This is a genomic window from Nonomuraea sp. NPDC001699, from assembly GCF_053596455.1.
Window position 1 is genome coordinate 57,672 of the sequence record NZ_JBSFGF010000022.1, and the last position, 86,769, is coordinate 144,440.

General features: G+C 72.4%; 80 protein-coding genes (1 of these 80 cut by a window edge). 44 read left to right on the forward strand and 36 right to left on the reverse strand.

Going from position 1 to position 86,769, the window contains the following annotated elements:
* The 3 genes from ACWCSU_RS41435 to ACWCSU_RS41445 all read left to right on the forward strand — a co-directional run.
* A protein-coding gene (locus tag ACWCSU_RS41435; RefSeq protein ID WP_357707253.1) for an SDR family oxidoreductase crosses the window boundary here: on the forward strand, window positions 1-714 show its 3' end. Its footprint begins 756 nt before the window's first position; 714 of the gene's 1,470 nt are visible here — the last part of the coding sequence; its start codon lies off the left edge, out of view; it ends in the stop codon at window positions 712-714.
* Between the two features lie 380 nt (window positions 715-1,094).
* The gene (locus ACWCSU_RS41440; RefSeq protein ID WP_449942124.1) at window positions 1,095-2,519 is read left to right on the forward strand and encodes an amidase; all 1,425 of its coding nucleotides are present in this window, start codon (window positions 1,095-1,097) and stop codon (window positions 2,517-2,519) included.
* Window positions 2,520-2,810: 291 nt separating this feature from the next.
* Window positions 2,811-2,999, forward strand: coding sequence for an outer membrane protein assembly factor BamB family protein (locus ACWCSU_RS41445; protein WP_449942174.1), 189 nt, complete (start codon window positions 2,811-2,813; stop codon window positions 2,997-2,999).
* 72 nt (window positions 3,000-3,071) lie between these two features.
* Here the strand turns inward: ACWCSU_RS41445 and ACWCSU_RS41450 are convergent, their stop codons facing one another.
* The 4 genes from ACWCSU_RS41450 to ACWCSU_RS41465 all read right to left on the reverse strand — a co-directional run bounded on the left by ACWCSU_RS41450 (window position 3,072) and on the right by ACWCSU_RS41465 (window position 7,098).
* A complete protein-coding gene (locus ACWCSU_RS41450) occupies window positions 3,072-4,373 on the reverse strand; it encodes an MFS transporter (protein WP_449942125.1) in 1,302 nt (433 codons plus the stop codon).
* Between the two features lie 121 nt (window positions 4,374-4,494).
* A complete protein-coding gene (locus tag ACWCSU_RS41455) occupies window positions 4,495-6,054 on the reverse strand; it encodes a multicopper oxidase family protein (RefSeq protein ID WP_449942126.1) in 1,560 nt (519 codons plus the stop codon).
* A gap of 89 nt (window positions 6,055-6,143) precedes the next feature.
* Window positions 6,144-6,506 (reverse strand): hypothetical protein, encoded by a 363-nt coding sequence (locus ACWCSU_RS41460; protein WP_449942127.1) that lies wholly within the window; start codon window positions 6,504-6,506, stop codon window positions 6,144-6,146.
* Window positions 6,507-6,594: 88 nt separating this feature from the next.
* The gene (locus ACWCSU_RS41465) at window positions 6,595-7,098 is read right to left on the reverse strand and encodes a beta-class carbonic anhydrase (RefSeq protein ID WP_449942128.1); all 504 of its coding nucleotides are present in this window, start codon (window positions 7,096-7,098) and stop codon (window positions 6,595-6,597) included.
* A 126-nt stretch (window positions 7,099-7,224) separates the two neighbouring features.
* On the opposite strand from ACWCSU_RS41465, the gene ACWCSU_RS41470 reads away from it, so the two are divergent.
* The 3 genes from ACWCSU_RS41470 (at window position 7,225) to ACWCSU_RS41480 (ending at window position 8,707) form a co-directional block, all read left to right on the forward strand.
* Window positions 7,225-7,353: an NUDIX domain-containing protein gene (locus ACWCSU_RS41470; protein ID WP_449942129.1), complete on the forward strand. Its 129-nt coding sequence runs from the start codon at window positions 7,225-7,227 to the stop codon at window positions 7,351-7,353.
* Between the two features lie 115 nt (window positions 7,354-7,468).
* Window positions 7,469-7,768: a hypothetical protein gene (locus ACWCSU_RS41475; RefSeq protein WP_357707262.1), complete on the forward strand. Its 300-nt coding sequence runs from the start codon at window positions 7,469-7,471 to the stop codon at window positions 7,766-7,768.
* A 321-nt stretch (window positions 7,769-8,089) separates the two neighbouring features.
* Entirely contained in the window at window positions 8,090-8,707 is a 618-nt protein-coding gene (locus ACWCSU_RS41480) for a DUF6461 domain-containing protein (RefSeq protein ID WP_364097111.1), read from the forward strand.
* Window positions 8,708-8,731: 24 nt separating this feature from the next.
* Here the strand turns inward: ACWCSU_RS41480 and ACWCSU_RS41485 are convergent, their stop codons facing one another.
* Window positions 8,732-9,265 carry a DUF2165 family protein gene (locus ACWCSU_RS41485; protein ID WP_449942130.1) on the reverse strand — a complete coding sequence of 178 codons (534 nt, stop codon included), beginning with the start codon at window positions 9,263-9,265 and terminating at the stop codon, window positions 8,732-8,734.
* Between the two features lie 227 nt (window positions 9,266-9,492).
* A complete protein-coding gene (locus tag ACWCSU_RS41490) occupies window positions 9,493-10,374 on the reverse strand; it encodes a LysR family transcriptional regulator (protein WP_449942131.1) in 882 nt (293 codons plus the stop codon).
* Between the two features lie 113 nt (window positions 10,375-10,487).
* On the opposite strand from ACWCSU_RS41490, the gene ACWCSU_RS41495 reads away from it, so the two are divergent.
* The 7 genes from ACWCSU_RS41495 to ACWCSU_RS41525 are packed head-to-tail and all read left to right on the forward strand — an operon-like array spanning window position 10,488 to window position 17,577.
* Window positions 10,488-11,156, forward strand: coding sequence for a cysteine hydrolase family protein (locus ACWCSU_RS41495; RefSeq protein WP_449942132.1), 669 nt, complete (start codon window positions 10,488-10,490; stop codon window positions 11,154-11,156).
* Window positions 11,157-11,162: 6 nt separating this feature from the next.
* On the forward strand, window positions 11,163-11,987 hold the full coding sequence (locus ACWCSU_RS41500) for a DUF2877 domain-containing protein (RefSeq protein WP_449942133.1): 825 nt from the start codon (window positions 11,163-11,165) through the stop codon (window positions 11,985-11,987).
* Complete coding sequence (gene fdrA / locus ACWCSU_RS41505; RefSeq protein ID WP_449942134.1) at window positions 11,984-13,507, forward strand: acyl-CoA synthetase FdrA; 1,524 nt, start codon at window positions 11,984-11,986, stop codon at window positions 13,505-13,507. The genes ACWCSU_RS41500 and fdrA overlap by 4 nt, the downstream gene beginning before the upstream one ends.
* 23 nt (window positions 13,508-13,530) lie before the next feature.
* Window positions 13,531-14,958 (forward strand): oxamate carbamoyltransferase subunit AllG family protein, encoded by a 1,428-nt coding sequence (locus ACWCSU_RS41510; protein WP_449942135.1) that lies wholly within the window; start codon window positions 13,531-13,533, stop codon window positions 14,956-14,958.
* The gene (locus ACWCSU_RS41515; RefSeq protein WP_449942136.1) at window positions 14,955-15,914 is read left to right on the forward strand and encodes a carbamate kinase; all 960 of its coding nucleotides are present in this window, start codon (window positions 14,955-14,957) and stop codon (window positions 15,912-15,914) included. The genes ACWCSU_RS41510 and ACWCSU_RS41515 overlap by 4 nt, the downstream gene beginning before the upstream one ends.
* A complete protein-coding gene (locus ACWCSU_RS41520) occupies window positions 15,911-16,315 on the forward strand; it encodes an allophanate hydrolase-related protein (protein WP_357707275.1) in 405 nt (134 codons plus the stop codon). The genes ACWCSU_RS41515 and ACWCSU_RS41520 overlap by 4 nt, the downstream gene beginning before the upstream one ends.
* Window positions 16,316-16,317: 2 nt before the next feature.
* Window positions 16,318-17,577, forward strand: coding sequence for a cytosine permease (locus tag ACWCSU_RS41525; protein ID WP_449942137.1), 1,260 nt, complete (start codon window positions 16,318-16,320; stop codon window positions 17,575-17,577).
* On the opposite strand, the gene ACWCSU_RS41530 is transcribed toward ACWCSU_RS41525, so the two are convergent.
* Together ACWCSU_RS41530 and ACWCSU_RS41535 are read right to left on the reverse strand one after the other, a co-directional pair.
* A complete protein-coding gene (locus ACWCSU_RS41530) occupies window positions 17,574-18,152 on the reverse strand; it encodes an SMI1/KNR4 family protein (RefSeq protein ID WP_449942138.1) in 579 nt (192 codons plus the stop codon). The genes ACWCSU_RS41525 and ACWCSU_RS41530 overlap by 4 nt on opposite strands.
* Before the next feature lie 293 nt (window positions 18,153-18,445).
* A complete protein-coding gene (locus ACWCSU_RS41535; RefSeq protein ID WP_449942139.1) occupies window positions 18,446-18,703 on the reverse strand; it encodes a hypothetical protein in 258 nt (85 codons plus the stop codon).
* Between the two features lie 78 nt (window positions 18,704-18,781).
* Between ACWCSU_RS41535 and ACWCSU_RS41540 the strand changes: the two genes are divergently transcribed.
* The gene (locus ACWCSU_RS41540) at window positions 18,782-19,222 is read left to right on the forward strand and encodes a LysR substrate-binding domain-containing protein (RefSeq protein WP_449942175.1); all 441 of its coding nucleotides are present in this window, start codon (window positions 18,782-18,784) and stop codon (window positions 19,220-19,222) included.
* On the opposite strand, the gene ACWCSU_RS41545 is transcribed toward ACWCSU_RS41540, so the two are convergent.
* The 5 genes from ACWCSU_RS41545 to ACWCSU_RS41565 form a co-directional block, all read right to left on the reverse strand.
* Window positions 19,165-19,338, reverse strand: a complete 174-nt coding sequence (locus ACWCSU_RS41545; RefSeq protein ID WP_449942176.1) for a M15 family metallopeptidase — start codon at window positions 19,336-19,338, stop codon at window positions 19,165-19,167. The two genes, ACWCSU_RS41540 and ACWCSU_RS41545, sit on opposite strands and share 58 nt — an antisense overlap.
* Window positions 19,290-19,646, reverse strand: coding sequence for a DUF7507 domain-containing protein (locus ACWCSU_RS41550; protein ID WP_449942140.1), 357 nt, complete (start codon window positions 19,644-19,646; stop codon window positions 19,290-19,292). The genes ACWCSU_RS41545 and ACWCSU_RS41550 overlap by 49 nt, the downstream gene beginning before the upstream one ends.
* Window positions 19,647-19,677: 31 nt before the next feature.
* Window positions 19,678-21,045 (reverse strand): HAD-IIIA family hydrolase, encoded by a 1,368-nt coding sequence (locus ACWCSU_RS41555; RefSeq protein ID WP_449942141.1) that lies wholly within the window; start codon window positions 21,043-21,045, stop codon window positions 19,678-19,680.
* 153 nt (window positions 21,046-21,198) lie between these two features.
* Window positions 21,199-22,203 carry a LacI family DNA-binding transcriptional regulator gene (locus tag ACWCSU_RS41560; RefSeq protein ID WP_449942142.1) on the reverse strand — a complete coding sequence of 335 codons (1,005 nt, stop codon included), beginning with the start codon at window positions 22,201-22,203 and terminating at the stop codon, window positions 21,199-21,201.
* An 8-nt stretch (window positions 22,204-22,211) separates the two neighbouring features.
* Window positions 22,212-23,252 carry a hypothetical protein gene (locus tag ACWCSU_RS41565; protein WP_449942143.1) on the reverse strand — a complete coding sequence of 347 codons (1,041 nt, stop codon included), beginning with the start codon at window positions 23,250-23,252 and terminating at the stop codon, window positions 22,212-22,214.
* Between the two features lie 131 nt (window positions 23,253-23,383).
* Here ACWCSU_RS41565 and ACWCSU_RS41570 point away from each other — a divergent pair, with 131 nt between their 5' ends.
* From ACWCSU_RS41570 to ACWCSU_RS41605, 8 genes are all read left to right on the forward strand, one after another.
* Complete coding sequence (locus ACWCSU_RS41570; protein WP_357707284.1) at window positions 23,384-24,373, forward strand: ABC transporter permease; 990 nt, start codon at window positions 23,384-23,386, stop codon at window positions 24,371-24,373.
* Window positions 24,373-25,260 carry a carbohydrate ABC transporter permease gene (locus tag ACWCSU_RS41575; RefSeq protein WP_449942144.1) on the forward strand — a complete coding sequence of 296 codons (888 nt, stop codon included), beginning with the start codon at window positions 24,373-24,375 and terminating at the stop codon, window positions 25,258-25,260. Before ACWCSU_RS41570 ends, ACWCSU_RS41575 begins: the two co-directional genes overlap by 1 nt.
* A gap of 61 nt (window positions 25,261-25,321) precedes the next feature.
* Complete coding sequence (locus tag ACWCSU_RS41580; RefSeq protein WP_449942145.1) at window positions 25,322-26,995, forward strand: extracellular solute-binding protein; 1,674 nt, start codon at window positions 25,322-25,324, stop codon at window positions 26,993-26,995.
* Between the two features lie 34 nt (window positions 26,996-27,029).
* Window positions 27,030-28,283 carry a hypothetical protein gene (locus ACWCSU_RS41585; RefSeq protein ID WP_449942146.1) on the forward strand — a complete coding sequence of 418 codons (1,254 nt, stop codon included), beginning with the start codon at window positions 27,030-27,032 and terminating at the stop codon, window positions 28,281-28,283.
* A gap of 583 nt (window positions 28,284-28,866) precedes the next feature.
* Window positions 28,867-29,292 carry a hypothetical protein gene (locus tag ACWCSU_RS41590; protein WP_449942147.1) on the forward strand — a complete coding sequence of 142 codons (426 nt, stop codon included), beginning with the start codon at window positions 28,867-28,869 and terminating at the stop codon, window positions 29,290-29,292.
* Between the two features lie 19 nt (window positions 29,293-29,311).
* On the forward strand, window positions 29,312-30,241 hold the full coding sequence (locus tag ACWCSU_RS41595; RefSeq protein WP_357707289.1) for an inorganic phosphate transporter: 930 nt from the start codon (window positions 29,312-29,314) through the stop codon (window positions 30,239-30,241).
* Window positions 30,238-30,870 carry a DUF47 domain-containing protein gene (locus ACWCSU_RS41600; RefSeq protein WP_357707290.1) on the forward strand — a complete coding sequence of 211 codons (633 nt, stop codon included), beginning with the start codon at window positions 30,238-30,240 and terminating at the stop codon, window positions 30,868-30,870. Before ACWCSU_RS41595 ends, ACWCSU_RS41600 begins: the two co-directional genes overlap by 4 nt.
* Before the next feature lie 137 nt (window positions 30,871-31,007).
* Window positions 31,008-32,261, forward strand: coding sequence for a valine--pyruvate transaminase (locus ACWCSU_RS41605; RefSeq protein WP_357707291.1), 1,254 nt, complete (start codon window positions 31,008-31,010; stop codon window positions 32,259-32,261).
* Window positions 32,262-32,298: 37 nt separating this feature from the next.
* Here ACWCSU_RS41605 and ACWCSU_RS41610 read toward each other — a convergent pair whose 3' ends face one another.
* The gene (locus ACWCSU_RS41610) at window positions 32,299-33,378 is read right to left on the reverse strand and encodes a Gfo/Idh/MocA family protein (protein WP_449942148.1); all 1,080 of its coding nucleotides are present in this window, start codon (window positions 33,376-33,378) and stop codon (window positions 32,299-32,301) included.
* A gap of 90 nt (window positions 33,379-33,468) precedes the next feature.
* Between ACWCSU_RS41610 and ACWCSU_RS41615 the strand changes: the two genes are divergently transcribed.
* From ACWCSU_RS41615 to ACWCSU_RS41625, 3 genes are all read left to right on the forward strand, one after another.
* Window positions 33,469-34,071, forward strand: coding sequence for a TetR/AcrR family transcriptional regulator (locus ACWCSU_RS41615; RefSeq protein ID WP_357707293.1), 603 nt, complete (start codon window positions 33,469-33,471; stop codon window positions 34,069-34,071).
* Between the two features lie 143 nt (window positions 34,072-34,214).
* Window positions 34,215-34,799 (forward strand): RNA polymerase sigma factor, encoded by a 585-nt coding sequence (locus tag ACWCSU_RS41620; RefSeq protein WP_449942149.1) that lies wholly within the window; start codon window positions 34,215-34,217, stop codon window positions 34,797-34,799.
* A gap of 3 nt (window positions 34,800-34,802) precedes the next feature.
* A complete protein-coding gene (locus ACWCSU_RS41625) occupies window positions 34,803-35,714 on the forward strand; it encodes a CU044_5270 family protein (protein WP_449942150.1) in 912 nt (303 codons plus the stop codon).
* A gap of 19 nt (window positions 35,715-35,733) precedes the next feature.
* On the opposite strand, the gene ACWCSU_RS41630 is transcribed toward ACWCSU_RS41625, so the two are convergent.
* Complete coding sequence (locus ACWCSU_RS41630) at window positions 35,734-35,937, reverse strand: hypothetical protein (protein WP_449942151.1); 204 nt, start codon at window positions 35,935-35,937, stop codon at window positions 35,734-35,736.
* A 124-nt stretch (window positions 35,938-36,061) separates the two neighbouring features.
* Between ACWCSU_RS41630 and ACWCSU_RS41635 the strand changes: the two genes are divergently transcribed.
* The 6 genes from ACWCSU_RS41635 to ACWCSU_RS41660 all read left to right on the forward strand — a co-directional run bounded on the left by ACWCSU_RS41635 (window position 36,062) and on the right by ACWCSU_RS41660 (window position 40,083).
* Entirely contained in the window at window positions 36,062-36,403 is a 342-nt protein-coding gene (locus ACWCSU_RS41635; protein ID WP_449942152.1) for a TetR family transcriptional regulator C-terminal domain-containing protein, read from the forward strand.
* Window positions 36,404-36,502: 99 nt separating this feature from the next.
* Window positions 36,503-36,829, forward strand: coding sequence for a PadR family transcriptional regulator (locus ACWCSU_RS41640; RefSeq protein WP_357707298.1), 327 nt, complete (start codon window positions 36,503-36,505; stop codon window positions 36,827-36,829).
* Entirely contained in the window at window positions 36,826-37,182 is a 357-nt protein-coding gene (locus ACWCSU_RS41645; RefSeq protein ID WP_449942153.1) for a DUF1048 domain-containing protein, read from the forward strand. The genes ACWCSU_RS41640 and ACWCSU_RS41645 overlap by 4 nt, the downstream gene beginning before the upstream one ends.
* Before the next feature lies 1 nt (window position 37,183).
* Window positions 37,184-37,510, forward strand: a complete 327-nt coding sequence (locus ACWCSU_RS41650; RefSeq protein ID WP_357707300.1) for a DUF1048 domain-containing protein — start codon at window positions 37,184-37,186, stop codon at window positions 37,508-37,510.
* 108 nt (window positions 37,511-37,618) lie between these two features.
* Entirely contained in the window at window positions 37,619-38,050 is a 432-nt protein-coding gene (locus ACWCSU_RS41655; protein WP_357707302.1) for a hypothetical protein, read from the forward strand.
* Window positions 38,047-40,083, forward strand: a complete 2,037-nt coding sequence (locus tag ACWCSU_RS41660) for a M48 family metalloprotease (RefSeq protein ID WP_449942154.1) — start codon at window positions 38,047-38,049, stop codon at window positions 40,081-40,083. Before ACWCSU_RS41655 ends, ACWCSU_RS41660 begins: the two co-directional genes overlap by 4 nt.
* Window positions 40,084-40,095: 12 nt before the next feature.
* Here ACWCSU_RS41660 and ACWCSU_RS41665 read toward each other — a convergent pair whose 3' ends face one another.
* From ACWCSU_RS41665 to ACWCSU_RS41680, 4 genes are all read right to left on the reverse strand, one after another.
* Entirely contained in the window at window positions 40,096-40,683 is a 588-nt protein-coding gene (locus tag ACWCSU_RS41665) for an isochorismatase family protein (protein ID WP_449942155.1), read from the reverse strand.
* Between the two features lie 125 nt (window positions 40,684-40,808).
* Window positions 40,809-42,086, reverse strand: a complete 1,278-nt coding sequence (locus ACWCSU_RS41670) for a serine hydrolase domain-containing protein (RefSeq protein ID WP_364097197.1) — start codon at window positions 42,084-42,086, stop codon at window positions 40,809-40,811.
* A gap of 110 nt (window positions 42,087-42,196) precedes the next feature.
* Window positions 42,197-42,529 carry a nuclear transport factor 2 family protein gene (locus ACWCSU_RS41675; protein ID WP_449942156.1) on the reverse strand — a complete coding sequence of 111 codons (333 nt, stop codon included), beginning with the start codon at window positions 42,527-42,529 and terminating at the stop codon, window positions 42,197-42,199.
* Window positions 42,526-43,899, reverse strand: a complete 1,374-nt coding sequence (locus tag ACWCSU_RS41680) for an MFS transporter (protein ID WP_449942157.1) — start codon at window positions 43,897-43,899, stop codon at window positions 42,526-42,528. Before ACWCSU_RS41680 ends, ACWCSU_RS41675 begins: the two co-directional genes overlap by 4 nt.
* Window positions 43,900-43,998: 99 nt before the next feature.
* Here ACWCSU_RS41680 and ACWCSU_RS41685 point away from each other — a divergent pair, with 99 nt between their 5' ends.
* Window positions 43,999-44,679, forward strand: a complete 681-nt coding sequence (locus ACWCSU_RS41685) for a TetR/AcrR family transcriptional regulator (RefSeq protein WP_397044998.1) — start codon at window positions 43,999-44,001, stop codon at window positions 44,677-44,679.
* Between the two features lie 75 nt (window positions 44,680-44,754).
* On the opposite strand, the gene ACWCSU_RS41690 is transcribed toward ACWCSU_RS41685, so the two are convergent.
* Complete coding sequence (locus tag ACWCSU_RS41690) at window positions 44,755-44,895, reverse strand: hypothetical protein (protein ID WP_449942158.1); 141 nt, start codon at window positions 44,893-44,895, stop codon at window positions 44,755-44,757.
* A 123-nt stretch (window positions 44,896-45,018) separates the two neighbouring features.
* Here ACWCSU_RS41690 and ACWCSU_RS41695 point away from each other — a divergent pair, with 123 nt between their 5' ends.
* Window positions 45,019-45,888 carry a hypothetical protein gene (locus ACWCSU_RS41695; protein ID WP_449942159.1) on the forward strand — a complete coding sequence of 290 codons (870 nt, stop codon included), beginning with the start codon at window positions 45,019-45,021 and terminating at the stop codon, window positions 45,886-45,888.
* 43 nt (window positions 45,889-45,931) lie between these two features.
* Entirely contained in the window at window positions 45,932-46,759 is an 828-nt protein-coding gene (locus ACWCSU_RS41700) for a methyltransferase domain-containing protein (protein ID WP_449942160.1), read from the forward strand.
* Between the two features lie 19 nt (window positions 46,760-46,778).
* Here the strand turns inward: ACWCSU_RS41700 and ACWCSU_RS41705 are convergent, their stop codons facing one another.
* The 12 genes from ACWCSU_RS41705 to ACWCSU_RS41760 form a co-directional block, all read right to left on the reverse strand.
* Complete coding sequence (locus ACWCSU_RS41705; RefSeq protein WP_364097215.1) at window positions 46,779-47,156, reverse strand: GntR family transcriptional regulator; 378 nt, start codon at window positions 47,154-47,156, stop codon at window positions 46,779-46,781.
* Complete coding sequence (locus ACWCSU_RS41710; RefSeq protein ID WP_449942161.1) at window positions 47,153-47,974, reverse strand: hypothetical protein; 822 nt, start codon at window positions 47,972-47,974, stop codon at window positions 47,153-47,155. Before ACWCSU_RS41710 ends, ACWCSU_RS41705 begins: the two co-directional genes overlap by 4 nt.
* A gap of 271 nt (window positions 47,975-48,245) precedes the next feature.
* On the reverse strand, window positions 48,246-49,655 hold the full coding sequence (gene purF, locus ACWCSU_RS41715) for an amidophosphoribosyltransferase (protein WP_357707314.1): 1,410 nt from the start codon (window positions 49,653-49,655) through the stop codon (window positions 48,246-48,248).
* 16 nt (window positions 49,656-49,671) lie between these two features.
* Window positions 49,672-50,739 carry a branched-chain amino acid aminotransferase gene (locus ACWCSU_RS41720; RefSeq protein WP_357707316.1) on the reverse strand — a complete coding sequence of 356 codons (1,068 nt, stop codon included), beginning with the start codon at window positions 50,737-50,739 and terminating at the stop codon, window positions 49,672-49,674.
* Window positions 50,740-50,764: 25 nt separating this feature from the next.
* Entirely contained in the window at window positions 50,765-51,118 is a 354-nt protein-coding gene (locus ACWCSU_RS41725) for a nuclear transport factor 2 family protein (RefSeq protein WP_357707318.1), read from the reverse strand.
* Between the two features lie 33 nt (window positions 51,119-51,151).
* A complete protein-coding gene (locus tag ACWCSU_RS41730; RefSeq protein WP_449942162.1) occupies window positions 51,152-58,246 on the reverse strand; it encodes an amino acid adenylation domain-containing protein in 7,095 nt (2,364 codons plus the stop codon).
* Window positions 58,247-58,270: 24 nt separating this feature from the next.
* Window positions 58,271-61,465, reverse strand: a complete 3,195-nt coding sequence (locus tag ACWCSU_RS41735; RefSeq protein WP_449942163.1) for an amino acid adenylation domain-containing protein — start codon at window positions 61,463-61,465, stop codon at window positions 58,271-58,273.
* Window positions 61,462-61,689, reverse strand: coding sequence for an MbtH family protein (locus ACWCSU_RS41740; RefSeq protein WP_357707321.1), 228 nt, complete (start codon window positions 61,687-61,689; stop codon window positions 61,462-61,464). Before ACWCSU_RS41740 ends, ACWCSU_RS41735 begins: the two co-directional genes overlap by 4 nt.
* Window positions 61,686-63,011: a glutamate synthase-related protein gene (locus ACWCSU_RS41745; protein WP_449942164.1), complete on the reverse strand. Its 1,326-nt coding sequence runs from the start codon at window positions 63,009-63,011 to the stop codon at window positions 61,686-61,688. The genes ACWCSU_RS41740 and ACWCSU_RS41745 overlap by 4 nt, the downstream gene beginning before the upstream one ends.
* The gene (locus ACWCSU_RS41750) at window positions 63,008-63,994 is read right to left on the reverse strand and encodes an asparagine synthetase A (RefSeq protein ID WP_364097235.1); all 987 of its coding nucleotides are present in this window, start codon (window positions 63,992-63,994) and stop codon (window positions 63,008-63,010) included. Before ACWCSU_RS41750 ends, ACWCSU_RS41745 begins: the two co-directional genes overlap by 4 nt.
* Window positions 63,963-65,252: a methylaspartate mutase gene (locus tag ACWCSU_RS41755; protein ID WP_449942165.1), complete on the reverse strand. Its 1,290-nt coding sequence runs from the start codon at window positions 65,250-65,252 to the stop codon at window positions 63,963-63,965. Before ACWCSU_RS41755 ends, ACWCSU_RS41750 begins: the two co-directional genes overlap by 32 nt.
* Entirely contained in the window at window positions 65,249-65,710 is a 462-nt protein-coding gene (locus ACWCSU_RS41760) for a cobalamin B12-binding domain-containing protein (protein ID WP_357707326.1), read from the reverse strand. Before ACWCSU_RS41760 ends, ACWCSU_RS41755 begins: the two co-directional genes overlap by 4 nt.
* 172 nt (window positions 65,711-65,882) lie before the next feature.
* On the opposite strand from ACWCSU_RS41760, the gene ACWCSU_RS41765 reads away from it, so the two are divergent.
* The 5 genes from ACWCSU_RS41765 to ACWCSU_RS41785 all read left to right on the forward strand — a co-directional run bounded on the left by ACWCSU_RS41765 (window position 65,883) and on the right by ACWCSU_RS41785 (window position 72,856).
* Window positions 65,883-66,533, forward strand: a complete 651-nt coding sequence (locus tag ACWCSU_RS41765) for an LOG family protein (RefSeq protein WP_449942166.1) — start codon at window positions 65,883-65,885, stop codon at window positions 66,531-66,533.
* A gap of 1 nt (window position 66,534) precedes the next feature.
* A complete protein-coding gene (locus tag ACWCSU_RS41770; protein WP_449942167.1) occupies window positions 66,535-67,818 on the forward strand; it encodes a hydantoinase/carbamoylase family amidase in 1,284 nt (427 codons plus the stop codon).
* Between the two features lie 72 nt (window positions 67,819-67,890).
* On the forward strand, window positions 67,891-68,475 hold the full coding sequence (locus ACWCSU_RS41775; RefSeq protein WP_449942168.1) for a winged helix-turn-helix domain-containing protein: 585 nt from the start codon (window positions 67,891-67,893) through the stop codon (window positions 68,473-68,475).
* Between the two features lies 1 nt (window position 68,476).
* Window positions 68,477-69,715, forward strand: coding sequence for an MFS transporter (locus ACWCSU_RS41780; protein WP_449942169.1), 1,239 nt, complete (start codon window positions 68,477-68,479; stop codon window positions 69,713-69,715).
* Between the two features lie 168 nt (window positions 69,716-69,883).
* Complete coding sequence (locus tag ACWCSU_RS41785) at window positions 69,884-72,856, forward strand: AfsR/SARP family transcriptional regulator (RefSeq protein WP_449942170.1); 2,973 nt, start codon at window positions 69,884-69,886, stop codon at window positions 72,854-72,856.
* 97 nt (window positions 72,857-72,953) lie between these two features.
* On the opposite strand, the gene ACWCSU_RS41790 is transcribed toward ACWCSU_RS41785, so the two are convergent.
* Both ACWCSU_RS41790 and ACWCSU_RS41795 read right to left on the reverse strand, forming a co-directional pair.
* Entirely contained in the window at window positions 72,954-73,436 is a 483-nt protein-coding gene (locus ACWCSU_RS41790; protein WP_364097256.1) for a DUF5946 family protein, read from the reverse strand.
* A gap of 42 nt (window positions 73,437-73,478) precedes the next feature.
* The gene (locus ACWCSU_RS41795; protein ID WP_449942171.1) at window positions 73,479-76,610 is read right to left on the reverse strand and encodes an ATP-binding protein; all 3,132 of its coding nucleotides are present in this window, start codon (window positions 76,608-76,610) and stop codon (window positions 73,479-73,481) included.
* A gap of 125 nt (window positions 76,611-76,735) precedes the next feature.
* Between ACWCSU_RS41795 and ACWCSU_RS41800 the strand changes: the two genes are divergently transcribed.
* The 5 genes from ACWCSU_RS41800 (at window position 76,736) to ACWCSU_RS41820 (ending at window position 84,169) form a co-directional block, all read left to right on the forward strand.
* Window positions 76,736-77,881 (forward strand): serine hydrolase domain-containing protein, encoded by a 1,146-nt coding sequence (locus ACWCSU_RS41800; RefSeq protein WP_449942172.1) that lies wholly within the window; start codon window positions 76,736-76,738, stop codon window positions 77,879-77,881.
* A 246-nt stretch (window positions 77,882-78,127) separates the two neighbouring features.
* Window positions 78,128-78,439, forward strand: coding sequence for an acyl carrier protein (locus ACWCSU_RS41805; RefSeq protein ID WP_357707339.1), 312 nt, complete (start codon window positions 78,128-78,130; stop codon window positions 78,437-78,439).
* Entirely contained in the window at window positions 78,436-82,440 is a 4,005-nt protein-coding gene (locus ACWCSU_RS41810) for an amino acid adenylation domain-containing protein (RefSeq protein WP_449942173.1), read from the forward strand. The genes ACWCSU_RS41805 and ACWCSU_RS41810 overlap by 4 nt, the downstream gene beginning before the upstream one ends.
* Window positions 82,437-83,171, forward strand: a complete 735-nt coding sequence (locus tag ACWCSU_RS41815; RefSeq protein WP_364097268.1) for a thioesterase II family protein — start codon at window positions 82,437-82,439, stop codon at window positions 83,169-83,171. Before ACWCSU_RS41810 ends, ACWCSU_RS41815 begins: the two co-directional genes overlap by 4 nt.
* On the forward strand, window positions 83,150-84,169 hold the full coding sequence (locus ACWCSU_RS41820) for an LLM class F420-dependent oxidoreductase (RefSeq protein WP_357707342.1): 1,020 nt from the start codon (window positions 83,150-83,152) through the stop codon (window positions 84,167-84,169). Before ACWCSU_RS41815 ends, ACWCSU_RS41820 begins: the two co-directional genes overlap by 22 nt.
* Here ACWCSU_RS41820 and ACWCSU_RS41825 read toward each other — a convergent pair.
* Window positions 84,138-85,406: an MFS transporter gene (locus tag ACWCSU_RS41825; protein WP_357707344.1), complete on the reverse strand. Its 1,269-nt coding sequence runs from the start codon at window positions 85,404-85,406 to the stop codon at window positions 84,138-84,140. The two genes, ACWCSU_RS41820 and ACWCSU_RS41825, sit on opposite strands and share 32 nt — an antisense overlap.
* On the reverse strand, window positions 85,387-86,769 hold a 1,383-nt coding region (locus ACWCSU_RS41830), incomplete at its 5' end, for an alpha/beta fold hydrolase (RefSeq protein WP_364097272.1). The genes ACWCSU_RS41830 and ACWCSU_RS41825, both read right to left, overlap by 20 nt.

The following is an 86,769-nucleotide window of genomic DNA, read 5'->3' on the forward strand; positions in this document are numbered from 1 at the left end:
GTCCCCGTGAGCATCGCCCGTCCGCTGGTGGAGTCGCTGCGCAACGAGGCCGTGTGCGGTGAGCACGACATCGCACGCCACGTGCCCGACCCCGAGGGCGGGCTGATCGGCTTCCGTCAGGCGGTGTCGCTGGCGCTGAAGAAGATCAAGGAGGCCGACGTCGCCACGCGCTGGTCCTCGGCGTCCACGCCGGGCGCGCCGAGCGATCCGCTGCCCACCGATCCCGACTGGGCGGGCGGCAGCCTGTTCGTGGACGATCGCAGCCTGCCCGTGCAGGCGAGCCCGGAGGCGTTGTGGCGGGTGATCGAGGGCATCGGCGGCCACAACGGCTGGTACTCGCTGCCGGTGGCCTGGCAGTTGCGGGGCCTGGCCGACCGGCTGGTGGGCGGGGTGGGGCTGCGGCGCGGCCGGCGCGACCCGGCCCGGCTGCGGGTGGGCGACTCGATCGACTTCTGGCGGGTGGAGGAGGTGCTTCCCGGACGGCTGCTGCGGCTGCGCGCCGAGATGCGGCTGCCCGGACTGGCCTGGCTGGAGCTCGGCGTCACGCGCTCCGGCGACCGGACGATCTACACCCAGCGTGCCGTCTTCCATCCGCACGGCCTGCTCGGCCATCTGTACTGGTGGGCGATCTCGCCCTTCCACGGCCTGATCTTCGGCCGGATGCCGGTCAACGTGGCCGCCGCGGCCCGCCGCGGCGAGCGATCCCCGTCCTGACGCCGGCCCGGCCGTGGGAACGCGCGGGGCTCAGGAACGATGGTGCTCGCCGGGAAGGGGACGCGCGGCTTCGGCCCGCAGGCCGTCGAGGAAGAACGACAGCGGACGGCGCTGCCTCCAGCCTGTCAGCAGCCAGTCGCCCTGTGTAGTTCGCCGTCGCGGCGTACGGGCCGGAAGACCCGCGTCTGGTCCGGCGGAAACCCGGTGGACCTCCGGGACGGCGACTGCGAGCATGGCCGGTGATGTACCGAGCCTAGGAACACGTCGATCACCGGCAGGGGGCGGCCCAGGAGCCGTCACCCCCTTGTCGGCAACCCCCTGACTCTTCCCTCAGACGATCGACGTGCGGGCGCCCGAGCGCGCCCGGAGAAGGACTTTCCATGGACATCCATGAGTACGCCAGGTACGACGCCACCGCCCTCCGCGACCTGATCAGGACGGGCGAGGCCGGCGCGGCCGACGTCGAGACGGCCGCCCGCCAGGCGCTGGCGCAGGTTGACGAGCACGTCAACGGGCTGGCGCTGCCGGTGTTCACGCCGGCGCTCGACCACGCCGCCGACGGGCCCTTCACGGGGGTGCCGTTCCTCATCAAGGATCACGGGCCGGTGGCCGAAGGAGTGCCGTTCACGCTGGGAAGCCGGGCCTATCCCGGCGTCCTGGCCAGGCGCGACACCGACCTGATGACGCGGTTCCGCGCCGCCGGCCTGGTCACGCTGGGCCTGACCACGGTGCCCGAGCTGTGCGTCAGCTTCACCACCGAGCCCGTGCGCTACGGGCCCGTACGCAACCCCTGGGACCTCGGCCGCACCGCGGGCGGGTCGAGCGGCGGCGCGGCGGCACTGGTGGCGGCCGGGGCCGTGCCGGTCGCGCACGCCTGCGACGGCGCCGGCTCCACCCGGATCCCGGCCGCCTGCTGCGGGCTGGTCGGGCTCAAGCTGAGCCGTGGACGCGGCCCGTGCGGCCCGGAGGCCGGTGAGCTGGTCCTGGGCATGGCCGACGAGTTCGTGCTCACGCGCACGGTCCGCGACGCCGCCGGCCTGCTGGACGCGGTCCACGGGCCGGGGATCGGCGACAAGTACACCGCGCCCCCTCCACGCGGCCCGTACGCGCGGGAGCTCGTGACGGACCCGGGCCGGTTGCGGATCGCCCTGACCACCACGTCCTGGATGGGCACGGACGTGGACCCGGAGGTCGCCGCGGCGGCGACCGCGACGGCCCACGCGCTGGAGCGGGCCGGGCACGTCGTCGAGGAGGCGAGCCCGGCGGTCGACCGGGAGGACGCCATGAGGGCGTGGCTGATCGAGGCCGCCGGGGTCGCCTCCGCCTGCCTGCTCGCGCCACGGCAGCCCGACGAGGCCAGGATGGAAGCCGGCTCGCGCGTGTTCCTGGAGGCGGCCAGACGGGCCACCGCGCTGGACATGCTGGCCGCCTTCGACGCCCAGAACCGGATCACCCGGTCGGCGGCGGCCTTCTTCACCGGATACGACCTGCTCGTCACGCCCACCCTGGGCCGCCTCCCGCTGCCGCACGGCACGCTGCGATACGACGATCCCGGTCAGACGTTGCGGGGATGGCTGGAGACGTTGTCCGGGTTCGGGCCGTTCACGCAGTTGTTCAACACCACCGGGCAGCCGGCGATCAGCCTGCCGCTGGGGCAGAGCGCGGGCGGCCTGCCCATCGGCGTGCAGCTCGCCGCCGCGTACGGGCGCGAGGACCTGCTCTTCCAGGTCGCCGCGCACCTGGAACGGGCGATGCCCTGGCGGGACAGGGTTCCGCCGGTCTTCGCGGGCCGCCTGCCGGGGTGACCCGGACGCTCTGAGGCCGTGGGCGAGGGCGGCTCGGCGTGGCCGCCCCCGTCCGGAGGCCCTGCCCTGGTTGTACGGCTTCGCGACGAACTTCATCCGCCGGCACCAGCGCGCCGAGATACACCGCTACAAGGCGTACGCGAAGGTGGGCGCGCTTCCCGACGTGGACGACGCCGCGGAGCAGGCCCTCGGACGGGCGGGCGCGCATGCCGTACGCCGCCCGCTCGCCCTCGGCAGCACCGCCCCACGACGGAGCAGACCTCATGAACGACCTGAACGGAGAACGGCGTACTGCACGCGCTGGACGCGGCCACCGGCGTTCCTCGCTGGCGCTTCCAGAGCGGCGGACGCTTCCAGACCCGGCCGGTCGTGGCCGGCGGCCTCGTCTGTGTCGGCAGTTCCAACGGCGACCTGTACGCACTGCGCGCCACGGACGGACGTCCCGGGCCGAGCCCGGCCGAGCTCGCCGTGCGCCCGTGAAGCGCCTGGCCGCGAGGTCCGTCCCGAAAGCAGGAAGACCTCCCCGTGCGGGGAGGTCTTCGGATCGTCGCGTCAGTGGTGGTGGGCGGCGGGCGGCGCGTGGTGATGGTGGTCCGCCGGCACGGCGGGCCGCTGGTCCGCCCTCCTCCAGGTGGCCAGGGCGGTCAGCAGTCCGGCCGTGGTGAGGAGGCCGCCGACCCAGTTGACCGAGCTCAGGCCGAGCCCGCCGTCGATGGCCGCCCCGCCCAGGTAGATGCCGATGGCGCTGCCCAGGGTGAAGGCGGAGATGTTGGCGGCGGACGCCACGTCCGGGGCCCGGCCCGCGGCCGTCATGACCCGCAGTTGCAGCGGGGCGACCACGGCGAAGGCCGCGGTCCCGAAGACCAGCATCATCACGACCGTCGCCGGCCTGCTCTCGACGGCGAAGGTCATCGCGAACAACGCGACGGCCAGCGCGCCGAGGGTCGCGATCACGGTGGGCATGAGCGCCCTGTCCGCGAGCTTGCCCCCGAGGTGGTTGCCGAGGAAGAGCCCGATCCCGAACAGCAGGAGCAGCGGCGTGACCCAGCCGGCCTCGAACCCGGTCACCTCGGTGATCTGCGGCGCGAGGTAGACGTAGCTGGTGAAGACGCCTCCGTAGCCGAGCATCGTGGTGACCAGCGCGCCCCACACGGCCGGACGGCGCAGGGCCGCGAGTTGCTCGCGCATGGTCGGCCCCTGGCCGGCGCCGCCCAGGTGAGCCAGCGCGTGCGCGTCGAGCCCTTCGAACTCGGCGCCGGGCCGGGGGTCGTGGTGGTGTTCGTGCTGGACGTCCGCCGTGCCGCGGCGGCCCAGCGAGCCGATCAGGCCGAGCAGTGCGATGCCGCCGAAGACCACCAAAGTCCAGAACGTGAACCGCCAGCCGAGCGCCAGTCCGATCGCCGCCCCGATCGGCGCGCCGAGCACCGTGGAGGCCGTCAGCCCGGAGAAGACGATGGCCACCGCGCGTCCCTTCCGCGACGGGTCGACCAGTTCGGCGGCGTACACGGCGGCGATGCCCAGGAAGGCGCCGTGGGCCATGGCGGAGATGATCCGTCCGGCCATGATGGTGGCGTAGGCGGGGCCGAGGGCGGAGACCAGGTTGCCCAGGAGGAACACGCCCGTGGTGGTCAGGAGCATCGACCGCCGGCCGAACCTGGTGCCCAGAGCCGTGAACACCGGCGCGCCGATCGCGACCCCGAGCGCGTAGACGCTCTCCAGCGCGCCGACGGCCCCGATCGTGACGTTCAACGACTGGGCGATCTCACGGACGACACCGGCGACGATGAACTCGTCGGCGCCCATCGCGAACGCTCCGACGACCATCGCCCAGATCGCCAATGGCAGCTTTCTCATAGCGCGCTCCCTGCGTGGAGGGCCGCCCGCCGGGGGTTCGTGCCCCCGGCGGGCCTTGCGCCGCTGTAAGCGCCATACCCTCTGGGGGTATTCCCGGATTCCGTCGAAGGGCGGTCGGCGATCAGGTCTGCTGGTAGCCGAGAAGGGTCATCATGCCTGATTCGGCGTGGTAGATGTTGTGGCAGTGGATCATCCAGAGCCCCGGGTTGCCGGCGTCGAAATCGACGTCGAGCGTGCTGCCGGGCAGGACGATCACGGTGTCCTTGCGAACGCCGCCGTCCGCCAGGGCGAAGGTGTGGCCGTGCAGGTGCATGGGGTGCCACATGGTGGTCCGGTTCACGAACGACAGCCGCACGCGTTCGCCCGGCCGCACCGGGGAGATGATCTTCGGGTCGTACTTCTTGCCGTTGATCGCCCAGTCGTAGGCCATCATGGTGCCGGTCAGCTCCAGCCTGACGACGCGGTCGGGGTTCTTGGCCGCCAGCCGCACGGCCTCGGCCGGGCGGAGCTCGGAATGGCGGACGACGACGCCGTCCAGTTCGCGGGGGCGCAGGTCGGCTTTGGGGGCGGAGGCGCCGGCGCTGGTCCGGATCAGGCCGCGGGCCACGGCGTTCTTGCCCTCGGCCAGGGCGACCAGCGGGAAGACGCCGTCCTTGAGGGTGACCAGCACGTCGTAGCGCTCGCCCATGCCGATCAGCAGCGCGTCGGTCTCGGCGTGCCGGACGGGGAAGCCGTCGGTGTGGGTGACGGTCAGCCGGTGTCCGGCCAGGGCCACCCGGAAGGCGGTGTCGCCTCCGGCGTTGATGACGCGGACGCGCAACCGCGTTCCCGGCTTGGCGCGGAAGGTCTCGGCGGCGGCGGGGATACGGCCGTTGAGCAGGAAGTGCGGGTAGCGCACGTCGCCGGCGTCCCCGCCGAGCAGTGGGCTCGTCGCGCCCATGAGCATGTGCTTGGCCGGGCCCGAGGAGGGAGCGGAGGTGGCGCCGTGGTTCATTCCCGGCATGTCGCCCATGCCGCCGGTAGGGGTGGCGGCGCCGTGGTTCATGCCCATGCTCATGCCTCGGGACAGCTCGGCCAGGACCTCCTCCGGCGTCCCGGTGACGCCGTCCAGCCAGTCGTCGAGGACCACGACCCATTCGGCGTCGTAGCCGAGCGGCTCCCGGGGGTCCTCGACGATCAGCGGGGAGTACAGGCCCCGGTCCAGCTGGGTTCCGGAGTGCGGGTGGAACCAGTAGGTGCCGGGGTCGGGGGCGGCGAACTCGTAGACGTACTCGGCTCCGGCGGCGACGGGCTGCTGGGTGACGCCGGGCACGCCGTCGGCCTCGTTGGTCAGCGCCAGGCCGTGCCAGTGGATGCTGGTGTCCTGGGGGAGCCGGTTGGTCAGGCGGGCGCGGACCACCTCGCCGGCCTGGACCCGGATGGGCGCGCCCGGGATCTTGCCGTCGTACGCCCAGGTGCGCACGGTGACGCCGCCGAGGTCCACCTGGCTCTCGGCGGCGGTCAGGCGGAAGTCGCGGACCGCGCCCGTGCGGCGCGCCCGCTCCGCCTGCCGGACCTGCTCGCCGGCGGGGGTGACGAACGCCGGCCCGGTGGTGGCGGGTTCACCGGCGCACGCGGTGAGAGCGCTGCCCAGAATGCCGAGCCCGGTGGCCCGCAGCATGGTACGTCGATCGATCTGCATGGTTGATGCCTCGCTGAGAAGTCGTGCTCACGGATGGACGCGGCCGGATCCGGCCGGGGCGCGAACGCCACGGCGATCCGGTCCGCGACTCAGGTCCGCAGGACGACGGTTCGTCTCAGTACGAGAGCGTCAGGCGGCCCGCGCAGCCGGCGGGCGACGCGCCACCCCAGGCGGGCGAGACCGCCGGACGACGAGGTGAGCAGGCCCGCCACATGGAGCAACGGTAAGGCGAGCGCGATGAGCCCGGCCGCGATGGCCAGGCAGATGGGGGCGGTGTCGTGACCGCCGCCCGGGGCTCCGCCGTGGTCGGGCATCGAAGACGGGACGTCGTGGGCTTGGACGGCACCGGCGGAGACGGGCAGGGGCTGGTTCTGGCCCCCGACGTGGCCGAGGGTGTGCATCGCGGCCAGGCCCAGGGCGATGAGCACGGCCAGCAGCACCGGTGGGAGCAATCCCGCCGGCCGACCCTTCCGCCCCGAAGTCACACCCTCACGATACCCCTGCCTGGTATATGATGGCGGTAAGCGCCCGTTGGGTCATTTACGCGGCGTCCAGCTTGACCTCGCTCAGCCGGCCCGTGGTGACGTCGTAGACGAACCCGCGGACGGAGTCCTTGTGCGGGATGAACGGGTCGGCCTGGATGCGCCTGGCCGACTGGCGCACGTCCGCCTCCAGGTCCTGGAACGCCTCGGCGGACCAGTCGGGCTTGACGCCGACCTCCTGGTAGATGTCGTGCTTGAAGCCGTCGTCGGTGAACGTCAGCATGCCGCAGTCGGTGTGGTGGATGAGGATGACCTCGCGGGTGCCCAGGAGGCGCTGGCTGATGGCCAGGCTGCGACGTTCGCCGGCGGTGACGACGCCGCCCGCGTTGCGGATCACGTGCGCGTCGCCCTCGCGCAGTCCGAGCAGGCCGTAGACGTTGAGCCGGGCGTCCATGCAGGCCACCACGGCCACGCCTCGGGCGGGCGGCAGCGGCAGGTCCCCGGCGTCGAAGGCGGCGGCGTAGCGTTCGGAGTTGGCGATCAGCTGGTCGGTGACGCTCATGGGGGAGTCCTCCTGTGACGTGCCGACGTAGTCCACATTCCCTACTGACTGTACATGTTATTGTCGCGATGTGTAGCCCCCGACTGCCGAGGTACCGTCCGGGCGATGCGGGTATGAGTCACCGGCGTGCTCGTCGAGGACGGCCGGATCCTCCTCCTTGACCAGGACGCCGACTCGCGTCGCTCGTGGTCCCTGCCCGGCGGGAAGGTCGAACCGGGCGAAAGCATCGGCATGCATGGGCGCATCGGCCTGTAAATAATCTACGTTGTAAAGGCGGTGGGCAGGCCCTTATGTCGCCAGAGACAGTCACAATCCGTATTTGCTCAACTGCATACTGTGATGTAACTGGTCGCCCTCGAAAGGACTTTCCATGCGACCCATTCCCGTCATCTCAGCCGCCGTCGTCCTGGCGCTCACCTGCGCCGCCCCCGCCTCCGCCGCTCCCGGCTTCGTGCGCCTCTTCTCGCCGGACGGTCAGAGCAGGATCATCGACAACCCTCAGCCCAACCAGTGCCACCCCGGCTTCGGCCCCGGCAGCAGCCTGTTGAACCGCACCGCGGGCACCGTCCTGGTCTTCCCGGACTCGAACTGCCGGATCAAGGTCTTCGACCCCGTGGAGCCCGGGGACGTCAAGCAGGGCAACATCGGAAGCTTCCTCGCCGTGAACTGATCCGGCAAGGGCCGTACGGGCGGCCGATCGCGGCCGCCCTGCGGCTCTCGACGAGTGCGGGCCGTGTGGACGTCAGGTTCAAGCTTGAAGTGTTCTGAGGGTGTGGGAGACGCGAAGGAGCCGATGGCTCGATGGTGAGGAGCAGCAGGGCTGGTATGCGCCGGCGTTCTCTCCCTACGCGGGCCTGGTCCAGGTCTTCCCACCCCGCCTGACCCGTCCGGCGGGGTGGGGCTTGTCCTTGGTGCGGCGAGCCCGGATGATCAGGATCCGGACACGCGGTTGGGGGCGTCCCGCGGAATGCCCCTCCTTCGAGAGGCGGCCATGCGGTCACCGACCTACCTGCACGACCTTCTGGTCGCGACCCTCTTCACCGAGGGGCTGGACGCCGAGATGGACCTGTGGGCGCTGGGATTCAGCGCCATGTGGGTCCAGGGCGCGGACCTCGGGTCGCTCGCCCGGACCTTCCATCTGGACCTCGCCACCCGGACGCCGTGCCACCTGAGCGAGATCCTCGACCACAACATCGACGACGGATCCACCTGGGTGGCCGAGGTCAACGGCTGGATCGGCGTCGTGCCGGCGCACGGTCACGGCGAGTTCCTGTGCTCGGTCACCGAAGGCGGCCGTCAGGCCCTCGGCCTCCGCATGGACATCACCGGCAACGCCTATTTCGAATACGCCCGCGACGGCCGCATGGTCGTCTCCTTCGACCCGCTCTCGCCCGACGACTGGAGGCGGTCCGGCGACGACCCGCACGCGCTCGATCGTCTGATGGACGGGCTGCGCTTCGAGATCAGCGATGACGACGTCCGCGACAACCCCGTGGAGGATCCGGAGAGCATCAGTTCGGCCTTGGCGCTGATCGGGCGCGTCACGGAAACCGACATCGCCACCGACTGGTTCCTGGCGCGGCACTCGCGCATCAGGCCCGCCTCCTGACGGCCCCGGATCCCGCCGGGCTGCTCAGGCGTTCTCGCGGGTGTCGTTGCGGAGGCTGAGGAAGACCAGGACGACCCCGATGTACGTGCACAGCCGCACCGCGTCGGGGATGCCGTTCCAGGTGCCGTTCATCCACATGCCGAACCATTCGCCGCCGATGGCCTGGAAGCCGAAGAACCACAGGAGCAGGGCCACCGTGCAGCCGATGACGCCCCAGCGCTTGGCCTGGTGGAAGGCGGCGTCGTCGCGGCCGACGGCCCTGGCCTGCTGCCAGGCGGACACGAGACAGGTCACCATGATGACCGCCTCGGTGAGGATGACGCCGACGTAGGCGACGTGGTGCGCCCACGTCCACGGGATGGCGCGGTAGTTGATCTGGCTGACCGCGGCGAGCTCGGGCTTCTGGGCGTCCATGGCCAGGACGTGCCGGACGAACTCGAAGTTCGTGCCGTAGTCGGTGAGGTTGCCGAACACGACGAGCAGCGCGAAGCCGCCGACGGTGAAGGTGAGCAGCGCCTTCGCCAGGCGAATGGCGACGATGGTGTCGAAGCGGGCCAAGGTTCTTTCCTTTGACATCTCTGATCGAATGAGCACACGAGCCCAGAGGAGGTGTCCTGCGATGGGGAAAGATCCACGGGGCCCGCTCGCCCGGCGTGGAGGAACTCGCCGGGCCGCTCCACTGGCTCCGTCACTGGTGGTGACGTCGCGGGCCCCTCAGCCTGAGGTGGAACAACGCGACCGATTGTAGCCGCGCTCGCCCCCTGTCCGATCCGCGACCGGCGCGGCTACCCGGCGGGGTCGGGGCGCAGGAGGTCGAGCAGGGCCCGTACGGCCGGGTTGCTGTCGTGGCCGGCCCGGGTGACCAGCGCGACGGTCCGGTCCGCGGTGTTCCCGATGATCGGGACGGCCCTCAGGCCGGCCTGGTGGGCCACGCCCACGGGCAGGACGGCGAGGCCGAGCCCGTGCCTGACCAGCGAGGCCAGCAGTTCGAGCTGGGTGGTCCTGAGCACGATCCGCCGTTTGAGCCCCGCGTCGTGGCACAGCCGGTCGACGACGGTCTGCAGCCCGGTCCCGGCCTGGAACTCGACGAACGGCTCCGCCTCCAGGTCGGCCAGCCGGACGCCGGGCTGCCCGGCCAGCGGATGGCCGGGGCCCGCGGCCACCGCCAGCGGCTCGGTGTCGCTGTCGATCACCGTGAGCGCCGCGGGCAGCTCGTCGACGCCGCACGCGAGGTAGGCGAGGTCCAGTTCGCCGCTACGCAACGCCTCGATCATCTCGTCGACCGGGGCCTCCAGGAGGCTGATCTCGACCCCGGGGTACGCCTTCGTGAAGCGGGCCAGCACCTCGGGAAGGTCGATCCAGGTGAGCATCTGGATCGTGCCGAGCGCCACCTGCCCGCGCAGCAGCCCCTGGACGGCGGAGATCTCCGCCTTGGCCGCGCGGGCGTCGGCGAGGATGTGGCGGGCGATCGGGAGGAGGGCGCGGCCGGCGGGGCTGAGCTCGACGCGGCGGGTGGTCCGGTCGAAGAGGGTGGCGCCGAGCTCGCGTTCGAGCTGGCGGATGGATGCGCTCAGTGACGACTGGACGACGTTGACGTCGTGGGCCGCCAGGGTGAAGCTGCGTCGCCGGGCCACGGCGAGGAAGTGCGAGAGCTGCCTGAGCTCCATTTATCGACCGTTTCGATGAGAGCTACCAAGTCTATCTGTTGGACAGAATAGCCTGGTGGAAGGCAGTCTGGGTACTGAGCGTGAACACCGCTGGACAATAAGGGAGTTGGCCTGTGACTGCCAGGAGCATTGCAGCCGAGCCGTTCGATCTGGAGCTGGACCCGGCGACGACGGCGCTGGTCGTGATCGACATGCAGCGGGACTTCCTGCAGCCGGGCGGTTTCGGGGAACTGCTCGGCAACGACGTCTCGCTGCTGCGCGGCGCGATCGAGCCGACGCGGGCGGTCCTGGAGGCGGCGCGGGCCGCCGGGATGCTCGTGATCCACACCCGCGAGGGCCACCGTACCGACCTCACGGACTGCCCGCCCGCCAAGCGGACGCGGGGCGGCAAGACGTTCATCGGCACCGACGGGCCGATGGGCCGCATCCTGGTCCGCGGCGAGGAGGGGCACGACATCGTCCCCGAGCTCTACCCGATCGAGGGCGAGCCGGTGATCGACAAGCCGGGCAAGGGCGCGTTCTACGCGACCGACCTGGAGGCGATCCTGAGCAGCCGGGGGATCCGCACGCTGCTGATCTGCGGCGTGACCCTGGAGGTGTGCGTGCACACCACGGTGCGCGAGGCCAACGACCGCGGGTACGAGTGCGTGGTCCTGGAGGACTGCGTGGGCTCCTACTTCCCCGAGTTCCTCCGGGTCGGGCTCGACATGATCAAGGCGCAGGGCGCGATCTTCGGCTGGGTGTCGGACTCCAAGCGCGCCGTGGACCTGCTGAACGGCTAGCTCGACATGGTCGCCGTCTCCGCCGGCTATCTGGTGCCGGGGCCGGACTTCGCCGGAACGGTCCACAGCGTCTTCGCGACCGCGTGCAACCTGGCCGTGGACGGCCTCCTGCTGACCGTGCACGACGCCGCCGCGCCGCACACGCCGACGTCCGTCCGTGTGACGGGGTGGCGGCCCGCGGCGCGGGTGGGCGATCCGGTCCGGTGCAGGTCGGGGCTGCTGTCGTTCGGCGCGCACGTGCTCGATCTGCGGGACGTGCCGGTCTGGACGCCACCGCCGCCGGCACGGGCGTCGTCCACGGTCACCGGCTGGCGGCAGGTCGCGGAGCTGCGCGAGCGGTACGTCGAGGCCGAGGGCCTCACCGTGCCCGGCCTCGACGGACGAGCGGAAAGCCTGCTGGAGGCGCTGATCGGACGGCCGCACGACGTGCCAGGGGCCGTGGCGCGGCTGGTCGGGTTCGGGCCCGGCCTGACCCCCAGCGGCGACGACCTGCTGGTCGGCACGCTGGCCGTCCTGTCACGGACCGCCCGGTCAGCGGGCGGCCCGGCGCCCGCGCGGGCGTTCCGCACCCTCGCGGACGGCGTGCGCCGGCACGCCCACCGCACCACCGACGTCGCCGCCCACTACCTGCGGCTCGCTGCCGAGGGCCACTTCAGCGAGCCGATCCTCGACCTGGTGGACGCGCTCGTCACCGGAGCCGACCGCACGGCGGTGCCGGCCCGTACCCAGGCCGCGTTGCGCGTGGGAGCCAGCTCGGGAGCCGACGGCGTCGCCGGCGTCCTGCTCGGCCTGCGCGTACTCGGTTTCTCCCCAGATCGGAAGGCGGCATGAGCAGCATTCGCGAACATCGCATCTACCCCAACCGCTATCAGGACTCGGTCGCCCTGATGGCGCTCTCCGCGGCGCTGGCCGAGCTGCCCGGCATCCGGACGGCATCCGTCGTGATGGGGACCGGCACCAACCTGGACAACCTCCGGCAGGCCGGACTGGGCGAGGTGCAGGCCGGCCCCGGCGACCTGGTCGTCGCGGTGCTGGGCGAGGAGCAGGCCACCGCGCAGGCACTGGAGCTGGCCGACGAGCGGCTGTCCGAGCAGCCGTCCCGCGAGACCGCCGGCGACGTTGCGGCGCCGCCGCTCCGGAGCCTGCGGCAGGCCGTGGAGCAGAACCCGGCGCACAACCTGGCGCTGATCTCGGTGCCCGGACCGTACGCCGCCGCCGAGGCGCTGAAGGCGCTGCGGCTCGGGCTGAACGTCATGGTGTTCAGCGACAACGTCCCGATCGACCAGGAGATCGAGATCAAGCGCTTCGCCGAGGAGCGGGACCTGCTCGTGATGGGCCCCGACTGCGGCACCGCGATCGTGGACGGCCTTCCGCTCGGCTTCGCCAACGTCGTGCGGCGTGGCCGCGTCGGCGTGGTGGGCGCGTCGGGAACCGGCATGCAGGAGATCACCTCACGGGTGCACCAGCTCGGAGAGGGCATCTCGCAGGCGTTCGGCACCGGCGGCCACGACCTGTCGGCGGAGGTCGGGGCGATCTCCATGCTCCGCGGGCTGCGCGCCCTGGCCGCCGACGAGAAGACGGACGTCATCGTGCTGGTCTCCAAGCCTCCGGCCGAGACGGTCGCCAAGACCGTGGTCGAGGAGGCGCGCACGCTCGACGTGCCCGTCGTGATCTGCTTCCTCGGCGCCGACCCGGCCGCGTTCGGCGGCGACACCCCGGGGGTGCGGTTCGCCGGCACGCTGGCCGGGGCCGCCGACGCCGCGGTGGCGCTCGTCCGGGGGGAGGCCCGGCCCGAGGATCGGCCGGTGGAGCCGTACGAGCAGGTGAGTCTCGCGCCGGAGCAGCGTGACCTGCGCGGCGTGTTCACCGGCGGCACATTCTGCTACGAGGCGCAGCTCCTGGCCCTGGCCGAGGGCGTGCGGGCCGCGTCGAACACGCCCGTGGCGGGCAACACCGCGCCGGCCGACGTCGCCGTCAGCGCCGGGCACACGATCCTCGACCTGGGCGACGACGTGTTCACGCGGGGGCGGCCGCATCCCATGATCGACCCGGCGCCGCGCGACGAGCGGCTGCTCGCCGAGGCCGCCGACCCGGCCACCGCCGTCGTCCTGTTCGACGTCGTGCTCGGGTACGGCGCGGCCGACGACCCGATCTCCGGCCTGCTCGACGCCATCGGCCGGGCGCGGGCCGGACGCGAGGGCCCCGCCCCGGCGTTCGTCGCGCACGTCTGCGGCACCGACGACGACCCGCAGGACCGGTCGGCCGTCGTGGCGCGGCTGCGCGAGGCCGGCGTCCTGGTGGCGGAGAACAACGCCCAGGCGGCCGTGATCGCCGCCCGGATGACCCCGTGACCGGGGAAGGAAGGCAGAGACATATGTGGAGCGAGCACCTCGACGTGGTCAACGTCGGTCTCGCCGGGTTCGGGGACGACCTCCGCGCCGCCGGAGGGTCCGTGACCACCCTGGACTGGCGTCCTCCCGCGGGAGGCGACCCGGCGGCCGCGCTGGCGCTGGCCAGGCTCGTCCGCCACCCGGAGGTCGAGCGGGCCAACCAGGTCGCCTTCGAGCGGTACCTGTCCGCGCGGCCGGTGCTGACGGACGTCGTACCGGCGAAGGAGGCCATCCCCGAGCTGGCCGCGGAGCGGCTGATCCTGCACTCGGGCCCGCCCATCGCCTGGGAGCGGATGGCCGGCCCGGTCAAGGGTGCGATCGCCGGGGCCGTCGTGTTCGAAGGCTGGGCGCGGACCCCCGAGCAGGCGGCCGAGCTCGCCGCGTCGGGCGCGATCTCCTTCTCCCCGGCGCACCACTACGGCGCGGTCGGCCCGATGGCCGGCGTCATCAGCCCGTCGATGCCCGTCTGGGTGGTGCGCGACGCCACCTCGGGCAACCTCGCCTACAGCAACTTCAACGAGGGCCTCGGCAAGGTGCTGCGCTTCGGCGCGAACGGTCCGGAGGTGCTCGACCGGCTGAGGTGGATGGGCACCGAGCTGGCCGCGGCGCTGCGGCCCGCCGTCCGGCGGCTGGACGGCCTCGATCTCAAGCCGCTCATCGGCCAGGCGCTGCACATGGGCGACGAGGTGCACAACCGCAACGCGGCGGCCACCGGCCTGCTGCTCAAGCAGCTGCTGCCCGCGCTCATCGCGACCGGGCCGGACAACGCCGTGCTGCGCAGGGCCGCCGAGTTCATCACCGGCAACGACCACTTCTTCCTGAACGTGTCGATGGCGGCCTGCAAGGCCATGCTCGACGCCGCCGCCGGGGTGCCGCACAGCTCGATGGTCACCGCGATGGCGCGCAACGGCGTCAACTTCGGCATCCGCGTCTCCGGCACCGGCGACCGCTGGTTCCAGGCGCCGGCCAACCCCGTCGACGGTCTCTTCTTCCCCGGTTACGGCCTGGACGACGCCGCCCCCGACCTGGGCGACAGCGCGATCACCGAGACCGCGGGGCTCGGCGGCTTCGCGATGGCCGCCTCGCCGGCGATCGTCAAGTTCGTCGGCGGCACGCCGGTCGACGCCACCGCGCACAGCCGGCGGATGCGGGAGATCACGATCGGCACGAACCCGGTGTTCACCCTGCCCGCGCTCGACTTCGGCGCGAGCGCGGCCGGCATCGACGTGCGCGCCGTCGCCGACACGGGCATCCAGCCGGTCATCAACACCGGCATCGCGCACAAGGAGGCCGGTGTCGGGCAGATCGGCGCGGGCGTCACCACGGCGCCGCTGCCCTGCTTCACCCAGGCGGTCGTCGCCCTCGCCGACGGGCTCGGGCTCGCCGCCGGAGCGGCGGGGGCGGCGGCATGAAGGCCGGGCTCGCCGTCGTCGCCTTCGGCGGGAACGCGCTCGTCCGCGACGCCGCCCACGAGGCGATTCCGTACCAGTACGACACGGTCGTGCGGACCGTGCCGGCCATCGTGGACATGATCGCCAAGGGCTGGGACGTCGTGGTCACCCACGGGAACGGCCCGCAGGTCGGCTTCATCCTGCGCCGCTCCGAGCTGGCCGCCGCCGAGGTCGCGCCGGTGCCGCTGGACTACGCGGTCGCCGACACCCAGGGCGCGATCGGGTACATGTTCACCAAGGCGCTCTCCAACGAGCTGGCCGTACGCGGCCTGAGCCGCCCGGTGGTCAGCCTGGTGACGCAGACCGTGGTCGACCCCGCCGATCCGGCCTTCGACCGGCCCACCAAGCCGATCGGGTCGTTCTTCGACGAGGAGAGCGCCCGCCGCTACGCCGCCGAACTCGGCTGGACGGTGGCCGAGGACTCCGGACGCGGCTGGCGCCGTACGGTGGCCTCGCCCGAGCCCGTCGAGATCGTCGAGCTCGGCACCATCCGCGACCTCGTCGGCGGCGGAACCGTGGTGGTGGCCGGCGGCGGCGGAGGCGTGGCCGTCGCCCGCGACGCCACGGGCCTGCTCACCGGCGTCGAGGCGGTGATCGACAAGGACCGCGCCGCAGCGCTGCTCGCCGCCGAGCTCGGCGCGGACCTGCTGGCCATCCCGACCGGCGTGGACCGGGTGGCGATCCACTTCGGCACGCCGCGGGAGCAGTGGCTCGACCACCTCACCCCGGACACCGCCGCCGAGTACGCCGCCGAGGGGCACTTCGGAGAGGGCAGCATGCGGCCCAAGGTGGAGGCGATCATCGACTTCCTGCGGGCCAGGCCCACGTCGTACGGCCTGATCACCGCCCCCGACCGGCTCGCCGACGCCCTGTCCGGCACGACCGGCACCTGGATCAGCAAGGGAGAAACAGCATGACCGGCACCACCACCGGCGTGGCGCTCGCCGTCAACGGCACGCTGATGCGCGGCCTCGAACTCAACGGCAACCTCACCGGCGCCGGCGCCACGTTCCTGCGCGAGGACGCCACGGCCCCCTGCTACCGGCTGTGGAGCATCGACGACCGGCACCCCGCGATGATCCGCACCACCGACGGCAGCGGCGTGTCGGTCGAGGTGGAGGTCTGGGAGGTGCCCGCCGAGGGGCTGGCCGGGGTCCTGCTGTCCGAGCCCGCCGGACTGTCCGTCGGCAAGGTCAGCCTCGCCGACGGCACGGAGGTGCTGGGCGTGATCGGCGAGCCGTTCTTGGTGGCGGGCAAGCGGGAGATCACCGAGTTCACGGGCTGGCGGCGGTACGTCGCGACGCTCGGAGAGGGTTGACCATGACGACCGAGACCCCGGCCGAGAGGGCCCAGGCCGCGACCGGCGCGCCCGGCTACCGGATCGCGCTGATCCTGCTGGGCATCATCATCACGCCGGTCGTGCTGTCCTCGCCGACGCTCGGCAGCGGCCTGCCCTTCCCGAGCGTGGTCACCTCGGTGGTGGCCGGCTCGCTCGTCCTGATGGTCGTCGCGGTGCTCACCCTGGCGATCGGCGAGCACGCCCGGCAGCCCACCTACGACGTCGTGCGCTTCCCCTTCGGCCGCGGCGGCGCCAAGGCGATCACCGCGCTGCTCGGGGTCAGCGTGTTCGGCTGGGCCACGGTGACCGCCAACGGCTTCGGCACCGCGGCGCAGCGCCTGGTCGCCGAACTGACCGGCGCGCAGGTGCCGCTGCCCGTGCTCGTGGCCTCCGGCTGCGTGTTGTTCGTGGCGGCGACGGCGTTCGGCTTCGAGATCCTCGGCAAGGTGGCGCAGTTCGCCGTGCCGGTGATCGCGCTGCTGCTCGGCTACCTCGTCTACGTCTCCCTCAGCTCGGCGCGCGACTTCGTCACGCCGGGGTCGCCGATGGACTGGGGCGTCGCCGTCTCCTCGGTGGTCGGCACCGGCACCGTGCTCGCCGTGACCTCCGCCGACTTCGGCAGCTTCGCCAGAGGCCGCAGGCAGGCCCTGACCGGCGGCGTGCTCGCCTTCGGGATCGCCTACCCGCTGCTGTTCGTGGCGGGCGCCGTGCCGGCGGCGCTGACCGGGCGGACCGCGCTCATCGACGCCATGGCGTTGATCGCCTCGGCGCTGCCGGCGGTCGCGCTGCTGGTGTTCGCCTCGATCACCGCGAACGCGGGCAACATCTTCCAGGGCACGCTCGCCGTGTCGTCGCTGATCCCCAAGGCCCGGAAGTGGCAGGTCTCGATCGCGCTCGGCGCGGGCGCAGCCGTGCTCGGCAGCTTCGACGTCTCGGCCTGGCTGCCGAACTTCCTGCTCTTCCTCGGCATCGCGGCGCCGCCGGTGGCGGGCATCATCATCGCCGACTTCCTCCTCTACCGGCGCAACGGCTACGACACCGGCGCGCTGTCGTACGGCGCCGCGGTCAGGCTGCCGACGTTCGTGGCGTGGGCGGGCGGGTCGGTCGTCGGCTACCTCACCGCGTACGGCACGTTCTCCCTCACGCACATCCCGTCGATCGACTCCCTCCTGTGCGGCGGCCTCCTCTACGCCCTGATCACCGCTCTGGCCACGTCCAGCCGCCGGGAACGTGTCGCCTAGGCGCGCCGGAAGGAGGTCTCCATCAGGTGCCAGAACGAACGGAAGCGTGTGGCGCCGAGCAGGCACGAGGTGTCCAACTCCCAGGCCTCCCATTCGCCGCCCGCAGTGACGACATACGGATTGAGCAGGTAGACGAGGCCCTCGATGTCCTCGGAGACGCGCAACGTGTGCGGCAGGAAGTCGCCGACATCGGAATCGGCTTCCAGGCCCTGAGGTGCGTCGTAGTCGAAGGAACAGTCGTCGGGCAACTCCGGAACGGGGGAGCCCGGCGGCGGGCCCCATGTGTGTGCGAGGTGCGGGTCCACGTCGCGGAGCCACCCGGCCTCGGCGATGGGGAGTATGTGCAGACTGGTGAAGGACTCCACGTCCCAGCCGTTGGTCACCAAGAGGAACTCCCGGTAGCTGGGCGGCAGGCGGAGGCCGAGGCGCTCCTCGTGCAGCAGGATCTCGGCCTCGGACGCGGGGGCCGTGCCCAGCCACTCGGGCGGGTAGGACGAGGAGTCCTCGCCGGGATCGTCGTCCGTGCCGCTCATCGTGTGGAGACGCGCGGCCCAGGGGTAGCGGGGGGCGTTCATGGACGTACCGTATCCAGGGGAAGGGCCCCCGGTGATCATGCCTGGAGCAGATCCGGGACGTCCTCACCGTCTCCGGCCAGGCCGAGCGCCAGGCCCTCCTCCAGCGGCACCACGCGGAACCGGAACACCGGCTCCAGGAGACATCGGCGTCCAAGGCGCTGATCGAGCACCTCATGCGGTGCACCGCGGACGACTTCACCCGATGCCCCGACTACCGGCGGATGGCCGAGAGCACCACCGGGCCGCACGACCTCGACAAGGGCGGCTGCGTGATCTGAGACGCCGCCGTGGCCTCATCTGCCGGCGGCGCCGGATCCGCGCGCGGGCAGGGCGGCGCTGACGGTGAGGCCGCCCCCGGGGACCGCGTTCGCCGACAACCCGCCGCCGAGCTCCGCGAAACCGGCGCGCCTGACGCGCAGGCGGTCGGCCAGCCGTTCCGTCGGCGGGCCCGTGCCGTCGGCGCTCACCGTCAGGCGCAGTCCGCGGGCGTTCACGGTGAGCGCGACGCTCACACACCGCACGGACGCGTCCGTCGCCAAGACGTCCAGCACGTCGAGGATCGTGGCACGGACGAGCCCCTCGACGCGACCCCGCAGGGGCTCGGCGGGAAGCTCTCCTCGCAGGTGCTCATGGTCGCGGCCGCCCACCCGCTCGCCGATCGCGAGTCGGTGTGCAGAGAGGACTTCGGCGACCTCACCTTCGCCGCCCACGGCTCGCCGATCCCGGTGTCGATGGAGGAGGTCTTCCAGCCCTTCCGCACGCCGTCCGGGCGTCCGATCAGCCGCGGGCCCATGGTCTACAACTGGGCGGACATCCTCAAGGTCGTCGGCGCCGGTCAGGGTGTGATCGCCACGGTGGAGGAGGTCACCCGCTTCTACCCGTGGCCCGACCTCGCCTACGTGCCCATCCGGGACGCCCCGCCGGTCTCCTGGGCCTTCGCCTGGCGCACCTCGGCGGAGAACGACCTCATCCGCCACTTCGCCGAGGCGGCCGCCTGTCCCACGTCCGGTTCTCAGAGCGCGGCTGAGGACACCGGTCCGTACCGTGCGGCCGGAGCGCCGGTCAGGTAGGCCCAGTAGCGGTCGCCGTAGGACCAGTGCCACCACTCGCTGGGGTGGTTGGTCAGACCGACCGTGGTCAGCGCCGCGCCGAGGATGCGACGGTGTTCCCGTGCCTCCGTAAAGATTGCCCGGTGTTGGTCACCCGGTACGAGTAGGTGATCAGCTCACCGGCGGCGCCGAACGACGTCGGGGACGCCGACTTCTCCACGCTGATCGCCGGCTCGTTCATCGGGACGAAGGTGACGGTCGACTCGCCCGGCAGGTTGAGCCCGGTGGACGAGGTGATGTTCGAGGCGTCGCTGGTGTACGTGGCGGCCGTCGTCGACGTCACGTCCACGGTCACGAGGCAGAACGCCTGACCGGCGTTCAGGCGCCCGCCGGTGAGTGAGACCTCCGTGCCCCGTCGGGAGCTGTGAGCGTCCCGGCCGGACACGTCGTGGTGGCCTGATGTCGTCGAACGCGTCCTACTGCGGCGGTCTGCGATGGGCCGGTGGCGAGGCCGACACCACCTCGACCGCCGCGGCCACGAGATCGTCGACGACCAGGCAGGCGGGAGCGTCGCCCCAGGCTCGCTCCGTGGCCCGCCCGTCGCCGGTGCGAACCAGGATCGGGCGTACGCCGGCGGCCTGTGCGGCCGCGATGTCCGACGGCCGGTCGCCGATCAGGCAGCTCTCCGACAGGTCGAGGTTCAGCTCGGCGGCCGCGCGTCGGATCATGGCCGGGCTGGGCTTCGGCGCGTCACCCACGTTGTAGCGGGCGGAGATCGCCTGTTCCCCGGCCACCGGACTGCTGTAGATCGCATCGACGGCGACCCCTTCGCCGGCCAGCAGCTCAGACATCCGATCATGGACCTCGTCCAGGGTTCCCGGTTCCACGTAGCCGAGGCCGACGCAGGACTGGTTCGTCACGACGACCAGGGCGTACCCGTGATCACGCAGCAGCCGGAGCGCGGGTGCCGCGCCCGGCAGCAGGTGCATCGCCCCAGGGCCGTGTCTGTAGGTCGGGAGCGTGTTGACGCAGCCGTCGCGGTCGAGGAACACCGCCTTCCGGGCGGGTGCCTCACCCGCGAGACGAACCTGCTCATGCCGGACGGCGCCGACCCGGCCGCCGTCGAGCTCGATGTCGAAGATCCGGTACGGGTGCGGATGCTCGACCAGCGCCGGCGTGACGCTGAAGGTGGTCGATCCGATCGTGGTCGGCTCGGCCCCCGGATGGTAGTGCCCGGACAGGGACAGGACGACCCGGCCGGAGTCGCTGGTCCGCCGCCGGAGCTCCTCACCTTCGGCGTAGGTGTGCGGGTAGCCCTCGTCCAGCCGTGGCGTGATGACGAAGTGCTGGAGATGGACCTGCGGACGCGTGCCGGGGTCGAGCAACGACGAGTCGAACCGCTCCCGTTCGGTCAGCGTGCGACGCGGCACGTTGCCGGTCGACTCGCGATCCCAGAAGCTGACGACGCGTAACCCGCCGACGTCCCGGACGAACGGTCCAGACCCCAGTTCCTCGGCGTGCACGCGATAGCTGTCGTGATTGCCGGGAACGGCGATCCACTCGATGCCGCACTCGTCGAGCATCCGCCGCACGAGGCGATAGTCCGCGCGCACCCGCTGCCAGGCCAGGTCGTCGCGGGCGGCGTCACGCTCAGGGGCGAACAGGTATCCCGGGACGTCCACCAGGTCGCCGGTGATCACGATCAGCTGGGCGCCACGACGGCGGGCGTCGTCGAGCGCGGCCGCCAGCAGCTCGGGAGCCGTACGACTGCGCCGCACCGGCACCGTGGAATGTCCAGGGATGCGGCTTCGGAGATGTATGTCGGTTATGTGGGCGATGCGCATCGGGGATGCTTCTCCTGTCGTGCCAGCGCGTGACTCGAACAGCCTGCGTCCGTCGCGTGACCGTGGTCGGCACTGGCTGAGGCTGTGAGGAATGGTCTGTCCGGTGAGAGCGGCCGCCCTGCTACCGGAAGGCACCGGATCGAGCCGGTGAGATCACCCGGCCGGCGGGGCCGTCGACTGCCGGACCTTGAGCTCGACGGGGAGCTCCCGATGAGGTCTGTCGATCTCGTCGCCGTTCAGGGCGCCGATCAGCATCGTCGCCGCCTGCCGTCCGATCTCGAACCGGTCGAGCGCGATCGTGGTCAGTGCCGGGCCGAGCAGGCGCGAGGTCGGGAGGTCGTCGTGACCGACGACGCTGAGGTCGTGGGGGATCCGGAGCCCGGTCTCGATCGCGGCCTCGTAGACGTAGTGCGCCAGCAGGTCGCTGTCGGTCATGACGGCGGTCGGACGATCGTCTCCGGACAGCGCGCGGACCACCCGCTCGACCGTCTCGTCGGCGGTGCCGCCGGAGATGACGCGGGACGCGAGCCCCTGGGCCTTCATCATCCGTCGGAACAGGGACACCCGTTCCGACGCCGACGACAGCCCGGGGTTGGTGAGCAGGGCGATCCGGCTGTGCCCGAGTTCGAGAAGATGGTCGACGGCCGACCGCACCGCCTGGGAGGCGTTGCCGCGGATGCTCATCGCACCCGACGACCTCGCGCTGCGCGCCGAGTTGACCAGCACCAACGGGCGATCGGACTCGTCCTGCCAGGTCGCCAGCACGGCCTTGCCGTCGATCGGCGCGATCGCCAGCCCGTCGAGCTGCCGATTGGTCATGGCCCTGATCATGTTGGTCTCGCGTGCCTGGTCGAGGTCGGAGGTGCCGACCAGCACCTGGTAGCCCCGCTCCTCGGCGGCGCCGCTGAAGCCGTCGATCAGGCGCAGGTAGCCGGGGTTGCTCAGGTTCCGGCTGATCAGGCCGAGCATGTTGGAACGCTCGACCCGGAGTGCGCGCGCGGCGAAGTTCGGGCGGTAGCCCTGCTCCGCGGCGATCGCCCGCACGCGCGCCCGAAGCTCGTCGCTCACACCGGGGCGGCCGTTGAGGGCCATGCTGACCGCGGTCGGACTGATGCCGATGATCGCCGCCAGCCCCTTGAGGGTCGGACCGCTGGACATTCTCGGCATCAGACGCCCCGGCTCGCCATCGGCTCGCCGTCCGCGGCGTAGGAGTATCCGGCGTTGGGCCCTACCACGGCGTCTATTGTGCCACTTCGCTCGATGATCGGCAGCGTCGGCGAGGTGAGCGAATTGCCGCTGACGACGGTCGCCGCGATCTCCCCGCCGACCGCGGCGTCCAGGTGGACAGCGGGCCCGCCGGTGCAGCTCACCACGTTTCCGGTGATCGCGACGCCGGTCACCCGACGGTCGCCGCCGGTCCTGATCCGGATTCCGGTGGCGGTGCCGGTGAAGGTGTTCGCGGTGATCGAGACGGCGCTGGTGTTCGTCAGGTTGACCGCCCAGCAGGACAGGTCGGTGGCGGTGTTGTTGGCGATCACGACCGAACCGTGCTGGAGACTCGGATGTCCCGTGTGACAGCCGACGAACGTCGGATAGCCGGAGCAGAAGTTGTCGATCACCCGGACGTGGCTGCTGTGGGTGTCGTCCTCGGCGCCCCAGGCCGTCAGCCCCGGTGCGGCCAGGTCGAGGCTGACCGCCTCCGTCTGGTACGCGTGCGGTTCGCGAGCGATCCCGGTGACGAAGCGGCATCCGGAGATGGTCACGTTGCAGGTCGAGTTCGTCTCGATGGCGTGCCACTCGGGCATGTTCCGGATCTCCAGGTCGCGAACCTGGACGTCCCTCGCGTGGTTGAACACCATGCCGAAGGACGGCCGGGGATTCTCGAAGCCGTTCACGTCCCAGACGCCGCCCTCGACCACGATGTTCCCGGGCCCGTCGTGCGCGCCGACGGTCCGGTCGCCGCCGTACGGCCCGTTGACCAACATCGTCTCGATCGGCCCGGTCCGCACGATGCGCGTCGCGGGTGTGAGCGTCAGACGGGTGCCGGCGTGCACCCGCAACGGCGCCTCGCGGAGCCGCCACTCCCCGGGCCCGACGATCACCCGCCCGCCGGCGGACCCGGCCACTTCGTCCAGCGCCTGCTGCAACTCGCGCTCGTCCCGCGCCCCGCTCTGACCAACGACCTCGACCACGGCTCGACCTGTCACGTACGCCTCCGCCTTGCCGAAACTGTTATTTACGGCTCGTCCCGCCGGTGTTACCGTGCCAACTGTAACGTTGAAGTTGAGCGTGGTCGAGACAGAGGATTGATGCCGTGACGTCCATTCAGGGGAGGGGCATGACGGACCGTGAGGCCGTCGCCGCCCGTCCCGGCGCGACGACCCTGATCCCTCCGGACCCGCGGTCGTCACCGCCCGCCGGACGGATGCGACGTCTCGCGCACGCACTGCGACAGCACAAGGTGATCTATCTTCTGCTGTTACCGGGAATGCTCTACTTCCTGGTGTTCCACTACCTTCCGCTGGGCGGCGTGTCGATCGCCTTCATGGACTACTCGCCGTTCCTGGGGCTGAGCGGCTCGACGTGGTCCGGGCTGGACAACTTCGCCAAGCTGTTCGACGATCCGGAGTTCGTCGGCACGGTACGCAACACTCTGATCATCTCGTTCCTGCAGATCGCGTTCGCGTTCCCGGCTCCGATCCTGCTGGCGCTGCTGCTCAACTCGCTGCTCAGCGAGCGGACGAAGCGCGTGGTGCAGGCCGTCGTGTACCTGCCGCACTTCCTGTCCTGGGTGATCGTGATCGCCGTCTGGCAGCAGGTGCTGGGCGGTGCGGGCGCCTTGGCCGACCTGTTCCAGCGGCTCGGCCTCGACGGCGTCAACGTGATGGCGAACGCCGAGACGTTCAAGATCCTGCTGACCTCGCAGGTGATCTGGAAGGACGTCGGATGGGGGACGATCATCTTCTTCGCCGCCATCGCCTCGATCCCTCCCCAGCTGTACGAGTCGGCCGCGGTGGACGGGGCCGGATCGCTGCGGCGCACCTGGCACATCACCCTTCCGGGAATCCTGCCGGTGATGGTCCTGCTGCTCATCCTCAGGCTGGGCAACGTCCTGTCCGTCGGTTTCGAGCAGATCCTCCTGCAACAACCGTCCGTCGGGGCCGAGGCGGCGCAGGTGCTGGACACGTTCGTCTACTTCCGCGGCGTGCTCGGTGGCGACTGGGGCATCGGCGCCGCCGCCGGCCTGCTCAAGGGCGCCATCGGCACCCTGATGATCGTCGCCGCGAACCGCATCGCGCACCGCGCCGGCAGCGAAGGACTGTTCTGATGACGTCATCCCACCAGCCGGTCTGGGTCGAACGACCGAACCGGGTCGTGACGACGATCAAGGGGATCCTGATCGGCGCGATCCTGCTGGTCATGATCTACCCCTTGGCGTACGTGATCCTGAACTCGTTCGCCGGCCCGGAGGCCACGACGACCGCCGGGCTGATCCCGAGCGAGTGGAGCCTCTCGTCGTACAGCACGATCTTCAAGGGCGGGATCGTGCAGCGGTCGTTGGTCGTCTCGATCCTGATCACGCTCGTCGGCACGGCGCTGTCGCTGGCCGTCACCTCGACCCTGGCCTACGCGCTCACCAGGACCCGGCAGGTCCCGGGGATCCGGCCGGCCCTCTACCTGGTCCTGCTGACGATGATCTTCAGCGCCGGCATCATCCCGAACTACCTGGTGGTGAAGGCGTTCGGGCTGCTCGACTCCTACTGGTCGCTGATCGTCCCCGTGCTGGCGTCCGCCTTCAACGTGGTGGTGATGCGGAACTTCTTCATGCAGTTGCCGCGGGAGCTGTTCGAGGCCGCGCGGATCGACGGCGCCGGGGAGCTGAGCATCTTCATCAAGATCGTGCTGCCGCTGTCCAAGGCGGTGCTGGCGGTGATCGGGCTGTTCTACGCGGTGTCGTACTGGAACTCGTTCTTCAACGCGCTGCTCTACCTCAACGACTCGTCGAAGTGGCCGATCCAGCTGGTACTGAACTCGTACGTCCTCCAGGGGGCGTCGATGAGCTCGATGAACGGCGCCGAGATGTACAACCTGCCCTCCAGCCAGTCCGTGCAGATGGCGGTTCTGGTGATGGCCACGGTCCCGATCCTGATCGTCTACCCGTTCCTGCAGAAGTACTTCACCAAGGGCGTGCTGACCGGCGCCATCAAGGGCTGACCGCCCGCGCCGCCGCCACCCGTCACCACTTCGCGCCTCAGACCAACTTGGGAGTTTCCGCATGTCCTCACAGTCGAATTCGCCGCGTGCCGGCGGCGTCCCCATGAGCCGGCGGGCCGCGCTCGGCCTGGGGTTCGGCGCCGTCGCCGGGGTGGCCCTGACCGGCTGCGCGTCCGGTGGCGCGGGTCCGTCCGGCACGAGGAAGGCCGCGGTGCCGCCGCCGACGTACGTCGCGCCGCCGGTCTATCCGGGGGCCATCGTCCCGGAGGTGCCCGGTGTCCCGACGGCCTATGCCTCGATGCCGAAGAAGCTGACCAGGACCGTCGCCGCGGTGCCGGGCCGCGGCGGCGCCGTCCGGCATTTCCACCTGACCTGGGGGCCGCCGGCGACCCCGCTCGCCGAGAACCGGTGGTGGCAGGGGCTCAACGAACGTCTCGGCGTGGACTTCAAGGTGACGGAGGTGTCGGCGGGCAGTTACGACGCGAAGTTCGCCACCATGCTGGCCGGCGGCGACCTTCCCGAGGTCGTCCAGCTGACCTTCACCGCGGGCTGCATGAAGGCCGTCAAGCAGGGCGCGTTCGCCGATCTGAGCGAGACCCTGTCCGGCGACAAGGTGCTGGAGTACGCCAACCTGGCCAACGTCCGCACCGAGCAGTGGCAGGCGTGCACCATCAACGGCGGGTTGTGGGGCGTCCCGATCGACGTGCCCGTCGAGCTGCTGGAATTCCGGTACCGGAGGGACTGGGCGGAGAAGGTCGGCTTCTCCAAGCCGCCGGCCGACGCCGCCGAGACGGCCGAGCTCCTGGTCGCGATGACGAAGGGGAACCCGGAGAGCGGCAAGAAGACCTGGGGGCTGACGGCCTTCCCAGGGATGGCCCTCGACCTGGCCTACGGCATGTTCGGCGTACCCAACACCTGGCGGTACGAAGGCGGCGCGCTCACCCACGCCATCGAGACCCCGCAGTTCGAGGCGGCCATCGCCTGGCTGGCCGCGCTGTGGAAGAAGGGCGGGATGCATCCCGACGCGCTGGCGCTGGGCAGCCAGACCGACCGCTACCGGGCCTTCGTCGTCCAGGGCCAGGTCGGCATGGCGGTGGACTCGGCGGCGAACTTCCACCGCCCGAACTCCCAGTACGGCGCGGTGGTCGCCAAGCTGGACGGCGCCTTCGCCGCGTTCGTCCCGCCGGGTCATGACGGGTCGAGCAAAGCCGTCTTCCGGAAGACCGCAGGGGTCTACGGCATCAACGCGATCTCGGCCGAGGTCGCCAAGGACAAGGAGCGCCTGGCCGAGATCCTCCGGCTGCTCAACTGGCGGCGCGGGCCCGTGGGCAGCGAGGAGTGGTACTACCAGGGCTGGGGAGCCGAGGGCGAGTACTTCACCCGCGGGGACGACGGGGATCCGGTCGCGGTCGAGGGCACCAACCTCGACGCGGACAAGGGTGCCATCGCCTACGGACTGACACCGCAGAGCTGGATCTTCCCGACCGCCAAGGAATGTGTGGAGACCAACTCCCAGATGGTCCGCCAGTCCGTCGCCAGCGCGGTCGAAGGGCTCCAGTCGGACACCCAGGACGCCCGCGGCGCCCAGCTCGACCAGCTCTTCGCCACCTACATCAACCAGATCGTGGTCGGCTCCCGGCCGCTGAGCGACATCAAGACCTACCGCCAGGCCTGGCGCAGCCAGGGAGGCGACCAGATCCGCCGCGAGTTCCAGGAGCAGTTGAAGCGGCGTTGACAGCCACGTTCCCGACCCCGGAAAGGGAGACGACATGACAGTGAGTCGACGGGCCGCGCTCGCGGCCGGTGTACTGGGCGGCGCCGCGGTGATGGCGACGGGCGGCGCCTCGGCGGCCCAGGCCGCACCGAGCGGGCCCGGCCCGAATCCGCCGGTCGCGGGGGAGTCCGACAGCGTGCGCAGGTTACGGCAGCAGCTCAACCTCGCCGCCGTCGGAGACCGGAGCCTGGAACGTGACGCCGGCGGGCGTTGTGTGGTGGTCGCCCCGGCGGGCGTCCACGTGCTCAAGCGACCCCTGATGATCGGCGGCAACACCACGCTGCGGGCGGCGGGCGCCACCTTCACCTCCGACATCGCGGTCCAGCCGCAGACGTACCACAAGGACAAGAACCAGCACTCCCCGGAGCCGACCTACCCGGATTCGTTCGTCAGTGTCGGAGCGGTGAACTCCCGCGAGGCGACGTTGTTGCTCAACGCCGTCCCCGATGACTGCACCGGCTACCGGGCAGCCGGCAACATCCGGCTGGAGGGCGGCACATGGGACCCGACGGCGCACTTCGTGCGGAACGCGACCGGTGACGATCGTGCCCGGGCGACGGCCGCGCCGCCGATGAACGCGATCACCTTCGAGCACACGCACGACGTCGAGCTGTCCGGCGTCACCGTACGCAACGTCAAGTGGTGGCACGGAGTCGAGCTGAACGCCGTCCACACGGTGACCGTCAGCGAGTGCCGGTTCGAAGGCTGGGTCGAGGCGCCGACGGCCGGGCTGTGGCACGGTGAGGCGGTTCAACTCGACCTGCCGACCGACGGGACCACCTGGGGCGGGGTCGCCGACAACACCCCGACCACCGACGTCCGGATCATCGACAACTACTGCGGCGCGTCGCAGGAGTATCCGGGCTGGGGCAAGCTCACCGGCTCCCACACCGGCGCTCCCGGGGCGGTGCACAGCGACGTGTGGATCGAGCGCAACCTGATCGAGAACGCGAAGTGGGACGCGATCGGACCGATGAACACCTCCCGGGTCGTCATCCGGGAGAACACGATCAGGTCGAGCTGGGGCGGCGTCTACGTGAAGTCGATCAGCCCGAATCCGAACGGAACGATCGACATCATGGGCAACGACATCACGCTGACCGAGGGGTCGACCCGGCCCGCCGTCGGCGTGAACGCCACCAACGCCGCCCTGCCGGTCGGCGATGTGGCGGTCTACGCGAACACGGTCCGGGGCGGCGGGTTCAGCTACAGCGCCAACGTCACCTTCAGGCGGGAGCCCCAACGGTGACGTCACATCCGGGTCGCCCGTCGTGCCCTTCGAAGGCCGCAGCGACGGTTTGACGATCCCGTCCCAGGGGCCGGGCGGTGCGCGGCGTCCGCGTCCCGCCCGGCTTCCGTCGCCGTTCCTACAGGGTGACGACGGTCCCGGTGAGACGGGCTTCCTGTGCCGCCCATGCGATCTCGTGACTGTGCAGGCTCTCGCGGGGGTCCGGAGAGGATCGGGGACGGGTCGTTCCCGCTGAGGGCGTCCAGGAACGCGGTGACCAGGCCCTGGTCGCCGCCGCTGTGACCCTCCGCGGGCGGGTTGTCGATGACCTCGACGTTCCCGGTCACGAAATCGGTCACGGTCAGTTGGGCGCCGTCCGCGAGCCGCGGCTGCTCGGCGAGCAGCCTTCCCGGCGTCCCGGATCGGGCTCGGCCACGGCGGTGAGCCTGGCGCGGACGTCCGCCGTCGCGTGCCTCGTGTATCTCGTCCCCCGGTCGCCCGCACCGACCAAGGCCGGCCCAACCTGTCGCATGTCCCCAACTCCAATTATGAGAAGACGCGACGTAAAGCTAGGGTTACCGCATCCCGACCGTCAAGGGGCCTTATGACAACTCTCGGTGTTACCAACGACACCGCCCTGCTGCGTCGTCTCAACACGCGCGCCACCCTGCCCGTCCTGCGCCAGGGCGGGCCGCAGACGCTGACCCAGCTCGCCCGCGCCGCCGGCCTGTCGCGGCAGACGGCTGAGGTGGCGCTGTCCGACCTGACCGAACGAAGGCCGGCGGAGGAGTGCTCGCCGACCGAGGGCTGGGAGGACTCGTCCGTCGTGCTCGCCGAGGCGGGACGGGTCGTGGGCGGCGGGTTCTCGCACGCGGGGGAGTCGCTGCTCATGCGGGTACGGGCCCACCTGGCCGAGACGTGCCTGAACCCTCCCGAGGTCACGCTGTCCACGTTCGGCGAGGAGAGCATCGCGCTCGGCGCGGTAGGCATGGCACTCGACCACGTCGAGCGGGAACGGCTCGGGCTGTGACCGGAGAAGGCGGCCTCCCGTGTCCTTAGAGGTTGTGCTCGCGGCCGTCTTCGCCCTGGTCACAGGCGTCAACGACGGCGGCGCCCTGCTGGCCCCCGGCCACAAGCTGCCCACGGTACGGCCCCGTACCGGCATCGCCGTGCTCGTCGCGATGAACGCGCTGGTCCCCCTGCTGACCCAGGAGGTGGCGCAGACCTTCACGCGACGCCTGGCCACGCCACAGGGCCCGCACGCCCGGCAGGCGGTGGCGGTGGCGGTGATCGCGGCGCTGGTCGTCGTCCTCACCCTCAGCCATTTCGGCAAGCCCACCAGCCTCACCCTGGCCATCGTCGGAGGGCTCACCGGGGCCGGGATCGGCTGGGGGATGCCCGTGGCGGCCGGGCCGGTGGCGCTCGTGCTGGCGGTGGGGCTGGCCGCGCCGTTCGCCGGGGCGCTGGCGGCGCCGGTGGTGGCGCGGTTGCTGGGCGCCGTGACCGCGAGCCGGGGGCTGGCACGCTGGCACTGGGCCGGGTTCGCCGTGCAGAGCCTCGCCTACGCCGCCAACGACGGTCAGAAGATGACGGCCGTGTTCGTCCTCGCGCTGGGCGTCCCGGACGCGCCGCTCCCCGTCACGCTGACGACCGCGGCCCTGTTCGGCGTCGGAGCGCTGTACGGCCTGCCCAAGGCGGGCCGCACGCTGAGCATCGAGATCGTCCCGGTCCGCCCCCTGTACGGCGTGGCCGCGCAGGCCGGCTCCGGCCTCACCGTGATCGGCTGCGCCGCGGCCGGTCTGCCGGTGAGCATGACCCAGGCGGTCGCGGGCGGGTTGATCGGGTCGGCGATGGCGGAGGGCGGCGGCAGGGTGCGCTGGCACGCGGCCGTCAGGATCGTGCTGGCCTGGCTGCTGACGTTGCCGACGAGCGCCCTGCTGGCGGGGCTGGGGGCACTCGGGTGGGGGATGGTCGTGTGAGCCGGCTGAGCCGGGTGCGTGACCTGCTGGCCGGGCGCATGGACACCGCGCTGACGGAGGCCCTGGCCGGACAGCTGCGGGCGACCAGGGAGGGCGCCCGGCTCGCGCTGGCCATGGTGGCGGGCGAGATCGACAACACGGGCGCGCACGAACGTATGCGGACGATCGAGCACCTCGGCGACACCCAGCGGGCCCGGCTGGTGGTGGCGCTGGAGTCCGTCCTGATCACCCCGATCGACCGGGAGGACCTGTTCCGGCTCTCGCGCGCCATCGACGACGTGCTCGACGCGCTGCGCGACTTCGTCAGGGGAGCCCACCTCTACCGGCTCCCCGGGCAGGCCGGCTTCACCCCGCTGCTCGACCAGGTGATCGCGGGCATCGAGGCGCTGGACGAAGCGGTCCGCGCGCTGGCGTCGAAACCGTCGGCGGCCGTCGGGGACGCCCTGGCGGCCAAGAAGGCGGGCGGCGCGGTGCGCAGGATGTACCAGTACGAGATCGCCCGGATCTTCACCGGCGAGCTGACCGCGGACAAGATGAAGGAAGGAGAGCTCGCCCGCCGCCTTGAGATCGCGGGCACCGCCATCGCGGCCGCCGCCGACGCCGCGGCCGAGGGCGCGATGAAGCGCTGATGCGACCGTGAAGGTGCCGGAACCCGGTTCGGGTGCCGCCTTGTGCGGCGACGGCGAATGCGGTGGACTCAGTTGATCACGAGAAACCGCGGGGATGTGCCGGTGTCTCGGCCAGATCCGAGAAGGGGCAGGCAAGAATGAGGTTATCGCGGAGCGGTCAGAAGATGTCTGACATGTCGGGCCTGCGGAGCATCATGGAGGACGTCGCGACCTCCACCGCCTCGGGCGCGTCCGACTGGCTGAACCTGAGCATCGGCAACCCCGCCCAGATCAAAGAGGTCCTCGACGCCTGGAAGGACCTGACCGCGACGGTCGTGGCAGAGGACTACGCCTCGACGACCAGCCGGTACGGCCCCTCGCGCGGCATGCCCGCCATGGTCGACGAGATCGTCGCCCACTTCAACGCCCGCTACGGCTGGGGCATCACGGCGGACAACGTCGTGGTGGGACCGGGCAGCCAGATGCTCTTCTTCATCGCCACCGCCCTGTTCGCCGGCCAGGCCGCGGACGGCTCGCTCCAGCGTGTGGTCCTGCCCATGACCCCGGACTACGCGGGCTACCTCGGACTGTCCATGGACCCCGACGGCGTGACCGGCATCGCCCCCGAGGTCGAGCTGACCGGCGACAGGTCCTTCCGCTACGCCTTCGACTTCGACGCGGTGGAGCGGTGCCCCGAGGTCGGCATGCTCCTCCTGTCCAGCCCGAGCAACCCGACCGGCCGCAGCATCGACGGCGACGAGCTGGCCCGGCTGGTCGACGTGGCGCGGCGCCGTGACGTGCCGCTCATCGTCGACCACGCCTACGGCGCCCCCTTTCCCCGCGTCGCCGCCTCCCGGGTGGCGCCCCAGTGGGACGAACACCTGATCAACTGCTTCACCCTGTCCAAGGCGGGCCTGCCGGCCGAACGCATCGGGTTCGCGATCGGGCCGTCCCGGTACATCCGTGCGATGGTGTCGTTCATGGCCAACTCCGTCCTGCACGCTCCGCAGCTCGTGCAGCTGGTGGCGGCCAGGGCGATGTCCTCGGGGCTGCTGGACCGGCTCGCCACCTCGGCGATCAGCCCGTTCTACCGGGCCCGTCGCCTCTACGCCGAGCGCCTGCTGGCCGATCTCCTGCCGGACTCCGTCGCCTGGCGGCTGCACGAGGGAGAGGGCGGGATGTTCTGCTGGTTGTGGATCGATCACGACTGGTTCGACGACATGGCCCTGTACCAGCTCATGAAGACCAAGAAGGTCTTCGTCGTGCCCGGCCGCCACTTCTTCGGGAAGCCGATGCCGGCGTCGCACGCGACGCGGTGTTTCCGGATCAGTCTCACCCCGGAGGAACCCGTGATCGCCGAGGGCGTGGCGAGGATCGCGGAAGGACTGCTGGAACTTCGCCGGTCCTCCTGAGGCTCACGCCGTCCCGCCCTCGGCGGCGCCGGACGGGTCACGCGACCTTCTGGGCGATCCCGTCGGCCGCGGACCGTTCGACGGCGGCGAGGAGGCGGTGGTGGCGCAGGGCCGTCTCGAAACTGGGCTGCGGCTGCCGGCCTTCGGCGATGGCCCGGGCGACCTCCTGATAGAGGGCCGCGATGTTGGCCGGCGGGCCGGACCGGACGCCGGCCGGGACGGTGCGATAGCTGTCGGGCATGGCCAGGACGTCGTCGCCGATCCTGACGTCCCAGTCGCCCCAGTGGATGAACGTCCCGCGCTGGACCGGGGTGGCGGTCAGCGTCCCGTCGCTGCCGACGAGCTTGAGCAGGAACGCGTCCTGGATGGGACCGTGGCCGCCGTGCACGGCGACGGAGGCGGTGGCGCCGCTCGCCAGCAGTCCGTGCAGCAGCACGTGGCTGGGGGTGGCGTTGGGCACGGTCCGTTCCGTCCCGGTGACCAGGACGCGGTCGTGCGTGCGGGGCAGCCGGGCCGAGACCTCGGCCATCGGGCCCGCGACCCGTTCGAGGGTGGCCAGGAAGTGGCCGGCCATGATGGTCAGGATGTCGGTCCCCTCCGCGGGGTCGAGGCCGAAGACCAGTTCAGGCCGGATGCGGCTGCCGCCCCAGGGCGCGCCCTCCGCGACCAGCGCCACCGATTCGAGCGTGCCGATCCGGCCGTCGGCCAGGAGGTCGGCGGCGAAGCGGGCGCTCGGCGCGTGGTGCCCCTGGAGGACGACCGCGTGGACGACGCCCGCGGCGGTGGCCGCCTCGGTCAGCTCGCCCGCCTCGTCGGCGTCGACACCCAGCGGCCATTCGGACACGACGTGCTTGCCGGCGTCGAGCGCTGCCCTGATCACGGCGGCGTGCCCGGAGGCCTTCACCGAGACGACGACGAGGTCGACCTCGGGGTGCCTGGCGAGTTCGCCCGCGTCGGCGAAGGCGTGCCGCACGCCATGGGCGGCGGCGGCCCGGTCCGCGCTGGCCTGCTTGGTGGTCGCGACCGCGGTCACCTCGAACGCCTCAAGCGCGGCGAGCGCGGGCAGGTGCGAGCCGTCCGCCCAGCCACCGGCCCCGACAACTCCGACTCGGATCATGCGTTGCTCCTTAGTTGTGTACCTAGCGGTATGAAACTAGGGCAGTGCGGAGCCGTCGCGCAAGAGATAACGTACCGATAGGTATAAAACTTGGCAGAGAGCACGGAGGACCGCATGCCCGGGGGACGCCCACGCTCGTTCGACGCGGACGCCGCACTCGACCGCGCGCTGGAGGTGTTCTGGCGGCAGGGCTACGAGGGCACCTCGCTGACCGACCTGACCACCGCGATGGGCATCAACAAGCCCAGCCTCTATGCCGCCTTCGGCAACAAGGAGGAACTGTTCGGCAAGGTCCTCGCCCGCTACCTCGACGGCCCCGGTGCCTACACCGCCGCCGCGCTGGACGCACCCACCGGCCGCGAGGTCGTGGAGCGGCTGATCCACGGAGCCGTGGCCCTGACCGCGGGCGAGGACACGCCCGAGGGCTGCCTCTGCGTCAAGAGCGTGCACGCCGGCGGCCCCGACTCGCACGCCGTGCGCCAGGACGCCGTCGCCGTGCGCAAAGCCGGTGAGGCGGCGCTGCGCAGGCGGCTGGAGCAGGCCGACGACCTGCCCCCCCACTACGAGCCGGCCGCCCTGGCGGCACTCGTCCACACGATCTCCGACGGCATCGCCGTCCAGGCGGCGGCCGGTCGCGGTCGCGACGAGCTGCGGCAGGTCGCCGACCTGGCGTTGCGCGCCCTGCTGGACTGAGCCTGCTGGACCGAGGTCGCAATCCTGCCGCCTGATCGGCCCGCAGCGGGCGCTGACCGCGAGACGTGTCGAGAAATATGGAACTTCGCCCGCGTTCATGGCAATTACTCGTGTCATGTTCGAGGACATCCGAGAGGCGACAGATGCGACACGAGAGCCAGGCGGCTCCCTCCTCCTGGCCCCAAACCGCCGAGGGCCCGTCGCCCTGGCGCGAATCCGAGCGGTTCGCCGTCCTGTTCACCCGTCACGCCCCTGAGCTGAAGCGCTACGTCATGCGGCGGCTGGGCCCCGAGCCGGCCGACGACATCGTGGCCGAGACCTTCGCCGTGGCCCTGCAACACCTGGCGTCCTACGACGGCGGCAAGGGCAGCGAACGTGCCTGGCTCTACGGGATCGCCACCAACCTCGTCAGCCGGCATCGGCGCCGTGAGATCGGCCTGTACAAGGCGCTGAGCCGCACCGGCGTCGACGCCGTGATCGAGCCGTTCACGGACGAGGTGGACCGGCGGGTGAGCGCGGGCGGGGCGAGCAGGCGGCTGGCGAAGGCGCTGGCCGGGCTCTCCCGGGCGCACCGGGACACGTTGCTGCTGGTGATCTGGGGCGAGCTGACGTACGACGAGGCCGCGGCGGCGCTCGACGTGCCGGTGGGGACCGTCCGGTCGCGGGTGAACAGGGCGAGGGCCAAACTGCGCCGGGTGCTGTCCGACGTCGATCCGGAAGAGGGGTAGACCGTGGTGAACGAGATCGAGATGCTGCGCCGGATGCGCGACGAGGTTCCCGAGCGGCCCGACGTGTCGCAGGTCCGGCTCAGGATGGCCGCGCACCTGGAACGCGCCCCCGCACGACCGAAGCGACCGGCGTACCGGCTGAAGTTCGGGCTCGCGCTGGCCGCGGCGGGGGTGCTGGCGGCCGCGACCGCGGCGGTCCTCGTCCCGGCCGGCGGGGACGAGCCGCGGCCGCGGCGGCCGGCCGTGCCGAGCGCGGCGATGGTGCTGGAACGGGCCGCGCTCATGGCGACCCGGAGCGCACCCGCCGAGATCAGGCCCGACCAGTGGTTCTATCTCAAGGAGTCGCAGCACATGGGGGCCGACCTGCCGACGTTCGAGACCTGGGACCGCATGGACGGGACCAGGTCGGCGCTGCGCCAGGAGGGCGGGGAGCTGAAGATCGGCCCAGCCGAGAAGGGATCGACGACCGTGCGGCGCACCCAGCGGGAGGTGGCGGCCATGCCCGCGGATCCCGACGCGCTGCTGCGGTACGTCCGCGACGACGTCTCGGCGCGGATGCCGTTGTCGATCTGCGGGCCGGAGTGTCCGCCGGAGATCGCGCAGGACGTCAAGGCGTTTGGGACGATCGGGTGGTACATGAAGTTCGGGCCCGTGATCCCGCCGGACACGGCCGCGGCCATGTTCCGGGCGCTGGCGAAGATCCCGCACGTGTCCGTCGAGGAGAACGCCACGGACATGGACGGCCGTCCCGGCGTCGGCGTGGTCTTCGACGCGGGTCAGTTCGGCAAGCTCTCCTACGTGCTCAGTCCGGGCGACTACCGCTATCTGGGGGTGAAGGCCGTGAGCGACGGCCAGAGCGTGGGCATGTCGGTGCTCGGCTCGGGGATCGTGGACCGGCCGGGTGACACGCCCTGATGAGCGCCGGCGGCGGGCTTCACAACATCCCCAGCACGCGGCCGAGGACGCGCTCCCATCGGGTCCGCAGCCAGCGCCGGTAGAAGACCTCTTCGAGCAGGCTGTTGACGACGAACACCACGACGATGGTGACCAGGAGCGTGACGGGGTCGACGCTCGCCGCGTAGTCGCTGGGTGGCTCGGCCGGCGGGCCCGCGTAGGTGAGCGCCGGCCAGAGGGCCACCGGCGCGACGGGGCCGTAGTGACGCCAGGCCGCGGGCCTCTCGTGGAGAAGGCCCCGAGCCGCGGCATCGCGCCGCGACAACAGCAGCACGGGTACGGCGAGCAGAAGACCGGCCTTCAGCAGCGTGTGGGCCGGTGACGACCGCCGCGTCGAGGTGGACGTATGGCTGGCGTGCCTGATGCGCTCACGTATGGAGTCGCCGGCGGAGCAACGCCGCGAGGGCTGGTCGGGCGAACGCCACCTCTGCCGTCTGGCGGTCGCCTCCCGTCACGGCCTGCCGCATCCCGAACGGATGGGGCAGGAGTTCGCCGACGCCGGCCCGGAAGGGCAGGCCATGCGACTTCACGTGTTCATGGACGGCCTGACGCTCCAGACGGCGGCCTGTCCGCACCACTTCACCCCCCAGGCCGTGCGCCGGATGGTCCACGACGAGCTGTGCCGCCTCGCCGAGGCGCCGTCGCGGTGACCGCGGGACGTCCGCGGATCGCTGGGCCGATCTCGCTACTCTGTGGTACTTTATACTGGTACTCGGTGCCACCGGGTACCGGGAAGAAGAGGATCCGCGATGGACGGCCTGACGGAGATGCTGAAGGGCACGCTTGAGGGCTGCGTGCTGGAGATCATCGGCAGCGAGGAGACCTATGGGTACGCGATCACGCGCCGCCTGAACGAACTCGGCTTCACCGACGTCGTCGAGGGGACCGTTTACACCATCCTGCTGCGCCTGGAGAAGAACAGGCTCGTGCAGGTGACGAAACGACCGTCCGGGGTGGGCCCGCCGCGCAAGTTCTACGCGCTCAACGAGGCGGGGCGCGAAGAACTCGCGACGTTCTGGGCGAAGTGGGAGTACATCACATCACGGATCGACAGCCTCAAGGAGGTCGGAAGATGAACTTCTGGGAGACCATCACGGGCAGCGATCTCACCAGGGAATGGAAGGCGTTCGAAGCCCGGGCCGGGGCGTTGCCGGCCGACCACCGGGCGGCGTGGGAGCAGATCAAGCAGCACCTCTACCCCCACGCGGACTTCACCGGCCGGAACCTGATGCCGATCCTCGACGGCGCTCTGGGGCTGCTCGAAGAGGCGGCGGCCGACGGGCGCGGCGCTCACGAGGTGCTGGGTGACGACATCGCGGGCTTCTGTGCGGCGCTGGCCGGCGGAGAAGGGGCCCGGAACTATCGCGACCGCTGGCGCGAGCAGTTGAACAGGAACGTCGCAAGAAAACTGGGCCGGCTGGGAGGCTGACGTGGGCATCCAGGACATCATCGAAGGCAAGAAGCAGTGGCGGGCGCACCTGGCGCGGGTCAAGGCGCTCCCGCCGGACTACGAGATCGTCTACAAGGAGATTCAGAAGTACTTCTTCAAGGTCGGACCGGTCGACCTGCATGACGGGCCCCTGCTTCCGGGGATCGTCGACTTCTTCGAGGAGGGCGTCGCGGCCGGGAAGGGAGTGCTGGAACTCATCGGCACCGACGTCGCCGCCTTCTGCGACGACCTGATCAAGGACTCGCGCACCTACGCGGACGTCTATCAGGAGTCCATCACCGGGAAACTCGGCAAGGCCCAGCAGTAGGGAAAAGGGCGGGAGGTGCGACCTCGTCCGGCCTGTCATGATTCAACGGACAGTGACCGTCAAGGCTGCCTATATTCAGGGAACAGCATCCCCCTGTTGGAGGCCTAGGTGTCCGATGTGCTCGCCAAGGATCTCAGCCGCCGAGTCGTGACGAGAATCGCCCCTTCCGAACTGCCGCTGTTCGACCAGACCTGGGCCGCGCTCGGCGGCAGGAACAGGCCGAGGTCTCGCCGGGATCCGCTCGGGTTCGGGTTGCCAGGGGTGGACGAGCTGCTGGTGACGGCCATCGTCTCCGGCGTCGTGACCACCGTGCTCGCGGACGTGGGCAAGGACGTCGGCTCGTGGACGGGCCGGCTGATCGGCCGGTTGCGCCGTCGTCCGCGGGAGCTGCCCGAGGGCCCGCCGCCGTTGCCGCCGGCCCGGCTGGCGGAGATCCGGACGGTCGCCTACCGCAAGGCCCGCCGGATGGGCATGTCGCAGGCGCAGGCCGACGCGCTGGCCGACGCGGTGGTGAGCGAGCTCGCCCGCAATCCGTCATGAGAGGCCGTCTCCCGTCGGCCACCACGTCCGCGTTCGTCCTGCTGATCAGCCTGACCTTCGCCACGACCGCGATCTACCGGCCAGGGGTGTTCGACCTGCTGTCGGTGCAGGGGACGGAGGTCGCGGCGAAGGTCAGGGAGGCGTGTCAGCTGGCGGCGCTCAAGGGCCTGGACGACCCCGCGTGCGAGGTGGTGAGGCGTGGGGCCCGTCAGGATCTCCGGCTCGGCGTGCTGCTGTGTTTCGCGACGCTCGTCCTGCTCACCGGGCTTCAGTACTGGTTCGGCCCGGCCTGGCGGATCCGCCGCAGGCGGCTGCGTCCGGTCGTCGGCGAGGTCCACGACGAGCTGCGGCGGATGGCCGGGGAGGTGCTCGGCGGCCGGCGGGTCGTCTTCCTGCTCGACGTGCTCAACCCCGGGGTGGCCGGGCTGGCGTTCGGTCGCATCGGACGCAGGTATGTCGTGATCAGCCGGGGCACCTGGATGTTGTTCGAGCGCGACCGGCCGCTGTTCCGGGCGGTGGTGCTGCACGAGCTGGCGCACGTGCGCAACCGGGATCTGACGATCACGGCGGTGACGCTGGCGATGTGGCGGTCGTACGCCGCGGTGATCCTCGTGCCTGGCCTGCTGGCCGCCATGAACGGGATGTTGTCGGGGCGGGCGCCGTTCCTGCGGTCCGAGCAGATGCCGTTCGGCTCGAACGTGATGTTGTCGTGGTTGTTCGCCGTCCAGATCACCGGTCTGGCGGTGCTGTCGTGGCTGACCCGTTCGGTGGTGCTGCAGTCGCGTGAGCTGCTGGCCGACGCCCGCGTGTTGTCCTGGCAGGAGGACGCCACGCCGCTGCGCCGCCTGTTCGAGCAGGCGCCGGCCGCGCGCCGCCGGCCGGTGTCGCTGCGGGTGCGCACCCACCCGCATCTCGCCGTACGCCGGGCCGCGCTGGACGGGCAGGCGCCGCTGGTCCGCCAGGGCTTCGTCTTCCCGCTGGCCCTGGGCGGCTGTTTCTCCCTGACCATGGATCCCGCCACGTCGCTGACCGCGCAGGGACGCACCAACACGTTGCCGTGGCCGGCGGAGGCGTTCGCCCTGCTGCTGGCCGTCGCCCTGGGGCTGCGGGCGTTGCGGGCCGTGGGGGCGCCCGGCGACGCCGTGCACGTGCCGCTGGGCCTGGCCGCGGGGCTGGCGGGCGGCTGGGTGCTGGCGCCGAGCAGGCTGACGGACCACGCGCTGGCCCCGTTCCCCGTGTCGGTGCAGTTCGGCGGGCTGGTGGTGCTCGCGGTGGCGGGCCTGCTGCTGGGGTTGTGGGTGCGGTGGGTGGCGAGGGTGTGGGCGCCGCGGGTGCGCGGCCTGTGGTCGGCGCTGGCGCCGTTGTCGCTGATCGCGGCGGTCGTGACGCTGAGCGCTCGGATGTTCTACGACGTCCAGACGCAGATCATCGTCGCCCACGTCCAGAAATATCCCGCCGTATCGGATCCGCTGGCCCAGGTTCTGATCACGGCGCAGATCATGCTGGACTCCCGGCTGTCGGGGGGCGTTCTGCTGCTGGTCGCCATCGTCCTGCTCATGCTGACCCCGATGGCGGTGCGGCTGGCCGACCTCGGCGAACGCCGGCCGCCGGCGCCGCGCCGCAAGGGCCGCCTCGCCCTGGCCCTGGCCTGCGGAGCAGCCGCGGCGGTGATCACGGCGGTCGTGTCGGGCACGGTGAACGGCTACATCTTCCAGCGCTCCGGCGCCACCGTGTCGGGCCTCATCGCCGCCGGCGCCGCTTCCGGCGCCGCCCTGGCGGCCGCCGTGGCGGGTTGGTCCAGGACGTCGCCGGTCGCGAAGGGCATGGTGACCGGACTGGCCGCCGCGGTGCTCTACGCCCTCGTGCTGGAGCTGGTGGTGCTCCCCCTACGGGCGGCGCTGCCCTGGATGCTGCACATGATCATCCTGGAACGCGTGCTGGAGGCGGCGCTGATCGCCGGTCTGACCACGGCCCTGCTGTCCCGGCTGCTGCCCGTCCAGGTGGCTCCGGTCGCCGAACCCGTACGAGGCTGAGGTCGGGGCTGTTCAGGCGACGACGGGTTCGCCGCTCAGCGCGACCCCGGCCCGGCGCAGCTCGTCCAGTGCGGTGCGCGTGGTGTCGGCGGCGACGCCGGCGGTGTAGTCGAGCAGGACCCGCACGGTGAAGCCCGCGCGAGCCCCGTCCAGCGCGGTGGCCTTCACGCAGTGGTCGGTCGCGATGCCGACGACGTCGAGGTCGACGACGTCACGGGCCTTCAGCCAGGCCGACAGCGTCGTGCCGTCCTGGGTCGAGCCCTCGAAACCGCTCTTGGAGGCGGAGTGGGCGCCCTTGAAGAAGACCTCGTCGACGTACCCGGACTCGACGGCGGGCGCGAACTCCGGGTGGAACTCGCCTCCCTCGCTGCCGACGACGCAGTGCACGGGGAAGGAGTTCTGGAAGTCGGGGTCGTCGGAGAAGTGGGCGCCCGGATCGATGTGGTGGTCACGGGTCGCGATGACGAAGGAGTACTGCCCGTCGGCGCTCCGGAGCAGCTCGGCGATGGCGGCGGCTCGATCGGCGCCGCCCTTGACCGGAACGCTGCCGCCCTCGCAGAAGTCCTTCTGCACGTCGACGATGATCAGTGCACGACTCATGGAAATCCCCTCTCCCCGACTGTCGCAATGAGTGTATGGGATGTCACATTGAGTGCTCTCGGGCGAGGCGGCGTGGCGTGCGGCAGCCCGGCCCTGGCCAAGGCCGGGCTGGACGACTCGTCGATCTAGCGCTTGACGGAGAGCAGCCGGTCCACGGCGAACGGGACGATCTCCGGCTGCGCCGCCTTCGTGCGCGCCGGGCTCTGGCCGCAGAGGCCCAGCAGCAGGTAGTCGACGGTGGCGTAGTCGATGGGGCTGATCACGATGTTGCCGTTCTCGTCCAGGCTCTGGTACTTCGTGCGGTTGACGCCCATGGAGAGCTGGCGGGCGCCGTCCGGGCTGGTGTAGGAGTCGGTGGCCATGCCGAAGACGCCGCCGCTGTGCCCCCAGAACCGTCCGCACGGCAGGTCGGTGGCGTAGATGCCGAGGCCGTAGGCTCCCGACACCCCGGCCACGGGCACCGTCTTCTGCATCTCGGCCAGCTCGGCGGGGCGGAGCAGCTCGCCGCGCAGCAGCTTCCGGTAGAACTGGTTGAGGTCGTCCATCGTGGACACGACCGCGCCCGCCGTGGTGATCCACGACATGTTGTAGACGCTGTAGTCCTTGGGCGGGTCGATGAAGCCGAACATCGACTCGTACGCCTTCGAGTGCGGGCCGGGGATGACCGGCGTGCGCGGGAAGGACGTGTGCCGCAGGCCCGCCTTGCGGATGACGTTGCGGGTGATGTACCGCTCGGCGTTCTCGCCCGTCACCTTCTCCAGGAGCAGGCCGGCGATCAGGTAGTTGGTGTTGGAGTAGATCCCCGGCGTGGCGCCCGGCTCGCCGGTCGGCGTGGCGGCCAGGCCCAGGTCGACCAGCTCGCGCCGGGAGAAGGTGCGGAAACGGTTGTCGTCGAGGCTCTCGAACGTGCCCTGGAGCAGCGAGGGGAAGGCCGGGCCCACGTGGTCGGCGATGTGGCTCGTGTGGTTGAGCAACATCCGTACGGTGATCTTCTGGCCGCGCTCGCCGGGCACCACGTCGGGCAGGTAACGGGCGATGGGGGCGTCCAGTTCGACGGTGCCGCGGGCCACCTGCTGGAGCAGGGCCACCGCGGTGAACGTCTTGGTGATGCTGCCGACCCGGTGCACCATGTCGGGGCGCACCGGACGGTTCGTGGCGACGTCCGCCACGCCGGCGGCGCCCCGCCAGTCGCGTTCCCCGTCGCGGACGGCGGAGTAGATGCCGTACATGCCGGCCTGATGCACGGCGTCCAGCGACCGGCGCAGCGCCTGCCGGTCGGGCCCGGTCTCCCGCGCCGGGGTGGGGGCGGCCTGGGCCGGGGTGGCCGCCGCCAACATTCCGGCGGTCAGGGCGGCGGTCAGGGCGGCGGCCGAGGCGTTCTTTCCAAGCGTCCGGATGGTCATGGCGTAAGCATGATCCGAACGCGGCTCGGCGGTCAGTCCCGGCTGTCATCGGCTCCACATGACAGGAGTCATGATCGGTGGCGCGGGGGTCCGGCCCGCTCCCCGGCCGTCTAGACGAAGAAGCCGATGATGCCGCTGATGCGGTCTCCCCTGAACTCGACCACGTCGTAGCCGGTGGCCACCGTGCCGAGCCGCCAGGTGAACAGGGCGCGGTCGTGGTGGGCGCCGATCACGGTGCCGAGGGTGAAGCGGAGGTCGCCGAACTTCCCATGGGCCCTGCCGATCGCCTCCGACAGCTCCGCGTGCCCGCGCAGGCCCGCGTAGTCGGGGTCGGAGTAGAGCGAGTCGTCGGTGAGGACGGCCGTCATGAGCGCGTCACGGGCGGCGCGGTCGCGCTCGTTCCAGATGTCGATGTACTTGAGGATGAGGTCATCGGTGTTCATGCGGTTGCTCCTTCGAGAGTGCGGGATCGTGAGGGTTCGAGGGCGAGGGCGGTCAGGCCCCCGGCGACGGTGAGCGCCGCGGCCGCCCATCCGGCGGCGTGCAGGCCGCCGAGCAGGTCGGGCGAGGCGGTGGTGACGGCGACGATGACGGCCAGGCCCATGGCGCCGCCGATCTCCTTGGCGGTGCTGGCGATGCCGGAGGCGACGCCCTGCTCGTGCGGCGCGATGCCGGACCCGGCGGAGGCGAACAGGGTGACGAAGGCGACGCCGCCGAACAGGCCCCAGACGACGCTGCCGGGCAGCAGGGTCCAGAAGCCGCCCGCGGGCGTGGTGCCCATGACCATGAGGGCGATGCCGACGCCGGTGCCGACCGTCGAGACCGAGAGCGTGGTGCGGATGCCCCACCGGCCGAGCGCCGCCGGGGCGATCTTCACGGCGGCGAACATGCAGACCAGCGTGAGCGGTAGGAAGCTCAGCCCCGCTTGCAGGGAGCTGTAGCCGAGGACGGGTTGCAGGTAGGAGGTCAGGACGTAGTAGCCGCCGCCGAGGGTGCCCTGGAAGACGGCGATCACGATCATGGTGGTGGCCAGGGAACGGCCGCGCGCCAGCCGTAGGGGGATCAGCGGGTCGCGGGTGCGCGACTCGACCAGCAGGAACGCCGCCAGCAGGAGGGCGCCGGCGATCAGCGAGCCGTAGACGCGGGGCGAGTCCCATCCCGAGTCGGGGCCGCCGGCCAGCCCGAACACCAGCAGGGCGGCGCTCCCGGTGGCCAGGAGCGCGCCGGGCAGGTCGAAGGAGCCCGGGGTGCGGGCGGGGTCGGCGGGCAGCAGACGGGGTGCGGCCAGGGCGCACATCAGCGCCAGCGGCACGTTGACGTAGAACACCCATTCCCAGCCGAGATAGTTGGTCAGCACGCCGCCCAGCAGTGACCCGGCGGCCAGTCCCGCGCTGCCCGCCATGCCCCAGGCGCCCAGGGCCCGGTTGCGGGCCGGCCCCTCGGCGAATCCCCGGTAGATGAGCGTGAGGGTGGCGGGCGTCAGCAGCGCGCCGCCGACGCCCTGGACCGCGCGGGCGGCCACCAGCGTCTCCGAACCGTTCGCAAGCCCGCCGGCCAGCGAGGCGACGCCGTACAACGCCAGTCCGGCCATGAACATCCGGCGCGGGCCGAGGCGGTCGACGGCCCGTCCGCCGAGAAGCAGGAGGCCGCCGAGGCCGATCGCGTAGGCGCTGACCACCCATTGGACCGACGACGGGCTGAAGCCGAGCGCGTGCCCGATGTCGGGCAGCGCCACGTACACGATGTTGTAGTCGAGAGCCACGATGAGCTGCGTCAACGCCAGCAGCCCAAGGCGCAGTCGAGGCGAATCCATAGATGCCTTCCTGCATGCCGAAGAATTACTACACGGCGTTCACCATAGAGCACGGTGTTCAATAGTCAAACCCTGTAGGGTGTCGGCATGGAAGCGACCATGAGCAGACGCGAACGGCTGCGCGCCCAGACCAGTGCCGAGATCAAGGCGATCGCGCTCAAGCTCATGGCCGAAGGCGGCCCCGACGCGATCTCGCTGCGTGCCATCGCGCGCGAGATGGGCATGACGGCGGGCGCCATCTACAGCTACTTCGCCACGCGCGACGACCTGGTCACGACGCTGATCGGCGACGTCTACACCTCGCTCGTCGAGGCCGCCGAGGCGGCGCGCGACGCAGTGCCCGAGTCCGACGTGGGCGGGCGGATCATGGCCTGGGCGCAGGCCGTGCGGGACTGGTCCCTGGCCAACCCCGAGGGCTTCCGGCTCATCTACGGCGACCCGGTGCCCGGCTACCGGGCGCCGGACGACAGCCCCGGCATCGCGGCCGAGGTGCGCGCCTGCACCGGCATCACCGGTCTCGTGGCCGCCGCGTGGCCGGTCGCCGGGCGCGCGAGCCAGGGCTATGACTGGGCCGACTTCGACCCCGGGCTGGTCGCGCACACCCGGGAGACGTTCCCCGACCTGCCGCCCGCGGGGCTGGCCCTGACCATGCGCGTGTGGGGGCGCATGCACGGCCTGATGGCGCTGGAGATCTACGGGCACCTGCGCGGGCTCGTCCACGACCCGGCGACCGTCTTCCGCGACGAGATGCGCGACCTCATCGCCTCACTCGGGCTGTAACGCCCCGAAGGGAAGGTTCACCCGCGCCGCCCGGCCCTCACGCGTGGCTCGGGGCGCGGCCCGGCGATGTCGCGGTTAGAACGTGCCGTTGGCGTTGGCGGCGGTGTCCGGGATGGGCTGCATGACGTCCCAACGCTCGTTGATCTTCGCGCGGACCATCGCCGCGGTGCAGCGCCGCATGGACGAGGGGCACGCGCCCGTGGGCGACGCCGTCACGGTCGCGCTCGATCTCCGGTGCCGTGGGGCCCGTCGCATGCCGATGCCGATGGGCGACGAGTCTGGAAGGATCACGTCCACCCTTGCCGACGGCTTGCGACACGACATGAAGGAGTGCTCATCGTGACACCCGAGACGGAACCGGCGACCGACCTCAACGGGTGGGAGGCCGCGCTCGCCGGCGCCTTCGCGACACTGCTCGGCGGAGAGCCGGCCGCCGACCCTGCCGCCAGGTACGGCGTGTACTACGCCTCGGACTCCCTCGACGAGTTCCTGTTCCCGAGTCCCTGGGCCACCCCTGACGCGCTGTCGGCCGGGGAGCCGAGACATCTTCCGGATTCGGACGGCGAATACCCCTTCTCCCCCTGGACGTGGCGGTTCGACCTGAGCGAGTCGCTGTTCGGCTTCGACGCCGAACTCCTGGCAGGCACGGGACCGTGGGGCGACGACGGCCACAAGGGCCCCCGGCCGTTCGACGACGCCTTCGTCGCCGACCTGCGGACCGTCTCCTCGATCGGCGAAGCCGGTGAGGCGCTGGCCCACGGCGCGGAGCTGGGGCCGCTCCTGGGCCTCCATGGCGTCGACCTGACCGGCCCGGAGTCCGGGAAACTGAACGGCTGGCTGACCGTGCTGCTGCGCGTCGCCACCGACGGCACTCTCACCGATGCGATGCGGGCCGCCACGTTCACCGAGCGCGGGCCCGGACACCTGGTGTCGGTCCACGACATGGCCCGCGTCCGCTCCGCCGAGGAGCCCTGGGAGGAAAGGCTGAGCGCGGTCACGCATCCCGCGCTCCGCGACCATCTCCGCATGCTCTGCCTCTCCGAGGGCGACGCGCGCAGCGAGGGCGGCTTCTACCACGGCACCGACCACTGGCCGTGGGCCGACGTCCTGGAGGCGGTCGGCTGCTCCCTCGTCGCAGGCTGGGGCTTCGGCGAGTCCCAGGCCGGCACCGCCGTCGTACGACTGCCGGACAAACCGGAACCACGCTGACCACTCGCCGGCACAGTGCGTGGAAGATCGTGAGGATGTAGGCATGAGTTCATCGCAGCCCCTCGCCGACCCCGGGTCCGGGCCGGACCACCGTTACCTGCTCGACAACGCCCGGACGGAGGCGGGCGAGCGGTTCACCTGGCTGGCCGAGCTGTTCGACGGTGTCACACGGGGGCACTTCGACCGGCTCGGCGTGCAGGAGGGCTGGCGCTGCTGGGAGGTCGGTGCCGGAGGCCCCGGCATTCCCGAGGCGCTCGCCACGGCCGTCGGGCCGACCGGTTACGTGCTGGCCACGGACATCGATCCGTCCTGGCTGGACCCGCACGGCGGGTACGAGGTGCGCCGGCACGACGTCGTCGGGGACCCGCCGCCGCAGCCGGGCACGTTCGACCTGGTGCACGCCCGGCTCGTGCTCGTCCACGTGCCCGACCGTGCCCGGGCGCTGGCGACGATGGTGGCGGCCCTGCGCCCCGGCGGCCGGCTGCTGATCGAGGACGCCGACACCGAGCTGCAGCCGCTGGCCTGCCTCGACGAGGTCGGCCCGGCACAGCGGCGCGCCAACCGGCTGCGGCGCGCCGTCCGGGAGTTGATGACCCGCCGCGGGGCCGACCTGCGCTACGGCCGTACGCTGCCGCGGGCGTTGCGGGCGGCCGGCCTGGTCGAGGTCTCGGCGGCCGGCTGCTTCCCGGTCGGCGGGGTGGCCTGCGACCGGCTGGAGGCCGCGACGGTGCGCATGGTCCGCGCCGAGTTGCTCGCCGCCGGGTTGGCCGACGACGCCGAGATCGACGCGCACCTGGCCGCCGTCGACGCCGGCGAGCTCGACCTCACCCTCGCGCCGCTGATCTCGGCATGGGGACGCCGCCCGGGATGAGCCGGCGGCCGGGTGGCGGTCATGGTGAGGCCGGTGCTGCCGCGCCGGACGTCAGGGCCGCCTGGACGATGCGGATCGCCTCGGCCGCGTCGATGCCGACGCTGGCGATCACGGCGGCGTAGTCCGCGGCGGCCCGGCGGGCCCGTTCCCGGCCTTCCTCGCCGGCGGCCGCCACGAACGAGCCCGCCCGGCCGCGCGTTTCGATCAGCCCCGCCTCCTCCAGCTCCCGGTAGGCCCGGCCGACCGTGTTGACGGCCAGGCCGAGGTCGGCCGCGAGGTGGCGGATGGTCGGCAGCCGGGCGCCCACGGCGAGCGTGCGGTCCTGGATCTGCCGGGCGAGCTGGGCCCGCAGCTGCTCGAACGGCGGCACCGGCGAGCCCGCATCGATGACGATCATCGCAGGCCCACCGCGCGCCGCGCCGTGGCCGCGTACGACGGCGCCCTGACGTGGACGGCGACCAAGGCGAGCACCCCCGCCACCAGGAAGCCCGCCGAGGCGGCGCTCCACCACCCGGGCGCGAACCCGGACAGCAGCACCACCGGCAGCGCCCACAGCACAGCCGGCGCGGAGCTCTCGCGCGCGTCCTCGATCCGCATGACGACGTCGGCCGTCAGCGAGACCTCGTCCTCGGCCACGACGGGCCGGGCCAGCATCTCGCGCAGTTGCAGGACGGCGCCGAGGGCGACTCCGATCACGGCGACGAGCAGCACGACGGCGGCGTGCCGTGCGGTGCCCTCGGTGACGACCAGCGCGCTCACCCCCAGCGCGAGCGCGCAGGCGAAGGTGGCGCCCGCCATGACGGCATGGGGCCGTCCGAGCAGGGCGGCCCAGCCGAGCTGCACCGGATGGGTCACCCGCCGCGGCAGTGCCGCCCCGGCGCGCCGGTCGACGCGCCGCACCCAGGCGTCCAGCAGCACCTGGGTCAGCAACAGCGCGACGATCGACGCGCTCAGCGCCAGCACCGGCACGACGCGGCTCGACCCGGACCCGCCGGAGGCGCCCGGCAGGGCGGCGACCTGTGCCAGGGAGGCCGCGACGAACAGCACGGCCAGCAGGACGCTGCCCAGCAGCCGCACCCGCCGCCGCACCGCCAGGCGCGTGGCCAGCAAGGGCGTGGGCGGGCCGTCGCTCAGACCGTGCCGCCGCAGCCAGGTCTCGGCGCACCGGATGTCCGCCGGCGGAGGTCCGGCGTCGGACATGGGAGTGTTCGTCATGCACTCTCCTTTTGTCGCAAGCTTTGTAGCAACATGATGCGTCATTGCTTGAGACAAAGTCAACGTTCCGCGGGCTGCCGGCGACCCCGTCCGGCCGATGGCGGAGATGCGGGGTGACGGGCCGAAGGCGTTCGCCGGGGACGACATGTGCGGTGGTCTGCTGCGGAGGTGAAGCCGAGCTGCCCCCTCCGCAGAGGCGCCGCGGTCCGGTGGGCCGCGTCGCCCCTGCGGGTCGGCCGACCACGCCCAGAAGCTCCTCCGGGTCCCGGGGTCAGCGGCCTGCGGTCGCGGTGGTGGTCAGGGGGAGGGGGAGCGGTAGGGGGTAGGTGCCGGTGAAGCAGCCGTCGCAGGTGCGGCCGCCGCCGATCGCCCGCTTCATCGCCTCCAGTGACAGGTAGCCGATCGAATCGGCCCCGATCAACTCGCCCACCTCCGGTACGGACCGGGCGCGCGCGGCCAGGTCGTGCTTCGTGCTGATGTCGACGCCGAAGAAGCAGGGCCAGCGCAGCGGGCTGGACGCGACCCGCAGGTGGACCTCCGCCGCACCCGCGCGGCGCAGTTTCGTCACGACGGCGCGGGCGGTGTTGGCGCGCACCACCGAGTCGTCGATCAGCACGACGCGGCGGCCTTCGACGGTTTCCGGGATGGCGTTCAGCTTCAGGTCGACCGCGTGCCGGCGTTCGCCGTCTGCCGGCATGATGAACGAGCGTCCCACGTAGGTGTTGCGGATCAGCGCCTCGGCGTACGGGATGCCGCTGGCCGCGGCGTAACCGAGGGCCGCGGGCCGGGCGGTGTCGGGCGTGGGGACGACGACGTCCGCGGCGGCCGGGGCGTCGTGTGCCAGGGCCGCGCCCATCGCCTGCCGCACCTGCTGCACGCGCCGGCCGTTGAGCATCGAGTCGGGGCGGGCGAAGTAGACGTACTCGAAGATGCAGGTGGACGGCGCCGGCGAGGCGAAGCGATGGCTGAGGACGCCGTGCGGGCCGATGGAGAGCAGCTCACCGGGCTCGACCTCGCGCAGGAAGGCGGCGCCCACCGCGTCCAGGGCGGTGGTCTCGGAGGCGGTGATCCAGCCGCCACCGGGCAGGCGGCCCAGGCACAGGGGCCGGAAACCGTTCGGGTCGCGTGCCGCCAGCAGGCCGTCGGGCGTGGCCACCGCCAGGCTGAACGCCCCGGACACCCGGGGCAGCACGGCCAGCATCGCCGCGAGCGTGTCGCCGTCCTGGTCCGACAGCGCCCGCACGAGCACCGGGGTGTCCGCGTCCGCCTCGCCGGTGCGGTCGACGTGCCGGCGTCCGGCCAGGTCGTCAGCGTCGTCGACGGCGAGCAGGTTGCCGTTGTGCGCCAGCGCGAAGCGGTGGCCGGCGCGGGTCGATCCGAGCAGCGGCTGGATGTTGCTCTCGCCGGTGCCGCCGGCCGTCGCGTAACGCACGTGGCCCACGGCGGCGGTCGCGTGCGCGGCGTTGAGCGCCGACTCGTCGAAGACGTCCTGGACGAGGCCGGTGCCCCGGTGCCGGAACAGGCGGCCGTCGAGGGCCACCACGATGCCGGCGGAGTCCTGGCCGCGGTGCTGAAGTGCGAGTAACCCGTAGTAGGCGAGGCGGTCGAGACGATCGCCGGACGATTCCGGCTGGTAGAGGGCTACGACGCCGCAGCGCTCGCGAACTTCGTCAAAACCCACAGGAGGCCCTTCTCTGTCAGTGGATGTGGTGCATCCATCCATCGGGATCCGGTGCGATGCCGTGGTGCAGGTCGACGAGCGCGGTACGCAGCGCGCGGGTCACCGGTCCCGGCGTGCCGTCGCCGATCGTCCAGTCGCCGTCGCGGTCGCGGACCCGCCCGACCGGGGTGACGACCGCCGCGGTGCCGCAGGCGAACACCTCGGTGATGTCGCCGTCGAGGCACTGCCGGCGCCATTGCCGCAGGCCGATGCGCTCCTCGCGGGGGGTCAGGCCGAGCCGGGCGGCGAGGGTGAGCAGCGTGTCGCGGGTGACGCCGGGCAGCAGCGTGCCGGACAGCCGCGGGGTCACCACCTCGGCGCGGGAGCCGTGGCCGCGTACGAAGAACAGGTTCATGCCGCCCATCTCCTCGACCCACTCGCGTTCCGTGGCGTCGAGCCAGATGACCTGCTGGCAGCCGGCCGCCTGCGCCTGCTGCTGGGCGTTGAACGTGGGCGCGTAGTTGCCGGCGATCTTCACGTCGCCGGTGCCGCCGGGGAAGGCCCGCGGATGCTCGTGCGCGACCCAGACCGACACCGAGTCCACGTCGTCGCCGAAGAAGCCGCCGGTGACGAACGCCATCAGCAGGAACCGGTAGGTCCGCGAGGGGCGCAGCATCAGGGTCCGCTCGTCGCCGTACATGAGCGGGCGCAGGTAGAGGCTGTGCGAGGGGTCGTCGGACAGCCAGCCCTCGTCGTGGCGCACGAGGTCGTCGATGGCGGTGACGAACAGCTCGTCGGGCAGCTCCGGCATGGCCAGCCGGGCCACCGAACGGCGGAACCGGCGGGCGTTGTCCCAGGGACGGAAGACGGCCATCGACCCGTCCGGCTGCCGGTGGGCCTTGAGCCCTTCGAAGGCGACCTGCCCGTAGTGCAGTCCGACCGTGCCGGGGTGCATGGCGAGGTCGGCCAGCGGGAGCAGGACGGGCCGGGTCCACTGCTGTTCGGGCGTCCACTCGATGCCGACCATGTGGTCGGTGAACGCGTCGCCGTGCCCGGGATCGATCACCGGCTTGGTGCGGGTGGCGGTGTGCAGGATGCCTGCCATGGCGGTTCCTTCCCGTGGATCGGGGTCAGACCAGGGGGACGAAGAAGAACGTGTCGCGCCGGGTGATCAGGCCGGCGTCGTCGTAGCTGAAGAAGTCCGCGAAGCGGTGACCGGCCGGCCGGTCGTCACGCAGGGTGCCGGTGAAGGAACCGTGGACGGCGGCGGTGGCGCCGTCGACGACGATGCCGGTCAGGGTGTGCCGCCCCGAGCGGATCGGCCGGTCGTGCTCGTAGAAGTGGCGCAGCTGGTCGCGGCCGATCAGCGGGGGGAACCCCGGCCGGTGGTAGCACAGGTCCGCGGCGAACAGGCCGACCAGTTCGGTGACCTGGTCGTGGTCGATGAGCTGGTAGAAGTGGCGGATGTCGGTGGTCGTGGACACGGGACCTCCTCGGCGTGGGGTGGCGGACGACGGTCAGACGCGCGACCGCGCCGGGGCCTGCAGGATCGGCCCGACGATCGCGGCCATGGCCGGGCTGACCAGGTCGCTGTGGCCGCAGTCGAGCCGGTGGACGTCGACGCGTCCGGTGGCGTAGGGCGTCCACGCGTGCCCGCCCGGCCAGTCGGCGGGCCGCCCGGCGGTGGCCTCGACGAACGTGATGTCGCCGTCGAAGGCGGCGCTTCGGTGCACCCGGGCGGCGTTGAGGTTGCTGGCGAACACGTCGAGCAGCGCGGCGATCTCCGCCTCCTCGATGCGGGCCAGCGGGCTGTCGGAGCCGCGCACGATGCGGACGAACGCCGCCCGGTCCAGCGACGCGGGCGAGCGGTCGGCGGTGAGCAGGCCCAGCTCGGCCAGCAGTTCGGCGAGCACGGCCGGATCCTCGGCGTGGACCGGCCCGCGCGCCGCGGCGACCTCGGCCGGGTAGCCGTCCAGCAGGGCCAGCAGCTCGACCCGCTCGCCGTGGCGTTGCAGGTCCACCGCCACGGCGTGGGCCACGACCGCACCGAACGACCAGCCCATCAGCCGGTACGGGCCGTGCTCCTGGACCGACCGGATCAGCGCGGTGTACTCGTCCACCATGGCCGGGACCGACCTGGTGGCACCCGGCTGCCCGAGGCCCCTGGCCTGCAGGCCGTAGAACGGCCGGCCGGGGTCGAGGTGGGGGACCAGCGCCGAGTAGCCCCAGCTGGTCCCGGTCGCCGGGTGGACGCCGAACAGCGGGACGCGGTCACCGGCGGTGCGCAGCGGCAGCAACATCGGGAACGTCTGCCTGCCGGCCCCTTCGGTGGGGTGGTCGATGTGGTGGGCGATGCCGGTGACGGTGGGGTCGGCGAAGATCTGGCGCAGGGGGAGTTCGGTGTCGAAGAGCGTCCGGATGCGGCTGACGAGCCGCATGATCAGGAGGGAGTGTCCGCCGAGGTCGAGGAAGTTGTCGGTGGGGCCGACGTCGGTGACGCCGAGGATGTCGGTGAAGAGCCCGGCGACGATCTTCTGGGTGGGGGTGGTGGTGGGTGTCCCGGTGCCGGTGATGGTGGGGCGGGGGAGTTGATCGCGGTCCACTTTGCCGGCGGTGGTGAGGGGGAGCTGGGGGATGGCGATGACGACGCTGGGGATCAGGTGTTCGGGAAGGGTCTGGGAGAGGTTGTTGCGGACGGTCGCGGTGTCCAGCTGTCGACGGGGGACGACGTAGCCGACGAGACGCCGGGTACCGGTGCTGTCGTCGGCGATGACGACGGCCTGGCTGACGGCCGGGTCCCTGACGAGGGCGGCTTCGATCTCGCCGGGCTCGACCCGGAACCCGCGGATCTTGACCTGGTCGTCACCCCGGCCGAGGAACTCCAGCTCGCCGTCGCGGCGGAACCGGGCGATGTCGCCGGTCCGGTACATCCTGGTGCCCGGCTCACCGAACAGCTCACCGAACGGGTCGGCGACGAAACGCTCGGCGGTCAGCCCCGGCCGGTTCAGGTACCCCCGGGCGACCCCGGCGCCGGCGATGTAGAGCTCCCCGGCCACGCCGGGCGCCACCGGTTCGAGCCGGGCGTCGAGGACGTACATGCGGATGTTGGCGATCGGCCGGCCGATCGGCACCGGTGAGGCCGCCGCCGGCGGGCCGTCGATGACGTGGACCGAGCAGCCGACCACGGTCTCCGTCGGGCCGTACTCGTTGATCAGCCGGGCGCCGGGACAGATCCGCTGCCAGGAGATCACCGTCTGGGGGCGCACTTCGTCGGCGCCGATCACGTACGTGCGCACCGAGTCGAGGACGGTGCCGGGGGCGAGCTGGGCGGCGAGCAGGTCGACGTGGCCGGGGGTCAGCTTGAGCAGGCTGAAGTCGCGTGGTTCGCGCAGGAGCGCGGCCAGGGCCTGACCGCCGGTGTCCGGGCCGATCAGCGTGACGTCGCGGCCGTCGATCAGCGGGAGCCAGAAGTTGGGCACCGACAGGTCGACGGCGACCGAGCCGACCAGCGGCGCCCCGGACTCGCCGTCCAGGCCGTATCCGTCCACGGCCCACCACAGGTAGTTCAGCAGCCCGCGGTGGGAGATCAGCACGCCCTTGGGGCGTCCGGTCGAACCGGAGGTGTACATGGCGTACACCAGGTTGTCGCCGCTGATCGGCAGGTCCAGGTCCCGGCCGGAACGGGCCTGGATCCGGTCCCGGTCACGGCCCAGCCGGACCACGGTCGCGCCGGTCAGGCCCTCGACGGTGCCGGCGTGCTCGTCCTGCGCGACGACGACGTCGGCGCCGGTGTCGTCCAGGACGAACGCGAGCCGCTCCGCCGGGTGCGCGGGATCCAGCGGGACGTAGGCCGCGCCCGCCTTCATCACCGCCAGCAGGGCGACCAGCAGGTCGGGGCTCTCGCCGGCGCAGACCCCGACGAACGACTCGGTGCCCACGCCCAGGCCGCCCAGATGCCGGGCCAGGCGGTTCGCCGCGGCGTTGAGCTCGCCGTAGGTCAGCAGCACGCCGCCGGCGTCGCGTACCGCGGGGGCCTGCGGGTCGGCGGCCGCCTGCGCCTCGATCAGCTGCGGCAGCACCGAATCCGGCAAGGCCGCGCGGGTGTCGTTCCACTCCCGCAGGATCTGGTGCCGCTGCTCGGACGAGAGCACCGGGACCTGGTCGATCCGCACGCCCGGATCGGCGGCGACCGCGGTGAGCACCCGGATCAGCCGGTCCACCAGGGCCTCGGCGCTCACCCGGTCGAAGACGTCGGTGGCGTAGCGCAGCTCGCCGTCCAGGCCGTCGTCGCCGGCCCGCTTGGTGAACGTGAGGATCAGCTCCAGCTTCGCGGGGGCGTAGTCGACCGGCTGGTCGGCGGCGGTGAGCCCGGGCAGGCCGGACATCGGCGCGGTCGCCTCGTGCAGTTCCAGCATGACCTGGACCAGCGGGTTCCAGCCCATCGAACGCGGCGGGTTGAGGGCCTCGACGACCCGCTCGAACGGCACGTCCTGGTGCTGGAACGCGGCGAGGTCGGTCTGCCGGACGCGGGCCAGCAGGTCGGTGAAGGTGGGGTCGCCCCCGGTGTCGGTGCGCAGCACGAGCGTGTTCATGAAGACGCCCACCAGGTCGGTGAGCTCCTCGTGGCCGCGTCCGGCGGTCAGCGCCCCGATCGGGATGTCGTTGCCGCATCCCAGCCGGGTCAGCAGCACGGCGAGGGCGGCCTGCAGCGTCATGAACAGGGTGACCTGCGACTCGCGGGCCAGCGTCCCGAGCTGTCCGTGCAGGCCGGCCGGGATCTCGAACCGCACGCTGTCCCCGCGGAAGGTGGCCACGGCCGGGCGCGGCCGGTCCACCGGCAGCGGCAGGTGCCCCGGCAGATCGGCCAGGGTGGTACGCCACCAGTCCAGCCGCGAGTCGTCGTGCGGCTGCCGCTGCCACAGCGCGTAGTCGGCGTACTGCACGGGCAGCCGGGGCCATTCGGGTTCGCCGCCGGTGAGCCGGGCCCGGTAGGCCGCCGCCAGGTCGCGCCAGAACGGGGGCATGGACAGCGCGTCGCCGGCGATGTGGTGCAGCACCACCAGCAGCACGTGCTCGGTGTCCGACAGCGCGAACAGCGTCACGCGCAGCGGCGGGTCGCGGGTCAGGTCGAACGGCCGGGCGGCGGCGTCGGCCAGCATCCCGGCCAGCTGCCCGGCCTCGACGTCGCGCTCGACGAGACCGGCCGCCGCCTGCCCGGCGGGGATCACCTGCTGCCAGGGGCCTTCGGAGCTGTCCGGGAAGACCGTCCGCAGCGTTTCGTGGCGGGCCACCAGATCGGCGAGCGCGCCGCGCAGCGCGTCCCGGTCCAGCCGGCCGGTCAGGCGTACGGCGGCCGGGATGTTGTACGACCCGCCGTGGTCGATGCGGTTGATGAACCAGAGCCGTTGCTGTGCCGAGGACAGCGGCAGCCGGTCCGGCCGGGCCGCCGGGCGCGGCGCGGGACGGCTGCCGCCCTCCTGCCCGGTGGGGTGGTCGATGTGGTGGGCGATGCCGGTGACGGTGGCGTCGGCGAAGACCTGGCGCAGGGGGAGTTCGGTGCCGAAGAGCGCCCGGATGCGGCTGACGAGCCGCATGACGAGCAGGGAGTGTCCGCCGAGGTCGAGGAAGTTGTCGGTGGGACCGACGTCGGTGACGCCGAGGATGTCGGTGAAGAGCCCGGCGACGATCTCCTGGGTGGGGGTGGTGGTCGGCGTCCCGGTGCCGGTGATGGTGGGGCGGGGGAGCCGGCGGCGGTCCACTTTGCCGGTGGTGGTGAGGGGGAGGTGCGGGATGGCGACGACGACGCTGGGGACGAGGTGTTCCGGGAGGGTCCGGGAGAGGTCGTTGCGGATGGTCGCGGTGTCGAGCTGTTGGTCGGGGATGTCGGCCCGGGGGACGACGTAGCCGACGAGGCGGCGGGTGCCGGTGCTGTCGTCGGCGATGACGACGGCCTGGCTGACGGCCGGGTCCCTGACGAGGGCGGCTTCGATCTCGCCGGGCTCGACCCGGAAACCGCGGATCTTGACCTGGTCGTCACCCCGGCCGAGGAACTCCAGCACACCGTCGGCCCGCCAGCGCACCAGATCGCCGGTGCGGTACATCCGGGCCCCCGCGACGAACGGATTGGCGACGAACCGGGCGGCGGTCAGGCCGGGCTGCCCCAGATAGCCGCGGGCCAGCCCCAGACCCGCCATGTACAGCTCGCCGGTGACGCCCACCGGCACCGGACGCAGGCAACGATCCAGCACGTACGTCTGCTTGTTGCGCAGCGGACGTCCGACCGGGACCGGGCCGCCGGCCGTGTCGCGCACGTCGATGCGGTGGGTCGTGGTGAAGATGGTGCTCTCCACCGGCGAATAGCCGTTGACCAGCAGCAGGTCCGGACGTGCCCGCAGCAGCCGCTCGACGTGCGCCGGCGAGGCCGGCTCGCCGCCGGTGAGCACCTGCGCGACCGTGGCGAACACCTCCGGATGCTGATCGATCATCAGGTTCAGCAGGCTGGCCGACAGATGCAGCGTGGTGACCGCGTGCCTGGCCACCGCGTCGCGGATCGCCGCCGGGTCGGGCCGCCCGCCGTTCTGCAGCACGCAGGCGCCGCCGAACAGCAGAGCGCCGAACAGCTCCAGGGCGAACGCGTCCCAGGACACCGGTGAACACTGCAGCCACACCTCACCTGGGCCCATCCGGGCGAAGTCCTGGCCCTGCAGGGTGCTCACGATCGCCAGGTGGGGCGTCGCCACGCCCTTGGGCACGCCGGTGGAGCCGGAGGTGAACATCACGCACGCCAGGTCCTGCGGCCCGGCGACCGGCGGCAGGCCCGACGACGGCCGGACCGCGATCGCCGGCGCGTCGCGGCGCAGGTCGACCGTCCTCACGGGGCCGGCCTCGGCGCGGTCGCGGCCGACGACCAGCCGCACCCCGGCGTCGCGGATCACCGCGTCGCGCCGGGCCTCGGGCAGCGCCGGATCCAGCACGGTGTACGCGGCGCCGGCCTTGAGCACCGCCAGCACCGCCGTCACCAGGTCGGCGTCGCGCTCCAGCAGGACGCCCACCACGTCGCCGCGCTCGACGCCCTGCTCGTCCAGGTGCCGGGCCAGCCGGTTGGCCCGCTCGTCGAGCTCGCCGTAGGACACGGCGCCGCCGTCCACGTCGATCACCGCGACGGCTCCGGGGTTCGCGCGCGCCTGGGCCTCGAACAGCTGCGGCACGGTGTGGGCGGGCGGCACGCCGGCGGTGTCGTTCCACTCGGCCAGCACCCGGTGCCGTTCGTCGGCGGTGAGCAGGTCGAGCTGCCCGATCGGGATCCCGGCGTCGGCGGCGACCGCCTCCAGAACGGTGACCAGCCGCGCCATCAGGGCGCTGACGTCCCCGGCGGCGAGCATGTCGGTGCGGAAGTGCAGGCGCAGCTCCACCTGGTCGCCGGGCTCGACCACCAGCGACAGCGGGTAGTGCGTGGTGTCGCGGAACCCGACCTTCGCCCGGACCGCGCCGCCGCCGGGCAGGTTCACCGTGAGGTCCCCGCCCGGGAAGTTGTCGAAGACGATCGTGGTGTCGAACAGCGGGCCGGACCGGCCGTCGCGCCGCTGGATCTCGGCCAGGCCCAGATGATCGTGCTCGTACAGGGCGAGGCGCTGCTCCTGGACGGCGGCCAGCAGGGTGCTCAGCGAGTCGGTGTGCCGCCAGGTCACCCGCACCGGCACGGTGTTGATCAGCATGCCCACCATGGCGTCGGCCCCGGGCAGGTCGGCCGGCCGCCCGCCGACGGTGGCGCCGAACACCACGTCGTCGCGGCCGGTCAGCTGGCCCAGCACGACGCCCCAGGCGGCCTGGAGCACCGTGTTGAGCGTGACGCCGTGTTCCCTGGCCTGTCGCCGCAGGCCGTCCGACAGGTCGAGCGGCAGACCCCGGACGACGTCGTCGCGCTCACCGCCACCGGACGGACGGCCCCCGGAGCCGGTGAGCACCCCCTGGACCAGGGTCGCCTCGTCCAGCCCGGACAGCGCGCGCGCCCAGGCGTCGCGGGCCGCGCCGTGATCCTGACGCTCCAGCCAGCGCAGATAGTCGCGGTACGGCGCCACCGGCGGCAGGCCGTCGTCGCGCCCGCCGGCGGCCAGCACGTCCAGCAGCTCGCGCAGCAGCAGCGCCGTGGACCAGCCGTCGAGCAGCAGGTGGTGCACGGTCATCACCAGGCGGTGCCGCCGTGGGCCGAGCCGGATCAGGGTGAACCGCATCAGCGGCGGGCGGTCCAGCGCGAACCCCCGGGCCCAGTCCTGTTCGGCCTGTACGGCGGCCTCCTTCCGCGCCGCGCCCGGATCGCGGTCGGACAGGTCGATCTCGCGCCACCGCAGGGGCGCCTCGCGGTGGACCACCTGGACCGGGCTGCCGGAGCGGCGGGTGTGGAAGCCCGCCCGCAGGTTGCCGTGCCGGCGCGTCACCGACTCCGCGGCCTGTCGCAGGTGGCCGGCGTCCACGTCGCCGTCGAGGTCGACGGTGAACTGCGCGACGTACAGGCTCGACGCCTCGCTCTCCAGCCGGGCGTGGAACAGCAGACCTTCCTGAAGCGGGGAGAGCGGCAGGATGTCCTCGATCGGTGACGGCGTGCTGGTCGTCATGTCAGCTCCTTCTGCTGGCCGCGGTCACGACCGGATCGCGTTGAGTTCCGCTTCGAGTTCCGCCAGCTCCGCCGCGCTGACCGAGCGCAACGTCAGGTCGCGCGGCGCGGCGGCGGCGGTGTCGTCGGCGAGCCGGGTCAGCAGACGGAACCAGGTCTCGGCGAGCCGGGTCACCTCGGGCCGGGTCAGCGCGCTGGCGGCCCAGGACCAGGTCGCGCGCAGCACCGGCCCGCCGGCGCCGTCGACCACCGCCGCGTTGACCTCGACGGCGTGCGCCGTCGGCATGCCGGCACCGAAGCAGTCCAGGCCCACGCCGAAGTCCGCGACGATCGTCCAGTCGCCGGTGCCGCCGCCGTCGAAGCGGCCCAGGTAGTTGAACCCGATCTCCGGCTCGGTCCCCGTGACGCGCTCGCCGGGCGCGCGCAGGTACCGGTGCAGGCCGTACTCCAGGCCCTTGTCCGGGAGCTCCCGCAACTGCTCGCGTACCAGCCGCAGAGCGGCCCGCGGGTCGTCCCCGTCGTTGTCACCGGCCTCCAGCAGCCGGACCGGGAACAGGGTGGTGAACCAGCCGACGGTCCGGGACAGATCGGTGCCGTCGCGGTCCTCCCGTCCGTGGCCCTCGACGTCCACCACGACCGGCCGGTCCGGCGTGCCGTCGCGGCGGGCCTGCTCGCGCACGGCCAGGGCGAGGCCGGTGAGCAGCAGCTCGTTGACCGTGGGGGAGTCCGGGCCCACCAGCCGCTCGGTGGTGGCGGGGTCCAGGTCGAGCGTGAGCAGGCGGTCCGGTGACTCGTGGTCGGTCCGGGCGTCCGACGGCCGTCCGAGGCGGGCGCGGCCGGCGTCGAGCACCGACGACCAGTACGCCGCCGCGCCCGGCCGGGCGCCGGAGCGTGCGTCGTCGTTCAGCAGCCGCGCCCAGGTGCGGAAGGACGTCGCCGCGGGCGCGGGCCGCCATCCGGCGCCGCCGTGCCAGGCTTCGCGCAGGTCGTGGAGCAGGACGCGCCACGAGACGCCGTCCACGCACAGATGGTTGACGACCAGGCCGAGCATGGCCTGCCGCCCGGGTTCGGCGCTGAACCAGACCGCCTGGACCAGCCGTCCCTCGTCGAGACTCAGGCGCTGTTGCGCGGCGGCGAGCTCCGCGCGGATCAGCTCGTCGGCGGCCTCGCCGGTGCGGCCGTTCAGCGGCACCTCGGTCAGGCACTGCCGGGCGTCCACGTCGTCCGGTGCGGGCACGAGCAGTTCCCACTGCCCGTCGGCGGTGATCCGGCGGCGGGCCCGCAGCATGTCGTGGACCTCCAGCAGGCGCCGCAGCACGCCGGTCAGCCAGTCGCCGGTGACCTGCGCGGGGATCCGCAGCACCAGCCGCTGGCAGAACGCGTCGGCCGGCCCGCCCCGCTCGCGCAGCCAGTGCACGATCGGAGTCAGCGGCACGGCGCCCCGACCGGCCTCGGGCGCCTCGGCGGCGACGGCGGGCGCGGGGCGCGACAGCGCGCGCTCGGCGAGCTCGGCGACCGACCGGGCGCCCATGACGTCGCGCACGGTCACCGGCAGCCCGGCGCGGGTGATCTGCCCGGCGGCGTCGATCGCCTGGATGCTGTCGCCGCCCAGCCGCAGGAAGCCGTCGTCGGGGTGGACCGCCGGCAGGGCCAGGACCTCGGCCAGGATGCCGCAGACCAGCCGTTCCGGGTCGGTGCGGGCGGCCCGGCCGCCGCCGGTCCGCGGCGGTTCGATCGCGGCCAGGGCGGCCCGGTCGAGCTTGCCGTTGGCGGTGACCGGCAGCTCGTCCAGCGTGACGTAGCGGGCGGGCACCATGTGCGCCGGCAGGCGCTCGGCCAGGTACGCCTCCAGGGCGTCGCCCGTCACCGGCTCGGCGGCGACCAGGTAGCCCACCAGGTGCTGGTGGCCCCCGGCGTTTCCACGGACCAGCACCGCGGCCTGCTCGACCGCCGGGTGGCCGGTCAGCGCCGACTCGATCTCGCCGAGCTCGATGCGTTGTCCGCGTAGTTTGACCTGGTTGTCGACCCGGCCGGCGTACTCGAACGCGCCGTCGGGCCGGCGCCGGCCGAGATCGCCCGTCCGGTACATGCGCTCGCCCGCGGCGCCGAACGGGTCGGCCACGAAGCGGGTGGCGGTGAGCCCCGGCCGGCCCAGGTAGCCGCGGGCCAGCTGGACGCCGGTCAGGTACAACTCGCCGACCTCGCCGTCGGCGACCGGACGCAGCGCGCCGTCGAGCACGTGCACCCCGGTGTTCCACACCGGCCGCCCGATCGGCACCGGGACGTCCGGCATGCCCGGTGGGCAGGGCCACGCGGTCACGTCCACGGCGGCCTCGGTGGGGCCGTAGAGGTTGTGCAGCTCGGCGTCGTGTGCCTGGTGGAAGCGGTGGACCGTCTCGGCGGGCAGGGCCTCACCGCTGCACAGCACCCGCCGCACGCTGGGCAACGGTGTCCCGGGCCGGGCCCGGAGGAACGCGGCGAGCATCGACGGCACGAAGTGCAGGGTGGTGATCCGCTCGCGGTCGATGACCTCGGCCAGGTAGGCGGGGTCGCGGTGGCCGTCCGGGCGGGCCATGACCAGCGTCGCGCCCTGCAGCAGCGGCCAGAAGAACTCCCACACGGACACGTCGAAGCCGGCCGGGGTCTTCTGCAGCACCCGGTCGTCGGGCCGCAGGCCGTACTGCGCCTGCATCCAGGCCAGGCGGTTGACGATGGCCCGATGGCTGATCCCGACGCCTTTGGGACGTCCGGTCGAGCCGGAGGTGTAGATGACGTACGCCAGGTTGCCGGGCCGGACCTCGGGCAGCGTGACCGACGGCGCACCGGCATCGGCGACATCGACGGTGACGACGCCCTCGAAGGCGTCACCGGCTCCGGACGTGACGGCGGCGACGGCCCCGGCGTCGGCCAGCAGGAAACGCAGCCGCCGCGGCGGGTCGCCGGGCTCCAGCGGCAGGTACGCGGCGCCGGACTTGATCACCGCGACGATCGCCACGACCAGGCCGGCGCCGCGGGGCACGGCGACGGCGACGACCCGCTCCGGGCCGGCCCCGGCGTGCCGCAGCCGCCGGGCCAGCCGGTCGGTGCGGGCGTCGAGCTCGGCGTAGGTGAGGCAGGCGTCCTCGGCGACCACCGCGGGGGCCCGCGGGGTCCGGGCCGCCTGCTCCCGCAGCAGGCCGACCAGGGTTCCGGCCGGGACGACCGGGGAGTCCTGGGTCATGGCGTCACCGTTCCCGTCCCGTCCATCTCGGCGGCGAGGCCGGCCGGCCGCAGGTCCGTCCAGTTCTGCTCGACGTAGCGCAGGCAGGCGTCGCGGGTGTCGCCGCCGTGCGCCACCGACCAGCCGGCCGGTACGGCGGCCGTGACCGGCCACAACGAGTGCTGGCGCTCCGCGTTGACCAGCACGAAGTATCGGTCGTTGTCGGACTCGAACGGATTGGTCACGGCGCTACTCCTTGCAGCTCGGGCGTGCGGTCGGCGGGGGAGCCGGCCGGGTTCCAGACGTCGTGCGGGCTCAGCGCGGCGGGCGCGTACTGGCCGAGGGCGCTGATCAGCATCCGCATCTCCAGCTCCAGGCATCGGACCAGCCGCACCAGACCGGCCGCGGGGTCCTCGTCGGCGGCCAGCATGGCCGCGCGGCCCAGCCCGACGGCGGTGGCGCCCAGCGCCATGCACTTCACCGCGCGGGTGCCCTCCCACATGCGGCCGGACACCAGCAGGCCGGGCCGGTCCGGGCCCAGCCGGCGCAGGCACTCGTGCAGCGGCAGGCCCACGTGTCCGAGGAAGGCCGACGGCGCCCAGCCGGTGCCGCCCTCCGCGCCGTCGACCGTGACGGCGTCGGCCCCGGCGGCCCGCGCGACGGTGGCGGCCTCGGCGACGTCGCGACCCGGGTGCAGCTTCACCCAGATCCGCACCCGCGGGAAGTTGTTGCGCATGAAGCGGATCTGCTGGGCCAGGATCTCGGCGGTGAAGGTGCCCGGCGTGCCGCACCGCAGCAGCGCCGCGGAGCCGGAACCGGAACCGGAACCGGCGTCGGCGTCGGAGCCGGAGTCGAGCAGTTCCTCCAGGGCGTAGCGGTCGGCCAGCCGCCGCGCGGCCGCCTGGTCCACCAGGGTCATGCCGCCGAGACCGGGTTTGGCGCCCTGGCCGAGCTTGAGCTCGAACGCCAGCCGGCCGGAGTCGAGCAGCCGCTGCGTGGACGGGTCGCCGTAGACCAGCTGCCAGACCTCGGCGTCGGCGTCCTCGGTGCTCTGCTGCACGACGACCCCGCCGGTCACGTCGTCGGCCTCGGCGGCGTAGGCGCGCAGCCGCGACAGCAGGGACCGGCCCGCCGGTCCGCTGTCGCGGCCGAAGCCGTTGACGGGCACGACGTTCTCGCCGATCACCATCGGCAGGCCCAGGCTCGCCGCCTGCCGGCTGACCGCCAGGCCCAGCTCGTGGCCGGCGGCCCGGGTCGAGCCGAACGCGGAGACGTACACCGGCAGCGGCGAGCGCAGGGCGCCGATCACGGTCGACAGGTCGACGTCGCGGTAGGTGGGTTCGCGGCCGAGCTCGATCAGCTTCTCCAGCCGGTTCGGCATGAACACCGGCGGCACCAGCCGGGCGGACTCCAGCGGGTCGTCGCCGGCGGTGTCCTGGGCGCCGAACAGGGAGCCGAACAGGGCGCTGCCGTAGCCGCCGGCGTCCGGGAACAGGGCCGCGACGCCGTGGCGCGCCCGTCGGCGTACCGGCTGCTCGGGGAACCCGTGCGCGACGAGCCCGGTCACGGCGTCGCCGTCCCGGGCAGCTTCGGGTAGGCGCTGGCCTGCCAGACCGCGTCGAGCCCGGCGACGTAGCGGGTCAGCCGTTCGAGGCCGAGGCCGAAGCCCGCGCTGGCCGGGACGCCGGTGCGCAGCAGGTCGAGGTACCACTGGTACTTGGCGGGATTCTCGCCGGACTCGCGGATGCGGGCGACGACCCGCCGGTAGCCGGACTCGCGTTCGCTGCCGCTGGCCAGCTCGCCGTACCCCTCGGGGGCGATCAGGTCGAAGTTGCGCAGCACGCCGGGCTCGGTCTCGCTCTCGCGGTCGTAGAACCCCCGGCTGCCCTTCGGGTAGTCGACGATGAAGAACGGCCGGGCGGCCTTGGCGGACAACTTCGCCTCGCCCGGCCAGTCGATCTCGGAGTCCGCCTGCTGCGAGTCGTGCCCGATGGCGTGCAACGTGCGTACCGCCTCGGCGTGCGTCATCCGGTCGAAGTCGCCCTCGCCGTAGCCGGCGAACGCGCCGGGGTCGCGGCCGAGGGTCTCCAGGGCGTCGGGCCGCAGGCTCGCGGTGCGGGTCACGACGTGCCGGAGCAGGTTCTGCGCCAGCTCGACGGCCTCGTCGCGGGAGGCGCCGGCCATCTCGACGTCGATCTGGTGGAACTCCACCAGGTGCCGATCGGTGGCGGCGGTCTCCAGCGGCTCCAGCCGCACGCACGGCGAGATGAAGAAGATCTTGTCGAACATCAGCAGCGACGCCTGTTTGTACAGGATGGCGCTGGTCATGAGCTTGTACCGGGAACCGTAGAGGTCGACGTCGGCCGGCTTCGCGCCGCGCCCGCCGGGGTCGGTCACCGGTCCGATGATCGGCGCCTGCAGCTCCATGAACCCGGCCGCGGTCAGGAACTCCCGGGCGCAGGCCAGCACCTGGCCCTGGACGGTCAGGGCCGCCCGGGTGACGGGTGAGGTCAGGTGGTCACGTAGCTCCGGCATCGGTCCCCGCGTCATGGGATTCACCTCGTTGTTCGTCGAAGGTTCGCTGTACGTACGACAGGGCGGCCAGCAGGTCGCCGGCGCGCATGCGGTGGCGCGTCGGTTCCACCAGGTCGCCGAGGGGCAGTGAGCCGATCCGCGACCAGCGCAGGACGCCGTCGCCGTCCAGGAAGCTGCGGGTGCGGCCCTGGTTGTCCGGGTGCAGGCAGTACGGGACGTCCAGGTAGCCGTGCCGGAACGCGCGGATCAGGGCGGTCCCGACGTCCGGGTCGAGATCCAGCACCGCCTCGATCAACGCGCGGGCCTGGGCCAGCACGCCGGTGTCGGCGACCGCGGGGAGGGGCGCGGTCCGCGCCCGCGCCGCCGCGTGCTCGGCGGTGCGCAGGGCCTGCACGTTCTCGGCGACCGTCGGGATCCGGTACGCCTCGGCGGTGGTCTTCACGATCAGCCGGGCGGCGCCGCTGTGGACGGTCAGCCGAGCCGCCTGCCTCAGCAACCGCGAAGCGCCTTGCGCGGTCCGCGGATACAACCCCATGTAGGCGTAGACGACGATGTGCCAGTCCAGGCCGCCGAGCCGTTCGGCGGCCAGGGTGCGCAGCGCGCCGACCGCCTCGCGGTCCTGTGCCTCGTTGGTCTGCTGGGCGTAGCTGAGCGAGACGCTGCGCAGCCCGTGCTGGGCGAAGAACAGCGCCTCCAGCAGGCTGAGCGCCACCAGCATGGCGGGCGGGGTCAGCTGGCCGAGCATGCAGCCGCCGAACGTCTCCAGATGCGGTTCGCGGTCCGGGCCGATACCGGCGGCGAGCATGCCGGCGCAGCGGGCCCAGTTCGACACCGACTCGGTCAGCGGCGTGCGGGAGTAGGGCAGGCAGTAGGAGATCGGCCCGCCCTCGGTGGCGTCCAGGCCGGCGGCCAGCGCCGTGGCGACGATCGGCCGTGGGTCGGCGGAGCCGTGCCGGACCTGGACCGGGAACGTCCTGTCGCGCACGCCGTCGAGCATCCGCCGGATCGCGTCGGCGCCGTGCGCGACGATCGGGAAGCCGTTGAGGTCCTCGCCCGCGGTCAGCGCCCGGCGCGCCGACGCGTGGTCGCCGACCCTGGTGTAACTGTCCACGGTGATGGTTCCCGCGGTGGTGCGGGCGGCGTCGCGGGTGGCCTCCAGCCCGGCGCGGGTACGGCTCAGCGAGCTGAAGCCCATCCGGGGCTGGACCACGACCCGGCGGTCGGCGGCCGCCGCGGCGACGAACGCGCCGAACGCGTACTCGGCGGTGGTCATCGCGCCGGGACCGTCGCGGCGTAGGCCAGCAGCTCGCTCACCTGCTCCCCGAAGACCCGGTCGAAGCCCGCCGCGAGCAGTTCGGGCGCGAGGCGGGAGTTGGGCCGGCCGGCGATGCCGAGCTTGCCGCCGATCACCGCGGGCACGCCGGCGGTCTGCGGGCACTGTCTCAGGCGTCGCGCCGCCCGGGCGGCGTCGTGCCGGCCGTGCCCGTTGACGCTGCTCATCACCAGCAGGTCGGGGCGCAGGTCGCGGCAGCGGTCGATCAGCAGGTCGTCCGGTACGCAGGCGCCCAGGTTGGCCACCGCGTGACCGGCCTCCTCCAGCAGCAGCTGCAGGTAGACCAGGTTCCAGGTGTGCGCGTCGGAGGACGTGCCGGACAGCAGGACGGTGAGATGCCCGCGGCCGGACCGGACGGGTACCTCCGGTGCGGCGGCGGCGACTGCGGTGGCAAGCACGCGGCCATCCCTTCTGGTGGCGGGCGGGGCTCGTTCACGTCTGGGCCATCGTGGAGGGCGGGCCTACCGGGGAGCTGTCGCCGTCCTATCGGCGATCTCTCACCGCGCCCCCCGACGCCGCCGGACGCCGCCGATATGCCGGTGATAGGCGGCGCGTGTTCCATGCATCGGCATGACCCTGCGAAACCTGTCGGCGGTGCCGGCCGACGAGATGTCCAGCGGCACGGCGCCGCGCCCCCTGACGATCTGCGTCTTCTGCGGCGCCCGGCCGGGCCTGCACGCCGGCGACGCCGAGACCGCCCGGCGGCTGGGACGGCTGATCGGCAGCCGCGGGCACCGGCTGCTCTACGGTGGCGGCGGATCGGGACTGATGGGCGAGCTCGCGTGGTCCGCGCAGCGGCACGGCGCGCCGATCACCGGCGTCATCCCCACGTTCCTGTACGAACGCGAGCGCGGCATCGCCGCCCCGCCGCAGGACACCGTGCTGACCACGACGATGGGCGAGCGCAAGTCGGCCTTCCTGACCAGGGCGGACGCCTTCGTCGCGCTGCCGGGCGGGTTCGGGACGCTCGACGAGGTGCTGGAGGTGATCAGCCTCAACCAGCTGGAGGTGCTGGCGAAGCCGATCGTGCTGGTCGACTCGGAAGGCTTCTGGGGGCGCTTCGTCGCGCTGGTGCGGGACCTGGCGCACCGGGGTTTCACCGAGCCCGGCTTCGGCCCGCACTGTTCGGTGACCGACAGCGCCGAGGACGCGCTGCGGTGCCTGGAGACGTACCTGGCCGAGGCGGCCGTCCCGGTCGCCGCCGACGTGGAGGGGCGTTGAGATGAGCTCTTCGGTGACCGAGTCGCGCGCAACGGTCGTGGCGGACGTCCCGCGGGTCGACGGTCCCCGCCTGCTGCGCGACCTCGCGGAGCTGGCCCGCTTCGGCGCCGACGACCGGGGCGGGGTGTCCCGTCCCGGCTTCAGCCGCGCCGACGCCGACGCGCGCCGCCACCTCATCGGCAGGGCCGAGGCGGCGGGCCTCGCGGCGGCCGTCGATCCGGCGGGGAACCTGGTGGTACGCCGCCGCCGGCGCACCGCGGGCCCGGTGTTGCTGATGGGCTCGCACCTCGACAGCGTGGTGCACGGCGGGCGGCTGGACGGCGCGTACGGGGTGGTCGCGGCGCTGGAGGCGCTGCGCGTCCTGGCCGGCCGGGACGAGCCGCTGAGCTGGGAACCGGTCGTGGTGGCCTTCACCAACGAGGAGGGCGCCCGCTTCCCGCAGGCGTTCTGGGGCTCGATGGCCCTGACCGGCGACCTGTGCGACCCGCGGCGGGCGGTGGACCGCGACGGCGTCTCGATCGCCGGGCCGTTGCGCGAGGCCGGCGGTGACCTGGATCGGGTCGCCGACGCCGCGTGGCCCGACGGCTCGATCGGCGCGTTCCTGGAGCTGCACATCGAGCAGGGCCCGGTCCTGGAGCGCGCCGGGGTCCCGATCGGGGTGGTGACCAGCATCGTCGGGCGCACCCTGGTCGAGGCGCGGGTGCGCGGCCGGCAGGGCCACGCCGGGACGACGCCCATGGACCTGCGCCGCGACGCCATGGCCGCCGCCGCGCGGGTCGTGCTCGCCGTCGAGGAGCTCGCCCGCTCCGGCGCGTGCCAGGTCGCGACGGTGGGCGCGCTGAACCCCACGCCGAACGTGCCCAACGTGATCGCCGGCGAGGTCCGGATGACGGCCGAGCTCCGCGACACCGACGAGGACCGCCTGTCCGCCGCCGAGGTGGCGCTGCGTGCCGTGGCGGAGCGGATCGGCACCCTGACCGGCACGACGATCGAACTGGACCCGGTGATGCGCGCGACGCCGGTCGCCACCGACGCGGGCCTGCGGCGGGTGATCGCGCGGGCCAGCTCCGCGCTGGACCTGCCGAACCGGACGGTGGCCAGTGGCGCCGGTCACGACGCGCAGATCATGGCCGCGGCCGCGCCGATCGGCATGATCTTCGTGCCCAGCGTCGGCGGGGTCAGCCACGCGCCCGACGAGCACACCGGCGACCGGGAGCTGGTGGCGGGCGGCGACGTGCTGTTGCGGGCCGCGTGGGAGCTGTGCCGGCGAGGCGCGATCCACTGATTCACAAGAAGTCTTGCGAAAACTGGCTCTGAGGGGGTATCAACGAAAGGAGTCTTTCGTACGGGAGTGTCCATGGAACCGACCAGACCGGAACGACGCGTACGCGTACAGGACCCCACCAAGCTGCGCGCGCTCGCCCATCCCCTACGGCTGCGCCTGCTGCGCTACCTGCTGGCGGCCGGCCCGCGAACGGCGGCGCAGTGCGCCGAGGCGCTCGGCGACACCGGCTCCAACTGCAGCTACCACCTGCACCAGCTCGCCCGCCACGGGCTGATCGAGCGCGCGCCCGCGCAGGGCGCCAACCGGCGCGACCGGCCGTGGCGCGCCGCCGCCACCGGCCTGGAGTTCGTGCCCGAGCCGGGGGACGAGCAGGGCCGGCAGGTCAACGACGCGCTGACCTCGCTGGAGCTGGACGAGGTGTTCCGGTCGCTGCAGCACTACCAGCGACAGCAGCACAAGCTGCCCGACCAGTGGCGGGAGAGCGCGACCTTCCACAACTACACGCTCTCGCTGACCCCCGAGGAACTGCGGCACCTCACCCTGACGCTGGACGCCGTCATCAGGCCGTACCTGCGCCCGGTGCGCGACGGGGCGCCGGGTGACGCCCTGCCGGTCAGCCTGAGCCTGCAGGCCTATCCCACACCGGAATTCATCTGACATGTTGATGCTGCTGCGTCACCGCGGATTCGTCCTCATCTGGATCGCCGGGCTCGCGTCGAGCGTGGCGAGCTGGCTGCTGATCACCGGGTTGCCCATCTACGTCTTCGGCGTCACCGGCTCGGCGCTGGTCACCTCCGCCGTGTTCCTCGTCGAGCTGTTGTGCGGCATCACCCTGGGATCGTTCGCCGGGGCGCTCGCCGACCGCTTCGACCGGTTCCGGCTGATGAGCGGCGTCGCGGTGGTGCAGGCGGTGGTGGTGCTGCCGCTGGTGGGCGAGCCGGGTCACCGCCTGTGGATCATCTGCGTGGTCGCCGGCGCCCAGGCGGTGCTGACCCAGACGTTCGACTCGGCCCGCAACGCCGCCCTGCCCCGGCTGGTCGAGGCCGCGCACCTGGTGCGCGCCAACAGCATGGTCGCGCTCAACACCAGCGCGGGACGCCTGATCGGCAGCTCGCTGGGCGGCTTCGCGATCACCCGGGAGGGAACCCGGTACCTGGCGATCGGCGCCGCCGTGGCGTTCGTGACGGCCGCCGCCCTGATCGCGGTCGCCCGCCGGACGGCCCGGTACGACGCCGCCGAACCGGCCACGGACGGCGGCGCCGCGTCGTTCTTCGCGAACTGGCGGTCCGGCCTGGTGACGATGATGCGCAACCGCGGCGTCCGGGCGACGTTCCAGAGCGTGGCGCTGGGCGGCGTCGCCCAGGGCCTGTTCGTGGTGCTCTTCGTCGTCTTCGTCAGCCGCGCGCTGCACGCCGACGGCACGCTCACCGGCGTGCTGCGCGGTGTCCAGGCGATCGGCGGCGTGGCGGGCGGGCTCATCGTCGGCCTGCTCGGTGCGCGCCTGAGCCCCTGGTTGCTGATGAGCCTGGGCGCCGTCTCGTTCGGCCTGCTGAGTCTGACCATCTGGAACGGCCCGGCGCTCTCGCGTCAGGTCGAGATTTATGTCGTGCTTTTCATCCTGATAGGCGTGCCCGGAATCGCGTACAACAGCGGCGCGTTCGCGCAGATCCAGCAAAGCGTGTCCGACAGCGATCTGGGCCGCGCCTTCGGCGCGTTCTACGTGGTCTACAACGCCTCACAAGGGCTGGGCATGGCGGCGGCCGGCGTGCTCGGCGACGTGCTCGACGTGGTGCTCGTCCTCAACGTGCAGGCCATGCTGTACCTGGCCTCCGGCGCGGTGGCCTACTTCGCGTTGCGCCCGGCCCGTAGGCCGCAGACCGAAATCCTGCGGCAGTGATGTTTTTCGACCGGCATTAATCAGTAACCGAATTTGCCGCTAGTGCACTGTTTAGCCTGCCTTTCCTCTGTTAGGCGCGATTTTCACCTCCATGTGATATCTCATCGATAGGAATCGAGATATGTGGACGGATGGGGCGGCGGCGTGCACTTCAGGATTCTCGGCCCAGTGCAGATCACCACCGACGGAGCACCCGTCGAGATCACCGCCCCCCGGCACCGCGCCGTACTCGCGATGCTGCTGCTCGACGTCAACCACGTGGTGTCGGTCGACCGTCTCATCGAAGCGGTCTGGTCGGACGCGCCTCCCTCGACCGTCCGCAGCCAGATCTACACCTGCATCTCCGGCCTGCGGCGGCTGCTGAGACGGGCGGCGCTGCCCGCGCGGATCGTGACCAAGGCGCCCGGCTACCAGCTGCTCGCCCCCGCCGACAGCGTCGACCTGCACATCTTCGACCGGCTCGTGCAGGAGGCCGCCGCGGCCAGGGCACGCTCCGACACCGAAGCCGCCGCCGAGGCGTTGCGCCGGGCCCTGGCCCTGTGGCAGGGGGAGCCCCTGGCAGGTGTCGAGGGCGAACTGGTCGAGGCCGCCGCGGCCCGGCTGGCCGAACGCCGCCTGGACGTCCTGGAGCAGCGCTTCGAGCTCGAACTGGAACTGGGCCACCACCATCAGGTGCTGCACGAGCTGACCGCCAGGGCGGAGAGCCACCCGCTGCGCGAGCGGCTCTGGAGCCTGCTCATGATCGCGCTCTACCGCTCCGGCCGGCAGGCCGAGGCGCTGTCGCAGTTCCAGGTGGTCCGCAGCCGGCTGATCGACGAGCTCGGACTGGAACCCGGGCAGGAACTGCGGACCGCCGAACGGGTCATCCTCACCGACGGCGCCGCGGCGAGCGCCCCGCCGCCGGCGCCCGCGCCGCCGGTCTCCCCGCACGCCCCGCCGGCCGCCTTCAGCACCGTGTCGGCGCCGTACGTCGCGCCCCGGACGTTGCCGACCGACAGCCCGCACTACGTCGGACGGCAGACGTACGTCAGCCGCCTGCACGCCAAGCTCGCCGCCGTCGTGTCGCACGGCGAACGGCCGCACACCCCGCCCGTGGCCGTGCTCACCGGGCCGCCCGGCGTCGGCAAGACGGCCCTGGGCGTGCACATCGCCCACCAGCTCTACGACGCCTACCCCGACGGCCAGCTCTACCTGTCGCTCAGCGAGAAGGGCATGCCGATCACCGCCCACCGCGCGCTGGAGCGCATGCTCGCCATGCTCGGCGTGCCCGGCTACCTGCTCCCGGAGTCGGTGGAGGAACGCGCGGCCCTGTTCCGCAGCCGCATCGCCGACCGCCGCATCCTCATCATGCTCGACGACGCGGCCGACGACGCCCAGGTGGCCACGCTGCTGCCCGGCTCCAGCTCCTGCGGCCTGATCATCACCAGCCGGTGGCGGCTCGCCGGCATCCGCGGCGCCGACGTCGTCGAAGTGGACCCGCTGAGCCTCCAGGACGCCATCGACCTGCTGACGAACGTGGTGGGCCAGGCGCGCATCCTCGCCGAGCCGACCGCCGCGCTGGAGCTGGTCACCCTGTGCGGACGGCTGCCGCTGGCCCTGTGCATCGTGGCCGCCAGGCTGGCCGGGCGGCCGCACTGGTCGGTGGCCCAGCTGGTCGATCTGCTCTCGGCCGGGGAACACCGGCTCGACGAGCTCAGCTACGGCACGCTCAGTGTGCGGGACAGCCTGGCCTCGACGTACGAACGGCTGCCCGCGCCCGCCCGCCGGCTGTTCCGGCTGCTGGGCGTGCTCACCGTCCAGGACTTCCCGGTCTGGATCGCCGCGCCGCTGCTCGGCGAGGGGCACCACAGCGCCGCCCTGGAGATCCTGGTCGACGCCCACCTGATCGACGTGGTCCGCGGGCACGGCGTCTTCTCCCGCTACGCCATGCCGGATCGGGTGCTGCTCTACGCACGCGAGCTGCTGGCCGCCGAACCGGAGGACGAGCAGCACGCCGCTTTGGGCCGCGCCCTCGCCGCGTGGCTGACGCTGGCCGAGCAGGCGCACCGGCGCGAGCACGGCGGCGACTACGCGCGCATCCACGGCCGGACCCCGCGCTGGGCCCTGCCCGAGGACCTGGTGGACCAGCTGCTGGCCGAACCGGCCGAGTGGTTCGGCCAGGAACACGCCGCGATCACGACCGCGGCCCGGCAGGCGGCCACCCACGGATACCCGGAGACCAGCTGGGACCTGTCCCTGACCGTCGTGCCGTTCCTCCAGGCACGGTGCGCCTGGGACGACTGGCGCTCCACGCACGAGGCGGCGCTGGAGGCCTGCCGCGCGCAGAACAACCGTCGCGGCGAGGCGGCGATGTTGTACTCGCTGGGCGTGCTGGCTCTCGAACAACAACGCTTCGACGAGGCGCGCGCCCACCTCGGCCTCGCGATGCGAGTGTTCACCGAGGTCGGCGAGGCCCACGGCCGTGCCCTGGGCCTGCGCCACCTCGGCGCCCTGGACCACTTGCGCGGACACTCCGACCTGGCGGTCAGCCGGTACGAGGAGTCGGTCGCCCTGCTCCGCGACCTCGACGACCCGGTCACCGAGGCCGACGTCCTGTGCCGGCTGGCCGGGATCATGATCGACCGCGGCGACCGCGACCGGGCCGGGAAGCTGCTGGAGAACGCGCTGCGGCTGGTCTGGGAGGTCGGCTGCCGGCTCGTCGAGGTACGGATCCGGCAGCAGCAGGGGAACCTGTACCTGGCTGACGACGATCTGGAACGCGCGGAGATGCACTTCTCGCTGGCGCTGGAGGAGGCCAGGCTGGGCCGCGACCGGCTCGCCGAGGCCGCCGCCCTCCTCGGCATCGGCATGGTCCAGCACCGGGAGGGCCGGTACGACCAGGCGGTCGGCACGGTCGAACAGTCCTTCGCCCTCGCCCAGCGATGCGGGGAGCGGACCCTGTCCGGGCGGTGCCGCGTCGTCCTGGCGGAACTGTGCTGCGACGCCGGGCGCGTCGACGAGGCGCACAGCTCGGTGCAGCAGGCGCTGTCGCTGCTGTCCCAGACCGGCGACGCGGTGTGGGAGCAGCGGGCCCTCGCCGTGCTGGCCCGCGTCCGCACCCACCTGTCGCCCCCGCCCGCCCGTCCCGGCGAAGGGACGTGACCGCCGGGCGGTCGCCACTTGATCCCGAAGACCGCCGAGGACGCCTGCCCCTCGCCGAACTCCCCTCCGGCCACCACTTCCCGACGCGCACCCCCGGTCAGTCCTGGACGGATCTCCAGGACTCCACGGTCGCCTCGGCGATGGTCTCGATGCGGTGGCCGTATGCCGGATGCCCATCGGACACGAAACTGCCGTCCCCGGCCGGGAGGCCGCAGAAGGTGGCACGGAAGGACGCGGGCGGTCCGCCCGGTGGGAGCGGCGCGTACGCTGCCAACAGCTCCACGTCCTGGTGCCCTCCGTGCTTGTTCCGCGCCACCTGGCGGGCCCCCACGCGAAGCAGCGCGTCAAGACCCTGATCGACGTAGAGCTGCAGTTGGCGGAACTGGCCGTCGAGATGCCTCGGGTGAGCCCGGGAAGGATGCTGCAGGAGAAACGCACAGACCACCAGCGGGTGCCATCTGTACATCCGAGCATCGGCCTGTTCTTCGGCGAGGACGGCGTGGTAGTAGTCCACGCAGGTGCCCAACGGGCCTGCGGCCGCGCCGCACTCACACCGACCCACGTCAGGACTGTCCGCCATGATCCGCACGATAGGCGGCCGGGAAGGACATTGTCGACGAGATTACCTCAGCCGGTCGGCGGCCTCGTCAGGAGGCAAGGCGGCGCCCTGCTGGTAGGCGGTGTCGTAGGCGGGACGGCCGAGACGGGACGCGAGCGTGTCCGCCAAAGCGCGCAGTTCGATGTCGCCGTGGTCGAAGGTGCCGCGGATGGCCTGGCTCAGGCCGAGCGCGGTGGTCGCGCCGGCCGGGTCGTCCTCCAGGAACAGCAGCCGGGCCAGGAGATGAGCGGCCGAGGGGACGTCCATGGTCGCCCGCGCGGCCCGGACGGCCCCGGGCAGCAACGCCCGCGCGGCCGCGGCCTCCCCGGCGGTGAGGAGGTTCGACATCCTGGCGGGCGTCAGGAGGTTCGCGATCGTCTCCGGGGCGATGCGGGCCTGGCGGGCGAGCGTCTCGATGCGGTCGAGCTCCCGGCCGGCCCGTTCGATGTCGCCGCGGCGGCGGCACAGCTCGGCCCGCCTGCCCAGGACGTCGATCTCCAGGACGGGCTGACCCCGCTCCCAGGCCGCCCGTTCGGCGGCTTCGATGTCGTGCCCGGCGCCGGTGAGGTCGCCGGTGCGCATGCGTTCGGCGGCGAGCCCGAGCCGGGCCGAGACCTCGTCCTGCGAGCCGAGATCGGCGGCGATCGCGATGGTGCGCTCGTAGGCGGCGATCGCCTGGTCGTGTTCGCCGCCGACGGCGTGGATCTGCGCCAGCCCGTACAGGGCCTTGGCCGTCCACCATCGGTCGCCGGTCTCCTCGAACGCGCGCTGCGCCGCCGCCATCGCGGTCGCGGAGTTCGCCCGGTCGCCCCGCTGCCGGTGACGCATGGCTTCGATCATGAGGGTGCAGGCGGTCGCCCAGCGGTCCGAGCCGTCGCGCACGCGGGCGATCTCCCGGTCGACCAGCTCCTGCGGCCCGATCACCGCCGCCATGGGCAGCACGACCGTCAGCAGCATCGGATGGCGCCGCAGCGCGCCCGTGCGCGCGCAGTCGTCGACGAGAGCGCGCAGGCGCTCGGGGTCCTGGATCGGCCCGCCCTCGCCGGCCACCAGGTGGATCGCGGTGAACGCGGCCCGGGCGTCGGCGGGCAGCGCGTCGCCGAACGCGGCCACCTTGGCGACGTAGGAGCCGGCCCGGGCGTCGTAGCGGAGCACGACCCAGTACCAGTACAGCGGGCCGAGGAGCCGGGCGGCCGTGTGGGCGTCGCCGGCGTCGATGGCCGTGTGCAGGGCGAACACCAGGTTGTCGTGTTCGGCCTGGAACAGCCGCAGCGCCTCCGCCTGCCCTTCCGAGCGCAACGACCGCTCGTGCCCCGCGGCCAGATCGGCGAAGTGCCGGACGAACCCGCGCAGGACGGCCTCGGCCTCGCCCGCCTGGCGAAGCTTGCCGGCCGAATGGGCGCGGATGGTCTCCAGCATCCGGTACGCGTCGCCGGACCGCTCCACGATCGACCTGCCGACCAGGGAGTCCAGCAGATCGGCGACCTCGACGGCAGGGAGCAGCGTCCCGTCGGAGCAGACCGCCTCGATCGCGGCCGTCCCGGTGGGCCCCGGGAAGATCGAGATCCGGCGGGCGAGCACGCGTTCCTGGTCGGTGAGGAGGTCCCAGCTCCATTCGATGACCGCGTGGAGGGTCTGCTGGCGGGGCTGCGCGGCCCGGTTGCCGGTGCTGAGCAGCCGGAAGCGGTCGTCCAGCCGCGTGGCGACCTGCTCGGCGCTCATGGTCCGCAGCCGCGCGGCGGCCAGTTCGAGGGCCAGGGGCAGCCCGTCCAGCCGGCGCACGATGTCCACGACCGCGGCCGTGCCGGCGGCGTCCAGGGCGAAGCCGGGCTGGACGGCCGTCGCGCGATCGCGGAACAGGCGCACCGCGTCCGACCCGGCGGCCTGGGCGGCGTCCGCGTGTGCCGGCGGCAGGCCGAGCGGGCCCAGCCGGCACAGCGCCTCGCCCATCACCTCCAGCGGTTCCCGGCTCGTGGCCAGGACGGTCAGGTACGGCAGGCGCTCCAGCAGGTGCCCGGCGAACTCCGCGACCGGGCCGGCGATCTGCTCGCAGTTGTCGAGCACCAGCACGCCCTCGCCGCCGGCCAGCAGGCCGACCACCCGCTCCAGAGGCGTGCCGGAAGGCTGCACGCCGGCGGGGCCGAGCGTGCCCAGCACCGCCTCGGGCAGCCCGCCGGCCGTGGTCACCCCGGCCAGCAGGACGAGCCAGACGCGGCCCCGCTGACGGGCTCGATGGCGGCTCGCCGCCTCGATCGCCAGCCGGGTCTTGCCCACCCCTCCCGGCCCCACGACGGTGACCAGCCGGGAGGTCTCCAGCGAACCGGCCAGCAGCCCCAGTTCGTCCGCCCGGCCGACGAAGCTGGTCAGCGGGGCCGGCAGCCGTCCCCGCGCCGCCTGCGGCCGGGTCTGGTCCGGCTCGCGGCGCTCCGGCTCGCCGCGCAGCACGGCCAGCTGCGTGTCGCGCAGCCTCTCGGACGGGTCGACCCCCAGTTCCTCGGCGAGCGTGCCGCGGACCTGCTCGAACACGGCCAGCGCGTCGGACCGGCGGCCCGCCGCGTGCAGGGCGCGCATGCGCAGCCCGGCCAGCCGTTCACGCAACGGGTGGGCGGCGGCCATGGCCGCCATGTCGGCCAGGACGTCGTCGTGGCGTCCCAGGCGCAGCTGCGCCTCGAACCGGTCCTCGACGGCCGCGACGCGCAACTCCTCAAGGCGTGGCGCCGCCGTACCGGCGAAGGGGGCGTCGCGCACGTCGGCCAGCGCCTCTCCCCGCCACAGCGCCAGCGCCTCCTCCAGCAGCGAGCCTGCTCGCCGCGCGGAGCCCGAGGCCAGCTCGCGACCGCCGCGCCTGGCCCTGTCCTCGAAACGGCAGGCGTCGACGTCCTCGGCGCGCACGTGCAGGAGGTATCCGCCGCCCGTCCACTCCAGGACCCCGGTCTCGCCCAGCGCCTTGCGCAGCCGGTGCACCAGGCCGTGCAGCGCGTTGACGGTGCCCCCGCGCGCGCCCCACAGGTCGTCGACGAGGGTGCCGGCCGGTACGGTCCCGCCTCCGGCCAGCGCCAGCCGGGCCAGCAGCGCGCGCACCATCACGCCGCCGGCGTCGACGGGCGCGCCGTCACGGGTGAAGGCCCGAACCGGTCCCAGCACCTCGATCCGCACAAGGGCAAAGGGTACGACGTCGTCGAAAGCAGTGCGATGTCGGCTGAAAGAGCGATCTAAGAGGCATGGAAGCGCTGGTCGGCACTGTGGAGGGCGTACAGGACAGACCACAGAAGGGCAGTGCGATGGCAACGCGCGAAAGAGTTCAGCGGGTGCTCGACCGGGCGGTGGCCGAGGCCGGCATCCCCGGCATCGTCGCCGAGGTCAAGGACGGCGACCGGACCTGGTTCGCCACCGCCGGCGTGGCCGATCTGAGAACCGGCGCCGCACGCCGGCCGGGCGAGCACGTGCACACGGGCAGCAGCGGCAAGGCGTTCACCGCCGCCGTACTGCTGAGCCTGGAGGCCGAGGGCAGGCTGGGCCTCGACGACCCGGTGAACACGTGGCTGCCGGGCGTATTGGACGCCAACGGCTACGACGGCGACAAGATCACCATCCGGCACCTGCTCAGCAACACCAGCGGCCTGTTCCCCACGGGCCTGGCGCCCGAGGTCAGCCACCGTTACGCCACCCGCTCCGGAATCCTCCGGCACCGCTTCGACGCCTTCACCACCGGCGAGCTGCTGAGGGTGGCGACCTCCCAGCCTCCGGTAGGCGAACCCGGCGAACGGTTCGCCTACTCCAACGGCGGCTTCCACCTCGCCGGGGCCGTCATCGAGAAGGTCACCGGCAGCACCTACGAGCAGGAGGTCGACCGCCGGGTCATCCGGCCGCTCGGCCTGACCCACACCCGCGTGCGCCCCCTCGACGACACCGGCTACCCCGCCCCGCACCCGCGCGCCTACTCCACCATGTTCTTCAAGGACGGCGTCGACCCGTCGACGATCACCCCTGAGAACTGGGAGTCGATGATGGAGGAGCCCGGCCTGCCGCCCCTGGACGTCACCGAGTTCAACACCTCCCTGGGCTGGTCGGCCGGCAACGTCGTCTCCACGACCGGCGACATGATCCGCTTCCTCGACGCGATGTCCACCGGGAGCCTGCTGCCGCCCGCACAACACCGGCAGATGTGGACCACCGTCCCGACCGAGGGCAGCCACTGGATGCCGTACGCGCGTTACGGCCTCGGCCTGTTCGAGCTCGACCCGCAGGCGACCGGCGGACGGACGCTGCGCGGCGTCGGCGGCAGCCTCTGGGGGTCCTGGCTCCTCGTGATCGGCACCTCCGACGGCCGGCACACCGTCGCCGTCCACACCAACACCGAGTGGAAGACGTGGGACGTCATGTTCCAGCTCGTCGAGGCGGAGTTCGGCGTCTCCGTCGGCGCCTGAGCCGCGACGGACCGAAGGGGGGCGCCGGAAATCAGGCGCCGCCCTTCGGGGGCGTGCACGGCGGGCGAGCGTCCGTACCCGGCGCGTGCTCGTACGCCGGTCGGAACCGGTGGAGCGGCGTCGCACACTTTTTGCGTGTCCGAAATCCCGATAAATACGGGCTTGTGGTCCATTGTGGCGCTCGGGAAGGATGCTGGCAGGCGGACGGTGATCCCGTCCGATCGCAGGCGAGACGAAGGACGCCGGATGACCCAGGCCGACGCGGTTGCATCTCTTGTGGAGCGCAGGTTAGGCCGCGCTCTCGATCCCGATCTCAATTTCTTTGAAGCCGGGTTCGACTCGCTCGCCCTGGTCGAGCTGCACGAGGAGATCACCGGCGAGCTCGGTCTGAGCCTGCCGGTCACCGCCATGTTCACCCACCCGAACCTGCGGGCCCTCTCGCACCTGATCGCGCAGGGCCAGGCGCCCGCCCCCGCCAGGCAGGACGGCGCCCGTCGCCGTCCGCTGGGCGGCAGCCGCCGCGACGTGCGCGCCAGGATTCGCGAGGAAGGTCGGTGACCTCACACGAACAGCCCGTCGCGGTGATCGCGGTGGGGCGCTTCCCGCTGGAGGCCGGGGCGGCCGAGGAGGCCGGGCACGATCCGGGGGCGCAGGTCGTCCGGACGTACGGCGGGGTGGGCAAGGCGTGCGCGGCGCTGCTGGCCGGGGAGTGCGAGCTGGCCGTGACCGACGCCGGCGAGCTGCCGCCGGGCACGCTGCGCGGCACCCTGGTCCTGCGGCTGCTCGACCGGGCGTTGCTCGACGGCGACCTGGTGCACCGGGTGATCTGGCCCGACGACCTGGCGGTCGAGGACGGCTTTCCGCAGGTGCACGCCCCGGGCGACGGCCGTCCGCGGGTCGTGGTGTGGTCCGGCCGTACCCGCGAGGAGGCCGAGTCGGTGCGGCGGAGCCTGGCCGGCTTCCTCGCCGGGCTGCCGGAGGACCGCTTCGCCGACGTCGTGGGAACCCTGCAGCAGGGACGCGTCCACCACCCCGTCAGAGGCGCGGTGGTCTGCCGGAGCGCCGCGGAGGCAGCCTCCGCGCTGGGCCGGGAGCACGCCTACGAGCAGGGGCCGGTCCGCCTGGCCCTCTCCGCCGAGGCGTCCGGCCTGTACGGCGTGGAGCGGGTGTTCACCGAGGCCGTGGACGTGTGCGAAGAGGTCTTCGCGGCGCGCGGCGCCGAGCTGTCACGCGAGTTCGCCGCCGCCTACGGGCTGGCCGCCACCCTGACCGCCTGGGGCGTGCTCGCGGAGGTCCCGGCCCCGGAGCTCCTCGCCGGGCACCCCGCGCCGGAGGAGGCGCTCGCCGCCCTCGCGGGAACGACCGGCGGAGCCGAGGTCCGGGCAGATGACGACCTCGCGGGAACGACCGCCGTAGCCGAGGTCCGGGCAGGCGACGATCTCGCGGGGCTGCTGGCCGCCGTGGCCCGGTTCTGGACGGGCGGCGGCGGGGTGGACTGGGCCGCGCTCGACCCCGATCACCCGCTGCAACGCGTCCCCATCCCGAGGCCGCAGCCGGAGCTGCCCGCCTCCGTGGAGGAGCCGCGCCCGCTGTCGGCGGTGCCGTACTCGTTCTGGGTCCTGGAGCAGCTCGCGCCGGACAGCGGCGTCTCCAACCTGGCGGTGGCGCTCAGGTTCGACACGCCGCTGCGCAGGCTGCCGCTGCAGATCGCGGCGAACCGGCTGGTCAAGCGGCATCCGGCGTTGCGCCTGCGGTTCCCCGTGGTGGACGGGGCCCCCGTCCGGCACCTGGTGGCCCCCCAGGACGCCCAGCTGAAGGTCGAGACGCGGGCCACGACCGAGGAGACGCTGGTCGCCGACCTCCAGTCGTTCCTGGACGAGCCCTTCGACCTGGGTCGCGACCTGCTCATCAGGGTGGGCCACTTCACCCTGCCCGACGGCGCGGGAACCGTGGTGTGCCTGGCCGGCCACCACATCGTCATCGACGGCACCTCCATGCAGCTCCTGGTGGAGGAGCTGGGCCGCTTCTACGACAGCCAGACCGGGCACGGCTCGCTGCCCCCCGAGCTGGCGGGGCCCGCGCCGATGCTGGAGCCGGGGGAGCCGCCGGAGGAGTCGATCGGCTACTGGCTGGACCGGCTCGACGGCGTCGACCCGGCGGCCATGGTGCTGCCGGGGAGCAGGCACTCGCCGGGCCGTCCGACGTTCGCCGGGCACACCTGCTCATGGCTGGTCGACGCCGAGACGGTGGCGGCCCTGGACGAGCTGCGCACCACGCTGCGCACCACCGGCAACATCGTGCTGGCCACCGCCTTCCTGCTGACGCTGCGCGGGCACGGGGCGGGCCCGGACCTGGTGATCGGCATGCCGGTCAGCACGAAGACGGGCGAGGAGCACAGACGCGTCGGCTACGCGGTGAGCACACTGCCGCTGCGCGTCCACGTCGAGCTGGACGACGACTTCGAGCAGGTCGCCAGGCGCGTGGAGGAGGCGTTCGCGGAGGGCGTCGAGCACGCCGGAGCCTCGGTGGAGGCGGTGCTGACCCGCCGCGGGCACGGCACGGACGACTGGCGGGTCCCGCTGTTCCGGCACATGTTCAACTACCGGCCCTGGAGCGACGAGAAGGTGCACGTCCAGGGCGAGGTGCCCGGGTACGTCGACAACCTGATCGACCGCAGCCGCCTGGACATGCAGTGCAACGTCATCCAGGAGCCGGACCGGCTCACCGTCCGCATGGTGCACAGCACCGAGGTGCACGACGAGGACGAGATCGAGGCGTTCACGGCCAGGATGTGCGCGGTGGTGCGGCAGGCGGCCCGCGGCCGGGTGCCGGACGTGCTCTCCCCTGCGGACCGGGCGCTGCTCGACCGGGTCAACGACACCCACCGCGCCTGGCCCGGCACCCTGGCCGAGCGCATCCTGCCGGGCCCGGCCGTCGCGGTGCGCGAGGACGGGCGCGAGGTCGCCTACGACGAGCTGCTGGGGCGCGCGGCCGCGGTCCGTGACCTGCTGCGCGAACGCGGGATCCGGCACGGCGACGTCGTCGCCCTGGGTTTGGGGCGCTCGGCGGACCTGGTGGCGGCGGTGCTCGGCGTGTGGCAGGCGGGAGCGGCGTTCCTGCCGCTGGACGTGCGGCAACCGGAGTCGCGCCTCGCCTTCCAGGTGGCCGACTCGGGCGCGCGGCTGGTCGTCACGGCGGGCCGGCCGGACTGGGCGGGGGAGACGCCGGTCGTGCCGATGCCCGGCACGCTCGGACAACCCGGACCCGCCGAGTACGGAGACATCGCCTACGTCATCTACACCTCCGGCTCCACCGGACGGCCCAAGGGCGTGCGCGTCACGCACGGGAACCTGACGAACCTCGTGCTCGACTTCGCCGACCGGCTGGGCGCGCCCACGAGCGTCCTGTGGTCCACCACCACCTCCTTCGACATCTCCTGGCTGGAACTGCTGTTGCCGCTGGCCTCCGGCGGCACCGTGGTGGTGGCCTCGGACGAGGACCAGCTCCAGCCGGGCAGGTTCCTGGAGCTGATCGCCGCGACCGGCGTCCAGGTCGTGCAGGCCACGCCGACCGCGTGGCGGCTGATCGCGCCGGAGGCCGGGCGGGAGCTGGCCGGACGCACGGTGCTGTGCGGCGGCGAGCCGATGCCCGCCGCCCTGGCCAGGGACCTGCTGGAGCTGGGCTGCCGGGTCTTCAACGTCTACGGGCCGACGGAGACCACCATCTGGTCCACCGCCGCCGAGCTGCGCGAGCCGCCGCTCGACCCGGTCCCGGCGGGCGAGCCGCTGGCCAACACCCAGATCTTCGTCACCGACGCCGCGGGCCGCGAGCTGCCGCCGGGCGTGCCGGGCGAGCTGTGCGTCGCCGGTGCGGGGGTGAGCGCGGGCTACCTCGACCGGCCCGAGCTGACGGCCGAGCGTTTCGGCCACCACGACCGGTACGGCCGGTTCTACCGGACCGGCGACCGCGCGCGCATCCGCCACGACGGCACGCTGGAGCTCCTGGGCCGCGACGACCGGCAGATCAAGCTGCGCGGCCACCGCATCGAGCTCGGCGAGGTCGAGGCGGCACTGCACGAGCACGACGCGGTGCGCACGGCCGCGGTGATCCTCGACGGCGACCCCCAGACCGACGGACGGCTCGCCGCCTTCGTCGAGGTCACCGGCCAGGCCGCCGAGGAAGAGCTGTGGCGCTTCGCCAGGACGCGGCTGCCCGACTACGCCGTCCCCACCCGGTACATCGTCACCGACAGACTGCCCACCACCGCCAACGGGAAGATCGCCTACCGCGAGCTGGTGGTGCCCGCCGAGGACGGCGCCCCGGCGCGGGAGGCCGGCGACGGGCTGGTCCAGCAGGTGGTGGCGCTGTGGCGGGACGCGCTCAAGCGGCCCGGCCTCGGCCCGCACGACAACTTCTTCCTCAACGGGGGCCACTCCGTGCTGGCCGTCCGGCTGATCGGCCCGCTGGAGGAGCTGGCGGGGCGGGCCGTCTCGGTACGGGCCGTGTTCGACCATCCGACGCCGGCCGAACTGGCCCTACATCTGGGGGACGCCCTATGACGCCGTGGTTCGTCCAGGTCAAGGAGGGGGAGCGGGCGCTGGTCGCCTTTCCGCACGCGGGCGGCGGCCCGGCCTCGCTCGGCGAGCTCGCCGGGCACTTCCCGTCCGGGGTGGGGCTGTGGTCGGTCAACCTGCCGGGACGTCAGGCCAGGCTCGCCGAAGAGCCGCGGACCGACCTCGACGGGCTGGTCGACGACCTGGCGCGCGAGCTCGCCGGGTGGCGGGAGCCGTACACGCTGTTCGGCTACTGCAGCGGGGCGCTGCTGGCCTTTCTCGTCTGCCGTCGCGTGGTCGAGCTGGGCGGGCGGCCGGAACGGCTGGTCGTGAGCTCGTTCGCCGCGCCGGACGTGACCCTGCTGCTGCGCCGCCTGCCGTCGCTGCCGTCGTGGCTGTTCTGGGAGCAGCTGATCGAGCTCGGCGGCGTCCCGCCGGAACTGGCCGACCGGGAGGCGCTCTGGCCGGTGCTGGAACCGGCGCTGCGCGCCGACTTCGGGCTGCTGGCCGGCTATCACCACCGGCCCGGGCCGCCGCTGCCGGTGCCGATCTCCGTCCTGTACGGCGCCCGCGACGCCTCGCTGACCAGGGGCGGCCTGCTGGGCTGGCGGCGGCAGAGCGCGCAGCCGCCCGCGTTGAAGGAGCTCGACTCCACCCACTGGCTGGCCGAGGAGACTCCGGACGCCCTGGCCGCCGCGATCGTTGAGGAGATGGGATGCGCCTCGGTTACAGCATGAGCTACTGGGGCGGCGCGGGCCTCGGCCCGGCCGACCACCTGGCGCTGGTACGGGAGGCGGAGGCCCTCGGCTATTCGTCCGTGTGGGCGGCCGAGACCTACGGGACCGACCCGGCCAGCCTGCTGGCCTGGATCGCCGGCCAGACCGAGCGCATCGCCCTGGGCACCGGCGTGCTCCAGATGACGGGACGCAAGCCCGTGGTCGCCGCGATGACCGCGGCCACCCTCGACCAGCTCTCCGGCGGCCGCGCCCGGCTGGGCGTGGGCCTGTCCGGCCCCCAGGTCGTCGAGGGCTGGCACGGCGAACGCTTCGAACGGCCGCTGGCCCGCGCCCGCGACTACCTCCAGGTGGTGCGCAAGGCGCTGCAGGGCGAGCCGGTGCGGCACGACGGGGACACGATGACGCTGCCCCTGCCCGGCAGCGAGGGCAAGGAGCTGACGCTGGCCGTCTCGCCGGTGCAGGAACGGCTGCCGGTCTACCTGGCCGCGATGGGCCCCAAGAACGTCGCGCTGGCCGGCGAGCTCGCCGACGGCTGGCTGGCCATCCACTTCCCGCCCGACCACCTGGCCCGGATGGCCAAGCACCTGAACGGCGCCGACCTCGACATCGCGCCCATGGTGCTCACGCTCGTCGAGGAGGACCAGGAGCTGGCCTACGACATGATGCGGCCCATGCTCGCCCTCTACCTCGGCGGCATGGGCTCGCGCCGTACCAACTTCTACAACCGCCTGGCCGCCACGCTCGGCTTCGAGCAGGAGGCCGCCCGCATGCAGGAAGCCTTCCTGGACGGGCGGCAGGGCGAGGCCATGGCGCTGCTGCCGGACGCGCTCGTCGACGCGATGACCATGTGCGGTCCGGCGGGCAAGGTGCGCGAGCGGATGGCGGCCTACCAGGAGGCGGGCGCGACCACGCTGATCGTCGGCCTGGTCACGCCCACCCGGCGGCTGCGCAGCCGTCAGCTGCGGCTCATTGCTGGTCTGGCGCCGGCATCCCGATGAGCTTGGCCAGCGGGGACCAGGCCATCGCCGCGATCGGCACCAGCGCGCCGATCGCGATGACCACCCACAGCGTCGTCCGCGTCCCCAGGGCGCCGGCCAGCAGGCCGGCGCCCAGCGCCCCCAGCGGGGCGGGGATCAGGCCCAGCGAGTAGATCGACGCCACCACGCGGCCCTGCAGGTGCGGCGGGGTGATCGTCTGCACCAGCGTGGTGTTGGTGACGAAGAAGATCTGCGAGCTGACGCCGCTGACGAGCTGCGCGACGACCAGCATGGCCACCGAGGCCCAGACCGGCCCGATGGCCAGCGGGATGAGGAAGAGCGCCAGGTTGCCGTACACCATCGACCACACCAGCACCTTGCCGATCGCGTAGCGCCGCATCACCTTGACGGCGATCAGCGCACCGATGATCGCGCCCACGCCGCCGCCGGCCAGGATGCTGCCGAACCAGGCCGCGGGCACGCCCAGGTCGCGGATCACGTACAGGGCGTAGATCGAGTTCATCGAGCCCAGGATGAACAGCGAGTACACGGCCGAGGAGATGGCCAGCGGCCGGATCAGCTCGTGCCGCATCACCCAGCCCATGCCCTGCCAGATCGCCTTGTGCACCTGCCCGGGGGTGGTGTCGTCCGGCTCGGGACGGGCTTCGGGCCGCTTGATCAGCGCCACCGCGATCGCCGAGGCCAGGTACGACACCGCGTCGATGATCAGCAGCGCGGGCGCGGCGAGCACCTTCAGCAGCGCCGCGGCCAGGCCCGGCCCGAACGTCTGGGCGGTCGACTCGGTCAGCTGCAGTTTGGAGTTGCCCTCCAGGAAGTTCTCCCGCGGCACCAGGAACGGGAAGTAGCTGCGGTAGGCCGTCTGGAAGAGCGTGCTGAGCAGCCCGAGGGCGAAGATGACGCCGTAGATCCAGCCCAGCGTGAGCATGTCGGCGAACCACGCGACGGGGATCAGCATCAGCAGCACGAAGCGCGCCACGTCCGTCCAGATGAGGATGGGACGCTTGCGCACCCGGTCGGCCAGCACGCCGAACAGGAGGAAGAACACCATCGGGAGCCGCAGCAGGAAGCCGACGACGCCCATCTCGGCCTCGGAGGCGTTCAGGACGGTGACTGCGATCACCGGGAACGCGAAGAGGCTGATGGCCGAGCCGAACTGGGACAGGCTCTGGCCCGCCCACAGCCGCAGGAAGTCGGGGTGCTTCCAGAGGCTCGTTCGCTCACTGGTCGGGGATGCCATGATCCATCCACCTTCTGATCTCGGTGGCCGCTCCGGCGACCAGGGGTTCGTACAGGATGGGGACGCGTTCCTCGGGGATCGCGTAGTGCGCGAGCCGTCCCTTGGCGACGGAGGACCAGCTGCCGTCCTCGCGTGTGGGCGCGAAGAGCGCGACGTCGCCGTCGTAGGGCTCGTGCCGGTAACCGCCGACGGCGTGCGCGTTGGCCCGGAAGACGGCCAGGTAGCGGCGCGCCTGCTCGACCTCGGCGGTGTCGGGCGCCAGCCGGTCGGCGGCCGAGGCGGCGCCCATGACCGTGAGCAGCCGCTCCTCCGGTGACTGGGCGGCGAGTTCGGCCGGGTCGAGCCCGAGGGTCTCCTCGGGACCGCCGGCCAGCGCGTGGAACAGCAGGACCGTGTCGTCCTCCAGCGACGCCTCGGCCACGGGCTCCTCGGCGTTGGCGTAGAGCAGCACGACCAGCGGCACCTGCTCGCCGCGTTCGCGCAGCCGCCTGGCCACCTCCAGCGCGATGTTGCCGCCGATGCAGAACCCGCCCAGCACGTACGGCCCCTTCGGCCGCACCTCCAGCAGGTCGGCCACGTAGGCGTCGGCCATCTCGGCGAGCGTGGCGTGCGGCTCCTCGCCGGGCACGAGCCCGCGCGCGGCGATGGCGTACACCGGCTGGTCGGGGCCGAGGCGGCGGGCCATCGGGTGGTAGCGGAAGACCTGGCCGCCGAGCGCGTGGATGAAGAAGATCGGCGTGCGGTCGCCGTCCGGGTTGAGCGGCACGACGTGGCTCGGCGGCGCCAGGTCCTCGGGCTGGCGCAGCACCCTGGCCAGCGCGCTGATCGTCGGCGCGGTCAGGACGGTGCCCACCGGCAGGTTCCGTCCCAGCTCCTGGCGGATGCGGGCGGCCAGCCGCAGGGCGCTCAGCGAGTGGCCGCCGAGCTCGAAGAAGTCGTCCAGGATGCCGGCCGCGGGCACCTTCAGCACCTCTTCGTAGAGCGTGGCGAGGCGCGCCTCCACCTCGTCGCGCGGCGGCACGTACGGCCGGCCGCTCGCCGCCTCCGGCCGGGGCAGCGCGGCCCGGTCCAGCTTGCCGCTGCGGGTGAGCGGAAGGCTGTCCAGGCGCACCCACCGGCGCGGGATCAGGTGCTCGGGCAGGACGTCCTGGAGGTCGGGCACCTCGCCGACGACGTAGCCGACCAGGCTGTGCTCGTACGCCGTGACGGCCGCGTCCCGGACCCCCGGCTGCGCGCGCAGGACGGCTTCGATCTCGCCGGGTTCGACGCGCATGCCGCGGATCTTGACCTGGTGGTCGGTGCGGCCGAGGTATTCGAGTTCGCCGGTGGGGAGCCAGCGGGCGAGGTCGCCGGTTCTGTAGAG

Bases quoted from the DNA above. Each gene is read 5' to 3' on its own strand.
- ACWCSU_RS41645 (WP_449942153.1), top strand. From the start codon at position 36,826: ATGAACTTCTGGGAGACCATCACGGGCAGCGATCTCACCAGGGAATGG.
- ACWCSU_RS41660 (WP_449942154.1), top strand. From the start codon at position 38,047: ATGAGAGGCCGTCTCCCGTCGGCCACCACGTCCGCGTTCGTCCTGCTG.
- ACWCSU_RS41585 (WP_449942146.1), top strand. From the start codon at position 27,030: ATGACAGTGAGTCGACGGGCCGCGCTCGCGGCCGGTGTACTGGGCGGC.
- ACWCSU_RS41610 (WP_449942148.1), bottom strand. From the start codon at position 33,378: ATGATCCGAGTCGGAGTTGTCGGGGCCGGTGGCTGGGCGGACGGCTCG.
- ACWCSU_RS41820 (WP_357707342.1), top strand. From the start codon at position 83,150: ATGCGCCTCGGTTACAGCATGAGCTACTGGGGCGGCGCGGGCCTCGGC.
- ACWCSU_RS41640 (WP_357707298.1), top strand. From the start codon at position 36,503: ATGGACGGCCTGACGGAGATGCTGAAGGGCACGCTTGAGGGCTGCGTG.
- ACWCSU_RS41805 (WP_357707339.1), top strand. From the start codon at position 78,128: ATGACCCAGGCCGACGCGGTTGCATCTCTTGTGGAGCGCAGGTTAGGC.
- ACWCSU_RS41455 (WP_449942126.1), bottom strand. From the start codon at position 6,054: ATGCAGATCGATCGACGTACCATGCTGCGGGCCACCGGGCTCGGCATT.
- ACWCSU_RS41475 (WP_357707262.1), top strand. From the start codon at position 7,469: ATGCGACCCATTCCCGTCATCTCAGCCGCCGTCGTCCTGGCGCTCACC.
- ACWCSU_RS41520 (WP_357707275.1), top strand. From the start codon at position 15,911: ATGACCGGCACCACCACCGGCGTGGCGCTCGCCGTCAACGGCACGCTG.
- ACWCSU_RS41705 (WP_364097215.1), bottom strand. From the start codon at position 47,156: ATGATCGTCATCGATGCGGGCTCGCCGGTGCCGCCGTTCGAGCAGCTG.
- ACWCSU_RS41730 (WP_449942162.1), bottom strand. From the start codon at position 58,246: ATGACGACCAGCACGCCGTCACCGATCGAGGACATCCTGCCGCTCTCC.
- ACWCSU_RS41440 (WP_449942124.1), top strand. From the start codon at position 1,095: ATGGACATCCATGAGTACGCCAGGTACGACGCCACCGCCCTCCGCGAC.
- ACWCSU_RS41540 (WP_449942175.1), top strand. From the start codon at position 18,782: ATGGTCGCGGCCGCCCACCCGCTCGCCGATCGCGAGTCGGTGTGCAGA.
- ACWCSU_RS41530 (WP_449942138.1), bottom strand. From the start codon at position 18,152: ATGAACGCCCCCCGCTACCCCTGGGCCGCGCGTCTCCACACGATGAGC.
- ACWCSU_RS41605 (WP_357707291.1), top strand. From the start codon at position 31,008: ATGAGGTTATCGCGGAGCGGTCAGAAGATGTCTGACATGTCGGGCCTG.
- ACWCSU_RS41500 (WP_449942133.1), top strand. From the start codon at position 11,163: ATGGTCGCCGTCTCCGCCGGCTATCTGGTGCCGGGGCCGGACTTCGCC.
- ACWCSU_RS41510 (WP_449942135.1), top strand. From the start codon at position 13,531: ATGTGGAGCGAGCACCTCGACGTGGTCAACGTCGGTCTCGCCGGGTTC.
- ACWCSU_RS41570 (WP_357707284.1), top strand. From the start codon at position 23,384: ATGACGGACCGTGAGGCCGTCGCCGCCCGTCCCGGCGCGACGACCCTG.
- ACWCSU_RS41560 (WP_449942142.1), bottom strand. From the start codon at position 22,203: ATGTCCAGCGGTCCGACCCTCAAGGGGCTGGCGGCGATCATCGGCATC.
- ACWCSU_RS41685 (WP_397044998.1), top strand. From the start codon at position 43,999: ATGAGCAGACGCGAACGGCTGCGCGCCCAGACCAGTGCCGAGATCAAG.
- ACWCSU_RS41555 (WP_449942141.1), bottom strand. From the start codon at position 21,045: ATGCGCATCGCCCACATAACCGACATACATCTCCGAAGCCGCATCCCT.
- ACWCSU_RS41770 (WP_449942167.1), top strand. From the start codon at position 66,535: ATGAGCTCTTCGGTGACCGAGTCGCGCGCAACGGTCGTGGCGGACGTC.
- ACWCSU_RS41515 (WP_449942136.1), top strand. From the start codon at position 14,955: ATGAAGGCCGGGCTCGCCGTCGTCGCCTTCGGCGGGAACGCGCTCGTC.
- ACWCSU_RS41480 (WP_364097111.1), top strand. From the start codon at position 8,090: ATGCGGTCACCGACCTACCTGCACGACCTTCTGGTCGCGACCCTCTTC.
- ACWCSU_RS41590 (WP_449942147.1), top strand. From the start codon at position 28,867: ATGACAACTCTCGGTGTTACCAACGACACCGCCCTGCTGCGTCGTCTC.
- ACWCSU_RS41700 (WP_449942160.1), top strand. From the start codon at position 45,932: ATGAGTTCATCGCAGCCCCTCGCCGACCCCGGGTCCGGGCCGGACCAC.
- ACWCSU_RS41575 (WP_449942144.1), top strand. From the start codon at position 24,373: ATGACGTCATCCCACCAGCCGGTCTGGGTCGAACGACCGAACCGGGTC.
- ACWCSU_RS41620 (WP_449942149.1), top strand. From the start codon at position 34,215: ATGCGACACGAGAGCCAGGCGGCTCCCTCCTCCTGGCCCCAAACCGCC.
- ACWCSU_RS41680 (WP_449942157.1), bottom strand. From the start codon at position 43,899: ATGGATTCGCCTCGACTGCGCCTTGGGCTGCTGGCGTTGACGCAGCTC.
- ACWCSU_RS41825 (WP_357707344.1), bottom strand. From the start codon at position 85,406: ATGGCATCCCCGACCAGTGAGCGAACGAGCCTCTGGAAGCACCCCGAC.
- fdrA (WP_449942134.1), top strand. From the start codon at position 11,984: ATGAGCAGCATTCGCGAACATCGCATCTACCCCAACCGCTATCAGGAC.
- ACWCSU_RS41735 (WP_449942163.1), bottom strand. From the start codon at position 61,465: ATGACCCAGGACTCCCCGGTCGTCCCGGCCGGAACCCTGGTCGGCCTG.
- ACWCSU_RS41665 (WP_449942155.1), bottom strand. From the start codon at position 40,683: ATGAGTCGTGCACTGATCATCGTCGACGTGCAGAAGGACTTCTGCGAG.
- ACWCSU_RS41800 (WP_449942172.1), top strand. From the start codon at position 76,736: ATGGCAACGCGCGAAAGAGTTCAGCGGGTGCTCGACCGGGCGGTGGCC.
- ACWCSU_RS41815 (WP_364097268.1), top strand. From the start codon at position 82,437: ATGACGCCGTGGTTCGTCCAGGTCAAGGAGGGGGAGCGGGCGCTGGTC.
- ACWCSU_RS41765 (WP_449942166.1), top strand. From the start codon at position 65,883: ATGACCCTGCGAAACCTGTCGGCGGTGCCGGCCGACGAGATGTCCAGC.
- ACWCSU_RS41775 (WP_449942168.1), top strand. From the start codon at position 67,891: ATGGAACCGACCAGACCGGAACGACGCGTACGCGTACAGGACCCCACC.
- ACWCSU_RS41750 (WP_364097235.1), bottom strand. From the start codon at position 63,994: ATGACGCGGGGACCGATGCCGGAGCTACGTGACCACCTGACCTCACCC.
- ACWCSU_RS41780 (WP_449942169.1), top strand. From the start codon at position 68,477: ATGTTGATGCTGCTGCGTCACCGCGGATTCGTCCTCATCTGGATCGCC.
- ACWCSU_RS41755 (WP_449942165.1), bottom strand. From the start codon at position 65,252: ATGACCACCGCCGAGTACGCGTTCGGCGCGTTCGTCGCCGCGGCGGCC.
- ACWCSU_RS41720 (WP_357707316.1), bottom strand. From the start codon at position 50,739: ATGGCAGGCATCCTGCACACCGCCACCCGCACCAAGCCGGTGATCGAT.
- ACWCSU_RS41670 (WP_364097197.1), bottom strand. From the start codon at position 42,086: ATGACCATCCGGACGCTTGGAAAGAACGCCTCGGCCGCCGCCCTGACC.
- ACWCSU_RS41525 (WP_449942137.1), top strand. From the start codon at position 16,318: ATGACGACCGAGACCCCGGCCGAGAGGGCCCAGGCCGCGACCGGCGCG.
- ACWCSU_RS41580 (WP_449942145.1), top strand. From the start codon at position 25,322: ATGTCCTCACAGTCGAATTCGCCGCGTGCCGGCGGCGTCCCCATGAGC.
- ACWCSU_RS41675 (WP_449942156.1), bottom strand. From the start codon at position 42,529: ATGAACACCGATGACCTCATCCTCAAGTACATCGACATCTGGAACGAG.
- ACWCSU_RS41710 (WP_449942161.1), bottom strand. From the start codon at position 47,974: ATGACGAACACTCCCATGTCCGACGCCGGACCTCCGCCGGCGGACATC.
- ACWCSU_RS41790 (WP_364097256.1), bottom strand. From the start codon at position 73,436: ATGGCGGACAGTCCTGACGTGGGTCGGTGTGAGTGCGGCGCGGCCGCA.
- ACWCSU_RS41465 (WP_449942128.1), bottom strand. From the start codon at position 7,098: ATGAGCGTCACCGACCAGCTGATCGCCAACTCCGAACGCTACGCCGCC.
- ACWCSU_RS41490 (WP_449942131.1), bottom strand. From the start codon at position 10,374: ATGGAGCTCAGGCAGCTCTCGCACTTCCTCGCCGTGGCCCGGCGACGC.
- ACWCSU_RS41450 (WP_449942125.1), bottom strand. From the start codon at position 4,373: ATGAGAAAGCTGCCATTGGCGATCTGGGCGATGGTCGTCGGAGCGTTC.